The 115,343-nt window shown below is 71.1% G+C and carries 97 protein-coding genes, 2 tRNA genes, 1 pseudogene and 1 riboswitch (2 of these 101 cut by a window edge); of the genes and pseudogenes, 60 read left to right on the top strand and 40 right to left on the bottom strand.

Features of this window, described 5'->3' with window-relative positions:
• A protein-coding gene (locus tag ACGFW6_RS30125) for a DEAD/DEAH box helicase (RefSeq protein WP_393516634.1) crosses the window boundary here: on the bottom strand, positions 1 to 662 show its start. 1,843 nt of this gene lie to the left of the window's left edge; only the first 662 of its 2,505 coding nucleotides appear in the window; its start codon is at positions 660 to 662; the stop codon falls past the left edge of the window.
• 474 nt (positions 663 to 1,136) lie between these two features.
• Between ACGFW6_RS30125 and ACGFW6_RS30120 the strand changes: the two genes are divergently transcribed.
• A complete protein-coding gene (locus ACGFW6_RS30120) occupies positions 1,137 to 1,892 on the top strand; it encodes a ferritin-like fold-containing protein (RefSeq protein WP_393516631.1) in 756 nt (251 codons plus the stop codon).
• A gap of 58 nt (positions 1,893 to 1,950) precedes the next feature.
• On the opposite strand, the gene ACGFW6_RS30115 is transcribed toward ACGFW6_RS30120, so the two are convergent.
• From ACGFW6_RS30115 to ACGFW6_RS30100, 4 genes are all read right to left on the bottom strand, one after another.
• Entirely contained in the window at positions 1,951 to 2,220 is a 270-nt protein-coding gene (locus ACGFW6_RS30115) for a hypothetical protein (protein ID WP_393516628.1), read from the bottom strand.
• 195 nt (positions 2,221 to 2,415) lie between these two features.
• Positions 2,416 to 2,643 carry a DUF3107 domain-containing protein gene (locus ACGFW6_RS30110; RefSeq protein ID WP_147993573.1) on the bottom strand — a complete coding sequence of 76 codons (228 nt, stop codon included), beginning with the start codon at positions 2,641 to 2,643 and terminating at the stop codon, positions 2,416 to 2,418.
• Between the two features lie 151 nt (positions 2,644 to 2,794).
• A complete protein-coding gene (locus ACGFW6_RS30105) occupies positions 2,795 to 3,436 on the bottom strand; it encodes a TetR/AcrR family transcriptional regulator (RefSeq protein WP_393516625.1) in 642 nt (213 codons plus the stop codon).
• Between the two features lie 244 nt (positions 3,437 to 3,680).
• Positions 3,681 to 3,905, bottom strand: coding sequence for a hypothetical protein (locus tag ACGFW6_RS30100; protein ID WP_393516622.1), 225 nt, complete (start codon positions 3,903 to 3,905; stop codon positions 3,681 to 3,683).
• A 286-nt stretch (positions 3,906 to 4,191) separates the two neighbouring features.
• Here ACGFW6_RS30100 and ACGFW6_RS30095 point away from each other — a divergent pair, with 286 nt between their 5' ends.
• The 12 genes from ACGFW6_RS30095 (at position 4,192) to moeZ (ending at position 19,491) form a co-directional block, all read left to right on the top strand.
• On the top strand, positions 4,192 to 5,223 hold the full coding sequence (locus ACGFW6_RS30095; RefSeq protein WP_393516619.1) for an alpha/beta fold hydrolase: 1,032 nt from the start codon (positions 4,192 to 4,194) through the stop codon (positions 5,221 to 5,223).
• 8 nt (positions 5,224 to 5,231) lie between these two features.
• Positions 5,232 to 6,989, top strand: coding sequence for a DUF3152 domain-containing protein (locus tag ACGFW6_RS30090; RefSeq protein WP_393516616.1), 1,758 nt, complete (start codon positions 5,232 to 5,234; stop codon positions 6,987 to 6,989).
• A 56-nt stretch (positions 6,990 to 7,045) separates the two neighbouring features.
• Entirely contained in the window at positions 7,046 to 7,138 is a 93-nt protein-coding gene (locus tag ACGFW6_RS30085; protein WP_393516614.1) for an Ms4533A family Cys-rich leader peptide, read from the top strand.
• 205 nt (positions 7,139 to 7,343) lie between these two features.
• Positions 7,344 to 9,062 carry an ABC transporter substrate-binding protein gene (locus ACGFW6_RS30080; protein WP_393516611.1) on the top strand — a complete coding sequence of 573 codons (1,719 nt, stop codon included), beginning with the start codon at positions 7,344 to 7,346 and terminating at the stop codon, positions 9,060 to 9,062.
• Between the two features lie 4 nt (positions 9,063 to 9,066).
• The gene (locus ACGFW6_RS30075) at positions 9,067 to 10,053 is read left to right on the top strand and encodes an ABC transporter permease (protein ID WP_393516608.1); all 987 of its coding nucleotides are present in this window, start codon (positions 9,067 to 9,069) and stop codon (positions 10,051 to 10,053) included.
• Positions 10,050 to 11,039, top strand: a complete 990-nt coding sequence (locus ACGFW6_RS30070; protein ID WP_393516605.1) for an ABC transporter permease — start codon at positions 10,050 to 10,052, stop codon at positions 11,037 to 11,039. Before ACGFW6_RS30075 ends, ACGFW6_RS30070 begins: the two co-directional genes overlap by 4 nt.
• Positions 11,036 to 12,685 carry a dipeptide ABC transporter ATP-binding protein gene (locus ACGFW6_RS30065; protein WP_393516602.1) on the top strand — a complete coding sequence of 550 codons (1,650 nt, stop codon included), beginning with the start codon at positions 11,036 to 11,038 and terminating at the stop codon, positions 12,683 to 12,685. The genes ACGFW6_RS30070 and ACGFW6_RS30065 overlap by 4 nt, the downstream gene beginning before the upstream one ends.
• A 222-nt stretch (positions 12,686 to 12,907) precedes the next feature.
• Complete coding sequence (locus tag ACGFW6_RS30060) at positions 12,908 to 14,617, top strand: DUF3492 domain-containing protein (protein WP_393516599.1); 1,710 nt, start codon at positions 12,908 to 12,910, stop codon at positions 14,615 to 14,617.
• Between the two features lie 56 nt (positions 14,618 to 14,673).
• A complete protein-coding gene (locus tag ACGFW6_RS30055; RefSeq protein ID WP_393516596.1) occupies positions 14,674 to 16,134 on the top strand; it encodes a hypothetical protein in 1,461 nt (486 codons plus the stop codon).
• 328 nt (positions 16,135 to 16,462) lie between these two features.
• Positions 16,463 to 17,482: an NAD-dependent epimerase/dehydratase family protein gene (locus tag ACGFW6_RS30050; protein WP_393516593.1), complete on the top strand. Its 1,020-nt coding sequence runs from the start codon at positions 16,463 to 16,465 to the stop codon at positions 17,480 to 17,482.
• Positions 17,470 to 18,249, top strand: coding sequence for a spherulation-specific family 4 protein (locus ACGFW6_RS30045; protein ID WP_393516590.1), 780 nt, complete (start codon positions 17,470 to 17,472; stop codon positions 18,247 to 18,249). The genes ACGFW6_RS30050 and ACGFW6_RS30045 overlap by 13 nt, the downstream gene beginning before the upstream one ends.
• A 63-nt stretch (positions 18,250 to 18,312) precedes the next feature.
• Entirely contained in the window at positions 18,313 to 19,491 is a 1,179-nt protein-coding gene (gene moeZ / locus ACGFW6_RS30040; protein WP_126903065.1) for an adenylyltransferase/sulfurtransferase MoeZ, read from the top strand.
• A gap of 83 nt (positions 19,492 to 19,574) precedes the next feature.
• Here moeZ and ACGFW6_RS30035 read toward each other — a convergent pair whose 3' ends face one another.
• The 3 genes from ACGFW6_RS30035 to ACGFW6_RS30025 all read right to left on the bottom strand — a co-directional run bounded on the left by ACGFW6_RS30035 (position 19,575) and on the right by ACGFW6_RS30025 (position 26,004).
• The gene (locus tag ACGFW6_RS30035) at positions 19,575 to 21,125 is read right to left on the bottom strand and encodes an alpha/beta hydrolase (RefSeq protein WP_393516587.1); all 1,551 of its coding nucleotides are present in this window, start codon (positions 21,123 to 21,125) and stop codon (positions 19,575 to 19,577) included.
• 173 nt (positions 21,126 to 21,298) lie between these two features.
• On the bottom strand, positions 21,299 to 22,849 hold the full coding sequence (locus ACGFW6_RS30030; RefSeq protein ID WP_393516584.1) for an alpha/beta hydrolase: 1,551 nt from the start codon (positions 22,847 to 22,849) through the stop codon (positions 21,299 to 21,301).
• 230 nt (positions 22,850 to 23,079) lie between these two features.
• Entirely contained in the window at positions 23,080 to 26,004 is a 2,925-nt protein-coding gene (locus ACGFW6_RS30025; protein ID WP_393516581.1) for a YbhN family protein, read from the bottom strand.
• 186 nt (positions 26,005 to 26,190) lie between these two features.
• On the opposite strand from ACGFW6_RS30025, the gene ACGFW6_RS30020 reads away from it, so the two are divergent.
• The 5 genes from ACGFW6_RS30020 to nudC all read left to right on the top strand — a co-directional run bounded on the left by ACGFW6_RS30020 (position 26,191) and on the right by nudC (position 36,621).
• Positions 26,191 to 26,640, top strand: a complete 450-nt coding sequence (locus ACGFW6_RS30020; protein WP_393516578.1) for an MGMT family protein — start codon at positions 26,191 to 26,193, stop codon at positions 26,638 to 26,640.
• A 311-nt stretch (positions 26,641 to 26,951) separates the two neighbouring features.
• Complete coding sequence (locus ACGFW6_RS30015; RefSeq protein ID WP_393516575.1) at positions 26,952 to 30,506, top strand: ATP-dependent helicase; 3,555 nt, start codon at positions 26,952 to 26,954, stop codon at positions 30,504 to 30,506.
• Between the two features lie 114 nt (positions 30,507 to 30,620).
• Complete coding sequence (locus tag ACGFW6_RS30010; protein WP_393516572.1) at positions 30,621 to 34,106, top strand: UvrD-helicase domain-containing protein; 3,486 nt, start codon at positions 30,621 to 30,623, stop codon at positions 34,104 to 34,106.
• A 10-nt stretch (positions 34,107 to 34,116) separates the two neighbouring features.
• The gene (locus ACGFW6_RS30005) at positions 34,117 to 35,520 is read left to right on the top strand and encodes a dipeptidase (RefSeq protein ID WP_393516569.1); all 1,404 of its coding nucleotides are present in this window, start codon (positions 34,117 to 34,119) and stop codon (positions 35,518 to 35,520) included.
• Positions 35,521 to 35,676: 156 nt separating this feature from the next.
• Positions 35,677 to 36,621 carry an NAD(+) diphosphatase gene (gene nudC, locus ACGFW6_RS30000; RefSeq protein WP_393516567.1) on the top strand — a complete coding sequence of 315 codons (945 nt, stop codon included), beginning with the start codon at positions 35,677 to 35,679 and terminating at the stop codon, positions 36,619 to 36,621.
• 120 nt (positions 36,622 to 36,741) lie between these two features.
• Here the strand turns inward: nudC and ACGFW6_RS29995 are convergent, their stop codons facing one another.
• Complete coding sequence (locus ACGFW6_RS29995) at positions 36,742 to 36,984, bottom strand: mycoredoxin (protein ID WP_030947039.1); 243 nt, start codon at positions 36,982 to 36,984, stop codon at positions 36,742 to 36,744.
• 127 nt (positions 36,985 to 37,111) lie between these two features.
• Between ACGFW6_RS29995 and ACGFW6_RS29990 the strand changes: the two genes are divergently transcribed.
• The 5 genes from ACGFW6_RS29990 (at position 37,112) to ACGFW6_RS29970 (ending at position 41,090) form a co-directional block, all read left to right on the top strand.
• Positions 37,112 to 39,364, top strand: coding sequence for an ATP-dependent DNA helicase UvrD2 (locus ACGFW6_RS29990; protein WP_393516563.1), 2,253 nt, complete (start codon positions 37,112 to 37,114; stop codon positions 39,362 to 39,364).
• A 165-nt stretch (positions 39,365 to 39,529) separates the two neighbouring features.
• Entirely contained in the window at positions 39,530 to 39,856 is a 327-nt protein-coding gene (locus tag ACGFW6_RS29985; RefSeq protein WP_393516560.1) for a hypothetical protein, read from the top strand.
• Positions 39,857 to 40,032: 176 nt separating this feature from the next.
• Positions 40,033 to 40,410, top strand: coding sequence for a WhiB family transcriptional regulator (locus ACGFW6_RS29980; RefSeq protein ID WP_393516557.1), 378 nt, complete (start codon positions 40,033 to 40,035; stop codon positions 40,408 to 40,410).
• Positions 40,407 to 40,730, top strand: a complete 324-nt coding sequence (locus ACGFW6_RS29975) for a hypothetical protein (RefSeq protein WP_393516554.1) — start codon at positions 40,407 to 40,409, stop codon at positions 40,728 to 40,730. Before ACGFW6_RS29980 ends, ACGFW6_RS29975 begins: the two co-directional genes overlap by 4 nt.
• Before the next feature lie 138 nt (positions 40,731 to 40,868).
• On the top strand, positions 40,869 to 41,090 hold the full coding sequence (locus ACGFW6_RS29970; RefSeq protein WP_393516551.1) for a hypothetical protein: 222 nt from the start codon (positions 40,869 to 40,871) through the stop codon (positions 41,088 to 41,090).
• A gap of 18 nt (positions 41,091 to 41,108) precedes the next feature.
• On the opposite strand, the gene ACGFW6_RS29965 is transcribed toward ACGFW6_RS29970, so the two are convergent.
• Together ACGFW6_RS29965 and ACGFW6_RS29960 are read right to left on the bottom strand one after the other, a co-directional pair.
• Positions 41,109 to 42,479 (bottom strand): ABC1 kinase family protein, encoded by a 1,371-nt coding sequence (locus tag ACGFW6_RS29965; protein ID WP_393516548.1) that lies wholly within the window; start codon positions 42,477 to 42,479, stop codon positions 41,109 to 41,111.
• Positions 42,472 to 43,626 carry a TOMM precursor leader peptide-binding protein gene (locus tag ACGFW6_RS29960; protein ID WP_393516545.1) on the bottom strand — a complete coding sequence of 385 codons (1,155 nt, stop codon included), beginning with the start codon at positions 43,624 to 43,626 and terminating at the stop codon, positions 42,472 to 42,474. The genes ACGFW6_RS29965 and ACGFW6_RS29960 overlap by 8 nt, the downstream gene beginning before the upstream one ends.
• 410 nt (positions 43,627 to 44,036) lie before the next feature.
• Here ACGFW6_RS29960 and ACGFW6_RS29955 point away from each other — a divergent pair, with 410 nt between their 5' ends.
• The 4 genes from ACGFW6_RS29955 (at position 44,037) to ACGFW6_RS29940 (ending at position 48,073) form a co-directional block, all read left to right on the top strand.
• Entirely contained in the window at positions 44,037 to 44,633 is a 597-nt protein-coding gene (locus ACGFW6_RS29955) for a M48 family metallopeptidase (protein WP_393516542.1), read from the top strand.
• A gap of 222 nt (positions 44,634 to 44,855) precedes the next feature.
• Entirely contained in the window at positions 44,856 to 46,604 is a 1,749-nt protein-coding gene (locus ACGFW6_RS29950) for a TerD family protein (RefSeq protein WP_393516539.1), read from the top strand.
• 13 nt (positions 46,605 to 46,617) lie between these two features.
• Entirely contained in the window at positions 46,618 to 47,298 is a 681-nt protein-coding gene (locus ACGFW6_RS29945) for an AIM24 family protein (protein WP_393516536.1), read from the top strand.
• Positions 47,299 to 47,317: 19 nt separating this feature from the next.
• Positions 47,318 to 48,073 (top strand): AIM24 family protein, encoded by a 756-nt coding sequence (locus ACGFW6_RS29940; RefSeq protein WP_393516533.1) that lies wholly within the window; start codon positions 47,318 to 47,320, stop codon positions 48,071 to 48,073.
• 183 nt (positions 48,074 to 48,256) lie between these two features.
• Here the strand turns inward: ACGFW6_RS29940 and ACGFW6_RS29935 are convergent, their stop codons facing one another.
• Together ACGFW6_RS29935 and ACGFW6_RS29930 are read right to left on the bottom strand one after the other, a co-directional pair.
• Entirely contained in the window at positions 48,257 to 48,772 is a 516-nt protein-coding gene (locus tag ACGFW6_RS29935) for an NUDIX hydrolase (protein WP_393516531.1), read from the bottom strand.
• Positions 48,769 to 50,220: a zinc-dependent metalloprotease gene (locus ACGFW6_RS29930; RefSeq protein WP_393516528.1), complete on the bottom strand. Its 1,452-nt coding sequence runs from the start codon at positions 50,218 to 50,220 to the stop codon at positions 48,769 to 48,771. The genes ACGFW6_RS29935 and ACGFW6_RS29930 overlap by 4 nt, the downstream gene beginning before the upstream one ends.
• 192 nt (positions 50,221 to 50,412) lie before the next feature.
• Between ACGFW6_RS29930 and ACGFW6_RS29925 the strand changes: the two genes are divergently transcribed.
• The 4 genes from ACGFW6_RS29925 to ACGFW6_RS29910 all read left to right on the top strand — a co-directional run bounded on the left by ACGFW6_RS29925 (position 50,413) and on the right by ACGFW6_RS29910 (position 53,604).
• Positions 50,413 to 51,534 carry an SDR family oxidoreductase gene (locus ACGFW6_RS29925; RefSeq protein WP_393516525.1) on the top strand — a complete coding sequence of 374 codons (1,122 nt, stop codon included), beginning with the start codon at positions 50,413 to 50,415 and terminating at the stop codon, positions 51,532 to 51,534.
• A 108-nt stretch (positions 51,535 to 51,642) separates the two neighbouring features.
• Positions 51,643 to 52,104, top strand: coding sequence for a molybdenum cofactor biosynthesis protein MoaE (locus tag ACGFW6_RS29920; RefSeq protein ID WP_393516522.1), 462 nt, complete (start codon positions 51,643 to 51,645; stop codon positions 52,102 to 52,104).
• A gap of 149 nt (positions 52,105 to 52,253) precedes the next feature.
• Positions 52,254 to 52,418: a hypothetical protein gene (locus ACGFW6_RS29915; protein ID WP_393516519.1), complete on the top strand. Its 165-nt coding sequence runs from the start codon at positions 52,254 to 52,256 to the stop codon at positions 52,416 to 52,418.
• 88 nt (positions 52,419 to 52,506) lie between these two features.
• Positions 52,507 to 53,604 carry a PDZ domain-containing protein gene (locus ACGFW6_RS29910; RefSeq protein WP_393516516.1) on the top strand — a complete coding sequence of 366 codons (1,098 nt, stop codon included), beginning with the start codon at positions 52,507 to 52,509 and terminating at the stop codon, positions 53,602 to 53,604.
• A 94-nt stretch (positions 53,605 to 53,698) separates the two neighbouring features.
• Here ACGFW6_RS29910 and ACGFW6_RS29905 read toward each other — a convergent pair whose 3' ends face one another.
• Complete coding sequence (locus ACGFW6_RS29905; protein WP_393516513.1) at positions 53,699 to 54,241, bottom strand: PPA1309 family protein; 543 nt, start codon at positions 54,239 to 54,241, stop codon at positions 53,699 to 53,701.
• Positions 54,242 to 54,407: 166 nt separating this feature from the next.
• Here ACGFW6_RS29905 and ACGFW6_RS29900 point away from each other — a divergent pair, with 166 nt between their 5' ends.
• From ACGFW6_RS29900 to ACGFW6_RS29885, 4 genes are all read left to right on the top strand, one after another.
• Positions 54,408 to 57,362, top strand: a complete 2,955-nt coding sequence (locus tag ACGFW6_RS29900) for a UPF0182 family protein (RefSeq protein ID WP_393516700.1) — start codon at positions 54,408 to 54,410, stop codon at positions 57,360 to 57,362.
• A 58-nt stretch (positions 57,363 to 57,420) separates the two neighbouring features.
• Positions 57,421 to 57,494 (top strand) — tRNA-Met (locus ACGFW6_RS29895).
• 227 nt (positions 57,495 to 57,721) lie between these two features.
• Positions 57,722 to 59,662 (top strand): sel1 repeat family protein, encoded by a 1,941-nt coding sequence (locus ACGFW6_RS29890; RefSeq protein WP_393516510.1) that lies wholly within the window; start codon positions 57,722 to 57,724, stop codon positions 59,660 to 59,662.
• Positions 59,663 to 59,947: 285 nt separating this feature from the next.
• Positions 59,948 to 60,021: transfer RNA gene (locus ACGFW6_RS29885), tRNA-Met, on the top strand.
• A 64-nt stretch (positions 60,022 to 60,085) separates the two neighbouring features.
• On the opposite strand, the gene ACGFW6_RS29880 is transcribed toward ACGFW6_RS29885, so the two are convergent.
• From ACGFW6_RS29880 to ACGFW6_RS29865, 4 genes are all read right to left on the bottom strand, one after another.
• Positions 60,086 to 61,228, bottom strand: coding sequence for an ABC transporter substrate-binding protein (locus ACGFW6_RS29880; protein WP_393516508.1), 1,143 nt, complete (start codon positions 61,226 to 61,228; stop codon positions 60,086 to 60,088).
• On the bottom strand, positions 61,225 to 62,088 hold the full coding sequence (locus ACGFW6_RS29875) for an ABC transporter permease (protein ID WP_393516505.1): 864 nt from the start codon (positions 62,086 to 62,088) through the stop codon (positions 61,225 to 61,227). The genes ACGFW6_RS29880 and ACGFW6_RS29875 overlap by 4 nt, the downstream gene beginning before the upstream one ends.
• On the bottom strand, positions 62,085 to 62,852 hold the full coding sequence (locus ACGFW6_RS29870) for an ABC transporter ATP-binding protein (RefSeq protein ID WP_393516502.1): 768 nt from the start codon (positions 62,850 to 62,852) through the stop codon (positions 62,085 to 62,087). Before ACGFW6_RS29870 ends, ACGFW6_RS29875 begins: the two co-directional genes overlap by 4 nt.
• A 169-nt stretch (positions 62,853 to 63,021) precedes the next feature.
• Positions 63,022 to 63,438 carry a Fur family transcriptional regulator gene (locus tag ACGFW6_RS29865; RefSeq protein ID WP_030949880.1) on the bottom strand — a complete coding sequence of 139 codons (417 nt, stop codon included), beginning with the start codon at positions 63,436 to 63,438 and terminating at the stop codon, positions 63,022 to 63,024.
• Positions 63,439 to 63,589: 151 nt separating this feature from the next.
• On the opposite strand from ACGFW6_RS29865, the gene ACGFW6_RS29860 reads away from it, so the two are divergent.
• On the top strand, positions 63,590 to 65,044 hold the full coding sequence (locus ACGFW6_RS29860) for a catalase (RefSeq protein ID WP_393516499.1): 1,455 nt from the start codon (positions 63,590 to 63,592) through the stop codon (positions 65,042 to 65,044).
• 71 nt (positions 65,045 to 65,115) lie between these two features.
• Here ACGFW6_RS29860 and ACGFW6_RS29855 read toward each other — a convergent pair whose 3' ends face one another.
• Both ACGFW6_RS29855 and hisN read right to left on the bottom strand, forming a co-directional pair.
• Positions 65,116 to 65,508 carry a cyclic nucleotide-binding/CBS domain-containing protein gene (locus ACGFW6_RS29855; RefSeq protein ID WP_126898280.1) on the bottom strand — a complete coding sequence of 131 codons (393 nt, stop codon included), beginning with the start codon at positions 65,506 to 65,508 and terminating at the stop codon, positions 65,116 to 65,118.
• Positions 65,509 to 65,620: 112 nt separating this feature from the next.
• Positions 65,621 to 66,421 (bottom strand): histidinol-phosphatase, encoded by an 801-nt coding sequence (gene hisN / locus ACGFW6_RS29850; RefSeq protein ID WP_393516496.1) that lies wholly within the window; start codon positions 66,419 to 66,421, stop codon positions 65,621 to 65,623.
• Between the two features lie 470 nt (positions 66,422 to 66,891).
• On the opposite strand from hisN, the gene ACGFW6_RS29845 reads away from it, so the two are divergent.
• On the top strand, positions 66,892 to 67,500 hold the full coding sequence (locus ACGFW6_RS29845) for a TetR/AcrR family transcriptional regulator (protein ID WP_393516493.1): 609 nt from the start codon (positions 66,892 to 66,894) through the stop codon (positions 67,498 to 67,500).
• A gap of 20 nt (positions 67,501 to 67,520) precedes the next feature.
• Here the strand turns inward: ACGFW6_RS29845 and ACGFW6_RS29840 are convergent, their stop codons facing one another.
• The 5 genes from ACGFW6_RS29840 to ACGFW6_RS29820 form a co-directional block, all read right to left on the bottom strand.
• Positions 67,521 to 67,844, bottom strand: coding sequence for a DMT family transporter (locus ACGFW6_RS29840; protein WP_393516490.1), 324 nt, complete (start codon positions 67,842 to 67,844; stop codon positions 67,521 to 67,523).
• 135 nt (positions 67,845 to 67,979) lie between these two features.
• Entirely contained in the window at positions 67,980 to 68,990 is a 1,011-nt protein-coding gene (gene rsgA / locus ACGFW6_RS29835; RefSeq protein ID WP_393516487.1) for a ribosome small subunit-dependent GTPase A, read from the bottom strand.
• 10 nt (positions 68,991 to 69,000) lie between these two features.
• Complete coding sequence (gene aroA / locus ACGFW6_RS29830) at positions 69,001 to 70,320, bottom strand: 3-phosphoshikimate 1-carboxyvinyltransferase (RefSeq protein WP_393516484.1); 1,320 nt, start codon at positions 70,318 to 70,320, stop codon at positions 69,001 to 69,003.
• A 98-nt stretch (positions 70,321 to 70,418) separates the two neighbouring features.
• Entirely contained in the window at positions 70,419 to 71,141 is a 723-nt protein-coding gene (locus ACGFW6_RS29825; RefSeq protein WP_393516481.1) for a M50 family metallopeptidase, read from the bottom strand.
• 154 nt (positions 71,142 to 71,295) lie between these two features.
• A complete protein-coding gene (locus ACGFW6_RS29820) occupies positions 71,296 to 74,316 on the bottom strand; it encodes an AAA family ATPase (RefSeq protein ID WP_393516478.1) in 3,021 nt (1,006 codons plus the stop codon).
• Between the two features lie 261 nt (positions 74,317 to 74,577).
• Between ACGFW6_RS29820 and ACGFW6_RS29815 the strand changes: the two genes are divergently transcribed.
• From ACGFW6_RS29815 to ACGFW6_RS29760, 12 genes are all read left to right on the top strand, one after another.
• Positions 74,578 to 75,219 (top strand): hypothetical protein, encoded by a 642-nt coding sequence (locus tag ACGFW6_RS29815; protein WP_393516475.1) that lies wholly within the window; start codon positions 74,578 to 74,580, stop codon positions 75,217 to 75,219.
• Positions 75,220 to 75,265: 46 nt separating this feature from the next.
• Positions 75,266 to 76,021, top strand: a complete 756-nt coding sequence (locus ACGFW6_RS29810) for a dienelactone hydrolase family protein (RefSeq protein WP_393516472.1) — start codon at positions 75,266 to 75,268, stop codon at positions 76,019 to 76,021.
• A 75-nt stretch (positions 76,022 to 76,096) separates the two neighbouring features.
• On the top strand, positions 76,097 to 76,912 hold the full coding sequence (locus ACGFW6_RS29805; protein WP_393516469.1) for an SOS response-associated peptidase: 816 nt from the start codon (positions 76,097 to 76,099) through the stop codon (positions 76,910 to 76,912).
• A gap of 19 nt (positions 76,913 to 76,931) precedes the next feature.
• The gene (locus ACGFW6_RS29800) at positions 76,932 to 77,561 is read left to right on the top strand and encodes an alpha/beta family hydrolase (protein WP_393516698.1); all 630 of its coding nucleotides are present in this window, start codon (positions 76,932 to 76,934) and stop codon (positions 77,559 to 77,561) included.
• 257 nt (positions 77,562 to 77,818) lie between these two features.
• The gene (gene sigR / locus ACGFW6_RS29795) at positions 77,819 to 78,514 is read left to right on the top strand and encodes an RNA polymerase sigma factor SigR (protein ID WP_393516695.1); all 696 of its coding nucleotides are present in this window, start codon (positions 77,819 to 77,821) and stop codon (positions 78,512 to 78,514) included.
• The gene (gene rsrA, locus ACGFW6_RS29790) at positions 78,511 to 78,813 is read left to right on the top strand and encodes a mycothiol system anti-sigma-R factor (protein WP_393516466.1); all 303 of its coding nucleotides are present in this window, start codon (positions 78,511 to 78,513) and stop codon (positions 78,811 to 78,813) included. Before sigR ends, rsrA begins: the two co-directional genes overlap by 4 nt.
• Before the next feature lie 108 nt (positions 78,814 to 78,921).
• Positions 78,922 to 80,211, top strand: coding sequence for an HD-GYP domain-containing protein (locus ACGFW6_RS29785; RefSeq protein WP_393516463.1), 1,290 nt, complete (start codon positions 78,922 to 78,924; stop codon positions 80,209 to 80,211).
• Positions 80,208 to 81,494 carry an HD-GYP domain-containing protein gene (locus ACGFW6_RS29780; RefSeq protein ID WP_393516460.1) on the top strand — a complete coding sequence of 429 codons (1,287 nt, stop codon included), beginning with the start codon at positions 80,208 to 80,210 and terminating at the stop codon, positions 81,492 to 81,494. Before ACGFW6_RS29785 ends, ACGFW6_RS29780 begins: the two co-directional genes overlap by 4 nt.
• A gap of 145 nt (positions 81,495 to 81,639) precedes the next feature.
• Positions 81,640 to 82,620, top strand: coding sequence for a tetratricopeptide repeat protein (locus tag ACGFW6_RS29775; RefSeq protein ID WP_393516457.1), 981 nt, complete (start codon positions 81,640 to 81,642; stop codon positions 82,618 to 82,620).
• 144 nt (positions 82,621 to 82,764) lie between these two features.
• Positions 82,765 to 83,415 (top strand): peptide deformylase, encoded by a 651-nt coding sequence (gene def, locus ACGFW6_RS29770; RefSeq protein ID WP_393516454.1) that lies wholly within the window; start codon positions 82,765 to 82,767, stop codon positions 83,413 to 83,415.
• Positions 83,416 to 83,714: 299 nt separating this feature from the next.
• Positions 83,715 to 84,800, top strand: coding sequence for an epi-isozizaene synthase (gene cyc1, locus ACGFW6_RS29765; RefSeq protein ID WP_393516451.1), 1,086 nt, complete (start codon positions 83,715 to 83,717; stop codon positions 84,798 to 84,800).
• Positions 84,797 to 86,182 (top strand): cytochrome P450, encoded by a 1,386-nt coding sequence (locus ACGFW6_RS29760; protein ID WP_393516448.1) that lies wholly within the window; start codon positions 84,797 to 84,799, stop codon positions 86,180 to 86,182. The genes cyc1 and ACGFW6_RS29760 overlap by 4 nt, the downstream gene beginning before the upstream one ends.
• Positions 86,183 to 86,186: 4 nt before the next feature.
• Here ACGFW6_RS29760 and ACGFW6_RS29755 read toward each other — a convergent pair whose 3' ends face one another.
• Entirely contained in the window at positions 86,187 to 87,152 is a 966-nt protein-coding gene (locus ACGFW6_RS29755; RefSeq protein WP_393516445.1) for a helix-turn-helix domain-containing protein, read from the bottom strand.
• 92 nt (positions 87,153 to 87,244) lie between these two features.
• Here ACGFW6_RS29755 and ACGFW6_RS29750 point away from each other — a divergent pair, with 92 nt between their 5' ends.
• Positions 87,245 to 87,484: a hypothetical protein gene (locus tag ACGFW6_RS29750; RefSeq protein ID WP_393516442.1), complete on the top strand. Its 240-nt coding sequence runs from the start codon at positions 87,245 to 87,247 to the stop codon at positions 87,482 to 87,484.
• Here ACGFW6_RS29750 and ACGFW6_RS29745 read toward each other — a convergent pair.
• The 3 genes from ACGFW6_RS29745 to ACGFW6_RS29735 form a co-directional block, all read right to left on the bottom strand.
• Positions 87,397 to 88,407, bottom strand: a complete 1,011-nt coding sequence (locus ACGFW6_RS29745; RefSeq protein ID WP_393516440.1) for a ribonucleotide-diphosphate reductase subunit beta — start codon at positions 88,405 to 88,407, stop codon at positions 87,397 to 87,399. The genes ACGFW6_RS29750 and ACGFW6_RS29745 overlap by 88 nt on opposite strands.
• The gene (locus ACGFW6_RS29740) at positions 88,407 to 90,788 is read right to left on the bottom strand and encodes a ribonucleoside-diphosphate reductase subunit alpha (RefSeq protein WP_393516437.1); all 2,382 of its coding nucleotides are present in this window, start codon (positions 90,786 to 90,788) and stop codon (positions 88,407 to 88,409) included. The genes ACGFW6_RS29745 and ACGFW6_RS29740 overlap by 1 nt, the downstream gene beginning before the upstream one ends.
• 146 nt (positions 90,789 to 90,934) lie before the next feature.
• A riboswitch (cobalamin riboswitch) is annotated at positions 90,935 to 91,025 on the bottom strand.
• A gap of 77 nt (positions 91,026 to 91,102) precedes the next feature.
• Positions 91,103 to 91,609 (bottom strand): GNAT family N-acetyltransferase, encoded by a 507-nt coding sequence (locus tag ACGFW6_RS29735; protein ID WP_393516434.1) that lies wholly within the window; start codon positions 91,607 to 91,609, stop codon positions 91,103 to 91,105.
• Between the two features lie 155 nt (positions 91,610 to 91,764).
• Here ACGFW6_RS29735 and ACGFW6_RS29730 point away from each other — a divergent pair, with 155 nt between their 5' ends.
• Positions 91,765 to 95,382, top strand: coding sequence for an ATP-binding protein (locus tag ACGFW6_RS29730; RefSeq protein WP_393516431.1), 3,618 nt, complete (start codon positions 91,765 to 91,767; stop codon positions 95,380 to 95,382).
• Between the two features lie 30 nt (positions 95,383 to 95,412).
• Here ACGFW6_RS29730 and mctP read toward each other — a convergent pair whose 3' ends face one another.
• From mctP to ACGFW6_RS29705, 5 genes are all read right to left on the bottom strand, one after another.
• Positions 95,413 to 97,041: a monocarboxylate uptake permease MctP gene (gene mctP / locus ACGFW6_RS29725; RefSeq protein WP_393516428.1), complete on the bottom strand. Its 1,629-nt coding sequence runs from the start codon at positions 97,039 to 97,041 to the stop codon at positions 95,413 to 95,415.
• Positions 97,038 to 97,304 (bottom strand): DUF3311 domain-containing protein, encoded by a 267-nt coding sequence (locus ACGFW6_RS29720; RefSeq protein ID WP_393516425.1) that lies wholly within the window; start codon positions 97,302 to 97,304, stop codon positions 97,038 to 97,040. Before ACGFW6_RS29720 ends, mctP begins: the two co-directional genes overlap by 4 nt.
• Before the next feature lie 139 nt (positions 97,305 to 97,443).
• Positions 97,444 to 97,641, bottom strand: a complete 198-nt coding sequence (locus tag ACGFW6_RS29715; RefSeq protein ID WP_393516422.1) for a YbdD/YjiX family protein — start codon at positions 97,639 to 97,641, stop codon at positions 97,444 to 97,446.
• A complete protein-coding gene (locus ACGFW6_RS29710) occupies positions 97,613 to 99,751 on the bottom strand; it encodes a carbon starvation CstA family protein (RefSeq protein WP_393516419.1) in 2,139 nt (712 codons plus the stop codon). Before ACGFW6_RS29710 ends, ACGFW6_RS29715 begins: the two co-directional genes overlap by 29 nt.
• 88 nt (positions 99,752 to 99,839) lie before the next feature.
• The gene (locus ACGFW6_RS29705) at positions 99,840 to 100,604 is read right to left on the bottom strand and encodes a GntR family transcriptional regulator (RefSeq protein WP_030947772.1); all 765 of its coding nucleotides are present in this window, start codon (positions 100,602 to 100,604) and stop codon (positions 99,840 to 99,842) included.
• 321 nt (positions 100,605 to 100,925) lie between these two features.
• On the opposite strand from ACGFW6_RS29705, the gene ACGFW6_RS29700 reads away from it, so the two are divergent.
• From ACGFW6_RS29700 to ACGFW6_RS29685, 4 genes are all read left to right on the top strand, one after another.
• The gene (locus tag ACGFW6_RS29700) at positions 100,926 to 102,203 is read left to right on the top strand and encodes an extracellular solute-binding protein (protein WP_393516416.1); all 1,278 of its coding nucleotides are present in this window, start codon (positions 100,926 to 100,928) and stop codon (positions 102,201 to 102,203) included.
• A gap of 102 nt (positions 102,204 to 102,305) precedes the next feature.
• Complete coding sequence (locus ACGFW6_RS29695; RefSeq protein ID WP_393516413.1) at positions 102,306 to 103,292, top strand: carbohydrate ABC transporter permease; 987 nt, start codon at positions 102,306 to 102,308, stop codon at positions 103,290 to 103,292.
• On the top strand, positions 103,289 to 104,119 hold the full coding sequence (locus ACGFW6_RS29690) for a carbohydrate ABC transporter permease (protein WP_393516410.1): 831 nt from the start codon (positions 103,289 to 103,291) through the stop codon (positions 104,117 to 104,119). Before ACGFW6_RS29695 ends, ACGFW6_RS29690 begins: the two co-directional genes overlap by 4 nt.
• A 9-nt stretch (positions 104,120 to 104,128) precedes the next feature.
• Positions 104,129 to 105,619, top strand: coding sequence for a glycoside hydrolase family 3 protein (locus tag ACGFW6_RS29685; protein WP_393516407.1), 1,491 nt, complete (start codon positions 104,129 to 104,131; stop codon positions 105,617 to 105,619).
• A gap of 154 nt (positions 105,620 to 105,773) precedes the next feature.
• Here the strand turns inward: ACGFW6_RS29685 and nagB are convergent, their stop codons facing one another.
• On the bottom strand, positions 105,774 to 106,559 hold the full coding sequence (gene nagB, locus ACGFW6_RS29680; RefSeq protein WP_393516404.1) for a glucosamine-6-phosphate deaminase: 786 nt from the start codon (positions 106,557 to 106,559) through the stop codon (positions 105,774 to 105,776).
• A 337-nt stretch (positions 106,560 to 106,896) separates the two neighbouring features.
• Here nagB and ACGFW6_RS29675 point away from each other — a divergent pair, with 337 nt between their 5' ends.
• The 3 genes and pseudogenes from ACGFW6_RS29675 (at position 106,897) to ACGFW6_RS29665 (ending at position 109,985) form a co-directional block, all read left to right on the top strand.
• Positions 106,897 to 107,985, top strand: a complete 1,089-nt coding sequence (locus ACGFW6_RS29675) for an SIS domain-containing protein (protein ID WP_393516401.1) — start codon at positions 106,897 to 106,899, stop codon at positions 107,983 to 107,985.
• Between the two features lie 6 nt (positions 107,986 to 107,991).
• Positions 107,992 to 108,096 (top strand): annotated as a pseudogene (locus ACGFW6_RS29670) (TetR/AcrR family transcriptional regulator); the annotation flags it as partial.
• 422 nt (positions 108,097 to 108,518) lie between these two features.
• Entirely contained in the window at positions 108,519 to 109,985 is a 1,467-nt protein-coding gene (locus tag ACGFW6_RS29665; protein WP_393516692.1) for a sensor histidine kinase, read from the top strand.
• A gap of 169 nt (positions 109,986 to 110,154) precedes the next feature.
• Here ACGFW6_RS29665 and ACGFW6_RS29660 read toward each other — a convergent pair whose 3' ends face one another.
• Both ACGFW6_RS29660 and ACGFW6_RS29655 read right to left on the bottom strand, forming a co-directional pair.
• Entirely contained in the window at positions 110,155 to 110,412 is a 258-nt protein-coding gene (locus ACGFW6_RS29660; RefSeq protein WP_006142322.1) for a WhiB family transcriptional regulator, read from the bottom strand.
• Positions 110,413 to 110,731: 319 nt separating this feature from the next.
• Positions 110,732 to 111,700: a diacylglycerol/lipid kinase family protein gene (locus tag ACGFW6_RS29655; protein WP_393516398.1), complete on the bottom strand. Its 969-nt coding sequence runs from the start codon at positions 111,698 to 111,700 to the stop codon at positions 110,732 to 110,734.
• Positions 111,701 to 111,857: 157 nt separating this feature from the next.
• Here ACGFW6_RS29655 and ACGFW6_RS29650 point away from each other — a divergent pair, with 157 nt between their 5' ends.
• Positions 111,858 to 112,304 carry a hypothetical protein gene (locus ACGFW6_RS29650; RefSeq protein WP_393516395.1) on the top strand — a complete coding sequence of 149 codons (447 nt, stop codon included), beginning with the start codon at positions 111,858 to 111,860 and terminating at the stop codon, positions 112,302 to 112,304.
• A 27-nt stretch (positions 112,305 to 112,331) separates the two neighbouring features.
• On the opposite strand, the gene ACGFW6_RS29645 is transcribed toward ACGFW6_RS29650, so the two are convergent.
• The 3 genes from ACGFW6_RS29645 to ACGFW6_RS29635 all read right to left on the bottom strand — a co-directional run bounded on the left by ACGFW6_RS29645 (position 112,332) and on the right by ACGFW6_RS29635 (position 114,490).
• Positions 112,332 to 113,528 (bottom strand): RNA polymerase sigma factor SigF, encoded by a 1,197-nt coding sequence (locus ACGFW6_RS29645; protein ID WP_393516392.1) that lies wholly within the window; start codon positions 113,526 to 113,528, stop codon positions 112,332 to 112,334.
• A 17-nt stretch (positions 113,529 to 113,545) separates the two neighbouring features.
• The gene (locus ACGFW6_RS29640; RefSeq protein ID WP_004925829.1) at positions 113,546 to 113,959 is read right to left on the bottom strand and encodes an anti-sigma regulatory factor; all 414 of its coding nucleotides are present in this window, start codon (positions 113,957 to 113,959) and stop codon (positions 113,546 to 113,548) included.
• 270 nt (positions 113,960 to 114,229) lie between these two features.
• Complete coding sequence (locus ACGFW6_RS29635; protein WP_030949271.1) at positions 114,230 to 114,490, bottom strand: UBP-type zinc finger domain-containing protein; 261 nt, start codon at positions 114,488 to 114,490, stop codon at positions 114,230 to 114,232.
• Positions 114,491 to 114,691: 201 nt separating this feature from the next.
• Between ACGFW6_RS29635 and ACGFW6_RS29630 the strand changes: the two genes are divergently transcribed.
• Positions 114,692 to 115,343: the 5' end (the start) of a Na+/H+ antiporter gene (locus tag ACGFW6_RS29630; protein WP_393516389.1), read on the top strand. The gene runs 944 nt beyond the window's last position; 652 of the gene's 1,596 nt are visible here — the first part of the coding sequence; the start codon lies at positions 114,692 to 114,694; its stop codon lies off the right edge, out of view.

Raw genomic sequence — 115,343 nt, 5'->3', positions numbered from 1 at the left:
AGTATGCGCGCGACCATCTCCGGCTTGTCCATGTTGTGCGCGCGGTAGACGTGCTGCGCGATGTTCGCGACCGTCACGCCCTCGTCGTCCGGCGCGGTGGCGCGGATGTGCGTGGGCTGCGACATGTAGCGGCGCGCGAGGCCGATGACCGCGCCCGGCATGGTCGCCGAGAACAGCATGGTCTGGCGGCGGGCCGGCAGCATGTTGATGATCTTCTCGACGTCGGGCAGGAAGCCCAGGTCGAGCATCTCGTCGGCCTCGTCGAGGACGAGCGCCTTGATGTGCTTGAGGTTGAGCTTCTTCTGGCCCGCGAGGTCCAGCAGGCGGCCCGGGGTGCCGACGACCACGTCGACGCCCTTCTTGAGGGCCTCGACCTGGGGCTCGTAGGCACGGCCGCCGTAGATGGCGAGAACGCGGACGTTGCGCACCTTGCCGGCGGTCAGCAGGTCGTTGGTGACCTGCGTGCACAGCTCACGCGTCGGGACGACGACGAGCGCCTGCGGGGCGTCGGTGAGCGCGTCGGGCGCGGCGCGGCCGGCCTCGACGTCGGCGGGGACGGTGACGCGCTCCAGGAGCGGGAGACCGAAGCCCAGCGTCTTGCCGGTGCCGGTCTTGGCCTGGCCGATGACGTCCGTGCCGGAGAGGGCGACGGGGAGGGTCATCTCCTGGATGGGGAAGGGATTGACGATGCCGACGGCCTCAAGGGCCTCGGCGGTCTCGGGAAGGATTCCGAGCTCTCGGAAAGTCGTAGTCAGGGTGCTGCCTCTTCTGTGTGCGCGGTGCGAGGCGAGCGCGGGGGGTCTTTGACGGACCGTGCCGGGGACGTCGGCTGCCTTACGGGCTGGCCGTAGGGCACGGGACCACTGCCGACGCTCTAGCGCTCGTACCGCTGAGGGTGTCCCTCCGGTCGTCGTACGCACTGTGCCGTACGACCGGGGAGGGCTGTCGGGTCGGAGCCGATCGGGCCACCGACCGGGCATCCTCATAACGCGCGGCCCGTCGAGATACGTCTGAGTACTCAGCGGGCGCATTACCACCATACCCCGGAAACGCGCACATGCGATGGCCGAATTGGTCACGTAGTCGGCGTCACAGTGATTGACCAGGGACTTCCGTGACGCGACGGGCGGGCTATTGTGCGCTTCATGACGACGCCTGACCACACCTCTGACGCCTCCGACACCGCCGTAGAACACACCGGGGTCGCCGCCCAGGACTGGGCGCGGGCCTCCGCCGATCCGCAGTACCGGGCCGCTGTCGTGGACCTGCTCGGCGCGCTGGCCTACGGGGAGCTGGCGGCGTTCGAGCGGCTGGCGGAGGACGCCAAGCTGGCGCCGACGCTGGCGGACAAGGCGGAGCTGGCGAAGATGGCGTCGGCCGAGTTCCACCACTACGAGAAGCTGCGGGACCGGCTGACCGAGATCGGGGCCGAGCCGACGCAGGCGATGGAGCCGTTCGTCGCCGCCCTCGACGGCTTCCACAAGCAGACGGCACCCTCGGACTGGCTGGAGGGGCTCGTCAAGGCGTACGTCGGCGACTCGATCGCCAGCGACTTCTACCGGGAGGTCGCGGCGCGCCTCGACTCCGACACGCGCGGGCTGGTGCTCGCCGTCCTCGACGACACCGGGCACGCGTCGTTCGCCGTCGAGAAGGTACGGGCCGCGATCGACGCCGATCCGCGCGTCGGCGGGCGGCTCGCGCTGTGGGCGCGGCGGCTGATGGGGGAGGCGCTGTCGCAGTCCCAGCGGGTGGTCGCCGACCGTGACGCGCTGTCGACGATGCTGGTGGGCGGTGTCGCGGACGGCTTCGATCTGGCCGAGGTCGGAAAGATGTTCTCGCGGATCACCGAGGCCCACACGAAGCGGATGGCCGCGCTGGGGCTCGCGGCGTAGCTCCCACGGCCCCGGGGCCGGTGGCGTCAGGGATCCGGCGGCCGCTGGTTCTCGGGGTCTACGCGGTCGCCGAGTGGCGGCGCAGTCTTCCCGCCGGGCGGACCAGCAGGGAGAGGGAGGCGGCGGAGACGACCGCCGCGCCGATCAGGATCACGAAGAGGTTGCCGAAGTCGAGCGCGGTGTGCGTGATGAAGGCGCCGAAGAGGGCGCCCGCGACACCTGTCGGGAGGACCAGCGAGCGGGCGGGCAGCCGGTGCGGCAGGCGGCGCGCGGCAGCCCAGGCCAGGGCGAGGCCGAGGATCGCGGAGCTGATCGCTTCCAAGAGCATGTTGGGGTCCCTCCCACATGGCCGGCCTGCTCGAAACGGTCGTAGCCCGTCATACCCCTGACCTGCGGAATGCAATCCTCCTCCGTGATCGGGCCGTGCGCCATTCGTGGCGGGGGAGGGGACGAGCGAAAACGGGAGGGCCCGGCGACTGGTGTCGCCGGGCCCTCCCGTGATGTCTGCCGCGTCGGCGCCCTGTCAGAGCGCGCCGAAGCCCACCTTGCGCGGAGCCGGCTCGCCGAGCTCCACGTAGGCGAGGCGGTCCGCCGGGACGAGGACCTTGCGGCCGTGCTCGTCCACGAGGCTGAGCAGCTGCGTCTTCCCGGCCAGCGCCTCGGACACCGCCCGCTCGACCTCCTCGGCACTCTGACCGCTCTCCAGAACGATCTCGCGGGGCGCGTGCTGCACGCCGATCTTGACCTCCACGGCTATGTCCCTCCGACGGTCAGTGAAGTGCGCGACCTTCCGCGCCGTACCCAGCACACATTAGCCCGGTGAGGGGACCTACACGCTCCGACCAAGAACGCCAACAGCGAACAGTGGGCGGGAACAAACGTGCCCGGGGGCGAGCCCGGCGTCAGTGGTGCTCGATGCCGTGCAGCGGGAAGCCCGCGATGCCACGCCACGCCAGCGACGTCAGCAGCTGCACCGCCTGGTCGCGCGGGACGCTGCGGTCGCTGTGCAGCCAGGAGCGCGCCACGACCTGCGCGAGGCCGCCGAGGCCCGAGGCCAGCAGCATCGACTCGGCGCGCGAGAGGCCGGTGTCCTCGGCGATGACGTCGCAGATCGCCTCGGCGCACTCGTTCGTGACCTTGTCGACGCGCTCGCGCACGGCGGGCTCGTTGGTCAGGTCCGACTCGAAGACCAGGCGGAAGGCGCCGCCGTCGTCCTCGACGTACGCGAAGTACGCGTCCATCGTCGCCCGCACGCGCTGCTTGTTGTCGGTCGTCGACGCGAGGGCGTGGCGGACCGCCTGGATCAGTGACTCGCAGTGCTGGTCCAGCAGGGCGAGATAGAGGTCGAGCTTGCCCGGGAAGTGCTGGTAGAGCACGGGCTTGCTGACGCCGGCGCGCTCGGCGATGTCGTCCATCGCGGCAGCGTGGTAGCCCTGCGCGACGAAGACCTCCTGAGCGGCGCCCAGCAACTGGTTCCGTCGGGCACGGCGCGGCAGGCGCGTGCCTCGCGGGCGTGCCGCCTCTGTCTGCTCGATGGCTGTCACGCCGCCTCCCAATGTCGTCCACATGCGGTGTGCGCCGCGCGGCCATCGTACTTTTCGGTAACCCTGGTGTGCGCGGTGCGAGCGCAGAATTTCACGGACCGGACGGTGGCGAAAGTCGCGCACAGCGTTTGAAACCCGGGCAGAGCGGGCAGCATACGGCCTCTCTCCTGCTCAGCGGCACTCTCACGGGTGGTCGTCCTGTGTCACCCGCGATCATTCTCTGTCACCGATGGTCAGTTCGCGGTCACCGGTAGTCGTCCTCGTCGATGGAGACGACACGTGCCTGCTCGATCAGATCGGCCTCGTTCGCCCGGTCCCGGTCCGCGTCGGTCAGTTTCTCGTCGCGGTCGCGCCGGACGTCCGCCTGCTGCTCGGCCGCGTCGGCCGCGGGGGCCTCGACGTCGAACTCCTCGGACTCGTCGGTTTCCTCGTCCACGAAAGTGTCGGGGTCGGTCGGATCGACGGCCATGGCGGGCTCCCTTCCTAGAACGTCCCCGGGGGGACGGCGTCCCTGGGTGCGCCAGGGGTCCACATCCGGGTGCCCTGCGTACGAGCCTAGGAGACACCGGTTTCGCACGCTATGCGATCCGCCGGGGGATCTGCGTCAGGAGCCGGTTCGGGGCCCGGCGGTCTCCGGGCTGCGTCACTCAGGGCAGTGCGCGTGTCCGGTTCCCACTCGTCCGGATGCCATGTACGTGTCGACTTGTGACGGCGAACACATGAACCACTGCGTGATCGTCTCGTAACATTGCCGCATGTCTTCGACCGAGCTCCCGTCCGCGCCGGCCGCCAGCGCGCTCCCCAAGGTGGCGACCGTCCGGGTCGCGGAGGGTGAGCGGCTGCGATCGGTCGGACTGCCGGGGATCACGCTGACGGTGCGGGCCAGACCGCCCGCGCGCGAGGGGCTGGCGCCCGCGCTCTACGTCCATGGACTCGGCGGTTCCTCGCAGAACTGGTCGGCGCTGATGCAGCAGCTGGAGGGCGAGGTCGACGGCGAGGCGGTCGACCTGCCGGGCTTCGGCGACTCACCGCCACCGGACGACGGCGACTACTCGATCACCGCGCACGCACGCGCGGTGATCCGCTATCTCGACTCCTCCGGCCGCGGCTCCGTGCACCTCTTCGGCAACTCGCTCGGCGGCGCCGTCACCACGCGTGTCGCAGCCGTGCGTCCCGACCTCGTCCGGACGCTCACCCTGGTGTCGCCCGCGCTGCCGGAGATCCGCGTCCAGCGCACCGCCGTGCCGACCGGCCTGCTCGCGGTGCCCGGGGTGACCGCGCTCTTCACCCGCTTCACCCGGGGATGGACGGCGGAGCAGCGGGTCCGCGGCGTGATGCACCTCTGCTACGGCGACCCCGGCCGCGCCACGCCGGAAGGCATCCGCAACGCGGTCGAGGAGATGGAGCGCCGGCTCCAGCTGCCGTACTTCTGGGACGCCATGACGCGTTCCGCGCGCGGGCTGGTCAACGCGTACACCCTCGGCGGCCAGCACGCGCTGTGGCGCCAGGCCGAACGGGTGCTGGCGCCGACCCTGCTCATCTACGGCGGCCGGGACCAGCTCGTGGGCTATCGCATGAGCCGCAGGGCCGCACACAGCTTCCGCGACTCCCGGCTGCTGACTCTGCCGGACGCCGGGCACGTGGCGATGATGGAGTACCCGGGGATCGTCGCCCGGGCGTTCCGCGAACTCCTCGTGGAGACGGGGCAGTCGCCGGCCGTGAACCCGCGTGAGCGGGTGAGCGCAGCCGGTCCCGGCGACGCCGCGTCCGAGAAGTCGGGGAGCTGAGGGGCGACGTGGGACGCCACAGCCGTCGCGGGTCGGGCGCCAAACGCGACACCGCGGACACCGCGGACACCACCGCACGACAGAGCGCACGGGGTGCGCAGCCGGACCCGGGCGCTGCCCAGCGAGGGCCGTCCGCGCCCGGTGCGGGTCCCAGCACGGGGCCTGGTGCGGGCCCTGGTGCCGCCGGACCCGGGAGGGTTCCGGGCCCTCGCCCCGGCCCGGCTCCGACGCGGCCGGGGATGCCGGCGTACGGGGGACAGGGCTTCCCCGACGGCACTCCCGCCCACGGTTTCCCGAGGCTGCCGGACGGCACACCGGCCCGCGGAGTTCCGAGGCTGCCGGACGGCACACCGGCCCGCGGAGTTCCGAGGCTCCCCGACGGCACGCCCGCCCAGGGTTTCCCGAGACTGCCGGACGGCACGCCAGTCCACGGCACGCCGAGGCTCCCCGACGGCACGCCCGCACGCGGCGTGCGCCGGTTCTCCGACGGGACCCCTGCCCGGGGTGTGCCCCGGTTCCCCGATGGCACGCCCGCGCGCGGCGTCCCCCGCTTCCCCGACGGCACGCCCGCGCAAGGCGTGCCCCGGTTCGCGGACGGTACCCCCGCCCATGGCGTGCCCCAGGCCCGCGGCAGCCACCCCGAGCAGCGTGAACCCGGCGGTGGCTGGGGTGAGTTGAGGGGCCGTACGGGGGTCGCGTCCGTCACTCCGGGGGCGGCCGGGGCGCCGCCCGCGACCGGTGTTCCGCTGCCGCGCCCCCGGCGGGCGCCGCGCTCCGAGGGACCCCGGCAGGACTACGTCGACGCCTTCGACGAGGACGTCGACCTCTTCGCGCCCAGGACGGTCGAGACCGGGCACGCCTCGGGCGCGTACGGCTCCGTCACCGACCGGGACACCGGCATCGCCCCCGACGTCGACGACGACGCCCCGCCGACCGGTGTGCCCGCGGCGGCGCAGGGCGGCAAGGGACGGGCCTTCACCGGTATCGCCGCTGCCGCCGTCGTCACCGTGCTGGCGGTCGTCGTCGCAGGTCAGGTCACGAAGGGGCGGGACGACGGCGACACCCAGTCGCAATCCGCCACCGACCAGGCCCGCGACGCACGGGACTCCGCCTCGCGCGGGGACGGACGGCCGACGCAGTCCGGCTCCGAGGCCGTGGCGCCGCTGACGTACGCCCAGAAGATGGCCGTGACGTACCCGCTCGGCGCGACCCTCAGGGGCCCGGGCAAGTTCGACGCGATACAGGGAGTCGACAAGGCGCCGGGCACGGGGCAGAAGTTCACCTACCGCGTGGATGTCGAGAAGGGGCTCGGTCTCGACGGCGAGCTGTTCGCCGACGCCGTGCAGAAGACACTCAACGACGACCGGAGCTGGGCCCACAACGGCGCCCGCACCTTCGAGCGCATCTACACCGGCAAGCCCGACTTCGTGATCACGCTCGCCAGCCCCGGCACCACCGCCGACTGGTGCGCCAAGTCCGGACTCGACACCACCGAGGACAACGTCTCGTGCGACTCGGCCTCCACCGAGCGCGTCATGATCAACGCCTACCGATGGGCACAGGGCTCCGAGACGTACGGCGACGACCGCATCCTCGAGTACCGGCAGATGCTGATCAACCACGAGGTCGGCCATCGGCTCGGCTTCGGCCATGTGACCTGCGACAAGGACGGCGAGCTCGCCCCTGTCATGCAGCAGCAGACCAAGTTCCTCGACCACGACGGGATCCACTGCCGGGCCAACGCCTGGGCGTACCCCGGGAGTTGACGGGTGACTCCGACGTCACATTGACATGCGCAGCGAGATCATCCATATTTCTGCACATGTCGTCCCGTCACGCCTCCTCTCGCGCCGCCATCGAGCTGGCGCTCATCGGCGTGACCGCTCTGTGCGTGGCCGACATTCACTGTCGCTGACGCTCGCCCCTGGCGTTCGCGTCGCGATCTCTTTCCCTCCCGTGATCACGTGACTCCTGTGTCCCGTGGTGTGCTCGCGGGTGCCTGACGACCCGACGGTCCGACGCCGGGGCAGACGTCTGCTCACTTCTGTCTCACTCCGCGTCACTCTGTCTCGCCATTCGGTACGCCCGGCGAGATCCGTCAATCCGAGAGGTCGTCTCCGATGCGTCAACCGTCCGTCATAGCGCGCCGCGTGGCCGCGGCATCCGTCAGCCTGGTCGTGGCAGCGGGCGCCGTCGCCTGCGGCCCTGAGGACAACGATGCCAAGAGCGCCGGCGGCGACTCCACGCCCCACAAGGGCGGCACGCTCACGGTCCTGAACTCCAACCCCCAGCAGGACTTCGACCCCGCCCGGCTCTACACCTCCGGCGGCGGCAACGTCCCCTCCCTGGTCTTCCGCACCCTCACCACCCGCAACCGCGAGAACGGCGAGGCCGGCGCGAAGGTCGTCCCCGACCTCGCCACCGACACCGGGCGCCCCAACAAGGACGCCACCGAGTGGACGTACACCCTCAAGGAGGGCCTGAAGTACGAGGACGGCAGCCCGATCACCACGGCCGACATCAAGTACGGCATCGAGCGCTCCTTCGCGCCCGAGCTGTCCGGCGGCGCCCCCTACCTGCGGGACTGGCTGGTCGGAGCGGCCGACTACCAGGGGCCGTACAAGGACAAGAAGGGCCTGTCGGCGATCGAGACGCCGGATGCGCGGACGATCGTCTTCCATCTGAACAAGCCGGAGGGCGAGTTCCCCTATCTCGCCACGCAGACGCAGTTCACGCCGGTCCCCAAGGCCAAGGACACCGGCACGAAGTACGAGCAGCACCCGGTCTCGTCGGGGCCGTACAAGGTCGTGACCAACGAGAACGACGGTGAGCGGCTCGTCCTGGAGCGCAACACGCACTGGTCCGCCTCGACGGACGCCGAGCGCAAGGCCTACCCCGACAAGGTCGACGTACGGTCCGGGCTCGACTCCTCCGTGATCAACCAGCGGCTGTCCGCGTCCCAGGGGACGGACGCCGCCGCGGTCACCACCGACACCAACCTCGGCCCGGCCGAGCTCGCCAAAGTGACCGGCGACAAGGAACTGGCCGCCCGCGTCGGCACGGGGCACTTCGGCTACACCAACTACATCGCCTTCAACCCGAAGATCAAGCCGTTCGACAACGCCAAGGTGCGCCAGGCGATCTCGTACGCCATCGACCGGTCCTCGGTCGTCAACGCCGCCGGCGGCTCCGCGCTGGCCGAGCCCGCCACCACCTTCCTGCCGAACCAGAAGTCCTTCGGCTACACCCGGTACGACCACTTTCCGGCGGGCGACGCCGGTGACGCGGCCAAGGCCAAGGAACTGCTGAAGGAGGCCGGGTACGCCAAGGGGCTCACCGCCACCCTGACCCACTCCAACGCCAAGGACTTCGAGACCAGCCCCGAGATCGCGACCGCGATCCAGGACGCGCTGAAGAAGGCCGGCATCACCGTCAAGCTCCAGGGCCTGGAGGAGAACGACTACTCCGACAAGATCCACAACGTGAAGACCGAGCCCGGGTTCTTCCTCGCGCACTGGGGTGCCGACTGGCCCTCCGGCGGTCCCTTCCTCGCCCCGATCTTCGACGGCCGGCAGATCGTCGAGGACGGCGCGAACTTCAACACCGGTCTGCTCGACGACAAGTCGGTCAACACCGAGATCGACGCGATCAACAAGCTCACCGACCTCGACGCCGCCGCGAAGCGCTGGGGCGCCCTGGACGCGAAGATCGGCGAGCAGGCGCTGACCGTGCCGCTGTTCCACCCCGTCTACAAGCGGCTGTACGGCAAGGACATCAAGAACGTCGTGATCAGCGACTGGACCGGCGTCCTGGACATCTCCCAGGTCGCGGTGAAGTAGCGCCGTGAGTGAGGCAGTTCTCGCCGTCGAGGCTCCCCGGGCGTCCGCCCCGGGGGCCTCGGGGGCCCGTCAGTTCTGGCGGCGGCTGCGGACGCAGCGCGCCGCCCTCGTCGCGGCGGTCGTCGTCGCGCTGCTCGTCCTGGTCGCGCTCGCCGCACCCCTGCTCACCGCGATCGAGGGCCAGGACCCGACCACGTACCACCCGACCCTGGTGGACTCCGCGCGCGGTGGCGTGCCCATCGGCTCGTTCGGCGGCGTCAGCGCCGACCACTGGCTCGGCGTCGAACCGCAGACCGGGCGGGACCTGTTCGCACGGCTGGTGTACGGCGCCCGGGTCTCCCTCGGCGTCGCGCTGGCCGCGACGGTCGTCCAGGTCGCCATCGGCGTGACGGTGGGCGTCGCCGCCGCGCTCGGCAGCCGCTGGGTCGACCAGGTGCTCAGCCGGTTCACCGACGTCATCGTCGCGATGCCGCTGATGATCATGGCGCTGGCCCTGCTCGCGATCGTGCCGTCGAGCTTCCCGCGACCGGTGCTGGTCGCCCTCGTCATCGGCCTGATCGCATGGGGCAACATCGCGAAGATCGTGCGCGCCCAGACGCTCACCCTCAAAGGGCTCGACTACGTCGCCGCCGCCCGGCTCAGCGGCTGGGGCACCTGGCGCATCGCCCGCCGCGAACTGCTGCCCGGCATCGCCGCACCCGTCATCACCTACGCGGCGCTGCTCGTCCCGGCCAACATCACCGTCGAGGCCGCCCTGTCCTTCCTGGGCGTCGGCGTGAAGCCCCCGACGCCGTCCTGGGGGCAGATGCTCACCGCGGCCGACGTCTGGTACCAGGCCGCCCCGCAGTATCTGCTGCTGCCCGCCGGGGCGCTCTTCGTGACCGTCCTCGCCCTGACCGTCCTCGGCGACGGCGTGCGCACGGCGCTCGACCCGCGCGCGGCGTCCCGGCTGCGCATCGGCACCGGTCGCAAGAGGGAGGCCAAGGCATGACCGGCTTCCTCGTGCGCCGCGTTCTGGGCGCCGTCGTCACCCTGTTCGCCATCTCGGTGATCGTCTACGTCGTCTTCTACGTCACCCCCGGCAACGTCGCCCAGATCACCTGCGGCCCACGCTGCTCGCCCGCCCAGGTGCAGCAGGTCGCCGAGCAACTGCACCTGAACGACCCGCTGTACGCGCGCTACTGGGACTTCCTCCAGGGCCTGGTCGCCGGCCAGGACTACTCGACGGGCACGTCCGTGCAGCACTGCTCGGCGCCCTGCCTCGGGCTGTCGTACCAGAGCGACCAGCAGGTCACCGCGCTGATCCTGGCGAAGCTCCCGGTCAGCCTGTCGCTCGTGTTCGGCGCCATGGTGCTGTGGCTGATCCTCGGCGTCGGCACCGGCGTCCTGTCGGCGTGGCGCCGCGGCCGGCTCTCCGAGCGGCTGCTGACCGGCATCACGCTCGCGGGCGTGGCCACGCCGGTCTTCGTCATCGGCCTGGTCCTGATGATCGTCGTCTGCGGGCAGCTGCAACTGCTGCCGTTCCCGCAGTACGTCGCCTTCAGCGACGACCCCGAACAGTGGGCGTGGAACCTGCTGCTGCCCTGGTTCTCGCTCGCCCTGATCGAGGCCGCCGCCTTCGCCCGGCTGACCCGGGCGTCGATGCTGGAGACGCTGGCCGAGGACCACATCCGCACCTTCCGCGCCTACGGCGTCGGCGAGCGGTCGGTCATCGGGCGGCACGCGCTGCGCGGAGCCCTCGCGCCGGTCATCGCGCTGAACGCCAACAACTTCGGCGGCGCGGTCGGCGGCGCGGTGCTCACCGAGACGCTCTTCGGCCTGCCCGGCATCGGACAGGAACTGGTCCACGCCGTCAACGTGGTCGACCTTCCGGTCGTCGTCGGCATGGTCCTGGTCATCGGGTTCTTCGTGGTCGTCGCCAACGCCGTCGCGGACGTGCTGTACGCGGTGGCCGACCGACGGGTGGTACTGGCATGAGCGACATCGAGAAGGCTCCCGCGCGCGGGCTCGTCGAAGTGAGCGGCCTGACGGTCGACTTCGGCGATCTGCGTGCCGTCGACGGCCTCACCTTCCGGCTGGAGCGCGGCGCCGCCCTCGCCCTGGTCGGCGAGTCGGGCTCCGGCAAGTCCACGGTCGCCTCGGCCCTCCTCGGGCTGCACCGGGGCACGGGCGCGCGGGTCGGCGGCTCGATCGGCGTCGCCGGGGTCGACGTACAGCAGGCGTCCGACGACGAACTGCGGCGGCTGCGCGGCGGCAAGGCCGCGATGGTGTTCCAGGACCCGCTGTCGTCCCTGGATCCCTACTATGCGATCGGCGACCAGATAGCCGAGGTGTACCGCGTGCACGCGCGGGCCTCGCGACGAGCGGCACGCGCGCGTGCGGTCGAGGTGCTGGACCGGGTCGGCATCCCGGACGCGGTACGGCGATCCCGGTCCCGTCCGCACGAGTTCAGCGGCGGTATGCGCCAGCGCGCGCTGATCGCCATGGCGCTGGCGTGCGAGCCCGATCTGCTGATCGCCGACGAGCCGACGACGGCGCTCGACGTGACCGTCCAGGCCCAGATCCTCGACCTCCTGCACACGCTCCGCGAGGAGACCGGCATGGGGCTCCTGCTCGTCACCCACGACGTCGGAGTGGCCGCCGAGAGCGTCGACGAGGTGCTGGTGATGCGGCACGGGCGGGCGGTGGAACACGGGCCGGTCGACGACGTCCTGGGGACACCCGCACGGTCGTACACGCGGGAACTGCTGGGCGCGGTGCCCCGGGTGGACGTGCCGCGCAGGGCTCGTGAGGCGGAGGCCGCCGTGGCCGCGGAGGTCTCCCCGGCAGCCGGGGCGGTCCTCGAGGCGACCGGTCTGCGGCGTGAGTTCGGGCGCGGGAAGCGGGCGTTCACGGCGGTCGACGACGTGTCGCTGACCATCCGCCGCGGCGAGACCCTCGGCATCGTCGGGGAGAGCGGCAGCGGCAAGACGACCCTGGGACGCATGCTGGTCGGGCTGCTGGAGCCGACGGCGGGCGAGGTGCGCCACGACGGGCACGTGCGCGTGGGCGTGGATCCGGCCGTGCAGATGGTCTTCCAGGACCCCGTCTCCTCCCTCAACCCGCGCCGCACCGTGGGCGAGTCGATCGCCGACCCGCTCCGCGCACGGGGTGCACTGGAGGAGGGACGCATCCGGGGGCGGGTGCGGGAGCTGCTGGAGCGTGTGGGGCTCGAAGGGGCGCACTACGACCGCTACCCGCACGAGTTCAGCGGCGGTCAGCGCCAGCGCGTCGGCATCGCGCGGGCGCTCGCGGCCGACCCGCGCGTCATCGTCTGCGACGAGCCCGTCTCCGCGCTGGACGTCACCACCCAGGCCCAGGTCGTCGCGCTGCTGGGCGAGTTGCAGCGCGAACTCGGCCTTGCGCTCGTGTTCGTCGCCCACGACCTCGCCGTCGTGCGCCAGGTCAGCGACCGGGTCGCGGTGATGCGGCGCGGGCGGATCGTCGAAGAGGGACCGGCCGACGAGGTCTACGACCATCCGCAGGACCCGTACACCAGACGGCTCCTGGCCGCCGTACCGGCACTCGATCCGCGGATCGCCGCTCAGCGGCGGGCCGCACGACGGGAGTTGGCCGCTGTGTGACCGTCCGGTCCGTCCGTGCAGTTCAGGTGTGACGATCCGTGCGCACTTGATCTCCTAGCGCGACGGAACGCGACCCGCACGGGAAAGTTACGACCGTTCACCCCTTTTGGTGGCGCGATGGACAACCGTCCGTCGCGCCACCGCCTTGTCCGCATACGTTCGTCCCGCTGCGAGCCGTCGCGGGAACGGCGGCTCCCCTTACGGGAGATCGGGGGTGTACTCGTGCGCATCGGACTGATTGCGGAGGGTGGCTATCCGTATGTGAGCGGTGACGCCAGGCTCTGGTGCGACCGGCTCGTGCGCGGGCTCGGCCAGCACGAGTTCGACATCTACGCGCTCAGCCGCAGCGAGCGCCAGGAGGACGAGGGCTGGGTTCCGCTGCCGGCGCAGGTCAGCCGGGTACGCACCGCGCCGATGTGGGCCGCCGAGGACGACGGAGTGGTGTACGGCCGTCGCGCGCGCCGACGGTTCGCCGAGCACTACGGCGCGTTGGCGGCCGTGCTCTGCGCGGGGGTCGGCAGCGGAACCGGCGATGGCTCCGAGGGCGCGTCGGCCACTGAGGCGGACCGTTTCGGCAGCGCGCTGTACGGCCTCGCCGAACTCGCCCGCGACGAGGGCGGCCTCGTGGGAGCGCTCCGCTCCGAGGCCGCCGTGGGCGCCCTGGAGCGCGCCTGCCGGTCCCGAGGCGCCCTGCGGACGGCGCGCGAGGCGCGCGTGCCCGATCTGCTGGCCGTCGCCGCGCATCTGGAACGCGCCCTGCGCCCCCTCTCGCTCGACTGGTACGAGCACGACGGCCTCGGTGCCGCCGACCTGTGCCACGCCACGTCCGGCGGCTCCGCGGCCCTGCCCGGACTGCTCGCGCACCACTTCTGGGGCGTACCGCTGCTGCTGACCGAGTACGGCGTCCGGCTGCGCACGCACTATCTGGCCGCCCCCGACGCCTCGCCGGCCGTGCGGTCCCTGCTCGCCGCCTTCCACGGCGGGCTGGCCGCCGAGGCCTACGCGCGGGCCGCCCTCGTCACGCCCGGCAACGGACACGCCCGCCGCTGGCAGGAACGGTGCGGCGCCGCCCGCGGCAAGCTCCGCACGGTCTACCCCGGCATGGACGCCGCCCGCTTCGCGGAGGTCGGCGAGAGCGCGCGGTGCGCGGACCCGGACTCGCTGGTCTGGGTCGGCCGCGTCGAACCCGCCAAGGACCTGGTGTCGCTGCTGCACGCCTTCGCCGAGGTGCGCAAGGAGGAGCCGAAGACCCGTCTGCGGATCGTCGGCACCCCCGCGGGCCCCGAGGGCGCCGCCTACCTCGGCCACTGCCGGGCGCTGGCCGCGCAGCTCTTCCCCGACGAGGCCGAGGGCCCGCACCGGGTCGGCGACAACCCGGTCTCCTTCGAGGAGATCGGCGCCCCGGACATCCCGACCCCGGCCGACGCGTACGCCTCCGGCGCGGTGACCGTCCTGTCCAGCGTCGTCGAGGGCTTCCCGATCGGCCTGGTCGAGGCCATGTTCAGCGGTCGCGCGACGGTGTCCACGGACGTCGGAGCGGTGGTCGAGGTCATCGGCGGCACCGGGCTCGTCGTGCCGCCGCGCAACCCGCGGGCGCTCGCCGAGGCGTGCGTGGCGCTGCTGCGCGACCCCGAGCGCCGTGAACGCCTGGGCGCGGCGGCACGCGCGCGTGCGCTCGAACTGTTCACCGTCGAGCAGAACGTCGCGGCATTTCACGGCATTTACCTGGAGATCGTCTCGCGCACCCCGATCCGCCGCGTCGTCCTCGACGAGACCGGCGAGCCCCTCCCCTTCGCCGTCCCCGCCGAGGCCCATGTCCCCGGCCGCTGGACCGAGCGAACCTCCCGCCCGGTGGCCCGGGGCGGCCCGCCGCGCCCTCCGGGCACGCCCGTACGCGCCACGCCCGTCCCCGCTCCGGAGGGGGCGCGATGAGCGGGCGGAGCGAGGGACGGCGTGAGACGGGCGGCTCCGGTGAGGGCGGGGGAGTGATGAGCGCTTCAAGTGACCGGGCGCGCGTGGAGAGCGGCCCCGGGGACGGCGCGGCCCTGTCCGCCGGCCCGGGCGACGCGGGGCGTGCGGTGACCGACCGGGGTGACTGCGCGGACGTGGCGGGTACCTCGGGCGGTCGCGAGGATGTGATGAGCGGTCCGCGGGCCCGTGAGGACGTCATAGGCGCTCTCGGTGCCGGGGGGCGCTCGCCGAGCGGCCCGGGCGGGTTCGATCGTCCGGCCGCCCCGACCAGCCTCGGCGCCTGGGACGAGCGGTCGCAGGAGTGGCTCACCGCGCACGACGACGTACGGGACGACGCGACCGGCGCTCCGTACGTCACGTCCGTCGACGAGCCGACCATCGCCCCTCGCCCCAACCGCCGAGGCGGCGCCGACCCGGTCAAAGCCCTGATGCACCGCCACCGCGACCTGTGCGAGCGTGCGGTGGACCCGCTGGAGATCGCGGCCGGCCTCGAAGCACACGGCGTCACCGATCGCACGGCGGCCCGCTTCCTGCACCGTGACGTCTTCTCCCTGGCGGAGGAGATGTACGCCCGCACCTCCCGCGACGCGGAAACACCCCAGTGCACCCGGCCCCTCACCACGCCCCGCGCACGCGCCGACTGGATGGTCCTCACCCTGCTCCCCGGCGCCCTCTGCGCCGCGGCCGTGACCGGCATGCACCTCACCCACGGCCAGAACCGCCTGATCGCGGCCGCCGCAGGAACCCTCGCCGTGATCCTCGCCCTGCGCGCGGCCGTGGCCCGGGGCCCCCTGGCCGGCGAGCACGCCGCCCGCCCCACGACCACCCGGATCTGCTGGCTCCTCGGCTACGCCCTGCTCGGCGACGGACTCCTCCAGGCAGCCGTCGCCGGCGGCCCCGACAACCTCCCCGCCGGCACCTCCGAAGGCTCCTGGCCCCTCACCGTCGCCCCCGTCCTGGCGCTCGCCCTGTCCTGCGCCCCCGCCGCCTGGTGCGCCCACCTCCTCGCCGTACGGGCCCGCCACAAACTGTCGGCCAGCCGGGCCCTGAAGGACTTCGCCACGTCGGCCAAGCCCCTGCTCCTGGCCACCCTCGCGCTCTACCTCGGCGCTCTGACGGCCCTGCTCGCGCTGACCGGTACCGTCCTGGACGAGCCCACCCCGTACGCCCAGACCCTCACGCTGGGCGCCCTCCTGCTCCTGGCCCGGCTCCTCACCACCCACGGCTTCACCCACGCCCCCGCCCTGGTGCTCACCGCGGCGGCGTCGGCCGAGGTGACCGCCCTCGCGACCGTCTTCGCCGCCCGCCTGCCGGGCTGCTCCTGGCTGGGCACCCCCGTCCAAGCCCTCCTCGACGTCTGGGGCCCGGCCGCCATCCCCGCGACGGCCTGCGGAGCAGGCGCCCTGACGCTGCTGCTGCACGCCCTGCGCACCTTGACGCGAGCGTCCGCGCACACGAGAGCGGACGACACATGCTGACGCGCCACCGCCCCACGACCCGCCGCACCCGTGTACGGCGGGAAGCGGCCGCGCCGGGGAGTGTCCGCCCGCGGCGGCCGGCCCCCATGCCGCCGCACGTCCGACGGCACCGAGCCGCCACCGGACCGACCACGGACACCCCCGGCGGGGCCCCACCCCCGCGGCACCCCCGCAGGCCACGACACGCGCACCCCCACCGAGCCGCGCGCGTCACCGCAGGCACCCACCCCCACGGAACCGCCGCAACCCTCCTGTCCGAAGTCCTCGAAGGAGACTCCCAAATGATCACCTCCCGATCCGACCTCCCCTCGGCCACGGGAGCCGCCCGATGAGAGTCCTGCTGATCGGAGCCAACGGCTATCTGGGCCGCTTCGTAGCCGACCGTCTCCTCGCCGACCCCGCGGTCCAACTCACCGCGCTGGGCCGTGGCGACGACGCCGACGTCCGTTTCGACCTCGCGTCCGGCAGCCCCGGCGCCCTCACCCGCTTCCTCGACGCGGTCCACCCCGGCGTCGTCGTCAACTGCGCCGGTGCCACGAGGGGCGGTGCCCGCGAACTCACCCGCCACAACACCGTCGCCGTCGCCACCGTCTGCGAGGCCCTGCGCCGCAGCGGCTGCGGCGCCCGCCTCGTCCAGATCGGCTGCGGCGCCGAGTACGGCCCGAGCCAGCCCGGCTCCTCCACGGCCGAGGACGCCGTCCCCCGACCCGGCGGCCCGTACGGCGTCAGCAAACTCGCCGCCACCGAACTGGTCCTGGGCTCCGGCCTGGACGCCGTCGTCCTGCGCGTGTTCTCACCCGCGGGCCCCGGCACCCCCGCCGGCTCACCCCTGGGCCGCCTCGCCGAAGCCATGCGCCGCGCCATGCAGTCGGGCGACGGCGAGCTCAAACTCACCGGCCTCGGCGCCCAGCGCGACTTCGTCGACGTCCGCGATGTGGCCCGCGCCGTGCACGCCGCCTCGCTCTCCGCCGCGCAGGGCGTCATCAACATCGGCTCCGGCCGCGCCGTACGGCTGCGCGACGCCGCCGCGATCCTCGCCCGCGTGGCCGGCTACGGCGGCGCCCTGCACGAACTCGACGGCCCGCCCGGCCCGTTGCGCCCGACCATCGGGCACCCCCGGTCCGACCTGGACCACGTGACCCATACGGCCCACGCGACCACGCACACCGCCCACGCGGTCCACTCGACGCACGCGGCCCACGCCGCCCCCGTCGCCTACCCGGACGGCTGCGGCAGCTGGCAGCAGGCCGACGTCCGCACCGCACGCGACCGCCTCGGCTGGCGCCCTCGCATCAACCTCGAGGAGTCCCTGGGCGACATCTGGATGGAGGCGGCATGCCGTATCTGACCGGCATGAAACGGACCACGCCGAGCACCGGTCTGCGTACGGGACTCGGCGTGCCGGGCTATGCCCACCCCCTGCTCGCCCCCACCGAATGGGGCGAACTCGCCCGCCCAGGCACCCCCCTGGACTGGGTCGTCCTCAACGTCGCCGACGGGCCCGGCGCCCGCCCCGACCCCCACTGCCTCGAAGCCGCGGGACGGCTCCGCAACGCGGGGATCCGCGTCCTCGGCAGCCTCGACATCGCCCACCTGGACCGGGTCCACCTCGGTACCGCCCACGGCGCCCGCGTCTTCGGCGAGGTGATCTCCAAGGCGCACCGCTATGTCGACTGGTACCGCGTCGACGGCTTCCTCCTGGACCGCTGCCCGACCGACGGCACCGCGCTGCCCGAGGTCCTGCGCACCATCACCACCCTGCGCGCGCTGCGTGACAAGGCCCACATCGTCCTGGGCCACGGCACCCATCCGCACCCCGGGTACGCCGAGTGCGCCGACCAGCTCGTCACCTTCTCCGGCCCGTGGCGCGACTACCGCTGGTCGCAGGTCGCGGAGTGGACGGCGGACCATCCCCCCGAGCGCTTCTGTCACTTCGTCCACGGAGTGCCCCTGGGCCACCTCGACGAGGCCCTGCGCATCGCGCGCTGGCAGGGCGCCGCGACGATCTGGTTCACCGACCACACCGACCGGGGCGGACGCACCGACCCCTGGGAGACCATGCCCGGCTACTGGGACGAAATCGTCTCGCGGATCGGAACAGGTGTCTCGGAATGAAAAAGGCCATGGCACTGTTACCAGGAGAACAAATGTAGTGATCGACCGACCAACGGAGTCCCCGTGTCGCTGCCACCCCTGGTCGAGCCGGCTGCCGAGCTCACCGTAGACGAGGTTCGCAGGTACTCCCGCCACCTGATCATCCCCGATGTCGGGATGGACGGGCAGAAGCGGCTGAAGAACGCCAAGGTGCTCTGTGTGGGCGCCGGCGGCCTGGGCTCGCCGGCGCTGATGTACCTGGCCGCCGCGGGCGTCGGCACGCTCGGCATCGTGGAGTTCGACGAGGTCGACGAGTCGAACCTCCAGCGCCAGATCATCCACAGCCAGTCCGACATCGGCCGTTCCAAGGCCGAGTCCGCCCGCGACAGCGTCAAGGGCATCAACCCGTACGTGAACGTGATCCTTCACGAAGAGCGGCTCGAGGCCGACAACGTGATGGACATCTTCAGCCAGTACGACCTGATCGTCGACGGCACGGACAACTTCGCGACCCGCTACCTGGTCAACGACGCCTGCGTGCTGCTGAACAAGCCGTACGTGTGGGGCTCGATCTACCGCTTCGACGGCCAGGCCTCGGTCTTCTGGTCCGAGCACGGCCCCTGCTACCGCTGCCTGTACCCCGAGCCCCCGCCGCCGGGCATGGTCCCCTCCTGCGCCGAGGGCGGCGTGCTGGGCGTGCTGTGCGCGTCCATCGGCTCCATCCAGGTCAACGAGGCCATCAAGCTGCTCGCGGGCATCGGTGAGCCGCTGGTCGGCCGCCTGATGATCTACGACGCCCTGGAGATGCAGTACCGCCAGGTCAAGGTCCGCAAGGACCCGAACTGCGCCGTCTGCGGCGAGAACCCGACGGTCACCGAGCTCATCGACTACGAGGCCTTCTGCGGCGTCGTCTCCGAGGAGGCCCAGGAGGCCGCCGCCGGCTCGACGATCACTCCCAAGCAGCTCAAGGAGTGGATCGACGACGGCGAGAACATCGACATCATCGACGTCCGCGAGATCAACGAGTACGAGATCGTCTCGATCCCCGGCGCCCGTCTGATCCCGAAGAACGAGTTCCTCATGGGCACCGCCCTGGAGAGCCTCCCGCAGGACAAGAAGATCGTCTTGCACTGCAAGACGGGTGTCCGCAGTGCGGAAGTCCTCGCGGTCCTGAAGTCCGCGGGCTTCGCCGACGCCGTGCACGTGGGCGGCGGCGTGATCGGCTGGGTCAACCAGATCGAGCCGGACAAGCCCGTCTACTGACCGGACGGCCTCGCCCGCAGGGCGAGCCCTGCTCCCTCGGCGGGGGCTTCGCGCACCAGGGGTGCGCGAAGCCCCCGCCGTCGTCATGAGCAGACCTTGCCGTCCTTCGGCACCGTCCCCTGCAGCAGATACGCGTTCACCGTGGAGTCGACGCAGTCGCTGCCCTTGCCGTACGCGGAGTGGCCCTCGCCCTTCCAGGTGAGCATCACACCGACGCCCTTGCCGAGCTCGTCGGCCATCCTGCGGGTGCCCTCGTAGGGCGTCGCCGGGTCGCCTGTGTTGCCGACCAGCAGGATCGGTGCCGCACCCGGCGCGCTGACCTCCGGGGTGTCGTACTGTCCGGCCACCGGCCAGTCGTGGCACCAGCCGCCCGTGTCCCAGCCGAGCATGGGACCGAACACCGGGGAGACCTTCTCGAACCGCGGCAGCAGCTTCCTCGTCTCCTCGACCGTCGGCCGCTGCTTGTCGTCCAGGCATGATATGACCCGTTGCGAGTGGGTCCCCGTGCCGTAACGGCCCGACGCGTCACGGTCGTTGTAGTCGTCGCCGAGCGCGAGCAGTTCCGTGCCGTCGCCCCGCTCGGCCGCCTCCAGGGCGCTGGTCAGCGTCGGCCAGCTCGCCTCGCTGTACAGGGGCCTGATGATGCCGGTGAGTGCGAGGGACTCGGTGAGCTTGCGGTCGGATGAGGTGGGCAGCGGGTTCGCGTCGATCCGCTTCAGCAGGTCCACGATCTTCTGGGTGCCCGCTTCGGCGCCCTGGCCGGTGGACTTCAGGTAGTTGTTCAGCGCGCGCTGGAAGCCCCTGGCCTGGTTCTCGGTGTGCCCCTGCGAGTCGGCGCTCGGGTCGACGACCGCGTCCAGGATCATCCGCCCGACGGTGCGGGGGAACAAGTGGGCGTAGACGCCGCCGAGTTCGGTGCCGTACGAGATGCCGAAGTAGTGCATCTTCGGGTCGCCGAGGACCTGGCGGATCAGGTCCATGTCGCGGGCGGTGTCGGTGGTCGACACATGCGCCATCAGCTTCCCCTCGGCCTTCTGGCAGCCCCGGCCGAACGCGGCGGCGTCCTCGAAGTAGGCGGTCTCCTCGGCCGCGTCGTCCGGTGTGATGTCCACCGCCTCGGATGCCTGGATCTCGCGGTCGCTGCGGCAGCGCACGCCCTCGCTGGCGCCGACGCCGCGCGGGTCGAAGCTCACCAGGTCGTACCGCTTGCCCAGTTCGGGAGTACTGGTGGCGTACCACGGCATCGTCGACACCCCCGAGCTGCCGGGGCCGCCGAAGTTGAAGATCAGCGAGCCGATTCTGTCGTCGCCCGTGGCCTTGGTGCGGATCAGCGCCAGGTCGATCGTCCTGCCGTCCGGCTTCGCCCAGTCCAGCGGCGTCCTGAGCTTCGCGCACTGCCACTCGTGGCCCGGCGCGGGAGAGTCCCCGGTCGCCTCGCAGTCACCCCAGTCAGGCTTCTGGGAGGTCAGGGAGGAGGGCAGCGCGGGGGAGGCCGAGCCGGCGGAGGGCGTCGGCGAACCCGCGTCGCTCGCCCCGTCACCGGCTTGCGGGCCGTCGGAGGAGCTGCCGCTGCACCCCGTCGCCAAGAGCGCGGAGGCGGCCGCCACAGCCGCCCACCGTACGAAACGCGTCATGTCGCTTCCCCCCTCGCAGGCCGTCCACGCTGTGCCGCGGATGGCTGTCAGGCCATAGTAGGCGGATCACGAACTGGCCGTGGAAGCCTGTGGATAACTCTCTGACCTGCGACTTCGTGCGCTTGGCGGTGTGCCGGCGGGGCCCGGCGAGCGCGATGTCGGCACCGCCGGTCTCAGGAGCACACCGTGCCGGCCTTCGGGACCTTCCCGTCCAGCAGGTAGCCGTTCACCGCGTCCTGCACGCACTTGTTCTTGCTGTCGTAGGCGCCGTGCCCCTGCCCCTTGTACGTCAGCTCGACACCGACGCCCTTGCCGAGCGCCTGCGCCATCCTCCGCGCGCCCTCGTACGGCGTGGCCGGGTCGCCCGTGTTGCCCACGACCAGGATCGGCGCCGAACCGGGCGCGCTGACGTCCGGATGCTCGGCGGCGCCCGCCACCGCCCAGTCGGTGCAGCTCAGCATCGACCAGGCGAGGAAGTCACCGAAGACGTTCGAGGCGGACCGGAACTCGGGCAGCTTCCGCTCCACGTACTCGGGCGTGTACCGCGGTTTGTCGTCGGCGCAGTTGATGGAGATGTTCGCGGCGGTGATGTTGCTGTACTCGCCGTTCTCGCTGCGCCCGTTCATCGAGTCGGACAGCAGCATCAGGGTGCTGCCGTTGCCGTCGTACGCCTCTTCCAGACCCTGCGTGAGGTAGGGCCAGAAGTCCTTCGAGTACAGCGCCTGCGCGATGCCGTTGGTCGCGGCGGACTGGGTCAGTTGGCGCGGGAAGATCCCCTCGATCGGCTTGCTGTCGAGGTCCTTCAGCAGCTTCGCGATGCGGTCCTTCACGTCCTGGGCTGTGTCACCGATCGGGCAGTCCTCGACCTGGGAGGTGCAGTCGGCGGCGAAGTTGTCGAGCGCGAGCTGGAATCCCGCGGCCTGTCCCAGCGAGCCCTGCTCGGAGTTCTGCGTCGGGTCCACCACCGCGTCGAAGACGGCACGGCCCACCTTGTCGGGGAACAGATGGGCGTAGACACCGCCGAGTTCGGTGCCGTACGAGATGCCGAAGTAGTGCAGTTTGTCGTCGCCGAGGACCTGGCGCATCAGGTTCATGTCGCGGGCGGCGTCCGTGGTGCGCACGTGCGGCAGCATCTCCTCGGAGTTCTTCTCGCAGGCCGCGTTGAACTCCTTGGTGCTGTCCACCAGTTCGGTCCGCTCGGCGGCGTCGTCCGGCGTGGTGTCCTGCTGGAAGTAGGCGTCGAGCCGCTGGTCGTCCTCGCACAGCACGGGCGCGCTGCGGCCCACCCCGCGCGGGTCGAAGCTCACGAGGTCGTAGCGGGTGCGCAGCTTCTCGTACTCCTCGCCGAAGGCCGGCAGCGTGGTGACTCCGGAACCGCCGGGCCCGCCGAAGTTGAAGATCAGTGAGCCGATGCGCCGGTTCTCCGCGCCGCTGGACTTCACCCGGATCAGCTCGATGCCGATCGTGTCGCCGTCGGGGTCGTCCCAGTCGCGGGGCGCCTTCATCGTGGCGCACTGCCAGGTGCCGTCGTCCGGCAGCGGGGACGGGCTGCCTCCGCCGCCCTGCGCCTGGGAGGGGGCCGGGCAGTCCTTCCAGTTCAGTTCCTGGGCCGTCAGGTCCTCGTCGTTCCCGGGGTCGTCGTCGCTGCAACCGGCCAGCAGGGAGGACAGCAGCAGTGCGGTGGCGGTCAGAGCAGCGGCGCGCATCCGGGGAGGCTTCGGCATGGTCCCATCCTGAGGTCGTACGTGGTGGGGCGCTCGGGGCACGGGCCGTACGAGGTACGGCGCCGCCCCACCTTCCGGGGCCCTTACAACGTACGGCGACCGGGTCCTCGTACGACAAGCCCTGCGGGGTCTCTCTTACGACGAGGACGGCGCCGGTGATCGGCCCGCTCGGTCACCGTGTGCTCACCGTCCCTACCCGGCACGCACGGTCGCCCGTGCGCCCCCTTGGGCTACAGCGAGCCCTTACGGGTCAAGTGGTTGAAGGCCAGCCAGCCCGGCAGGACCGGCAGCCACAGGGTCAGCAGGCGGAACAGCAGCACCGCGGGGGCGGCGACCTCGCTGGGCAGGCCCACGGCGATCAGACCGACGGTCAGGGTCGCCTCCACGGCACCCACGCCGCCCGGGGTCGGGGCGGCGGAGCCGAGCGCGTTGCCCGCGAGGAAGACGACCGCGACGCTAGCGATGCTGAGCGAGGTCCCCTCGCTGCCGAAGGCACGGATCGACGCGTCCAGGCACATCACGAAGCAGGCCGTCAGCAGCAGCATGCCGCCGATGCCGGTGACCAGCTTCTGCGGCCGCTGGAGCACGTCGAGCATGCGCGGCACGACACCCGCGAAAAGCGACCTCACGCGGGTGACGACGAACTTCCGCAGGAACGGCACCGAGGTCACCACGAGCACCAGCACCGCCACCGTCAGCAGACCCGCGATGACGGTGCGGGACGGCGACAGCGACGGCGTCTTCTCGGTGCCGGTCAGATAGCCGAAGGACAGCAGCATCAGGATGTGGCAGCCGAGCCCGAACAACTGCGAGGCGCCGACACTCGCCACCGCGAGCCCCGGCCGCACTCCCGCGCGCTGGAGGAACCGCGTGTTCAGGGCGACGCCACCGACCGCGGCCGGCGCGACGATCTTCACGAACGACCCGGCGACCTGCGCCGCCACCGTCCGCCGGAACGGCACCCGCTCGGGTACGAACCCCAGCAGCGCCATGGCCGCCGCCACGTAGCTGGCCGCGGAGAACAGCACGGCCGCGGCCACCCAGCCCCACTGGGCGTTCGCCACGAGCGGGCCGAACTCGATGTGCGTGAGCTGCGTCAGCAGGAAGTAGGCGCCGATGGCACCGGCGATGAGACTGATCAGCGTGCGCGGACGCACCCGCTCCAGGCGGGCCGGCTCGACCGGCGCCTGCGGCCTGATGCGCAGGACCGCGTGCCGGATCTGCGTGAGGAGATCCTCCTCGCGCGCCTCATCCATGGCGTCGTCGATGGCCCGCTTCTCGGCCCGTGCCTGCGCGCGTACGGTCTTCTTGTCCGGCTTGTCGAGGCTCGTGTCGGTCTTGTCGAGTGAGACCTCGGTGTCGTCCGTGGCCTCCTCGCTGCGGGCCTGCTTGGCCAGCCGGGACGCCTCCAGCACCGCGTCACGCTCGCGCTGGGCCCGCTCCCGGGCGAGCCGGCGCAGCGTCGCGCGCGTGGAGCGGCTCAGCGCGATGGGCTGGAGCATCGGCAGGCAGTCGGCCACCGCGTCGGGGCCGAGCACGCTCACCGCGGAGGCCACCGCGCGTTCGGCGCCGACGCGCAGGCCGAGCGTCACCAGCAGCTGGGAGATGTCCATCCGCAGCAGCAGGGTGTTGGCGGCGATCTCACCGATCCGCAGATCTGTGATGATCACTTTGCCGGAACGATCCACCAGAATCGCGTCGCCGACGAGCCGGCGATGCGCGATCCGCCGCGACTGCAACGCCTTGACCTGGCGAAAGGTGCCGTGCAGCAGGTCGTCGGTGATCTCCTCGTCCGACAGCGAGTCCAGGGTGTGTCCGCCGGTGTGCTCGTAGACCAGCATCACCGCGTCCGGGCCGAGCTCGGAAGTGGCGATCAGCTTGGGCGCGTTCGCTCCGGCCGCGATGGCCGCGTAGGCGAGCAGGGCCTCCTGCTCCAGTGCCTGGCGCAGCGACTGGAGGCTGCTGCGGGTGGCGAAGCCGCGCAGCGTCAGGTTGCGCCACGCGCGGTAGAAGAAGCCCTGGGCCTGCTGTTCCCGGTCGACGACCGTCACATCGAGCGGCGGACCGTCCTCGAGTGTGACGAAGTAGCGCCGGCCGCGGTCGGTGGTCTCCTGGGTCTCGGAGGGCTCCTCGCGGGCCGCGCTCACCGGGCGGAAGCCGACGTGCCTGAGGCCCGCCATCAGCGTCCGGCCGGTCGGGCGGACGTTCGGCGAGCCGACCGCGTAGAGCGTGCCGTAGGCGACGGTCCAGCCGATCAGCAGCGTCAGGATGATCGAGAACGGCGTGGTGTAGCCGGTGACCAGCATGGAGAACGCGTACAGGACGAGGACCGCCCACAGGACCGCGCGCCAGCGGGGTCTGCGGGACATGCCCACGGCGGTCATGTACGCGATGACCGGGGCGAGATAGCCGTGCACCGGGTCGGTGAGGGAGCCGACGTCGCCCGGTGAGGGCTGGGTGAGGGCGTCCCGGATGGAGTCCGGGGCGGCCCGCGCGACCCACAGGTCGGTGGCGAGCGTCACTCCGTGGGCGAGGACCGCCGCGAGGACGCCGTCGGCGATGCGCAGCCCGTCCCGCTTGATCAGCCGCTCGATCGCGAAGGCGACCGGCACCAACAGGATCGCGATGCTGGACACCAGCCCGGCCATCTTGCTGAACACGTCGGGCGCCTGTCCGGTGCCCTTGTTGATGTCCTGCTCGAGTCCCGAGGTCGTGCCGTGCGCGAACGCCGCGATCGCGAGCAGCAGCACGATGCCGAGCACGCCCACCAGGAGCCGCATCAGGTCCGACGGACGGTGCACGCGCGCGGGGAGCAAGGGTTCGTCGCCCTCGACCTCGTCGGCGTGCACCTCGTCGAGTTCGAGGTCGTAGGCGGCCTTCCCCTCGACGGCCTTGCGGCCGGCCTGGCCGCCCGCCCCGCCCGGGTCGGTGCCCTTGCCCGCCTCGCGCTTCTTGCCGTCGTCGCCGTCGTCGCCGTGCGTCTCGGCGTCGTCGCCGTCGTTGATGTGCTGCGTGGCGTCGTCGCTGTCGTTGGTGTGCTGCGTGGCGTCGTCGCTGTCGTCGGCGTCCTTCTTGCCGGCGTTCACGGTGCCGGGGCGCGACGAAGCGTCAGAGGTGCTCTCCGCGCCCTCCGGGTGCACACCCTGCTGCTTCATCGTCTCTTCTTGATCTCGTATCACCAGTCACCGCCCGCACGATGGTGGCATGCTCCACCGACACACGGGGGCATCAGGGTGCAAATGCGGGGGCGCACAGTCTGCCCGAAGCGCCGCCGCAGGGCGAGGGATACGCACAGTGGCGAGCGAGTCACATTGTCGGTGCCGTGGGGCAGGATGGGGCGGATGAGCGAGGAGAGCCTTCCGGACGCCGCCCGCCCGGCCCAAGACGACGCCCGTCCGGAGTACGCCGACGGCGGCCCGGAGCACGCCGGCGAGCTGCCGGAGTACGCCGGCGAGCTGCCGGAGTACGCCGAGCGGGTCCTCGAGGTCAGCGAGCTGATCCCGCCGGGGCGCGTCATGACGTACGGAGACGTCGCCGAATGGCTGGAAGAGGGCGGTCCCCGGCAGGTCGGCCGGGTGATGGCCCTCTACGGGGGAGCCGTCCCGTGGTGGCGCGTGGTCCGCTCCGACGGCGTCCTGCTGCCCGGCCACGAACTCAGAGCCTTGGAGCACTACCGCGCGGAGGGCACGCCCCTGAAGGAGGCGAGCAGAGCCGCTGAGGGGCACCTGCCGCGCCTGGACATGAAGCGGGCGCGGTGGGACGGCGGCGGACGCGCACAGGGTCACACCTGACAGCTTCCGCCATCGGAGCGCCCGCCGTGTGTCCCGTGATCCGTAAGGGGGAAACAGGGCACGCCCGTGACATGACGTACGTTCGTGATGCGAGGGACGCACGTGACACGAGTGCCCCGAGGGATGAATCGGAAGCCCTGCTTCCGCACCATCCCGCGGCGTAGCGTCGGCTGCGCGTGTCCCCCTCACCCCGCGGCCACCGCCCCGCACACGCGAGGGGCCGCCCACCCGACACCCGACCACCATCCAGCGACGACGGCGCCCCGCGCCGGCAGCGACAACCTGCACTCCCACCAGGACCGGCGAACCACGTGAGCTCCTCTTTCTCCACCAGGCGCCTGTCGCACCCCCAGGTGCGACAGGGGACCCGTGGCGCTTACCGCCTGGTGCGTACCCCTGCGGTGCGAGTGGCTCCCCCTCGTCTGGACGCCGCACAGCGCGCCGTGGTTGACCACGACACCGGCCCGATGCTCGTCCTCGCAGGTCCGGGCACCGGCAAGACCACCACGCTCGTCGAGTCGGTGGCGGCCCGCATCGCCCGCGGAGGGGACCCCGAACGCATCCTGGTGCTGACGTTCAGCCGCAAGGCCGCCGTGGAACTGCGCGACCGCATGGCGCTGCGCATAGGGGCGGCCCGCGCGCCACAGGCGACGACGTTCCACTCGTTCTGCTACGCCCTGGTCCGCGCCCACCAGGACAGCGACCTGTTCGCCGAACCACTGCGGCTGCTGTCCGGCCCCGAGCAGGACGTGACCGTACGAGAGCTGCTCGCCGGCCAGCCGGACCTGGAGCGGCTCGGACTCGCCCATGTGCGCTGGCCGGACGACCTGCGTGCCTGCCTGACCACCCGGGGCTTCGCCGACGAGGTCCGCGCGGTCCTCGCCCGCAGCCGCGAGCTGGGCCTCGCGCCCGACGCCCTGGACGCCTTCGCCCGCCGCATCGGGCGCCCCGACTGGCGTGCCGCGGCCGCCTTCCTCGCCGAGTACCTCGACGTGCTCGACCTGCAGGGCGTGCTCGACTACGCCGAACTGGTCCACCGCGCGGTGCTCCTCGCCCGCCGCCCCGGGACCGCGGCGCGGCTGGCGGCGCAGTACGACGCGGTGTACGTGGACGAGTACCAGGACACCGATCCGGCGCAGGTGCGGCTGCTGCACGCGCTCGCCGGCGACGGCCGCAGCCTGGTCGCCTTCGGCGACCCCGACCAGTCGATCTACGCCTTCCGGGGCGCCGACGTGAACGGCATCCTGGAGTTCCCGCACGCCTTCCCCCGCGCGGACGGCCGCCCCGCGCCCGTCGAGGTCCTGCGCACCTCCCGCCGCTCCGGCGCCGGCCTGCTGGCCGCGACCCGGCTGCTCACCCAGCGCATGCCACTGACCCGGCTCCCGGCGGAGAAGGTACGCGCGCACCGAGAACTCGCCCCGGTCCGCGAGGGCGGCGGCGTGGAAGTCTTCACCTACCCGACGCCCGGCACCGAACTGGACAACATCGCCGACATCCTGCGCCGCGCCCACCTGGAGGACGGCGTGCCCTGGGGCGAGATGGCCGTACTGGTACGCGCGGGCTCGCACACGATCCCGACGGTGCGCAGGGCGCTCACGGCTGCCGGGGTGCCCCTGGACATCGACGGTGACGATCTGCCACTGCGACACGAGCCCGCGGTGGCGCCACTGCTCATGGCGCTGCGTGCGGTGGCCATGGCGGAGGCGGGGAGGCCGGGCGCCGGTGAGGGTGACGGCGACGCCGGGGCGCCGGGCGGCGGTGCCGGTGACGGCGACGCGGGCCATGACGGTGAGCGGGACGCTGACGTTTCTGCCGTTCAGAGGGCTGGAGACCCGCCTGACGGTGAGGGGGACGCGGACGGCTCCGCCATCGAGGGGGCCGGAGACGCGTCTGACGGTGAGGGAGGCGCGGGCGGCTCTGACGTCGACGGGGACGCGGACGGCTCCGTGGCGCAGGTCGCCGGGGCCACGGCGTCGGACACGTGCTGGCTCGACACCGAGACCGCCCTCACCCTCCTCGCCTCGCCCCTCGCCGGTATGGACGCCGCCGACCTGCGTCGCCTCGGTCGCGCTCTGCGCGAGGAGGAGCGGGCCGCGGGCAACGCCCTGCCGCCGCCCTCGGACGACCTGCTCGCGCGGGCGCTGGCGGAGCCGGAGCGGCTGACGGTGCACGACCCCACGTACGCGCGTGGCGCCCAGCGGCTCGGCGCGCTGCTCCGCAAGGCCCGTGAGCGCCTCGCGGGCGGCGGTACGGCCGAGGAGGCGCTGTGGGACCTGTGGGAGGGCACACCGTGGCCCGCGCGCCTGGAGCGGACCGCGCGCCGTGGCGGCGCAGCCGGCCGCAACGCCGACCGTGACCTGGACGCCGTGTGCGCGCTGTTCGCGACGGCCGCCCGCGCGGAGGAGCGCACCGGCGGCCGGGGCGCCCTGAACTTCCTGGAGGAGATCGACGCCGAGGACATCGCCGCCGACACCCTCACGCGGCGTGCCGTACGCCCCGACGCCGTACGTCTGATGACCGCGCACCGTTCCAAGGGCCTCGAATGGCGTCTGGTCGTCGTCGCGGGCGTCCAGGAGGGCCTGTGGCCGGACCTGCGCCGCCGTGGCTCGCTCCTGGAGGCCGACCGCATCGGCCGCGACGGGCTGGCCGAGCCGCTCACTCCGGGGGCGCTGCTGGCGGAGGAGCGCCGCCTGTTCTACGTCGCCGCCACACGCGCGCGTGAACGCCTCGTCGTGACGGCCGTGAAGGGCGCCGCCGACGACGGCGACCAGCCTTCCCGCTTCCTGACCGAGCTCGGCGTGGAACCGAGGGACGTGACCGGCCGCCCCCGCCGCCCGCTGTCCGTCGCCGCGCTCGTCGCCGAACTGCGGGCGACGACCGTCGACCCGCGCGTGTCCGACACCCTCAGGGAAGCCGCCGCGCGCCGGCTGGCCCGACTGGCGGCACTCGCCGACGAGGACGGCCGCCCCCTCGTACCGGCCGCCCACCCCTACCGCTGGTGGGGCATGTTCGAGCCGACCGAGTCCAAGGTGCCGCTGCGCAACCGCGACCAGCCCGTGGTGCTGTCGGGCAGCGCCCTCGACCAGCTCGCCAACACCTGTGCCCTCCAGTGGTTCCTGGGCCGCGAGGTGAAGGCCGACGCGCCCGCGACCGCTGCGCAGGGCTTCGGCAACGTCGTGCACGTCCTCGCCGACGAGGTCGCCTCCGGGCACACCCCGGCCGACCTCGACGTCCTCATGGAGCGCCTCGACACCGTGTGGAACGCGCTGGCCTTCGACGCGCCGTGGAAGTCGGCCCAGGAGAAGGGCAACGCGCGCGTGGCGCTCGAACGCTTCCTGAAGTGGCATGTGATGGACCGCGCGGGGCGCACTCCGGTGGCGAGCGAGCACGACTTCGACGTGACCCTGGAGGCCGGGGACTTCGAGGTCCGCATCCGCGGCCAGATGGACCGCGTCGAGGCCGACGGCGAAGGACGCGCCTACGTCGTCGACTTCAAGACCGGCAAGCAGGCACCCAGCGCGGCCGAGGTGACCCGGCACCCGCAGCTCGCCGTCTACCAGCTCGCCGTCCGCGAGGGCGCCGTCGACGACGCCTTCGACGGCGTGCACCCCGAGCCGGGCGGCGCCGAACTCGTCCAGCTCCGGCAGGGCGCCGCCAAGCGCGACGGCGGCGAGACGCTGCCCAAGGTGCAGGGACAGCAGCCTCTGGACGGCCCGGAGGGGGAGTGGGTCGGCGACCTGCTCGCCACCGCCGCGGGCAAGGTCCTCGACGAACGGTTCGCGCCCACCGCGGGACAACACTGCACACACTGCGCTTTCCGGGCGTCGTGCAGTGCGCGGCCCGAGGGGCGGCACGTGGTCGAGTGACCCACCGTCAATATCCGGAGTGATCGATCACACCACCCGTGCCGACCTGCGCTTCTCACGGCCCGGAAGGCGGTCTGGCATCCGCTGTCAGTGCCCGCCGCTAGCCTCTCTGAGGTGTCCGCCCGTATCACCGATCCCGAGCAGCTCAAGGAGCTCCTCGGCATCCCGTTCACTCCGGAGCAGACGGCCTGCATCACCGCGCCGCCCGCCCCGCAGGTGATCGTGGCCGGAGCCGGGTCGGGCAAGACGACGGTGATGGCGGCCCGCGTGGTCTGGCTGGTGGGCACCGGACAGGTCGCCCCCGAGCAGGTCCTCGGCCTGACCTTCACCAACAAGGCCGCCGGTGAACTCGCCGAGCGCGTCCGCAAGGCACTCGTGAAAGCCGGCGTCACGGACCCCGACGTCATCGACCCCGACAACCCGCCGGGCGAGCCGGTGATCTCCACCTACCACGCCTTCGCCGGCCGCCTGCTGACCGACCACGGCCTGCGCATCGGCCTCGAACCGACCTCCCGGCTGCTCGCCGACGCCACCCGCTACCAGCTCGCCGCGCGCGTGCTGCGCGAAGCCCCGGGTCCCTACCCGGCCCTCACCCGCTCCTTCGCCGACCTCGTCAGCGACCTCCTCAACCTGGACGCCGAACTCGCCGAGCACCTCGTACGGCCCGAGACCCTGCGCGCACACGACGCCGGACTGCTGCTCACCCTCCAGAGCGCCAAGCTCACCAACGCCGACCTGCGCAAGGTTCCCGAAGCGGCGGCCGCCCGCCGTGAACTCGCCGAGCTGGTGGTCCGCTACCGCGCCGCCAAACGCGAACGCGACCTGCTCGACTTCGGCGACCAGATCGCCCTGTCGGCACGGCTCGCCGCGGTCCCCGAAGTGGGCCGCGTCCTGCGCGACGAGTTCCGCGTGGTCCTCCTGGACGAGTACCAGGACACCTCCGTCGCCCAACGCGTCCTCCTGGCGGGCCTGTTCGGGGCCGGCACCGGCCACCCCGTGACGGCCGTCGGCGACCCCTGCCAGGCGATCTACGGCTGGCGCGGAGCCTCCGTCGCCAACCTCGACGACTTCCCCGAGCACTTCGCCCGCGCCGACGGCCGTCCCGCCGCCCGCCAGGCCCTCAGCGAGAACCGCCGCAGCGGCGGCCACCTCCTCGACCTCGCCAACGGCCTCGCGGAGCCCCTGCGCGCCATGCACGCGGGCGTGGAGGCCCTGCGCCCGGCACCCGGAGCCGAACGCGACGGCATCGTCCGCTGCGCCCTTCTGCCCACCCATGCCGAGGAGATCGACTGGATCGCCGACTCCGTCGCCCACCTCGTGAACACCGGCAAGGCACCCGGCGAGATCGCCGTCCTGTGCCGTACGGCGACCGACTTCGCCGAGATCCAGGGCGCGCTCGTCGCCCGTGACGTTCCTGTCGAGGTGGTGGGCCTGTCCGGGCTGCTCCACCTGCCGGAGATCGCCGACCTGGTCGCCGTCTGCGAGGTCCTCCAGGACCCGGGCGCCAACGCCTCCCTGGTCCGCCTGCTCACCGGCCCCCGCTGGCGTATCGGCCCGCGCGACCTCGCCCTCCTGGGCCGCCGGGCGCGCGTGCTGGTGTCCCACGCGCGCGTGGACGGCGACGACGACCCCGACCGCCGGCTCGCCGAGGCGGTCGAAGGGGTCGACCCCGCCGAGGTCATCTCGCTCGCGGACGCCCTCGACACGTTCCTGGAGACGCCACTGGACGGCGAAGGGGACGACGACGGGCTGCCCTTCTCACCGGACGCGCGCGTGCGCTTCGCCCGCCTCGCCACCGAGCTGCGCGACCTGCGCCGCTCCCTGTCCGACCCGCTGATGGACGTCCTGCACCGGGTCCTCGCCGTCACCGGCCTGGAGGTCGAGCTGTCGGCGTCCCCGCACGCGCTGGCCGCCCGCCGCCGCGAGACCCTGTCCAACTTCCTCGACATCGCCGCCTCCTTCGCGGCCGGCGACAACGAGGCGTCCCTGCTGGCCTTCCTCGGCTTCCTGCGCACCGCCGCCCAGTACGAGAAGGGCCTCGACAACGCCCTCCCGGGCGGCGAGAACACCGTCAAGGTGCTCACCGCGCACAAGTCCAAGGGCCTCGAATGGGACGTCGTCGTCGTTCCCGGCCTGGTCACCGGCACCTTCCCCAGCACCCAGGGCCGCGAGAAGTGGACCGCCCAGGCCAAGGTGCTCCCGCACGAACTGCGCGGCGACACCGACACCCTCCCCGACGTCGACTCCTGGGACTCCCGCGGCCTGAAGGCCTTCCACGAGGCCATGAAGGACCACCAGCACACCGAGGAACTCCGCCTCGGCTACGTCACCTTCACCCGCCCCCGCTCCCTGCTCCTCGGCTCCGGCCACTGGTGGGGTCCCACCCAGAAGAAGCCGCGCGGCCCCTCCGACTTCCTCTACGCCCTCTACGACCACTGCACCGCCGGCCACGGCGAGATCGAGGCGTGGGCGGACGAGCCGGCCGAGGACGAGGAGAACCCGGCCCTGCACCGGGAGAGCGCCGACCAGCTGTGGCCCCTGCCCCTCGACGCGGCCGCCCTGACCCGGCGCCGCGCGGCCGCCGAGACGGTCCTGACCCACCTGGAGAACCTGGCATCCCACGAGGACGGCCACCCCGCCGCGACCCACGACCCCGACACCTACGACGACCCGGACTGGCCCCCGCCGCCGGACGACGACGAGGCGTTCGCGGACGAGCCGCACCCCGAGGAGCCGCAGGACCACGAGAACCCCGAGGACTGGGACTCCTGGGCCACCGACCGCCCGACCCCGGCCATCCCGCACCAGGCACAAGCCCCGGAACCCGCTGTCCGCCCCCACCCCGCGGAGCCGGCCCTCACCCCCGAGGAAGCCCGCACCATCGCCTCCTGGGACCGCGACCTCGACGCCCTCACCGGCGAGCTCCTGCGCGCCCGCGCGGGCGTCACGGACGTACCCCTGCCCGCCTCGCTGACCGCGTCCCAGCTGCTGCGTCTCGCCGCCGACCCGGACGGGTTCGCACAGGAACTCGCGCGCCCCATGCCGCGCCCTCCACAACCCGCCGCACGTCGAGGCACCCGATTCCACGCCTGGGTCGAGGCCCGCTTCGAAGAACTGACGCTGCCCATGCTGGAACCGGACGACCTCCCCGGCAGCGAGGCCGAGATCGCCGACGAGCGCGACCTGGAGGCACTCAAGGACGCCTTCGAACGCACGGAGTACGCCCACCGCACGCCGTACCGCGTGGAAGCCCCCTTCCAGCTCGCGATCGCCGGCCGCGTCGTACGGGGCCGTATCGACGCCGTCTACAGGACCGGCGACGGCGAGGCGGCGACGTACGAGATCGTCGACTGGAAGACCAACCGCACCCGCACCGCCGACCCGCTCCAGCTCGCCCTGTACCGGCTCGCCTGGGCCGAGCAGCAGGGCGTGCCCCTGGAGTCCGTGGACGCCGCGTTCCTGTACGTCCGCACCGGCGAGGTCGTACGACCCGACGACCTGCCGGGCCGGCCGGCCCTGGAGCGACTGCTGAGCGAAGAGCCGGTCGCCGAGGTGAACTGTGAGGAACCGCCCAACCAGGATGTCGGTGCGGGCCGATAGGCTCGTGACCATGAGCCAGACCCCGGACAGCGCCGTCCGCACGTACATCGAGCAGCACCGTGCCGCCTTCCTCGACGACCTCGCCGAGTGGCTGCGCATCCCCTCCGTGTCGGCCCAGCCCGACCACGCGCCCGACGTACGCCGCAGCGCCGACTGGCTCGCCGCCAAACTCAAGGAGACCGGCTTCCCGACCACCGAGGTCTGGCCCACGGCCGGCGCCCCCGCGGTCTACGCCGAGTGGCCCTCCGACGACCCCGAGGCGCTCACGGTCCTCGTCTACGGCCACCACGACGTGCAGCCCGCCGCCCGAGAGGACGGCTGGGACAGCGAGCCCTTCGAGCCCGTCGTCCGCGAAGGACGCCTCTACGCGCGCGGGGCCGCGGACGACAAGGGCCAGGTGTTCTTCCACACACTCGGCGTCCGCACCCACCTCGCCACCACCGGCCGCACCACCCCCGCCGTCAACCTCAAGCTCCTCATCGAGGGCGAGGAGGAATCCGGCTCCCCGCACTTCCGCGCCCTCGTCGAGGAGCGGGCGCAGCGCCTCGCGGCCGACGCCGTGATCGTGTCCGACACCGGCATGTGGGCCGAGGACACCCCCACCGTGTGCACCGGCATGCGCGGCCTCGCCGAGTGCGAGATCCGGCTGTACGGCCCCGACCAGGACATCCACTCCGGCTCCTTCGGCGGCGCCGTCCCCAACCCGGCGACCGCCGCCGCCCGCCTGGTCGCCGCCCTGCACGACGAGCACGCACGCGTGGCGATCCCCGGCTTCTACGACGGCGTCGTCGAGCTGACCGACCGCGAGCGCGAGCTCTTCGCCGAGCTGCCCTTCGACGAGGCGCGCTGGCTGCGCACCGCCAAGTCCCACGCCACCCACGGCGAGGCCGGCCTCACCACCCTGGAGCGCATCTGGGCCCGCCCGACCGCCGAGGTCAACGGCATCGGCGGGGGCTACCAGGGCCCCGGCAGCAAGACGATCATCCCGTCCTCCGCGATGGTGAAGATCTCCTTCCGCCTCGTCGCCGGACAGGACCCCGAGCACATCGAGAAGGCCGTCCGCGCCTGGGCCGCCGACCAGGTACCCGCGGGCGTCCGCGGCGAGATCACCTTCACCGGTGCCACGCGCCCGTGCCTGACGCCCCTGGACCACCCGGCCCTGCAGTCCGTCGTACGGGCCATGGGCCGCGCCTTCGAAAGCCCCGTGCGCTTCACCCGCGAAGGCGGCTCAGGACCGGCCGCAGACCTCCAGGACGTCCTCGCCGCACCCGTGCTGTTCCTCGGCATCTCCGTCCCCTCCGACGGCTGGCACGCCCCGAACGAGAAGGTCGAGCTGGACCTGCTCCTCAAGGGCGTCGAGACCACCGCCTACCTGTGGGGCGACCTGGCCGCGACCTGGCGCCATGCGCCCTGAGCCACCGGGCCCGTCCGGAGAGGCATCGCGCGCGGGGCACACTGGAAACGCCGCCCCGCACCGCCCAGCCCTGCCGCGACCGGTCGCCTCCCGTCCCACGTCCCGCCGATCCGCCCGCCGAAGCACACCGTTCCACTGGGGGAGTTGGAAGCACCCGTGACCACCTGGACCGACCACACCGCCGACCGACCCATCTCGCTCACCGCCCCGAGCGGCATCGACCGCGCCGCCCACCACCGGCTCGACGAGGCCTGGCTCGCGGCAGCGTGGAGCCACCCCACCACCCGCTGCTTCGTGGTCTCCGGCGGCCAGGTCCTCATCGACGAGACGGCGGACGGACGCACCGAACTCGTCATGACCCCCTCGTTCGAGGCCCCTCTGACCGAGGCGCACCGCTACTTCCTCGGCATCGACGAGGACGGCGTCAGCTACTTCGCCCTCCAGAAGGACGCCCTGCCCGGCCGCATCGACCAGTCCGCGCGCGCGGCCGGCCTGCGCGAGGCGGGCCTGCTGCTGTCACCGCGCGACGTCGGCCTGATGGTGCACGCCGTCGGCCTGGAGAACTGGCAGCGCACCCACCGCTTCTGCTCCCGCTGCGGAGAGCGCACCGTGATCGCCGCGGCCGGCCACATCCGCCGCTGCCCCGCCTGCGGTGCCGAGCACTACCCCCGCACCGACCCCGCCGTGATCATGGCGGTCACCGACGAGGACGACCGCATCCTCCTCGGCCGCCAGGTCCACTGGCCCGAGGGCCGCTTCTCCACCCTCGCCGGCTTCGTCGAACCCGGTGAGTCCATCGAGCAGACCGTGCGCCGCGAAGTCTTCGAGGAGGCCGGCATCACCGTCGGCCAGGTCGAGTACGTCGCCAGCCAGCCCTGGCCCTTCCCGTCCAGCCTCATGCTCGGCTTCATGGCCCGCGCCACCACCACCGACGTAGAGGTCGACGGCGACGAGATCCACGAGGCCCGCTGGTTCTCCCGCGAGGAACTGCGCGTCGCCTTCGAGTCCGGCGAGGTCCTGCCGCCCTACGGCATCTCCATCGCGGCCCGCCTCATCGAGCTCTGGTACGGCAAGCCCCTGCCGACCAGAAGCTTCGTCTGAGACGACCCCCATCCGCGAGGGCGCTCGGTACCCGAGCGCCCTCCGCCCCCCGGACACACACGAAGGCGGTCCCTGAAGCGCCTCAGGGACCGCCTTCCAAGGACCGCACCGACGGTGCGATCAGGCGCTGATCTTCTGCTTGACCTGAGCCAGCGAAGGGTTCGTCATCGTCGAACCGTCCGCGAAGAGCACGGTCGGGACCGTCTGATTTCCGCCATTCGCCTTCTCGACGAAAGACGCGGACTCCGGGTCCTGCTCGATGTTGATCTCCGTGTACGCGATGCCCTCGCGGTCCAGCTGCTTCTTCAGCCGCTGGCAGTAGCCGCACCAGGTGGTGCTGTACATCGTCACAGTGCCCTGCATGTCTCGCGCGCTCCTCTGATAGCTCGGGGGAACAGGTCGTCCAGAGGGGGAACGTACGCGACCGGGCCGCCATTCCCACCCGGGGTATGGCCCTCACGTGACGCCTGCCGCATTGGTACGACTATCGATGCCTGCCTGTGGACAACCGGCACAGCCGTCTCCGGCGACCTGGCAGCATGGCCGTGTGACACCAGCAACGCACTCCACCCTCTTCCCGCAGGCACCGGACTCGGCCGACGCGGTGCTCGACGGGCTCGACCCCGAGCAGCGCGAGGTGGCCACCGCCCTGCACGGACCGGTGTGCGTACTCGCGGGCGCCGGCACCGGCAAGACGAGAGCCATCACCCACCGCATCGCCTACGGGGTCCGCGCAGGCATCCTCCAGCCCTCCAGCGTGCTCGCCGTCACCTTCACCAACCGCGCCGCCGGAGAGATGCGCGGCCGACTCCGCCAGCTCGGCGCCGCCGGAGTCCAGGCCCGTACGTTCCACTCGGCGGCCCTGCGCCAGCTCCAGTACTTCTGGCCGAAAGCGATCGGCGGCTCGATGCCCCGCCTCGTCGACCGCAAGATCCAACTCGTCGCCGACGCGGCCGCCGCCTGCCGCATCCGCCTCGACCGCAACGAGCTGCGGGACGTCACCGCCGAGATCGAGTGGTCCAAGGTCACCCAGACCGTCCCCACCGACTACGCCCCCGCCGCCGCGAAAGCCGGCCGCGAAGCCCCTCGCGACCCGGCCGAGATCGCCCAGATCTACAACGTCTACGAGGACCTCAAACGCGACCGCTCCGTCATGGACTTCGAGGACGTCCTGCTCCTCACCGTCGCCATCCTCCAGGACCGGCACGACATCGCCGACCAGGTCCGCTCCCAGTACCAGCACTTCGTCGTCGACGAGTACCAGGACGTCAGCCCCCTCCAGCAACGCCTGCTGGAGCTGTGGCTCGGCGAACGGGACAACCTGTGCGTCGTCGGCGACGCGAGCCAGACGATCTACTCCTTCACAGGCGCAACCCCCGACCACCTGCTCGACTTCCGCACCCGCCACCCCGGCGCCACGGTCGTCAAGCTCGTGCGTGACTACCGCTCCACCCCCCAGGTCGTGCACCTCGCCAACGGCCTGCTCGCCCAGGCCAGTGGACGCGCAGCCGACCACCGCCTGGAACTGATCTCCCAGCGCGACGCCGGCCCCGAACCCGTCTACACCGAGTACACGGACGAACCCGCCGAAGCCGAGGGCGCCGCCCGCCGCATCCGGGAACTCATGGACTCCGGCGTCCCCGCCAGCGAGATCGCCATCCTGTTCCGTACGAACTCCCAGTCCGAGTCCTACGAACAGGCCCTCGCCGACGCGGGCGTCCCCTACCAGCTGCGCGGCGCCGAGCGCTTCTTCGACCGGCCCGAAGTACGCAAGGCCGGCATCGCCTTGCGCGGCGCCGCCCGCTTCGGCGGCAACGACAGCCTCCTCGACGACGTCGTCGACCTGCCCTCCCAGGTGCGTGCCGTGCTGTCGGGGGAGGGCTGGACCACCGAGCCACCGGCCGGCTCCGGCGCCGTCAGAGAGCGCTGGGAGTCCCTGGCGGCCCTGGTGAACCTCGCCCAGGACTTCGCCGCCGCCAAGCCCGGCGCCACCCTCGCCGACCTCGTCGCGGAACTCGACGAGCGGGCCAACGCCCAGCACGCCCCGACCGTCCAGGGCGTCACCCTCGCCTCCCTGCACTCCGCCAAGGGCCTGGAGTGGGACGTCGTCTTCCTCGTCGGCGTCGCCGAAGGGATGATGCCGATCACCTACGCAAAGACCGACGAGCAGATCGAGGAGGAGCGCCGGCTCCTCTACGTCGGCGTCACTCGCGCCCGCCGCCACCTCCACGTCTCCTGGGCACTCACCCGCGCCCCCGGCGGCCGGCCCAACCGCCGCCCCAGCCGCTTCCTCGACGGACTGCGGCCCGGCTCCACCGCCACCGTCGGACGCGCCGCAGCCCGCGGCTCCGGCGGGGTCGAGCGCGGATACACCAGCAGACCGGACGCCGCCCCGCGACGGACGCAGCGCAGCCCCGCCCGCTGCCGCGTCTGCGGGCGCACCCTCACCGACGCCGGCGAGATGAAGCTGATGCGCTGCGAGGACTGCCCCTCCGACATGGACGAGGGCCTCTACGAACGCCTCCGCGAGTGGCGGGGCGTCCAGGCGCGGCTCAGCGGACAGCCGGACTTCTGCGTCTTCACGGACAGAACCTTGATGGCCATCGCCGAGGCGGAGCCGGCCGGTCCGGATGAGCTGTCGCGCATCCCAGGAGTGCTCAAGCGCAAGCTGGACCGCTACGGAGCCGATGTCCTGGCCATCTGCGCAGGCCAAGAGCTTGAGCAGGGCCAGGACGGGGAATGACACCAACTCGTCGAAAAAATAGTTTGCGCATGCCCCAGCAATCCCCATAGGTTCTTAGCCACGGGAACGGAGGCCTTCTCGGAGGCCCCAATTCCGTGTTGTACTTGCATACCCGCAGGACTGGCTCACGCCAGTCCCCCGAGACGCCGAGAGGAGGCGAGTCCAGTGATCAGCATCAACGCCAGCTCCATCAGCAGCGCCAAAATGACCGATCGCTCGGTCGTCGCTTCCCTGTGCATGCTCAGCGCCTCGAACCAGGGCACCGGTCTGTCCGGCATCCGTGCCGTCCGTCCGGCGTCCTCCGTGTCTCTCGCGGGCCTTCCCGTCCGTGAGCGCAATGAGCGACCGACCAAGGCACTGGAAGCGGCAGTAGAGGCCAAGGCACATGCCTATGCCTTTGCAGCGACCGGTGCCGGATTCCGGAAGCAGACGACGCAGCACCACCAGATGTGGGCCTTCCGTGGGCCAGAACCCTGGAGTGATCCAGCCTGACAGTCGATCAGGCCGGCGCCTTCAGGGCCGCGGAACCCCATCCGGGATCCGCGGCCCTTCTGTTTGTCCTCCAACGGGGATGACAGAGCGAAGGGGCCTCGGGACAAGAAAAGAACCCGGTACCAGCCGCCAACCGGCCCAACAGGGCCGGAACGAACAGACGAGGAAGACCAACCGTGCAACTCGAAGCGCACGCCCCGTCAGTACCGCCTTCAGACACGATCCCCAAGCCCGGCTCCACGGAGGACTCCACCTTGACCCCGCTCACTGCGCTCACCGCGCTCACCGCGCTCGACGACGCCATCGAGAACCTCGGCGTACCCGTCCCCTGCCGCTCCTACGACCCGGAGGTCTTCTTCGCCGAGTCGCCGGCGGACGTCGAGTACGCCAAGTCCCTCTGCCGCACCTGCCCGCTGATCGAGGCCTGCCTCGCCGGCGCCAAGGAGCGGCGTGAGCCCTGGGGCGTCTGGGGTGGCGAGCTGTTCGTCCAGGGTGTTGTCGTCGCCCGGAAGCGGCCGCGTGGTCGCCCGCGCAAGAACCCGGTCACGGCATGAACACCGCAGGCACGATCGACCGTCCCCTCACGCACGACCCCCAGAAGCAGGCCCCGATGAAGCCGTCCACCAACGAGCTCGCAGGCACCAAGCCTGAAGACTTCACCATCAGTGGCGCGAACGACTCGCGTCAGAACAGGAACCGAGAGATGCAACTCATCCAAGAAGCCCTGGCTCGTGCGCATATGCACGAGCGCCAGCACGAGGCGGTGCGGGAACGCCGGGCCGTGCGCCTGGCGTCCGCGCGCCGGATGCAGCGCAGGGCCGAGCGCGCCTCGATGCGTGCCCGCCGCGCGCTCGCCATGGCGGTCATGCAGTAATCGACGCCGCCGCCATGCGGTTGCCTCCCGACCAGGGAGGCGATGACTACACCCCGCGGGGGCCGGTCCGTATGAACGGACCGGCCCCCGCGGTGCGTTGTCCCCGGCGATCGGAAGAGGCGGCGGTATCGTCGCCGAGTGACGAGTCTTTCCGGAGGCAGTGACAGAGGCAGTGAAAACGGCGGCTCCACCGCAGAGCCCCAGTCCCTCGTGTGTGCCCACTGCGGCACCGAGGCTCGGTCCCCGCAACCCACCTGGACCTGCTCCGTGGAGAACGGCACCCGGCGCTACATCTGCGACACATGCTCGCGAGAGAACCTGAGAGCGATCGAGGGCCGGCTGGACTCGGCCTGGTGGTAGGCCGGCACCGGCGTCAGTTCACGCCTCCGCTGCCGAGTCCTCCTCGGCGGGCGGCTCCTCCAGGACGAATCCCGGTAGCCACTCCTCCAGTTCCTCGCGCAGCCGTACCGTCGCGCCCAGCTGGCACAGCACCCCGATCGTGCTCAGTGTCACCCGGTGGATGAGGAGGTACGCCGGGGGCAGGTTGAGCTGTTTGCCCAGTTGGTAGGCGGGGGAGCGGGGGTCGGCGACTCGTGCGGCCTGGCTGCGCATCCAGCCGCGGGTGAAGGTGAACTCGTCGATCTGCGCCGGTTCGATGATCGGCAGCAGGTAGTCCATGACGGCGTCGGGGTCCAGGTCGATGGACTCCTTGACGAAGCCCTCTTCGCAGAGGAGTTCGTAGACCGCGTCCGCGTCGCCGTCCAGGGTCATGCGCAGGGAGTCGCCGATGGGTGTCGGCAGGCCTCCCGGGAGGCGGTCGACCGTGCCGAAGTCCAGGACGCCCAGCCGCCAGTCGCCCTCGTCGTCGGGGTCTCCCGGCAGGAGGCGGAAGTTCCCGGGGTGCGGGTCGGCGTGCAGCAGGCCCGTGCGGGCCGGACCGGAGAAGAGGAAGCGGGCCAGGAGCTGACCGGCACGGTTGCGCTGCTCCTCGGTGCCGTCGGAGATCACCTCGGAGAGCGGGATGCCGTCGATCCACTCGGTGACCAGGACCTGCTCGCACTGGTGGACCACCGCGGGCACGACGACGTCGGGATCGCCGGCGAACTCCTCCGCGTGGGCCTGCTGGGCCTGTGCCTCCAGGCCGTAGTCCAGTTCCTCCGAGACCCGGTCCTTGAGCTCGGCGATCAGGGGCTTGATGTCCATGCCGGGGATCAGGGGGCCCAGGAGCCGGGCGAAGCGGCTCAACTGGTTCAGGTCGGAGAGCAGGGCCTCGCCGGCTCCCGGGTACTGCACCTTGACGGCCACCTCGCGCCCGTCGTGCCACACCCCGCGATGCACCTGGCCGATCGAGGCGGCCGCGGCCGGCTTGTCCTCGAACTCCAGGAACAGGTCCTGCCAGTCCTCGCCGAGCCGCTCCGCCAGCACCGAGTGCACGGTGCGCGTCGGCATCGGAGGCGCTGCCTCCTGGAGCTTGGTGAGCGCGGCGCGGTACGGGCCGGCGATCTCCTCGGGCAGAGCGGACTCGAAGACGGACAGGGCCTGCCCGAACTTCATGGCGCCGCCCTTGAGCTCGCCGAGCACCTTGAACATCTGCTCAGCGGTGCGCTGCTGCAGCTCGCGGCCGACGAGCTCCGCGGACTCGCCGACGATCCGCTTGCCCAGTCCCCATGTCGCCCGTCCGGCGAAGCCGAGCGGGAGCGCGGCGAGCTTGGCGGTACGGGTGACCGCCTTGCGGGGAAGATCAGACATGCGCCCTCCAGGTCCCAGTCGGCCGCTCCGCGTCTGCCCTACGGCGTGACTCCTTCGACGGCCGCTGCTCCGCCATTGTCTCGCGCCACTGCCCGTCCTCGGAGGGGTGTTCTCCCTCACCTTTCTCCGCGGCGCCGCACGCGCATGCCGGATGCGCCCACACCGGCCGGGCGTGCCAGGTCAGAGCGGGTAGTGACACTTCCCAGCGTGCACCCACGCTGGACGGAACCAGGCCGTCCAGAAAAGAAAGGGCGTGCGCGGCGGCCAGACCGGCGACGGTGGTGGCCAAAGTGAGGTCGCAGGGCCGCACCTCGCGCGCCCTCTCCGAGCCCGAGCGCCACTGCGTGATCAGCCGGGGCCATGCCGGGTCCCGGTCCGTGCGTCCCTCGTGCAGACAGCCGGCGCAGCCGGTCTCGCCGGGCAGCACGAGCGGGCCGACCACACCGGTGGCCTCCACGACACCGGCGTACAGGTGGGGTGTACCGGAGGAGACGAGGGATTCGGCGGCGGAGGGTGAGGGCGCGTGCACGGCTACGTCGTCCCGGGGCGCGATGATCACGAGGGAGTGGCCACTGGTCTCCTCTCCCATGGGTGAGTGGGCGCCGCGGCGTGGTGGGCGGTCCGGTGCGCAGCGGCGTGCCGTGCGCCGCGCGGCTTCGTCCCTGCGGTCGCCGACCGTCTCCGCGGGCAGGCCGCCGGGCGTCACGTCCCACGGCTCGACCCGGCCGACGTCGCGCACGTCGATGTGGCCGACGCCGGCTGCCGCCAGGAGTGAGGCCACCGTCGACCCCACTCGTCCGGCGCCTTGCACCTGGACGTTCAGTGAGCGGCGTGCGGTGAGGCGGCTCATCGCCGCACCCGGTTCGGATGTGGTCAGGGACAGTGACGCCAGGTCGGGGCGCAGTCGGTCCAGTACCTCTTTCTTGCGGCGCAGGGCGTCGCCGGCCGGGCCGCCCCCTTTCGCGTCGTCGAGCAGTCCGGCTCCCGCGAGGCGGCGCACCAGTGCGTCGACATGGCCGTCCGGCAGGTCCATGCGACGGCCTTCCTCGCGCAACAGCTCCAGTCCGCGGGTGCCGTTGAGCAGGTCGAGGAAGCTGCCCGTCGCGGTGTCGATCGGGCCCAGTGTCAGCGCGTGTGCCGGAGTCATCCCGAATTGCACGGTGTTGAGGTCGCGCCAGCCGCGCCGCAGAGACGGCTTCACCTGGGGCGCCCGTGGGGTCGGTGGCGTTCCTGGAGTTGGAGTCGGGGGATCCGGTGGGGCTGGGCGAGTTGCTGGAGTCGTCGGCGTGGACGGCTCGGCCGGAATGACTGAATCGGTCGAATTACCCGCATACATGAACAGGCCCCCGTAGCCGTCGTGGAACATTCGCGTGCGGCGGAGAAGCTCGGTCGCAGCTTCGCCGACGGATTTCAGGATGCCGCGATACGGCCGGTGGTGCGGAAAGTTGTCCACAGGCGGTGGATATTCGTCGTACAAATCAAACGCATGGTGGGGGATCGGGATCGAACCGTCCCGGAGTCGGGACTTCCCCCATGTGCAGCGGGTAACGTCGGGGCGTGTCCGCCGACCCACTGCACCGCGCCGGAACGCCACAGCGCAGTACGACGAGCCCGCCACCGAGCGGCTCGGGGGCGAACGCGATCGAGGTCCGCAGGAGCGCCCGGCGTCGCCGGACGGTCTCGGCGTACCGCGAGGGCGATCGCACCGTCGTGCTCATCCCTGCCCGGATGTCCGAGGCGGAGGAGCAGCGCTGGGTGAACGTCATGCTGGACAAGCTGGCCGCGCAGGAGAGCAAGCGGGTCATCGGTGACGCGGAGTTGGCGGAGCGCGCCGAGCGGCTCTCGGACCAGTATCTGGGCGGTCGCGCGCGGCCCAACTCGGTGCGCTGGGTCACCAACCAGAACACCCGCTGGGGTTCGTGCACCCCGGCCGAGGGCAGTATTCGGCTTTCGCACCGCTTGCAGGGCATGCCCGAATACGTCGTCGACTACGTCCTCCTGCACGAACTCGCGCATCTCCTGGTGCCCGGGCACGGGCCCCGTTTCTGGCGGCTGCTGGAGGCGTATCCGCGTACCGAGCGGGCGAAGGGCTATCTCGAAGGCGTGGTCGCGGCCGAGCGGTTGCCCCATTTGCCCGGTGCGCGCGGCGAATGAGCCCGAGGGGCCGACGACGGAGGCATTCCGTTGTCCGGCGCCATCGGTGACATCGCCGGTGACGCGGCTCGTGCGCAGCCCGTGAAGCGGCCCCGCGCGGTGCTTCAGGTTCGGCCGGGCGCAGGTTGTGTACCGGGTCTGTACCGGCTTCGTCCGATGTCCGAGTTTGCCGTTAGCCTGGCGCGACGCACTTACATTCGGGATGGGGGACGGTCGTTACGCATGGCCAGGGAATTCCAACGCGGCCACAAGGCCAAGATCAGTGACCTCACCGCGGGCACGGATCTGTACGTAGGCGTACAGATCGCCGCCCCAGGGCTGAGCTTCGACATCAGCTGCTTCGGTCTCGACGCCGACGAACGGCTCTCGGACGACCGCTATTTCGTCTTCTTCAACCAGCCGAAGTCGCCCGAGGAAGCCATCCAGCTCCTCGGCAACCAGGCCGGTGACACGGAGTCCTTCCGGGTCACGCTCGACAGGATCCCCCCGCAGATCCAGAAGCTGTCCTTCACGGCGACGATCGACGGCGCCGGGCAGATGTCGCAGGTCGGCCCGGGTTACATCCGCATCGTCGCCGGTGGCGAGGAGGTGGCCCGGTACGCCTTCAACGGCTCGGAGTTCTCCACCGAACGCGCCGTGATGCTGGGCGACTTCTACCTGAAGGACGTCTGGCGGTTCGCCGCCGTCGGCCAGGGCTTCGACGGTGGCCTGGAAGCGCTGCTGCAGAACTTCGGCGGCGAGGTCGCCGAGGAGGAGGCGCCCGCCGCGCCGCAGCAGCCCCAGGCCGGAGCCTCGCCCGGCTTCGCGCCCCCGGCCCAGGCCGCCGCGCCTCCCGCGTTCGGCGCCCCCGCGGGCGCGGCACCGCCGCCCGCCCCGGCACCCGCCCCCGCGCCGCAGCCCGCGGCGCAGGGCTTCGCGCCTCCGCCGGGCTCCACCCCGCCGCCCCCGTCCCCGGCGCCCGCACCCTCGGTGCACGCCCAGCCGACCATCGTCGCGCCCATGACGCCGCCCGGGGGCGCCCCGCCGCCGCCCGCCCCGGCGCCCGCGCCGTACGGCCAGCCCGGACAGCAGCCCTACGGTCAGCCCTCGGCGCCGCCGCCTCCCGGTTACGGCTACCCCCAGACGCCGCCGGCCCCGCAGGCCCCGGCCCCGCCGCCCGGCTACGGCCAGCCGACCCCGCCCCCCGGCTACGGCCAGGGCCAGCCCACCCCGCCCCCGGGGTACGGCCAGCAGGCTCCCTACGGGCAGGTCCCGGGCCAGCAGGCGCCCTACGGAGCCCCGCAGGGTGCCCCGCAAGGCACGCCCCAGGGTCCCGGTGTGGCCGCCGCGCTCCAGCAGTTCAAGGAGACGCCGACCGGTCAGCGCTGGACGCAGCAGAACAAGAAGCTGGTCCGCGTCGACCTCGGCATCGGCGGTCAGCCCGTACTCGCCCGCCAGGGCAGCATGGTGCTCTACCAGGGCAAGGTCGACTTCAGCTACAAGGGCGCGGGCTTCGCCGGCCGGATCGTGGGCAACGCGACCGGCCAGGAGATGCAGCTGATGCGCTGCACCGGCCAGGGCCAGGTGTTCCTCGCCGAGAACTCCACGATGCTGCACCCCATCGAGCTCCAGGGCGACGGCATCTGCGTCTCCGCGGAGAACGTCCTCGCGTTCGACGAGAGCCTTCAGTACGAGGTCCGCCGCATCGAGGGGCACGGCATCCCCGGTGGCGCGCTGTTCACGATGCAGTTCACAGGCACCGGCACCATCGTCGTCAAGACGCACGGCACGCCCGTGGTGCTGCCGGTGACGCCCACGACGTTCGCCGACTGCAACGCCGTGGTCGCCTGGTCGTCCGCCGCGCAGGTGGTCGTCTCCAGCCAGGTCCGCATGCGCCGCAACGCCTACCCCGGCGACACCGGTGAGAGCGTGAACCTGCAGTTCCGGGCCGCTCCCGGCAACTTCATCGTCGTCCAGCCGTACGAGATCTGAGGGAGAGCCCGTCATGAACCAGCCGCTCGCGGGCTACGCCCCCGCACCGGTCTCCGCCCGCATGGAGAACCACGGCAACCACATGCTGAAGGTCGCCATGCAGACGGGGAACGACCTCCTCGCGCGCGTGGGCTCGATGGTCGCCTACGAAGGCTTCGTCCAGTACGAGCCCAACCCGCCGGCCGTCCGCCAGATCGCCAAGGACTGGCTCACCGGTGAAGGCGCGCCGCTGATGAAGTGCTCCGGCGACGGACTGCTCTACCTCGCCGACTACGGCGCCAACGTCGTCGTGATCAACCTCAACGGCGACGGCATCTCCGTCAACGCCACCAACCTGCTCGCCTTCGACGCGCACCTCACGTGGGGCGTCGAGCGGGTCAAGGGCCTGGCGAAGTTCGCCGGGCAGGGCCTGTGGAACACCAAGATCTCCGGGCAGGGCTGGGTCGCGCTGACCTCCCGGGGCAAGCCCATCGTCGTCGACTGCGGCGGCGGTGAGGACGAGACGTACGTCGACCCCGACGCGCTCGTCGCCTGGTCCCCGAACCTCAAGGTGAAGGGCAAGCGCAGCTTCAAGGCGCAGTCGCTCATCGGCCGGGGCAGCGGCGAGGCCTACCAGATGGCCTTCTCCGGCCAGGGCATCGTCGTCGTCCAGCCCAGCGAGGACAGCACCGACCGCCTCCGGGTCCGGGGCTGAGGGGGAGCGAGAGAACGCCATGCAGAGCCCGATTTTCGCCTACAACGACCAGCAGACCCAGGACCGCTGGAGCCTGCAGAACAAGCAGATGCTCCGCGTCAACCTGGAGGGTCACGACGACATCCTCGCCCGCAAGGGCACGATGGTCGCCTACCAGGGACTCGTCGAGTTCGACGCCGAGTACCAGAGCAACCAGCAGGGACGCGCGCGTGCGCACACCGGCGAGGGCCTGGACCTCATGCGCTGTCACGGACAGGGCACGGTCTACCTCGCCAACCTCAAGCAGCACATCCACCTGATGGACGTCGACCAGGACGGGCTGACCGTCGACAGCAGCTATGTGCTGGCGATGGAGTCCACGCTGCACCACGAGGTCATCGCCGTGGACAGCCTCTACGGCATCTCCGGCTCGGGGAAGTACCAGCTCAACATCACCGGCCGCGGCAAGGTCGCCCTCATGACCTCCGGCATGCCGCTGATGATGCAGGTGACGCCGGACAAGTACGTCAACTGCGACGCGGACGCGATCGTCGCCTGGTCCACCGCGCTGCGGGTGCAGATGCAGGCCCAGACGCACTCCTCCGGGGTGTGGCGGCGCCGTGGCAGCACCGGCGAGGGCTGGGAGCTCAGCTTCATGGGCGCCGGCTTCGCGCTGGTCCAGCCGAGCGAACTGCTGCCGCCGCAGAACGCCCAGATCGGCTCCGGCCTCGCCGCCCAGTACGGCATGGGGCAGCAGGGGGCGCGAGGTCAGAACCAGGGCAACGTCTGGAGCTGATCGCTCCGCGGGTCGGGCCGAGGGTTCGGGGGCTTGCGCGTCGTCATACGGCCGCGGGTCGTGTGTGGCCGGTCGCGCAGTTCCCCGGGCCCCTTTCGGGGCGGGACCCGCGCCTGGGTCGAGGAGCGAACCGCCTGCCGAGTGTCGAGGGGCGACCGCCTGCCGCGGTCGCCCCTCGCGCGTTCACAGGCGGGCGCGGGTCGCTTCCAGCAGGCGTACGACCGACTCGTCCGCGACGTCCGCCACCTCGTCGTAGGCGAACCAGCGCAGGTCCAGCGACTCGTCGCTGATCGCCTCCACGGCGCCCGCGGGGGCCAGCACCGCGTACTGGACGTCGAGATGCCAGGCGCACGGCGTGTGATGCCGGTCCAGGCGCACCGGGCCGCCCGGCAGCAGCGACAGCCCCGCGACACCGGACTCCTCGGTCGCCTCGCGCAGCGCGGCCGCCGCCAGCGTGTCGTCGGAGGGCTCGCAGTGGCCGCCCATCTGAAGCCACATCCGCAGCTTCTTGTGCAGTGTCAGCAGCACCCGACCCAGTGAGGGGTCGATCACCAGGCCGCTGGCCGTGATGTGCCCGTCGGCGCAGGCCTTCCACATGCCGTCCGGGTGCGTCTCCAGATGCTCCAGATACGTCCGGCGCAGCTCTTCCTGGTCCTCGTACCCCTTCAGCACGAGGACCGCGTCGTCGTACAGGCTCACTCGGTGTCGTCGCCCTTTGCGTCGTCGCCCTCGGAGTCGTCGTCCTTCTTCAGGTTCGGCTTCTCGCCGGAGCCGCTCGCCGCCTCGCCGAGCATCTTGTCGAGCTCGGAGAAGTCGAGGTGCTCGCGGTGCACGAAACCGTCCGGGTCGTCCAGGTCACCGGCCGTCGGCAGCATGTCGGGGTGCGCCCACAGGGCGTCACGGCCGTCCACACCGCGCGCGTCCGTCAGCGAGGCCCACAGGCGCGAGGCGTCACGCAGGCGCCGCGGGCGCAGCTCCAGACCGATCAGCGTGGCGAACGTCTGCTCCGCCGGGCCGCCCGAGGCACGCCGGCGGCGCAGCGTCTCGCGCAGCGCGTCGGCGGACGACAGACGGGGCTTGGCGGCGGCGTGGACCACCGCGTCGACCCAGCCCTCGACGAGCGCCAGAGCCGTCTCCAGACGAGCCAGGGCCGCCTTCTGCTCCGGGGTGTCCTCCGGCTGGAACATGCCCTGCTGGAGCGCGTCCTGAAGCTGCTCGGGGTTCTGCGGGTCGAACTGGCCGACCACGTCCTCCAGCTTGGCGGTGTCGACCTTGATCCCGCGCGCGTAGCCGTCGACAGCGCCGAACAGGTGCGAGCGCAGCCACGGCACATGCGCGAAGAGGCGCTGGTGGGCGGCCTCGCGCAGGGCGAGATACAGCCGCACCTCCTCCTTGGGCACGCCCAGGTCCTTGCCGAACGTCTCGATGTTCACCGGCAGCAGCGCGGCCTTGCCGGCCGGGCCGAGCGGCAGGCCGATGTCGGTGGACCCGACGACCTCACCCGCGAGCACGCCGACGGCCTGCCCGATCTGCGTGCCGAACATGGCGCCGCCCATCGAACGCATCATGCCGATCAGCGGGCCGGCCATGGCCTGCATCTCCTCCGGCAGGACGTCGCCCATGGCGGTGCCGACCCGCTCCGCGACCGGGTCGACGAGCTCCTGCCACGCGGGCAGGGTCGCCTCGACCCACTCCGCGCGGCTCCACGCGACGGCGGTGCCCGCGCCGGACGGCAGGGACGTCGCGTCGTCCAGCCACAGGTCCGCCAGGCGTACGGCCTCCTGGACGGCGGTGCGCTCGGAGGGGCCGACGCTCGCGTCCTTCGTGCCGTCCGCGGTGCCCTGGGAGACCGTCTGGCGGGCGATCTGCTTGGCCATGTCCCAGTTCACCGGGCCGCCCTCGTAGGAGAGCATCTGGCCCAGCTGCTGGAAGGCGGCGCCCAGGTCGTTGGGGTTCAGCGAACCGAACATGGCTGCGAACGGATTGTCGGCACCGCCCCCCATGCCGCCGGCACCGGGCAGCCCGCCAAAACCGAACGGGTTGGCCGGTCCCTGACCACCACCGCTCTGCTGGTCCTTCTTCTTGCCCTCGTCGCCGTCGTCCGGCTCCTCCGGCGGAAGGCCGAATCCGAATGGGGTGTCACTCACGGGATTCCTCGGCTGTTAAGGCCACCGGCTGGCGCCGGAGGCACGACTGCCCGATAACACCACCCAGCGTAGACACCGCGAGGCGATCGGGCCTCGGTGCTTCGCCGACTCTCGGCCTGCGGCAGGATGGATGCCACCTGGTACGTACGCGTCACTCGCGTTCGTACTAAAGACAACCGCTGGAGACGCCCGGTGAGTTCCCCTGATCCGCAGGTTCGCGCAGCGCGAAACCAGTCAACCCCGCACGCCGCGCGCGGCGTGCGCGGACCCGTCGTCGCGGTGACCGGTGCCGCGTCCGGGATCGGCGCGCTGCTCACCGAGCGGCTGGTCGCGTCCGACGAGGTCAAGCAGGTCATCGCCATCGACGAGCGGCGCGGTGACTGCGCCGCCGCGCAGTGGCACATCCTCGATGTGCGGGACCCCGCCATCGCCGAGAAGCTGCGGGGCGCCGACGTGGTCGTGCACCTGGCGCTCGACCTGGATCTGGAGACGGATGCCGCCGCGCGGACGGCCTACAACGTTCGGGGGACGCAGACCGTCCTGACGGCCGCCGCGGCCGCCGGGATCCACCGGGTGGTGCTGTGCACCTCCGCGATGGTCTACGGGGCGCTCGACGACAACGAGCTGCCGCTGTCCGAGGACGCCGAACTCCGGGCGACGGCCGAGGCCACCGGCGTCGGCGACCTCCTGGAGATCGAGCGGCTCGCGCGGCGGGCCCCCAGGGCCCACCCGGGACTCAATGTCACGGTCGTGCGGCCCGCCGTGCTGGTGGGCGGCACCGACACCGCGCTGACCAGGTACTTCGAGTCGCCTCGGCTGCTCGTCGTCGCCGGTTCGCGGCCCGCCTGGCAGTTCTGTCACGTCGAGGACCTGTGCAGCGCCCTCGAGTACGCCGTCCTGGAGAAGGTCGAAGGGGAACTCGCCGTCGGCTGCGACGGCTGGCTGGAGCAGGAGGAGGTCGAGGAGCTCAGCGGGATCCGGCGCATGGAACTGCCCTCGGCGGTCGCGCTGGGCGCCGCGGCCCGTCTGCACCGCATCGGGCTCACGCCCTCCCCGGCCGGGGACCTGGCCTACACGATGTATCCGTGGGTGGTCAGCGGCAGCAGGCTCCACGACGCCGGCTGGCGGCCGCAGTGGACCAACGAGGAAGTCCTCGCTGAGCTGCTGGAAGAGGTCTCCGGCAGGCACACGGTGGCCGGCAGGCGGCTCGGCCGCAAGGACGCCACGGCCGCCGGAGCGGCGGGAGCGACGGTGGCCCTGCTGGGCGCGGCGGCGGTCGTACGGCGGGCCCGGAAGGCCAGGCGGCGGATCTGAGCGCCGGCCCGCGGCGGGCCGGCCTGTAGGAGGCTCCAAAGCCGCACACGCGTGTGCCGGGCGATGACGCTATTCCCCGTCCTCGCACGCGTGGGGCACGATGGGACCATGGCACCTACCAACGATCACCCCGGTGAGCAGGGCGCTCAGGATCCCGTCAAGCTCATCGCCGTTCGCGAGACGGCTCTCTCCCTGGACGAGGTCTTCCGTGCCGTCGGGGACGACGCCGCCGGTGGGACCGCGCTGTTCGTGGGCACCGTGCGCAACCACGACGGGGGTGCCGATGTCGACGAGCTCGGGTACTCGTGCCACCCCAGTGCCGAGGCCGAGATGCGGCGGATCGCCGAGAAGGTCGTCGCCGAGTACCCGGTGCGGGCGCTCGCCGCGGTCCACCGGGTCGGCGACCTCCGGGTCGGGGATCTCGCCGTCGTGGTCGCCGTCTCCTGCCCCCACCGAGGCGAGGCCTTCGAGGCGTGCCGCAAGCTGATCGACGATCTCAAGCACGAGGTGCCGATCTGGAAGCACCAGAAGTTCGCGGACGGTACGGAGGAGTGGGTCGGCGCCTGCTGAGCGGCCCACGAGCCTCCCGCGCCCCACCCGAAGCCCCGTCCACCCCACTCGGCTTGCGTAACCGCACCCCTGGCGTGAGCGTTGTCAGTGCCAGTGGTTAATCTGCTGATCAGTCAGTTGCGGTCACTCACTGGGGATGGGAGGACGGCATGGCGGCGCTCGCCTGGTTGCTGATTCCGCTCGTGGCTGCGGTCATCGCCGGCCTGTGGGGCAGTTGGGCCAACCGGACCCGCAGGGCGCGGGGCGACGGCCCGGAGCTCGACGGCTACGCCCGCTTCCGCGCGGCCATGGAGAAGTCCTCCTCCCGCACATGATCGCCCCACGACGGCGCCACGCATGATCACGGATCCGGGATCGCGGCCCTGACGGGGCTCTGACAGGACTGTCACGTACTGTCTTGTCATGCCACGCCGCACCGCGACGATGCTCGCCTCCACCCTGATGCTGATCGCGCTCCTGTGCGCGGGAGTGTTCATTCCCGTGCCGTACGCGGAGATGTCCCCGGGGCCGACCGTCAACACCCTCGGCGATCACGACGGTGAGCCGGTGCTGCAGATCTCCGGACGCAAGACGTACGCGACGAGCGGTCACCTCAACATGACCACCGTCCGGGTCACCAGCGCCGACTACAAGATGAACCTGGTCGAGGCCGTCTACGGCTGGCTCGCGCACGACAACAAGGTCGTCCCGCACGACACGCTCTACCCGGACGGCAAGACCGAGGAGCAGTCCACCCAGGAGAACGCCGAGGAGTTCAGCCAGTCCCAGGAGAGCGCCAAGGTCGCCGCCCTGAAGGCGCTGGACATCCCGGTGCAGAGCTGGGTGATCGTCTCCACCGTCGTCAAGGGCACCCCGGCCGAGGGCAAGCTGCACGCCGGTGACGTGATCAAGGCCGTCGACGGTACGACGGTCAAGGAGCCCGGGGACGTCGCCGAGCTGGTGACCAAGCGCAAGCCCGGCCAGGACGTCGTCTTCACGATCGTGCCCGCCAAGGAGCAGGTGGCCGCGGAGAAGGAGCGCCGGACGCCGACGAAGACCGAGAAGGTCACCATCAGGACCGCGGAGTCCACCGACAGCGGCGACAAGCGCGCCATCGTCGGGATCTCCGCCGGGACCGACCACACCTTCCCGTTCAGCATCGACATCAAGCTCGCCGACGTCGGCGGCCCCAGCGCGGGCCTGATGTTCTCGCTCGGCCTCTACGACAAACTCACCCCGGGCAGCCTCACCGGCGGCAAGTTCGTGGCCGGCACCGGCACCATCGACGACGCCGGCAAGGTCGGCCCCATCGGCGGCATCGAGCTGAAGACCATCGCCGCGCGCGACAAGGGTGCCCAGTACTTCCTCACCCCCGCCGACAACTGCGCGACCGCCGCCAGGGACGTCCCGGGCGGGCTCACCCTCGTCAAGGTCGACACCATCGACGACGCCCTCGGCGCCCTGGAGGACATCCGCTCCGGCGACACCGCCGACCTGCCCCGGTGCACGACGAAGAGCTGACCGGCAGGCATCGCCACGGCAGCGGGGGCGCCCCTCACACCGAGGGGCGCCCCCGTCGTCGTACCGGAAGACCGAGTGGCGGGACCGCCGGGCCTCAGTCCTCGAAGGTCGCCGTCAGCGCTTCCGCCAGGCCCGGGACGAGGTCCGGGCCGGTGAGGACCTCCGTCGGGGTGTCCTTCTCGCGCAGGCGCAGCGCCGACTCGCGGGTGCCGTCGCGCAGGACCGCGACCGTCATCCGGACCTCCTGACGCTCCGGGTGCTCCGCCACCCACTTCGCGAGCTTCGCGTCGCTCAGGCCCTGCGGGACCTGCGTCTCGGCGGACGGCGGCAGCATCAGGCGCTCCACCGTGAGCGCGCAGCCGGCCACCGCGTCGGGCCAGGCGATGGTGCCGAGGAACTCGTCGAGCTGCTTGCCCGTTGGAATCTCGTCCTGCTCGATCGGGGTCAGGCCGGAGGTCGCCTCCTCGTCCCCCAGGCCGAGCTGGGCGGCGAGGCCGGGTTCCTGGACTCGCAGCCGTGCGGTGTCGACGAGGGCGAAGAGGCGGGCGGGCTGGTCCCAGCCGAGGCCGGAGGCGTACTCGTCGATCTCGAGGACGGCCCGGGTCAGCGGGTTCGCAGCCATGGGAGTGTTGGACATGGTCACAATCCTCTCTCGTTCCTGGCCGGAATCGGGAACCGAGTAAACGGTGAGTAAGTTGCATAGATGTGGGCCCACGATCACGGGGGGCCACGGAGGGTCCACGAAGACGCGGGCCTGACCCAGACCAACAGCGAACTTCGGGGTGCGAACCTTGGCTTTCCAGATGCCGGACCGCGGCGGAGGCCCGACCGGGCCACGGATCAGAGTGGGCCGCCCGTCCCGGCGTGTCCGGACCCTGCTCATGACACTGGGCGTGCTCGCCGTCCTCGGCATGGCCTTCACCATGTTCGCGGGCTTCTGGACGGACTGGCTCTGGTACCGGTCGGTGAACTACTCCTCGGTGTTCACCACCACGCTGTGGACGAAGATCGGACTCTTCTTCGTCTTCGGTCTGTTGATGGCCCTCGCGGTCGGCTTCAACATCTGGCTGGCGCACCGGCTGCGCCCCCCGCTGAGCGCCATGTCGATGGAGCAGCAGAGCCTCGACCGCTACCGCATGGGCATCGCGCCGTACAAGAAGTGGCTGCTGCTCGCGATCACCGCACTGGTCGGGCTGATCGCCGGCGCCTCCGCCTCCAGCCAGTGGCGGACCTGGCTGATGTGGGTCAACGGCGTCCCCTTCGGTGAGAAGGACCCGCAGTTCCACCTCGACGTCGGCTTCTACGCCTTCGACCTGCCCTGGTACCGGTTCCTGCTCGGCTTCGGCTTCGCCGCCGCGATCCTCTCCGTGATCGCCGCCGCGCTCACCCACTACCTGTACGGCGGGCTGCGGATCACCAGCCCGGGCGCGCGCGCCACGGCCGCCGCCACCGGTCATCTGTCGGTGCTCATCGGCATCTTCGTCGCCCTGAAGGCGGTCGCGTACTGGCTCGACCGGTACGGACTCGCCGTGAAGTCCAGCGACTTCAAGGCGACCGACAACTGGACCGGCCTCCGGTACGTCGACGCCAACGCCTATCTGCCGGCCAAGACGATCCTGTTCTGCATCGCCGTGATCTGCGCGCTGCTGTTCTTCGCCACCCTGTGGCGGCGCACCTGGCAGCTGCCCGTCATCGGCTTCGGCCTGATGGTGCTCTCCGCGATCCTCATCGGCGGCCTGTACCCGGCGATCGTGCAGAAGTTCCAGGTCCAGCCCAACGAGCAGGCCAAGGAAGCGCCGTACGTCGAGAAGAACCTCAAGGCGACGCGCGACGCGTACGGCATCGACGGCACGCAGGTCACCGAGTACCCGGGCACGAGCAAGACCGAGGACAAGACGAAGCTGCGCGACGACGTCGACGCCACGGCGAGCATCCGCATCCTGGACCCGAACATCGTCTCGCCGACGTTCCAGCAGCTCCAGCAGATCAGGAACTACTACGCGTTCCCGACAAACCTGGACGTCGACCGGTACGCCAAGGACGGCAAGGACCAGGACACCGTCATCGGTCTGCGTGAGATCAATCTCAACGGCATCCCGAAGCGGAACTGGATCAACGACCACTTCCGCTACACCCACGGCTACGGCGTGGTCGCCGCCGAGGGCACCAGCGCCGACGCGCAGGGCCGCCCCGACTTCACCGAGTCCGACCTGCCGTCCAAGGGCGACCTCGGGACGTACGAACAGCGGGTCTACTACGGCGAGAAGACCACGATGTACTCGATCGTCGGCGGTCCCCAGAAGGAGATCGACTACTCCGACGACAGCGGCGAGAAGACCTACAGCTACAAGGCCGACAGCGGCGTCAGCCTCTCCAACCCGGTCAACCGGGCCGCGTACGCGGTGGCGTTCGGCGAGCCGCAGATCCTGTACTCGGGCGCGATCGGCGACGGTTCGCGCATCCTGTACAACCGCACGCCCAAGGAGCGCGTCGAGGCGGTCGCCCCGTGGCTGACCATCGACGGCGACGCCTACCCGGCGGTCGTGGACGGCCGTATCCAGTGGATCGTCGACGCGTACACGACGACGAACGGCTACCCGTACTCGTCCCGTACGACCCTCGGCGACACCACGGCCGACTCGCTGACCGCCACCAACGACAACCGAGCGGTGGTGGCTCAGCAGAACCAGGTCAACTACATCCGCAACTCGGTGAAGGCGACGGTCGACGCCTACACCGGCGAGGTCAAGCTCTTCCAGTGGGACACCAAGGACCCGGTGCTGAAGACCTGGATGAAGGCCTTCCCGAACACCGTGGAGCCCAAGAGCGAGATCTCCAAGTCGCTGATGGCCCACCTGCGATACCCGCAGGACCTGTTCAAGGTCCAGCGCGAGCTGCTCACCCGCTACCACGTGAAGGACGCCACGACGTTCCTCAGCGGCAGCGAGGTCTGGCAGGTGCCGGACGACCCGACCAACAAGTCGGGCAGCGCGACGCCGCCGTACTACCTGAGCATGAAGATGCCCGATCAGGCGGCGCAGGCGTTCTCGTTGACGACGACGTTCACACCGAACGGCCGGGACAACCTCAGCGCCTTCATGGCCGTCGACGCCGAGGCGGGCACGGGTGACTACGGCAAGATCAGAATCCTGAAACTGCCGACCAACACCACGGTCAACGGCCCCAGCCAGGTCCAGAGCCAGTTCAACTCCGAACAGGACATCGCCGAGACCATCAGGCTGCTCAGAGGCGGCGACTCCGAAGTCGAGTACGGCAACCTGCTCGCGGTGCCGCTGGACGGCGGACTGCTCTACGTCGAGCCGGTCTACGTACGCGGTGGCGGACTCAAGTACCCGCTGCTGCGCAAGGTGCTGGTGTCCTACGGCGGCACCACCGCCTTCGAGGACACGCTCGGCGAGGCGCTGAACAAGGTCTTCGGAGCGGACGGCGCCACCACCCAGCCACCGGACGAGGGCGACGAGGAGGGCGGTACGACGCCTCCGCCGACGTCCGACAACCCGACGGTCCAGGACGCGCTCGACGACGCCCAGAAGGCCTTCGAGGCCGGCCAGGACGCCCTGAAGAAGGGCGACTGGGAGGCGTACGGAAAGGCGCAGAAGGATCTGGAGGACGCGCTCCAGCGGGCCGAGGACGCGCAGTCGCAGCCGGACAGGACCGGCGGCGGCTCGGGCGGAGGCGGCGGGAGCGCGAGCCCGAGCGCGAGTCCCAAGCCGAGCGGCAGCCCCACCGGCACCTAGCGACAGCCGGTTGATCGAATAGCCCACCCCGCGCCGTGATACGGTTGCTTCACAACGGCGCGGGGTGGAGCAGCTCGGTAGCTCGCTGGGCTCATAACCCAGAGGTCGCAGGTTCAAATCCTGTCCCCGCTACTGAAGTCGGCGAACATTTCGTACGACAGCGAAGGCCCGGATCCTTTAAGGATCCGGGCCTTCGTGGTGTGCGAACGCATGTGCCGGGGGCCGGGACGGTCGTGCCGCCGTGGGGAGTTGAGCGAACTGTGTTTGACTTGTCTCTCTGTGGGCATGTCGACAAAACGCTGAAGTGACCTCACTGGCTGCGGTATACCAGGTGTACCCAGGTTGCAGGTGGTGCGACGATGGACGTTATGGGGGACAAGGCAACTCTGTTGGAGACAGGGCGGTTTGTGCAGCCTGCCGACTTTGTGCAGCCGACGGGCGATTTCGTGCAGCCGGAGAACGATGCCTCGCGTCCGACGGGCGGTGCCTCGCAGCCGGTGGGTGAACTGGTGCGACCGGAGGGCGACTTCGCCCTCGACCGGCCGGCCGACCAGGACGAGACGGGGGAGGCCGCCGAGGAGGCGCGCCGGCTGCTCGCCGCGGAGGCCGGCGACGTCGAGGCGATGAGCGTCCTCGGGGCCATGCTGCTGCGCCGCGGTGACCTCGACGGGGCCGAGCCCCATCTGCGGGCCGCGACCGCGGCGGGGGACCGGGCGGCGGCGAACAACCTCGGCGTCCTTCTGCACCAGCGCGGCTATGCCGACGAGGCCGCCGGATGGTGGCGGATCGCCGCCGTCGCCGGGTCGGCCGCGGCCGCGCACGCGCTGGGACGCCACCACCGCGAGCGGGGCGACGAGCCCGCCGCCGAGTACTGGCTGCGGCAGTCCGCCGAGCAGGGGCACACGCTGGGCGCGTACGCGCTCGCCGATCTGCTGGAGCACCGCAGCGACGACCGGGCCGCGCAGTGGATGCGGGCTGCGGCCGAGCGCGGGCACCGGGAGGCGGCGTACCGGCTGGCGCGCGCTCTCGACCGGCAGGCGACGCGGACGGGCGAGGACGGCGCCGACAACGGTGTCGAGCCGGACGCCGCCGTCCTGGACGAGGTCGAGCAGTGGTACCGGCAGGCCGCCGCACGCGGGCACCGCAGGGCCGCGCTGCACCTCGGCGCGATCCTGGAGAAGCGCGGCGACCTCAAGGAGGCCGGGCGCTGGTACCTGACGTCCGCCAAGGACGGCGAGGCGCGCGCCGCCTGTGCGCTCGGCTTCCTGCTGCGGGACGCGGGCGACACCGAGAGCGCCGCCGTGTGGTGGCTGCGGGCCGCGCAGGACGGCGACGGCAACGCCGCGAACGCGCTGGGCGCGCTGCACGCCGAGCGCGGCGAGACGCAGACCGCCGAGCGGTGGTACCGGGCCGCGATGGACGCCGGCGACGTCAACGGCGCGTACAACCTCGGGCTGCTCTGCGCCGAGCAGTCGCGTACCGCGCAGGCCGAGCAGTGGTACCGGCGCGCGGCGTACGCCGGTCACCGCGAGGCGGCGAACGCGCTGGCGATCCTGTTGCTCCAGGGCGGGGACACCTCGGGTGCCGAGCCCTGGTTCTCCAAGGCCGCCGAGGCGGGGAGCGTGGACGCCGCGTTCAACCTCGGGATCCTGTACGCCGGGCGGGGCGAGGAGCGGGCCGGGCTGCGCTGGTACGAGCGTGCGGCGGCCGCCGGACACACGGAGGCGGCCCTGCAGGTCGGCATCGCCCGGCTGCGGGACGGCGACGAACTGGCGGCGGAGCGGCATCTGCGGTGTGCGGCCGGGGGCGGCAGTCCCGAGGCGGCGTACCGGCTGGCGACCGTGCTGGACGCGCGGCGGCCGCCGGAGCCCGCGCATGAGCTGGGGGAGCCGGCGCACGAGAAGACCGAGTGCGAGGAGTGGTACGAGCGGGCGGCCTCCCAGGGGCACCGGCGGGCGCAGGTGCGGGTCGGGATGCTGGCCGCGGCCCGGGGGGACGTGGTGGAGGCGGCCCGGTGGTACCGCGCGGCTGCCGAGGCCGGGTCGCGCAACGGCGCGTTCAATCTGGGGCTGCTGCTGGCCCGGGAGGGCAGCGAGCCCGAGGCGGCCGTGTGGTGGACGCGGGCGGCTGACGCCGGGCACGGGCGGTCGGCTTTGCGGCTCGCCCTGGTCTACGCGCGTCGCGGGGAGCTGGCGGAGGGGAAGCGGTGGGCCGACCGGGCGGTGAGCCTGGGGCCGGAGGAGGTCGCTCAGCGAGCGGCGCGGCTGCGGGACGCTCTGCGGGAGGAGCTGTCGGCGTGAGGGGGTGCCGGGTGCGGGGCGTTGTGGCCGCTGCCTTGGGCTTCGCCCCTCCGCCCCTGCCCGTCCCGTCCTCCAGGAGCGCTGCCCCTTCGACCCCGGCCGTCCTGGGGGCTGCCGCCCCCGGACCCCCGCTTCGGCCCTGAACGGGCCTCGTCCTCAAACGCCGGACGGGCTGGGAGCCGTTAGCGGACCCGCACTGGAACGTGCTGGTCAGCCTCGATCCACGGCTCCCGGAAAAGCGATTTGCCTCTGTCCGCGTCCTTGACGTAATGTTGCGTTCACCGACGCGGGGTGGAGCAGCTCGGTAGCTCGCTGGGCTCATAACCCAGAGGTCGCAGGTTCAAATCCTGTCCCCGCTACTGAAGACCTAGGGCCGGGATCCGTAAGGATCCCGGCCCTAGGTGTGTTCGGGGGTGGGGCGGGTCACGGCCGGTGGCCCACCGCTTCCTCGTAGAGGGCGCGGTTCACCGTTCGCGACTCCGGAAGCGGACTTCCCTCGGCGACGCCCTGGGCCTCGTAGGCCGCCTGCAGACGGGTCGTCGTCGCGGCGCGGATCTCCCAGTCCATGACCAGGGACGGGGTGGATCGGAGGATCGACTCGTCCGCCTCGAGGAGTTCGGCGAGGTAGGTGACGAAGGTCGCATCCTGCTTGTAGTCCGCGGCGAAGTAGGTGTTCAGCGTGCGGATGTAGGCCCGCAGAAGGGCCACCCCCGCGTCCACGTCGTCCTGGAGGAGCGCGGGGCCGTAGAGCATGCCGCCCAGGGGCTCGCCGCGCGGCTGGCCGCCGAGGAAGGCGTACCCTCGCTCGCCGTCCACCTTGCGCCAGACCGGGTCCAGGAGCCACGCGGAGTCGACGCCGCCGTTCTGGAGGGCCGTGAGGACGTCGGCCGAGCCCAGTTGCTGGTACCGGATGTCGGCGAGACCGCCGCCGTGCTTCTCCAGCGCCTTCTCCATCGGGTAGGCGATGACCGATCCCTTGCCGATCATCGTGCCCATCCTGCGGCCGGCCATCGCGACCTGGTTCGCGCTCTCGCCCTCCTTCAGGCGCACCCACAGACCGCTCTTCGACTTCGGCGCCGGTGAGAAGTTCCCGGCGACCCACTTGATGTCGAAGCCGCCCTTGACGCCGTTCATGACGGCCGCCTCCGGAGCCGCCCACAGCGCGTCGATGTCCCCCTTCGCCAGCAGGGGCAGCGCGTCCGGCGTCGGCAGGACCTTCAGTGTGACGTCGAGGCCCTCCTTCTTGAACTCCCCCTTGTCGAGCGCCACTTGCAGCGGGGCCACGTACTCCGCACTCAGAGTCCCCGTGGCGATCGTCAGTTCGCGGGGCTCGGCGAGCGGCTGCGGGGAAGGTGCGCCGGGCAGACAGCGGGCCGGTACGCGGTCGGGGGAGAGGTCCTTCGGGTCGGTCCACGCCTTCGAGCCGCAGCCGTCGACCGGGCGGATCGTGCGGTCGCCGACCGCCTTCGACGAGGAGTCCGACTCGTACGGCGGCGAGCAGGCCGCCGATGCCAGCAGGGCCCCCGCGGCGAGGAGAACGCCGTACGGAGGTGGCCTTCTTCTCATGACTGGCCCCTTCCTCGGTCCCTCGGTGCCCAGGGCGTGAGCAGGCGTCCGGCGAAGCGGATCAGCTCGGAGAAGAGAACGCCGAGGACCGCGACGCAGACGATGCCGACGAACATGACGTCGTTCTGGAACAGCGCGCGCGAGTCGAAGATCAGATGGCCCAGCCCGTTCGTCGCGGCGATCTGCTCCGAGGCGACGATGACCAGGACCGCGACTCCTGCCGCGATACGGGCGCCCACCAGGACGGACGGGAGCGACGCCGGGAGCAGCACGTGCCGGAACATCTGCCACCGCGAGGCGCCGAAGACCTGGCCCGCGTCACGGTGGCCGGCCGGGACGGACATCACCGCGGACATGGTCGAGATCCACACGAAGAAGAACACCGTCGCCGCCACCAGGGCCACCTGCGGGCCCTCGCCCAGGCCGAACATGTTCAGGAAGACCGGCAGCAGAGCCAGCTTCGGCACCACGTACAGGGCGTCCAGCAGCGGCTCCAGCGCGGCGCGTACCAGCGACAGGGAACCCATCAGCAGGCCCAGGGCGTAGCCGGCCGCCGTGCCGGCCGTGTATCCCGCGACGACCCGCTTCAGGGTGGCCCACACGTCCGGCCACAGGTCCCCGGCCGCGGCCCGGTCCCAGCCGTCGGCGAGGATCGTGGAGGGGGCCGGGTAGACCCGGTCGTCGATCCAGGCCTGGGCCGCGGCCAGTTGCCACAGCAGGAGCAGCAGGACGGGCACGGCGAGCGCCAGGGACAGCTCCAGCGCGCGCCGGCGGCGGTGGGTGCGGGCCGGGTGCAGTTCGCGTGGGCCCGGGCGGCGGACGAGGACCGACTCGGCGGGCGGCTTGGTGAGCGTCGTCATGCCGGTACGGCCTCCTTCCGCAGCAGGTCCCACAGCTCGCTCTTCAGGGCGGTGAACTCGGGAGTGGCGCGGATGCCGCCGGTGCGCGGGCGGGGGAAGGGCGGGCGGTGCTCGGCGATGATCCGGCCCGGCCGGGCGGACATCACCAGGACGCGGTCGCCGAGGACGATGGCCTCCTCCAGGCTGTGGGTGATGAAGAGCGTGGTGGTCCTCAGGGACTGCGTGATGTCCAGGAGTTCGTCCTGGAGGATCGTGCGCAGCTGGGCGTCCAGCGCGGCGAAGGGCTCGTCCATCAGCAGGATCTCGGGCTCCACGGCCAGGGCGCGGGCGATCGCCACGCGCTGGCGCATCCCGCCGGAGAGGGCCGCCGGATAGGCGTTCGCGAAGTCCGACAGGCCCATGCGGGCCAGCCACTCGTCCGCTCGGGCGTTCGCCTCGCGGCGCGGGACGCGCTGGATGTCCAGGCCGAAGCGGACGTTCGCGCGGACGGACTTCCAGTCGTAGATGCCGTAGTCCTGGAAGATCATCGCCGCCGGGCGCGGGCTCGTCGCACGGATCTCCAGGGTGCCGGTGCTCGGGCGGAGCAGGCCCGCCGCGATGCGCAGAAGGGTCGACTTGCCGCAGCCGGAGGGGCCGACGACACAGACGAACTCGCCGGGGGCGACGGTCAGATCGAGGGGGCCGAGGGCGTGGACGGTGTGGGGGGTCCGGCCGAAGGCGCGCGTCAGGTCGTTCGCTCTGAGTTTGGGATACGGCTCTCCCACTTCTGTCTCCTCGCGGAGTGCGGAACGGACGTGTGGGTGTCGTCGACCATATGACGGCCCGTCAGATTCCGGAACCCCGCACGCACTTCGCCCGCACGTGCTCCATCCGCATCCCGGGCAGCACGAAGCCCCGGCACTCATCGGTGCCGGGGCTCGGGAAAGGTGGAGGCTAGGCCTTCGCGCAGTTCGGGCAGATGCCGCGGTACGTCACCTCGACGTCCGAGACCGTGAAGCCGAAGCGCTCGGAGGCCGGGAGGTCGGCCATCGGGTTGCCCGTCGGGTGGACGTCCCGGATGGAGCCGCACTGGGCGCAGACCAGGTGGTGGTGGGGCCGGTGGGCGTTGGGGTCGTACCGCTTGGCGCGCTTGTCGGTGGAGACCTCGAGCACCTCGCCGAGGGTGACCAGCTCGCCCAGGGTGTTGTAGACGGTCGCCCGGGAGATCTCGGGCAGCTTGGCGACGGCCCGCGCGTGCACCTCGTCCGCCGTCAGGTGGACGTGGTCGCCGGCGAGAACCTCGGCCACGACGCGGCGCTGCGCGGTCATCCGCCATCCGCGTCCGCGCAGTCGTTCCAGAAGGTCGCTCATGGAGAACACCTTAACAGAGGAGGACCAGGTTCCGAATGGGTGTGACTTTGGAGCTCTGTTTGACTTAGACAAAGTCCAGTATAGGATCGGATCATCTTCGGCTACTGGACAGGAGTGGCTGGAGTTGCTCGAACCTACGCAGGAGGCGCATGTGACCCAGGGACCGCTCACGACGGAGGCCGGTGCTCCGGTGGCCGACAACCAGAACAGCGAGACCGCGGGCATCGGCGGCCCGGTCCTCGTCCAGGACCAGCTCCTGCTGGAGAAGCTCGCCCACTTCAACCGGGAGCGCATCCCGGAGCGCGTGGTGCACGCACGCGGCGCCGGCGCCTACGGCACCTTCACGGTGACCGCGGACGTCACCCCGTACACCCGCGCCGCCTTCCTCTCCGAGGTCGGCAAGCAGACCGAGACCTTCCTGCGCTTCTCCACGGTGGCCGGCAACCTCGGCGCGGCGGACGCCGTGCGTGACCCGCGCGGCTGGGCGCTGAAGTTCTACACCGAGGAGGGCAACTACGACCTCGTCGGCAACAACACCCCGGTGTTCTTCATCAAGGACGCCATCAAGTTCCCGGACTTCATCCACACCCAGAAGCGCGACCCGTACACGGGCAGCACCGAGCCGGACAACGTCTGGGACTTCTGGAGCCTGAGCCCCGAGTCGACGCACCAGGTGACCTGGCTGTTCGGCGACCGCGGCATCCCGGCGTCGTACCGCCACATGAACGGCTACGGCTCGCACACCTACCAGTGGAACAACGAGGCGGGCGAGGTCTTCTGGGTCAAGTACCACTTCAAGACCGACCAGGGCATCAGGAACCTCACCCAGCAGGAGGCGAACCGGCTCGCCGGTGAGGACCCCGACTCCCACCAGCGCGACCTGCGTCAGGCCATCGAGCGCGGGGAGTTCCCGAGCTGGACCGTGCAGGTGCAGATCATGCCGGCGGCGGACGCGGCGACGTACCGCTTCAACCCGTTCGACCTCACCAAGGTGTGGCCGCACGAGGACTACCCGCCGATCGAGATCGGCCGGCTGGAGCTCAACCGCAACCCGCAGAACGTCTTCGCGGAGGTCGAGCAGTCGATCTTCTCCCCGGCGCACTTCGTGCCCGGCATCGGGCCGTCCCCGGACAAGATGCTCCAGGGCCGCCTCTTCGCGTACGGCGACGCCCACCGCTACCGCGTCGGCATCAACGCCGACCACCTGCCGGTGAACCGCCCGCACGCCACCGAGGCGCGCACCAACTCCCGTGACGGCTCCCTGTACGACGGCCGCCACGGCGGCGCGAAGAACTACGAGCCGAACAGCTTCGGCGGCCCGGCGCAGACGGACCGCCCGCTGTGGCAGCCGTTCGCCGGCTTCACCGCCGGCACCGGCAACCACGAGGCCCCCGCCCACGCGGAGGACAACGACTTCGTGCAGGCGGGCGACCTGTACCGCCTGATGTCGGAGGACGAGAAGGAGCGGCTGATCGCCAACCTGGCGGGTGCCCTGGCGCCGGTCTCGCGCGAGGACATCGTCGAGCGGGCGATCGACAACTTCCGCCGGGCGGACGACGACTTCGGCAAGCGGCTGGACGCCGCGGTCCAGGCCCTGCGCGGCTGATCACCAGCACTGGATCGCCTGCCGAGGCGGACGGGCCGGGTTCCTTCGGGGACCCGGCCCGTCGTGCGTGCTCAGGCGGGCACGTGCTGTCGTACGGGTGCCCAGCAGCGGATGATGTCGCGGACCGAGACGATGCCGACGGGCTCGCCGCGGTCCAGGACGATCAGATGCCGGAAGCCGCCGTGCGCCATGGCGCGGGCCGCCTCCTCCAGGGTCCATGCCGGGGCGGCGAACACGACGTCGGTGGTGGTGTGGTCATGGGCGCGTTCGGCGTCCGGGCTCTGGCCGAGGCCGACGGAGTTCAGGATGTCGCGTTCGGTGAGGATGCCGATACCGCCCGCGTCGGGGTCGTGGACCACGGCCGCGCCGACCCGGCGGGTGGACATGAGTGCGGCTGCCTGGCGAAGGGTGTGGGTGGGGCCGATGGTGAGGACCACGGTGCTCATGGCGTCACGTACGAGCATGGATGGAGCCACCTCCTGATGTGCCCCCGCACCGATTGTTCATGGATTCACAAATTCACAAGTGGGGGGACTCTCAGAGTGACAGGTAAAGAGGGGGTCAACAAGGGGGCGCTCAGTAGCGCTCGTTGAGGTACCCCAGGAGCTCGTCGTGCAGCAGGCCGTTCGAGGCGGCGGCGTTGCCGCTGTGCGGGCCGGGGCGGCCGTCGAGGCCGGTGAAGGTGCCGCCCGCCTCCGTCACGATGATCGCGTTGGCGGCCATGTCCCACAGGGAGAGCTCGGGCTCGGCGCAGATGTCCACCGAACCCTCGGCGACCATCATGTACGGCCAGAAGTCGCCGTAGGCGCGCGTGCGCCAGACCTCGCGCGTCAGATCGAGGAAACCGTTCAGCCGGCCCCGCTCCTCCCAGCCGCCGAGCGAGGAGTACGCGAACGAGGCGTCCGACAGCTTCGAGACCTGGGAGACGCGCAGCCGGGACGCCGACGACAGGCTGCGGCCGGCGAAGGCGCCGTGTCCCTTGGCGGCCCACCAGCGCCGGCCGAGCGCGGGCGCCGACACGAGACCGACGACCGGCTGGAAACCGCCCTCGACGGCCTCCATGAGGGAGATGAGCGTGGCCCAGACGGGGACGCCGCGCACGTAGTTCTTGGTGCCGTCGATCGGATCGATGACCCAGCGGCGGGGCCCGGTGCCCTCGACGCCGTACTCCTCCCCGAGGATCGCGTCTCTCGGGCGGGCGCGCTGCAACTGGCCCCGGATCAGCTCCTCGGCGCCCTTGTCGGCCTCGCTCACGGGGGTCATGTCCGGCTTCGTCTCGACCTTGAGGTCGAGGGCCTTGAATCGGTCCATGGTGGTGGCGTCGGCGGCGTCCGCGAGGACGTGGGCGAGGCGGAGATCGTCGAGGTAGTCCGGCATGGGACGAACGCTATCTGCCGTGGTCGGGCTGGGGCTACTAGGCCAGGGGCTCGTGGGCGGGTTGTGCACGGTTGGCGGGGTGCCCGTGTGCATACCATCGGTGCGCCGTGTGCTCGGCCTGTCTGCCCGCCCCGAGGAGAGGCGCGGCCGGGTGGCCGGCAGCCGTCTGCCGAGCGCCTGCTCAGTCCCCGAGGGTGCCGCGACGGCTTCGTCGCCGTCTGCGGAGCGTGTACTCAGTCGTCGGGGAGAGGCGCGGTCGACGGCTTCGTCGCCGTGTGCCGAGCGTCTGCTCGGTCGTCGGGGAGAGGCGCGGTCGACGGCTTCGATGCCGCCCGCCGTGCGTCCTCTCGGTCGGCGGGGACCCGCGCGCCCCGGCCCCCTGGCGCCCCCGCATGCCCTCGCGAACCCTTGACAGTGCCCCCGTGCGCGTCAAATCTGGGCGCAGAGTCGCTCCTCCCCGGGAGGCGAAGATGCCTGCAGCGCGGGAATCCCTGCTGGACGCCGCTTTCACGGCGCTGGCGCGCCGGTCGTGGTCCGCCGTGCGGATGGTGGACGTGGCCGCGGCGGCCGGAGTGTCCCGGCAGACGCTGTACAACGAGTTCGGCAGCAAGGAAGGGCTCGCGCGTGCGCTCGTGAGGAGGGAGGCCGACGGCTACCTCGCCGGCGTGGACCGCGCCCTCGCCACCCCCAGCGACGCCCGCGACCGCCTCACCGCCGCCGCGGAGTGGACCGCCGGCCTCGCCCGGGACAACGCCCTGGTGCGCGCCATGCTCACCGGCTGCTGGGGCGAACGCCTGCCCTCGCCGACCCTGTCCGCCGTCCCGTCCTCCTCGGCGGTCCCGGCGCAGCGCCGCGCCGACGGGCCCCTGCCGTCACCCGGTGACTTCGTGGCCATCGTGCGCGACCGCGCCGTATCGGTACTGGCCGGGCCCGGCAACAGCAAGCCCGACACCGCCGACCTCGCCCGCTCCTGCGAACTCGTCGTGCGGCTGGCCCTGTCCTGTGTCGCCGCCCCACCCGGCGAGGGAGGGGTCGCCGATCTCGTACGCAGCGCGCTGTACCGGCAGTTGCCGGGCTGACCCGGTGGGACGGACGGGCCTCACTGCGCGGATCCGGACAGTTGCAGGCCGATGACGCCCACGATCACCAGCGTGATCGACAGGATCTTCAGCGTCGACACGATGTCCCCGAGGAAGACCATGCCGTAGATCGCCGTGCCCGCCGCGCCGATCCCCGTCCACACCGCGTACGCCGGCCCGACGTCGAGCTTGCGCAGCGAGAGCGTCAGCAGTCCGAAGCTGCCGAGGGCGAAGATGCAGAAGGCGACCGTCGGCCAGAGCCGGGTGAAGCCGTGCGACAGCTTCAGACAGACGGCGAAGCCGGTTTCGAGCAGCCCCGCCACGATGACCAGCAGCCACGCCATGTGCTGTCCTCCCGTATCCCCACGTACTGTGACCGCTTCGTCAGGCTTGGATCCGGCTCGGTGCGATTATGCCTTTACCGGACTCACAGGAAGACAAACAACGCGAAGGTCAATCGCCTTCCTCAGCCGCCTTCCTCAGTCGCCTTCCTTGCGCTCACGCGTGGCCAGCAGTCGTCGCAGCGAGTACAACCGCGCGGGATCGGCGTGCCCCTGTGCGACCCAGTCGTCCAGCGCGCAGTCCGGTTCGTCATGACTGCACGCACGCGGACAGCCCTCGGTTCCCGACTCCAGGTCGGGGAAGGCGTGGATCACCCGCGAGGGATCGACGTGTGCCAGGCCGAACGACCGCACCCCGGGGGTGTCGATCACCCAGCCGTCCATCTCCGGCAACGGCAGGGCCAGCGCCGACGTCGTCGTGTGCCGGCCGCGTCCCGTCACCGCGTTCACATGCCCCGTCGAACGCCGGCGCTCGTGCGGCACCAGAGCGTTCACCAAGGTCGTCTTGCCCACGCCGGAGTGGCCGACGAACGCCGTGACCCGGCCGCCCAGTTGCTCGCGCACCCGGTCCGCGGCGTCCCCGGCCTCCAGTTCCGCACGGCTGGTGACGACGTAGGGGATGTCCAACGCCCCGTACAGCTCCAGGATTTCGTCCGGTGCCGCCAGGTCCGACTTGGTCAGCACCAGCAGCGGTTCGAGCCCTCCGTCGAACGCCGCCACCAGACAGCGGTCGATCAGCCGGGGCCGCGGCTCGGGGTCGGCGAGGGCGGTGACGATGGCGAGTTGGTCGGCGTTGGCGACCACCACCCGCTCGAACGGATCGTCGTCGTCGGCGGTGCGGCGCAGCACCGAACTGCGCTCCTCGATCCGCACGATGCGCGCGAGGGTGTCCTTGTTGCCGGACAGATCGCCGACCAGTGCCACCCGGTCCCCGACCACCGCGGCCTTGCGGCCGAGTTCGCGGGCCTTCATCGCCATCACGACCCGGTCGTCGACGAGGCAGGTCAGCCGCCCCCGGTCGACGGTGAGGACCATGCCCTCGGCGGCGTCCTCGTGCTTGGGCCGGATGTTCGTACGGGGTCGGGTGTTCCGGCGTCCCGGGCGGGTGCGGATGTCGTCCTCGTCGGTGTGCTTGCCGTAGCGGCGCATGGCGGTGTCCCTACGCCCCGAGCATCCCGGTCCACAGCTCGGGGAAGTCCGGCAGGGTCTTCGCCGTCGTGGCCACGTTCTCGATCCGCACGCCGTCGACCGCGAGGCCGATGATCGCGCCGGCGGTCGCCATGCGATGGTCCTCGTAGGTGTGGAAGACGCCGCCGTGCAGCCGGCGCGGGCGGATGTGCAGGCCGTCGGCGGTCTCGGTCACGTCACCGCCGAGTTCGTTGATCTCCTTGGTGAGCGCGGCCAGCCGGTCCGTCTCGTGCAGCCGCAGGTGCGCGACCCCGCGCAGGGTGGAGGGGGAGTCCGCGAGCGCCGCCACGGCGGCGATGCCCGGGGTGAGTTCGCCGACCTCGCTCAGGTCCACGTCGATGCCGTGCACGGCACCCGAACCGGTGAACACGAGCCCGTACTCGGTGAGTTCGCAGGAACCGCCCATCTCGGTGAAGATCTCCCGCAGCCGGTCACCGGGCTGGGTGGTGCGGGCCGGCCAGTCCGGGACGAGCACCTTGCCGCCGGTCACCAGCGCCGCCGCCAGGAACGGCTGGGCGTTGGACAGGTCCGGCTCGATGGTCAGATCACGGCCGAGCAGGGCGCCCGGCGTGACCCGCCAGACGTTCGGCTCGCCGCCCGACTCCGGGGTGTCCACCTGGGCGCCGACGGCGCGCAGCATGTCCACGGTCATGCGGATGTGCGGCATGGAGGGCAGCGAGGAGCCGGTGTGCCGGACCTCGACGCCCTGGTTGAAGCGCGGTCCCGACAGCAGCAGCGCCGACACGAACTGGGACGACGACGAGGCGTCGATCTCCACCGCGCCGCCCTCCAGCGCACCCCCGCCGTGCACGGTGAGCGGCAGCGCGCCCCGGCCGTCGTCGTCGATCCGGGCGCCCAGGGCGCGCAGGGCGTCGATCACTCCGTGCAGGGGACGTTCGTACGACCGGGGGTCGCCGTCGAAGCGGACGGGACCGTCGGCGAGCGCGGCGACCGGCGGCAGGAAGCGCATCACCGTGCCGGCGTTGCCGACGTCGACCGTGGCCGGGCCCCGCAGGCCCGCCGGGAGCACCCGCCACGCCTCGCCGGTGCCCTCCGGGCCGACGCCTTCCTCGATGCCGACACCCATGGTGCGCAGGGCGCCGGCCATCAGCAGGGTGTCGCGGGAACGCAGCGGGCGGCGCAGCCAGCCCGGCTCGCTCGCCAGGGCGGCGAGGACGAGGGCGCGGTTGGTGACCGACTTGGACCCCGGCACGTGGACCGTCGCGTCGACGGGTCCGCTCGCGTGCGGGGCGGGCCAGAGGGCGGTGTGTGCGGCGGGGTTTTGGGCCATGGGTTCACTTTATAAGCAGGCGGGGGCTCGGGTGCGGCGCCGTGGGGGCCGGTCGCGCGGTTCGCCGCGCCTCCGCAGACGCTGCCCTTCGGGGCGCGTCACAGTTCCAGCAACCACCTTCCCCCGCCTATCAGCGAACACAGCGACACCGCGTGGAACAGGAACAGCCACAGCCCCGCCGGCACATGCGTCAGCCGGGACAGCTGGTCCGCGTCCGAGTCGCCCGCCCCGCCCCGTGACCGCTTCGCCTGCAGCTCGAAGGCCGGCCTGACGCCGCCCACGAGGAGGAACCAGACCACGGTGTACGCGAACGCGGCCTGGATCTGGGGTCCCGCGAGCCACGACACCACCACGAACGTGCCGCCCGTGACGAACACCGTCAGTGCCCCGTAGGCATTGCGGATCATCACCAGCATCGCCACCAGCAGGGCGGTCGCCAGCCACAGCAGGAGCGTGATCCGGCCCGCGCCCAGCAGCGCTGCGCCGCCCAGGCCCAGCAGCGGGGGAGCCGTGTAGCCGGCGGCCGCGGTGAGGATCATGCCGATGCCGTGCGGCTTGCCGCGGCTGACGGTGAGGCCGCTGGTGTCGGAGTGCAGGCGTATGCCGGTCAGCGTCCGGCCGGTCAGCAGCGCGACCAGGCCGTGGCCGCCCTCATGGGCGATGGTGATGGCGTTGCGCGAGAGGCGCCACAGGTTGTGCGGGACGACCACGGCGAGCGCGGCGACCAGTGTGGCGAGCACCACCCACAGATCCGGGTCGGGCTGGGTGCCGGCGACCTCGTCCCAGAGGGAGGCGAGCGAGGCGGATGCGGTGCTGTCCATGGAGGGCTTTGGCTCCCTTGGGGTCGGACGGAATCTGGCAGTGTGGCACGCGCGCATGGGCGTCAGCTGAGACGCCGGCCCGGCAGCGATCGTTCCTCGTGGCAAACGCACAGGTCACAGCGCGGGAGTCGGGAATGAGCCGAGGCGTACCGGGTCACTGCCCGCCGGCGTAGCGGCGGGCCAGGGCGATCAGGGCGGCCCGGCCGCTCCGGTCCGTGCGGTTCCTGAGGCTCGCGAGGTGTTTCTCGACGGTGCGTGGCGAGAGGAAGAGGTGCTCGGCGATCTCCTGGTTGCCGAGTCCCCGGCCGAGCAGGCGCAGCACCTCGTACTCCCGCGCGGTCACCCCCGCCCGCCGCAGCTCCTGCGGAATCGAGTCGTGGCCCCGGCGACGGCGGGAAACGGGCGAGCCCGCCTCCCGCAGCAGGGCGCGGCAGGCCGCCGCCACCCGTGTCGTGCCCCGGTCGTGGAAGAACTGCTCGGCGGCGGACAGCCACTCGACGGGGTGCCCCCAGCCGTCGGCGAGCGCCGCGGAGGCGCCCAGGCGCAGACACAGGTGACGGGCCAGGGGGATGGCCTCGGTCCCGGTCAGTGCCTCCTCGGCCGCCTTGGCGGCCTCGCCGGCGCGGCCTTCGCGGCCCAGCAGCACGGCCCGGGACCACCCGGCGAAGGGCCGGTCCCAGTGGACCTGGCTGAGCCGGTCCGCGACGGGCCCGTCCAGCTCCGCCCAGCCGGCCGCGCCCCGCACGGTACGCAGGAGCAGGTACGGGCCCAGGAATCCGGTGACCCCGCGGGTGCTGGGCAGGGCGCGCATGGCCCGGTCCGCCTCGGTGAACTCGGCCAGCGCCCGTTCGGGTTCCTCGCGCAGCAGGGAGCAGATGCCCTGGGCCCAGCCCCACACGGAGGTGTCGGCGTAGCCCCAGAGCGCTCCGGCGCTCCGTCCGGCCAACGCGCTCTCCATGGCGTGCAGCGCGGCCTGGAGCTTGTCCCGCTCGCCGCGGGAGGCGGCGATGATGGCGTCCACTCCGACGCCGATCAGCTGCACCTCCCCCAGCCGCAGTCTGCGGGCCGTCGTCCGCAGCCGCCCGGCGGCCTCCAGGGCCCGGTCCTGCTCGTCGCGCAGCACGTGGGCCTGCGCCAGATGCATGTCGGCCCAGGCCGTCATCAGCACGGCACCGGTCTCCTCGGCCGCCCTGCGCGCGGCCAGCAGCCGATCGGTCCCGGTGATCCGGATCCGGTCCAGTACGCCGAGTTCCAGCAGGCCGCGTATCCGCCAGACCGGCAGCGCATGGGCGTCGGCCGTGGCCACCAGGCGTTCGAAGACCTTCTCCGTCTCGGCCAGGTCCAGGGGCCGCAGGCAGTACCCCAGCATGTTCAGCGCCTTGCAGCTCACCTCCGGCAGCCCGATCGCCTCGGCGGTCGCCACGGCCCCCTCGGCCAGGGCCCTGGCGCTCTCCAGCCGGTCCGGGCGCCGCGAGTTGAGCACCAGGTGCGCGGCGACCGAGTCCAGGGCGGCGCGGGACGCCGGGTCCGGCTCGGCGCCGAGCAGCTCCCGTGCCCGCCGCACCGAGGTCAGGCCCTCCTCCCACTGCTGCGCGGTGGCCGCGGCCCTGGCCCGGATCAGGAAGCCCGCGGCGCGGCGGACGGGCGGCGCGCCGCACGCGGTCAGCACCCGGTCCAGCCGGTCGCCGAGCTCCGGGACGCGCCGGACGTCGCCGGTGAGGACGAGCGTCCCCAGGAGCTCCTCCAGCAGCCCGGCCACGGCCTCGGGCGGGGCGTCCGTCGCGCCGGCGGTCAGCTCCAGGCCCCGGTCGAGGAGTTCCACCGCGGTCAGCAGAGCGCCGCGCAGGACCGCCTGCCGGCCCGCCCGGGTGAGCAGGACGGCCGCCCGTGCCCGCTGCCCGCCGGCGACGCACAGCTCCGCGGCCAGGCGGTACAGGTCGTCGCCCGGGCCACCGCCGATCAGGCCGTCGGGCTCCACGGCCCGCCGGGCAGGACGGCCGGCGTCCCGTGGCAGCGGCCCTGTCGCGTCGGCGGACTCGATCGCGTCGGCGGCGGCGAGGCAGAGCGCCGCGCGTTCCGCGGGCAGCAGCCGGCGGCTGATGGCGTCGGCGGTCAGGGCGTGCCGGAAGGAGTGCCAGCCGGGCTCCTCGGCGGTCGCGCCGTCGGTGACCAGATGGGCGTGTGCCGCCTGCCGCAGCTGGCGGAGCGCCGTCGTCCGGTCGACTCCCGCGACGCGGGCGGCGATGTCCACGGGGAAGCGCCTGCCCAGCACGGCCGCCGCTTCCAGAAGGGCGACGCCGGGCGGCTCCAGGTGGTCCACGCGCTGCAGGACGGCGGCGGCGACCGTCGCGGGCACACCGGCGTCCAGCGAGCCGGTCACCGTCCAGCCGTCGCCCCGCCGCCGGACGAGGCTGCCGCTGTCGACCATGGCGGTCAGCAGCTCCTCCACGACGAAGGGGACGCCTTCGGAGACGGCGTGCAGCCGGTCCAGTACGGCCGCCGGCACCTTGCCCGCGTCGTCGTGGCCCAGACAGCGGGCCGCCAGTTCCGCGGTGTGCGCGGGGCCGAGGCCGGCGAGGCGCAGAGTGCGGGCCGAACGGCGGGACGCGGCGGCCTCGGCGAGGTCGAGTGCGGGACCGGGCCCCCCGCGCAGCGTGGCCAGCAGGACGGCCCGCCGGCCGGGGAGGTTGTCCGTGAGGTAGTCGACGATGGTGAGCGTGTCGGCGTCCGCGTCGTGCAGGTCCTCCAGCACCAGGACACAGCCGCCGGAGCGTCCGAGGGCCGTCAGGAGTCGCAGCACCGCCTCGGCGTAGCCCACCAGCGGCGCGCCGTCCTGCGGCGCCAGCCCGCACAGCCGTGACAGGAGCGGTTCGTAGGGGCCGAGGTCCCCGTCCTCGGGCGCCCCTTCGCCGCGCAGTCCGGAGAACACGGCCTCCGCCAGCGGTCGCAGCGGCACGGCGCGTCCGGCGGACGCGGCCCGCCCGCGCAGCACCCGGAATCCGGAGCTCATGGCGGCGGCGGCGGTCTCCTCGACGAGGCGTGACTTGCCGATGCCCGGCTCGCCCAGCACGAAGACCGACGAGCCCCGCCCCTCGCCCGCCGATGCGACGGCCGTGGTCAGAAGGTCCCGCTCCGGTTCTCTGCCGACCAGCGCCGATGACGACAACGACGACACTCAGGCCCCCCTGCGACCTTTTCCGGGATGTCCCAGCCCTTTTCCGGGATGCCCCGCCGGTCCCCGTCGAATACTCCTTCGAGCGCGTACAGCGTAGTACCCACAAGTCACAGGGGCCGCGCCACTACATGGGGGCTCTTCCCCGATGTCGGCGGTGGCCGGCGGGCGGCACGCTTTCCTCCAGCAGGGCACGGGGGACAGGGCATGGCTCGGGGGGACATGCCCTGCCTGCTGTTCTTTCTTCGATCGGGGGTTGCCGACATGTCTTCAACGCCGCGTGGCGTCGGATGGATCACCGCCGGGCTTCTGGGCGTGGCGCTGTGCGGGTGCTCGTCGCTCACCGCCGGTACGGGAGGGGATTCCGGCGGATCGCCGTCGACGGGCTCGGCGGCGGACGGACCGGACGTACCGGCGTTCGCCGCGGACCTGGAGCGGGTGTGCACGGACGGGCTCGGCTACCCGGGGCTGCCCGCGTACGACCGCACGAAGAAGACCGTGCACCCGGCGATGCTCATGAACAGGTCCGGTGACGACTGGTCGCAGTCCGAGCCGTCCGCCGGCGACTACCCCAAGGGCTGGTTCCTCGGCTACGCGGCCAAGCCGGCCAAGGCCGAGCTGGTCGTCTGCGTCGAGCGCACCAAGGCGACCGCGACCGGCAAGGTGTGCGACATGGAGGGTGACGACGGCAAACCGTTCAAGGTGCGCACGTACAACACCTCGTACCTCCTGAAGGTCGTCGAGGCACGCACCGGCAAGGAGCTGTACCGGCACACGGGGGAGGCCAGGTCCGACGAGTGCCCGGTGTACATGCTCACCTCGGAGGGCGAGGACGCGGACAAGTACTACAACGAAGTGCGGCCCAAGGACTTCCGCAAGAACGTCGGACCCTTCATCGCGCCGTAGGCTTCGGCCCGGCCGTCCCGTCCACGCCCCTCCTCCGGAGGACCGCATGCCCGTCACGACCACCACCGTCGACCTCACCGGGCTCAGCGCCGCCCGCGGCGGCTCCCGTCGGCTCACCGGCCATCTCACCCGGCCCGCCGGGCCGGGCCCGTGGCCCGGTGTCGTCGTGGTCCACGAGGCGCTGGGCGTCAATGACGTGATGCACCGCCAGGCGGACCGGCTCGCGAGCGCCGGGTACCTCGTCCTGATGCCGGACCTCTTCACCGACGGAGGGGCCGTGCGCTGCCTGGTGCCGACCTTCCGGGCGGCCCTGTCCGGACACGGCCGTGCCTTCCACGACATCGGGGCGGCCCGCACCCGCCTCGCCCAGGATCCCGACTGCACCGGGCGGATCGGCGTCATCGGCTTCTGCATGGGCGGCTCGTTCGCCCTCCTCGCGCTGAGCGACGGCGAGTTCGACGCCGCCTCCGTCAACTACGGCCGTCCGCCGAAGGATCTCGACGCGGCGCTCGACGGCGCCTGCCCCGTCGTCGCGAGCTACGGGGCCCGCGACCGTACGCTGCGCGGCGCGGCGCCCGCACTGGAGGCGGCGCTCGACCGGCTCGGCGTCGTCCACGACGTCAAGGAGTACCCGCGGGCCGGGCACTCCTTCCTCAACGACGCCGAGGTCGGACCGCGCGCCCTGCGTCCGCTGATGCGTGTCGCCGGGATCAGGCCGCACCCGGAGTCCGCCGTCGACGCCTGGCGGCGCATCGACGAGTTCTTCGCCGCACACCTCACGGCGGAAGACCGGAAGGGCTGATCGACGGCGGAGCGCCGTGGCTCGTGCGGAAGCGGTCTGCCACTCTTGAACGTCAGCTCGGAGGGGTGATTGCAGATGTGCGGACGGTATGCGGCCAGTCGTGGGCCCGAGGATCTCGCGGGAATCTTCGAGATCGAGAAGTGGGAGCCCGAGGAGACCCTCGAGGCGGACTACAACGTGGCTCCGACCAAGGAGGTCCACGTCGTCCTCGACCGCACCTTGAAGGACGCGGACGACCCGCGGCCGGTCCGGCAGCTGCGCAAGCTGAAGTGGGGACTGGTGCCCAGCTGGTCCAAGACCCCCGAGAGCGCCTTCAAGATGATCAACGCGCGCGCGGAGACGGTGCACGAGAAGCCGTCGTACCGGCGGGCGTTCACCTCCCGGCGCTGCATCATCCCCGCCGACGGCTACTACGAGTGGGTCACCGGCACGCAGGAGCGGGACCTGGAGGTCGAGGGGAAGCGGAAACGGCCGCGCAAGCAGCCGTACTTCGTGCTGCCCGCCGACGGGTCGGTGTTCGCGATGGCCGGACTGTACGAGTTCTGGCGGGACAGCACGCTGCCGGACGAGCACCCGCAGGCCTGGTGGGTGACCTGCTCCGTCATCACCACGGAGGCCGAGACGACCCCGCTGGCCGTCGCGCCCGAGGAGGGCCCGCACACGCTCGCCGAGATCCACCCCCGGATGCCGCTGATGCTGACACCGGACCGCTGGGACGCCTGGCTCGACCCGTCCCGCAAGGACCCCGAGGAACTGCGCACGCTGCTGACCGCGCCGCCCGCCGGGCTGATGCGCGCCTATCCCGTCTCCACGCTGGTCAGCAACGTCCGCAACAACGGCCCGGAGCTGCTGAAGGAGCTGGACGGGCCCGAAGAGGGCACACTTTTCTGACGTGACGACCGAGTCTGATGTGACGACCGAGATCATCGGTACGGATGCGGGGGACGCCCGCATCACCTGGCACCGTGCGAAGAAGGCACGGCTGGTCCTGGCCGCGAGCCACGGCGCCGGCGGCGGCATCGGGGCGCGTGATTTGGTGGCGCTCGCCGAGGTCCTGCCCGCCCACGGCGTGACCGTCGCCCTCGTCGAGCAGCCCTGGCGGGTGGCCGGCAAGAAGGTGGCGCCCGCGCCGAGGACGCTGGACGTCGGCTGGCGGGGCGTGTGGCCCGCGCTCGCCGCGCCGGGGCTGCCCGTGATCTCCGGCGGCCGCAGCGCGGGCGCCCGCGTCGCCTGCCGTACCGCCGTCGAACTCGGCGCGCACGCCGTGCTCGCGCTCAGCTTCCCCCTGCACCCGCCGGGCAGGCCCGAGAAGTCCCGCGCCGAGGAACTGCTCGGCGCCGGGGTGCCCACCCTCGTCGTCCAGGGCGGCAACGACCCCTTCGGCAGCCCCGAGGAGTTCCCGGCCGGCGACCACGAACTGGTCGAGGTGCCGTACGGCGATCACGGCTTCGCGGTGCCCAAGCGGGCGCCCCTCGGCCAGGACGAGGCCGTGGCGATCATCACGGACGCGGCGGTGAAGTGGGCCGGGTCACTGAGGTAAAGCTTCGGGAATGATGCGGACCCGGCCTCTGTTGTGGCGGACACGGGTGCTGAAGCACCAGCGCCGATGTCGTAGGAGAGGGAGTCCGCCGCATGGGTTCGACCCACTGCCAGAGCCGCAGCAGCCGCGCCGACCTGGACTGGACGGTGCTGCACGCGGCCAAGACCGCTCCTATTCGAGGGGCGGCGGGTACGGCAGGTCGTCTATCCTCCGATTCAGGTGGGACCGGTTTCGGCCCTGCCCGCAATCTTGAGGAGGTGGGTCCGGTTCCCGGTACCGACGCAGGGACCGACAACGGCCAGGCGGAGCAGCCCGAGGGCCTGGGCACGAGCGTGGACCCGTCCACGGAGTCGACCGCCGAGCGCAGCGCGCGCTTCGAGCGGGACGCGCTCGAATTCCTCGACCAGATGTATTCGGCCGCACTGCGCATGACGCGCAACCCGGCCGACGCGGAGGACCTGGTGCAGGAGACGTACGCCAAGGCGTACGCGTCCTTCCACCAGTTCCGCGAGGGCACCAACCTCAAGGCGTGGCTGTACCGGATCCTCACCAACACCTTCATCAACTCGTACCGCAAGAAGCAGCGTGAACCCCAGCGCTCCGCGGCCGAGGAGATCGAGGACTGGCAGCTCGCGCGTGCCGAGTCGCACATGTCGACGGGTCTGCGCTCCGCGGAGTCGCAGGCGCTCGACCACCTGCCGGACTCGGACGTGAAGGAAGCGCTCCAGGCCATCCCCGAGGAGTTCCGCATCGCCGTGTATCTGGCCGACGTAGAGGGCTTTGCGTACAAGGAGATCGCGGACATCATGGGGACACCCATCGGTACGGTGATGTCCCGGCTGCACCGGGGCCGCCGTCAACTGCGCGGCATGCTCGAGGACTACGCCCGTGAGCGCGGGCTGGTCCCGGCCGGCGCCGGAGAGTCGAACGAAGCGAAAGGCTCGGGCTCATGAGCTGCGGAGAGCCGCACGAGACGGACTGCTCTGAGGTACTCGATCATCTCTACGAGTTCCTCGACAGCGAGATGCCGGACGTCGACCGCGACAAGTTCAAGCAGCACTTCCAGGAGTGCTCGCCGTGCCTGGAGAAGTACGGGCTCGAAGAGGCCGTGAAGAAGCTGGTCAAGCGGTGCTGCGGACATGACGACGTGCCCACCGACCTGCGCGCGAAGGTCCTCGGACGGCTCGATCTGATCCGTTCCGGACAGGCCGTGCCCGAGCACGACGTCTCGGCAGCGCCACAGGAATCCTGAACGCACGCCCGTCACTCGAACGTGCTAATCCCCCGGTCGTAGCACCACGAACCTCCCCCTCGCCGCCCTAGGCTCCCATGCCTGAAGCGCGCGGCCGGGGAGGGGCGTATGGAAGCGACACCCGTACGGGCCCGTGTCTACATCGGCCTCGTCGCTCTCGGTGCCCTGTGGTGTCTGCACGCACTGCCGTCGACGCGCACCCCCTGGTGGGCCGTGGTCCTGCTGGCCGCGCTCTACGCCGGGGGTGAGCGGCTGTCCGGCTCGTTCTACCCGGTGCTCCTCGCCGCCGCCTTCCTGCTGTCACCGTCCGCCGCCGCGCTGGTCGCGGTGCCGGGGGCGCTGATCGCCCCGGCCGGCGGCAGGCCCCAGCCGCTGCGGCGGCTGTGGCGCGCCGCCCAGCTGGTGGTCGCCGTGTGGCCGGCCGCATGGGTGTACCGGACGCTGGGCGAGCGGGAGGCCGTGGTGGCGGCCGACTTCCCGCATGTGCTGGTGCACGCCGGAGCCGCGGTCCTGACGTTCTGCGTGGTCCTGACCGCGCTGGACGGCGGGATCCTCGCGCTCGCCGAGCGCCGGCCGGTACGCCGGGCCTGGCGCGGGCTGTTCCCGCGCTCGCTCGCCCCGATCGCCGTGCACGGTCTCGCCGGGCTGATGATGGCCGTGCTGTGGCGCAGTCCCTACGGCCCCGTCTCCGCGCTGCTCGTGCTGCTGCCGATGTGCGTCTCGTGGTGGGCGTCCGCCCAGTACCACCGGGAACGCTCGGCCCACCAGGCCACCATCCGGGCGCTCGTCCAGGCCGTCGACATCAAGGACGGCTACACCCGCGGCCACAGCGAGCGGGTCGGCCGGGCCACCATGATGATCGCCCGTGAGCTGGGCCTGGCCGACGAGCGCATCGAGGTGCTCCGCTTCGCCGGGATCCTGCACGACGTCGGCAAGCTCGGCGTGCCCACCCGGTTGCTGCGCAAGAACGGGCCGCTGACGCCCGAGGAACGACGCGTCATCGAGCTGCACCCCGAGTACGGACACGAGATGGTCCGCGGGATCTCCTTCCTCGGCGAGGCACGGGCCGCCGTCCTGCATCACCACGAGCGGCTGGACGGCACCGGCTACCCCTACGGACTGAGCGGAAGTCAGATCCCGGAGTCGGCGCGGGTGGTGGCCGTCGCGGACGCCTTCGATGCGATGACGTCGACGCGTTCCTACTCACGGGCCCGGCCCGTGCCCGTCGCCCTGCGCGAGCTGGAGAAGTGCGCGGGCTCGCAGTTCGACCCCCGGATGGTCACCGCCCTCGTACGGGCCGTCGACCAGCACGGCTGGCACCCCGCCGTGACCGCCGACGAGAGCCCCGCGCCCGTGCCCCGTCCGCAGGTCGCGGGCGCCCCCGGAGCGCACCGATGAGCGGCCCGCGGCCACCGGCCCTGCTCACCCTCGTGCACGGCTGTGCCGCCCTGCTCGCCGCCGGCTGTCTGCTCGGCATGCTGGGGGGCGGCCTCGTCGACCGCGGCATCGCCCTCGCCTTCGGGGTGCTCGTCACCCTCGGTGAGCTCACCCGCTGGACCGGTGCCGAGGGCAGGGAGGCCGCGCCGCTGGGAGCAGCCGCCGCGCTGGCGTACGCCCTGCTCGGGGAGAGCGGCGGCGAGCCCTCGGAGCACGGCGTCGCCCAGGTCATCGGGGTCGTCCTGGCCGCCTCGCTGCTCGGCAGCGTCCCGCACATCGCGCGCGGCCGGCCCGTGCTGGACCATCTCGCCCGGCGCGTGCTCACCGTCGGCTTCGCCGCGGCCTGCTTCCAACCCCTGTTCAACCAGGGCACGTTCCACGGCTGGGGCACCTCCTACGCGCTGCTCCTGCTGGCGATCCTCACCCTCACCACCCTGTGCGACGCCGTGCTCGCGGCGGCGCTGGCGCACGCGCGCACCCGGTGGCCGTTCGGGCCGCTGCTGCGGGACCAGCTGCGGGCGACCCTCGGGGTCGGATCGGCCGTCTGCGCGACGGGCGCGGTGATGGCGCTGGCGGTCGCCGTGGTCGGACTGTGGGCGCTGCCCGTCTTCTCGCTGCCCCTGCTGCTCACCCAGATGTCCGTCCGCCGGTACGCCGCCGTGCGCACTACCTACCGGCAGACCATCGCCTCCCTGGCCCGGGCCACCGAGATCGCCGGGTACACCCCGGCGGGACACGCCCGGCGGGTGGCCGAGCTCAGCCGGGAGGTCGGCCGGGACCTGGGTCTGTCGGAGGCCGAGCTCACCGTGCTGGAGTACGCGGCCCTCATGCACGACATCGGGCAGCTCAGCCTGGTCGACCCGGTGCCGGCCGGCGCCACCGCCGTACTGCCCGTCGAGGAGCAGCGCAGGATCGCGCTGCTCGGCGGCGCGGTCGTACGGCAGACCGGGGTGAGTCCGCAGGTCGCGACGGTCGTGGAGCGGCTCGCCGACCCCGGTCCGGAGCAGCCGGTCGCCGCGCGGATCGTGCGGGCGGTCAACGCCTACGAGGAGAAGGCGCGGGACGCCGGGCCGGACGGCCCGCTGAAGGCCCTGGAGGAGCTGCGGCTGGGTACTTCCGGTGACTACTCACCGGAAGTGGTGGGATCGCTGGCGCGGGTCCTGTCGAGTCGTCGGGCCGGCGCGCTGGCGATGCCGTCGGGCATGCGGCTCCGGGGGAGCCTCGGGCAGGGTGGTGGAGGGTGACGGACGGGCGGTCTGACACCGGCCGTGGCTGGGTAACCCATGGGTAATGAGCGCCCTTCCAGCCGTACGTGGTTGGATGCGAATGAGAGTGTGTCCGGGGGCGAGCACTAGCCAGCCCACTCCACGGAACTGGCAGGCGGGAATCGTGAGGATCTTCGGCAAGGGACGGCACCGGCCCTCCGCCTCCTGGCGGCAGGCCACCGACCGGGCTTTCACGCTCATCGGCGACGGCCGGTACGAGGACGCGGGCGCGCTGCTGACACGTGCCGCCGATCTGGAGCCCTGGCTTTCGGAGTCCTGGTTCAACCTCGCGCTGCTGCACAAGTTCCGGCACGACTGGGAACAGGCCCGGGCGGCCGGACTGCGTGCCGTGGCGCTGCTGGACCGGGAGACCGGGGCGCCCGACTGGTGGAACGTCGGCATCGCCGCCACCGCGCTGCAGGACTGGCCACTGGCCCGGCGGGCCTGGCAGGCGTACGGGCTGCGGGTGCCCGGCGGGGCGACCGAGTCCGGTGAGCCGGCCGGCATGGACCTCGGCAGCGCGGCGGTACGGCTGTCCCCGGAGGGGGAGGCCGAGGTCGTGTGGGGGCGGCGGCTGGACCCCGCCCGGATCGAGGTGCTGTCGATTCCGCTGCCGTCCTCCGGGCGGCGCTGGGGCGAGGTCGTGCTGCACGACGGGGTGCCGCACGGCGAGCGGACCACGGCGGCCGGGCACTCCTTCCCCGTCTTCGACGAGATCGAGCTGTGGGCTCCCTCACCCGTGCCCACCTGGGTGGTCCTCCTGGAGGCCGCCACCGAGGCCGACCGGGACGCGCTGGAGCAGCTCGCCGCCGACGCCGGGTTCGCGGCGGAGGACTGGTCGTCCTCCGTGCGGCTGCTGTGCCGGATGTGCTCCGAGTCGCGGATGCCGTCGGACGAGGGTGACGGGGAGCATCTGGATCCGCACGATCACAGTGAGCCGGGGCATCCGGGGCCGCTCGGGCACCGGACGGACGGGCAGCTGTGGGTGCCGGAGCGGGAGTGCGGGGTGGCTGCGCCGGCCGGGCTGGTTCGGGGGTTGCTGGACGGGTGGGTTGCGGACAGTCCGGACTCCCGGGACTGGCGGGATCTGGAAGAAGTCTGCTAGTCGCGTCGAGGGCGAGGCCGTCCGCAGGCCGCGGGCTGTGTGGGGCTGGTCGCACATTTCCCCGCGCCCCTGTCGGGGCGCGTCCCCCGTACCCTGTATCAGCATCACCCCTCTTTTTCTTGTGCAGGAAGGCATACGTCGGTCATGGCCCAGCAGGACACCGAGCAGCAGCACGCGGGCGTGCTCCCCGTGGACGACGAGGGGTTCGTCGTCGACACCGAGGACACGGAGGAGCGCGAGAACGCCTGGCGTGAGCGCGGCACCTCGCGGCCGATCACCGTGGTGGGGAACCCGGTCCTGCACAAGGAGTGCAAGGACGTCACCGAGTTCGGCGCCGAGCTGGACCAGCTGGTGGCGGACATGTTCGCCTCGCAGCGCACCGCCGAGGGCGTGGGCCTGGCCGCCAACCAGATCGGCGTCGACCTGAAGGTCTTCGTCTACGACTGCCAGGACGACCAGGGCGAGCGGCACGTCGGTGTCGTCTGCAACCCCGTGCTCGTCGAGCTGCCCGCGGAGCGCCGCCGGCTGGACGACAGCAACGAGGGCTGTCTGTCGGTGCCGACCGCGTACGCGCCGCTGGCCCGGCCCGACTACGCCGAGGTGACCGGGCAGGACGAGAAGGGCAACCCGATCAAGGTCCGTGGCACCGGCTACTTCGCTCGGTGTTTGCAGCACGAGACGGACCACCTGTACGGCTACCTCTACATCGACCGGCTCTCCAAGCGCGAGCGCAAGGACGCGCTGCGGCAGATGGCCGAGAACGAGCCCCGCTACCCCGTGGTCGCCAACGACTGAGCACGGCCCTTCGGCCCCACAAGTCCCCTACGCACGGCGCCTGGTCAGGTTCCCCCTCCTGACCAGGCGCCGTTCGCATGTCCGTCGCATGTTCGAACCCTTACACGCAAGTAGTGATCCAAATCCAGTCACAAAGAGGGAGAATCTCGGCACTCGGGGGTAGTGAAAGAAGCAAATCCGTTCCCAAAACGGTCAGTTATGGTGCTGAATGGAAGTGCGGGGATACGCGACGGCGCACGCCCGGCACAGCGGGAGGGGCGTGCACGACGGCACAACTGGCGGCTGAGAGGAGTTTGTTCGTGCATGCTTTCTCGGACAGCACCACAGCGACACCGACGGCGGTCCCGGTTCCACCGTCGCTCTCTCTCCCGATGATCGAAGCGGCCTTTCCCAGGCAACTGCATCCGTATTGGCCCCGGCTCCAGGAGAAGACCCGTGCCTGGCTGCTGAAAAAGCGTCTGATGCCGGCCGACAAGGTCGAAGAATATGCCGACGGCCTTTGCTATACGGACCTGATGGCGGGGTACTACATAGGGGCCCCCGACGAGGTGCTCCAGGCGATTGCGGACTACAGCGCGTGGTTCTTCGTCTGGGACGACCGCCATGACCGTGACATCGTCCATCAGCGAGCCGGCGCGTGGCGGCGGCTCAGGGACCTGCTGCATCTGGCGCTCGACTCCCCGCAGGACCATCTGCACCACGCGGACCCGCTGGTCGCGGGGCTCGCGGACACCGTGACGCGGCTGTACTCGTTCCTGCCGCACAGCTGGAACATCCGCTTCGCCCGGCACTTCCATGCCGTGATCGAGGCCTACGACCAGGAATTCCACAACCGCAGCACAGGGACAATACCCACCGTCGAGGAATACCTCGAACTGCGTCGGCTCACGTTCGCCCACGCGATCTGGACCGATCTGCTGGAGCCGAGCGCAGGAATGGAACTGCCGGACTCCGTGCGGCAACATCCCGCATTTCGACGGGCGGCTCTACTGAGTCAGGAATTCGCCGCCTGGTACAACGATCTGTGTTCATTCCCGAAGGAGATCGCGGGCGACGAGGTACACAATCTCGGAATCAGTCTCATCACCCACAAGGGGCTGACGCTCGAAGAGACGGTGACGGAAGTCAGGCGACGGGTCGAGGATTGCGTCGCCGATTTCCTCGTGGCCGAGCGCGAGGCTCTGCAATTCGCGGGGCTGCTCGCCGACGGCACCTTGTGGGGGGCGCAACTCTGCGCCGCCGTGCGCGCCTGCGTCGGCAATATGCGCAACTGGTTCAGCTCCGTCTACTGGTTCCACCACGAGTCCGGCCGTTACCGGGTGGACAGCTGGGACGACCGGTCCACGCCCCCGTACGTCAACAACGAAGCGGCAGGTGAGAAATGACCGTCGAGTCGGTACGCCCCGAGGCCCAGCCCCGTGCGGCCTCGGAACTGCGTGAACCGCCCCTCGCGGGCGGCGGAGTTCCGCTTCTCGGCCACGGCTGGCGGATGCTCCGTGATCCGCTGGCCTTCGTGACGACGCTGCGCGATCACGGTGACGTCGTACGGATCAAGCTCGGACCCAAGACGGTGTACGCCGTCACCTCGCCCGACCTCACCGGCGCGCTGGCCCTGAGCACCGACTTCCACATCGCCGGGCCGCTGTGGGAGTCCCTGGAGAGCCTGCTCGGCAAGGAGGGCGTGGCCACCGCCAACGGCCCCCGCCACCGGCGTCAGCGGCGCACCATCCAGCCCGCCTTCCGGCTCGACGCGATCCCCGGCTACGGGCCGATCATGGAGGAGGAGGCGCATGCGCTGACGCAGCGCTGGCGGCCCGGCGAGACGGTCGACTGCACGGCCGAGTCCTTCCGGATCGCGGTGCGCGTCGTCGCCCGGTGTCTGCTGCGCGGCGCGTACATGGACGAGCGGGCCGACCGGCTGTGCGCCGCGCTCGACACGCTCTTCCGCGGTATGTACCGGCGCATGGTGATCCCGCTCGGGCCGCTTTACAAGCTGCCTCTCCCAGCCAACCGCGCATTCAACGGCGCCCTGGCCGATTTCCATCTCCTGGTCGACGAGGTCGTCGCCGAACGCCGGGCATCCGGTCAAAAGCCGGACGATTTGCTGACCGCATTGCTGGAGGCGACGGACGAGAATGGCGACCCCATCGGGGAGCAGGAGATCCACGATCAGGTCGTCGCGATATTCACCGCGGGCGCCGAAACGGTGGCCTCCACGATCTTGTGGCTGCTCCATGTGCTCGCGGAACATCCGGAACATGCCGACAAGGTGCGCGCGGAGGTCGAATCCGTCACCGGCGGGCGTCCCGTGGCATTCGGGGACGTCCGCAGCCTGCGGCACACCAACAATGTCGTGGTGGAGGCGATGCGTTTGCGCCCCGCGATCTGGATTCTCACACGACGTGCGGTGACCGATACGTCACTCGGTGGTTATCGCATTCCGGCCGGGGCCGACATCGTCTACAGCCCCTACGCCGTGCAGCGCGACCCGAAGTCCTACGCGCGCAACCTCGACTTCGACCCGGACCGCTGGCTTCCGGAACGCGCCAAGGAGGTACCGAAATACGCCATGAGCCCGTTCGGCGTCGGGAACCGCAAGTGCCCGAGCGATCACTTCTCCATGGCGATGCTGACGCTGATCACGTCGGCCCTGTCCACCGCGTACCGCTTCGAGCAGGTGTCCGGCTCCAACGACGCGACCCGGGTGGGCATCACCCTGCACCCGCACACGCTGCTGCTCAGGCCGGTGGCACGGCAGAGCCAGTGAGTGACTACGCGGCGCTCGGTCCCTGGAACGTCCGCCGGTAGGCCTGGGGTGTCGTCCCCAGCGCCTGGACGAACTGATGACGCAGCGCGGCCGCGGTGCCGAACCCCGTTCGGCCCGCGATCGCGTCCACCGTCTCGTCCGTCGCCTCCAGCAACTCCTGCGCCAGCAGTACGCGTTGGCGCAGGATCCAGCGGTAGGGAGTCGTCCCCGTCTCCTGCTGGAAGCGGCGGGCGAAGGTGCGCGGGGACATGTGCGCGCGCTCGGCGAGCTGCTCGACCGTGACGTCCCGGTCGAGGTGGCGCTCCATCCAGGCCAGCACCTCGCCGACCGTGTCGCACTGGGAGCGCGGCAGCGGGCGCTCGATGTACTGGGCCTGCCCGCCGTCGCGGTGCGGCGGCACCACCATGCGCCGGGCGATCTTGTTGGCGACCTCGGGTCCCTGCTCCTGGCGCACGATGTGCAGACAGGCGTCGATGCCGGCGGCGGTGCCGGCGCTGGTGACCACCGGCCCTTCGTCGACATAGAGCACGTCCGGCTCGACGACCGCCTCCGGGTGCCGTCGGGACAGGTCGTCCGCGTGCTTCCAGTGCGCACTGCACCGTCGTCCGTCGAGCAGTCCGGCGGCGCCCAGCACGAAAACGCCGGAGCACACGCTGAGCACCCGCGCGCCCCGCTCCACGGCCCTGACCAGGCAGGCCAGCAGCTCGGGCGGATAGTCGCGCACGGCATAGTCGCTGCCGGCCGGTACCGCGATCAGGTCGGCCTCCTCCAGCCGCTCCAGACCGTAGGGCGTGGAGACGGAGAGTCCGCCGACATGGGTGCCCAGCGTCGGCCCCTCCGCCGAGACGACGGCGAAGTCGTACGTGGGCAGCCCCTCGTCGCTGCGGTCGATGCCGAACACCTCGCAGACGACGCCCATTTCAAAGAGGTGCACACCGTCGAGGAGGACGGCGGCGACGTTCTTCAGCATGCTGCCAGTGTGCCTCGGAAGTGGCAGTAAATCGAGGGTTCACGGCAGTCCTGCCACTGTTCGTAAGGAGTGTCCAGCGCGACAGTGGTGTCATGACTACAGAACAGACACAGACACTGCTCGCCATGGTCGTCGTGCTGGGAATGTTCGTGCTCCTGGTCCTCCCGTCACTGATCGGGATCGTGCACGACCGGCGCATCGACCGTCAGATCAGGGAGGCCCAGGAACGCGACGCGGCCGAGGCTCAGAAGTCCTCGTCGAGGTCGACGGTGCCCTCCACCGCCACCTGGTACGCCGACGGACGCCGCTCGAAGAAGTTGGTGAGCTCCTGAACACCCTGGAGCTCCATGAAGGAGAAGGGGTTCTCGGAGCCGTACACCGGGGCGAAGCCGAGCCGCGTCAGACGCTGATCGGCGACACACTCCAGGTACTGCCGCATCGAGTCGGTGTTCATGCCCGGGAGGCCGTCACCACACAGGTCGCGCGCGAACTGCAGCTCGGCCTCGACGGCCTCCCTCAGCATGTCGGTGACCTGCTCCTGGAGCTGGTCGTCGAAGAGCTCCGGCTCCTCCTTGCGGACGGTGTCGACCACGTCGAAGGCGAAGGACATGTGCATGGTCTCGTCGCGGAACACCCAGTTGGTGCCGGTGGCGAGGCCGTGCAGGAGGCCACGGCTGCGGAACCAGTAGACGTAGGCGAAGGCGCCGTAGAAGAACAGGCCCTCGATGCACGCGGCGAAGCAGATCAGGTTCAGCAGGAAGCGACGCCGGTCGGCCTGGGTCTGCAGGCTCTCCAGCTTCTCGACCTCGTTGATCCACTTGAAGCAGAACTCGGCCTTCTCGCGGATCGAGGGGATGCTCTCGACGGCGTCGAAGGCCGCCGCCCTGTCCTCCGGGTCGGGCAGGTAGGTGTCCAGCAGCGTCAGGTAGAACTGGACGTGCACGGCCTCCTCGAAGAGCTGACGGCTCAGGTAGAGCCGCGCCTCGGGCGAGTTGATGTGCTTGTACAGCGTCAGCACCAGGTTGTTCGCCACGATCGAGTCGCCCGTCGCGAAGAACGCCACCAGCCGGCCGATCATGTGCTGCTCGCCCTCGGACAGCTTCGCGAGGTCGGCGACGTCCGAGTGGAGGTCGACCTCCTCCACGGTCCAGGTGTTCTTGATGGCGTCCCGGTAGCGCTCGTAGAAGTCCGGGTAGCGCATGGGGCGCAGGGTCAGCTCGAAGCCGGGGTCGAGCAGGTTCTGGTTGCTGGGCATTACTGGCAGGCCTCGCAGGACTCGGGGTTCTCAAGGGAGCAGGCGACGGCGTCGGGCTCGGCGACCTGCTGGACGGGGATGGTCTTCTCGGCCTGGGCGGACCGGCCCTGTGCGGCGCGGGCGATGCGGGTCGCCGGGCGCGAGCGCAGGTAGTACGTCGTCTTCAGGCCCGACTTCCAGGCGTACGCGTACATCGAGGAGAGCTTGCCGATGGTCGGCGTCTCCAGGAACAGGTTCAGGGACTGCGACTGGTCGAGGTACGGGGTCCTGGCCGCCGCCATGTCGATCAGGCCGCGCTGCGGGATCTCCCACGCCGTGCGGTACAGCGCCCGCACGTCCGCCGGGATCCAGGCGAAGTCCTGCACCGAGCCGTTGGCGTCGCGCAGCGCCTCACGGGTGCGGGCGTCCCAGACGCCCAGCGCCTTCAGCTCGTCCACCAGGTAGGAGTTGACCTGGAGGAACTCGCCGGAGAGCGTCTCGCGCTTGAAGAGGTTGGAGACCTGCGGCTCGATGCACTCGTAGACACCGGCGATGGACGCGATGGTGGCGGTGGGCGCGATGGCCAGCAGCAGCGAGTTGCGCATGCCGGTGGTGGCGACACGGTCGCGCAGCGCGGCCCAGCGCTCCGGCCAGAACGGCTCGACGCCGTAGTGGTCGGGGTGCAGCACACCCTGTGCGGTACGCGTCTTCTCCCAGGCCGGCAGCGGGCCGTTGCGCTCGGCGAGGTCGACGGACGCCTCGTACGCGGCGAGCATGATCCGCTCGGCGATGCGCGTGGAGAGCTGTTGCGCCTCGGCCGAGTCGAACGGCAGCCGCAGCTTGAAGAAGACGTCCTGCAGGCCCATCGCACCCAGGCCCACCGGGCGCCACTTGGCGTTGGAACGGCCCGCCTGCTCGGTCGGGTAGAAGTTGATGTCGACGACCCGGTCGAGGAAGGTGACGGCCGTTCGGACGGTGGCGTCGAGCCGCTCCCAGTCGATGTCCCCGTCCCTCACGAAAGCGCCGAGGTTGACCGAGCCCAGGTTGCAGACCGCCGTCTCGCCGTCGTCGGTGACCTCCAGGATCTCCGTGCAGAGGTTGGAGGAGTGCACGACATGGCCCGGCAGGGCCGTCTGGTTGGCGGTGCGGTTGGCGGCGTCCTTGAAGGTCATCCAGCCGTTGCCGGTCTGCGCGAGGGTGCGCATCATGCGGCCGTACAGGTCGCGGGCCGGGATGGTCTTGCGCGCCAGGCCCCGCTCCTCGGCCTTGCGGTAGGCCGCGTCGAACTCCTCGCCCCACAGGTCGACGAGCTCGGGCACGTCGGCGGGCGAGAACAGCGACCACTGGCCGTCGGCGTTGACCCGGCGCATGAACTCGTCCGGGATCCAGTGCGCGAGGTTCAGGTTGTGCGTACGGCGGGCGTCCTCACCGGTGTTGTCCCGCAGCTCCAGGAACTCCTCGATGTCGGAGTGCCAGGTCTCCAGGTAGACCGCGGCCGCGCCCTTGCGCCGGCCGCCCTGGTTCACGGCGGCGACCGAGGCGTCCAGGGTCTTCAGGAACGGGACGATGCCGTTGGAGTGCCCGTTCGTGCCGCGGATCAGCGAACCGCGGCTGCGGACACGGGAGTACGCGATGCCGATGCCGCCGGCGTGCTTCGAGAGGCGGGCGACCTGGTGGTAGCGGTCGTAGATGGAGTCCAGCTCGTCGAGGGGGGAGTCGAGGAGGTAGCAGGACGACATCTGGGGGTGCCGGGTGCCGGAGTTGAAGAGGGTGGGGGAGGAGGGGAGGTAGTCGAGGCGGCTCATGAGCCCGTAGAGCGCGGCGACTTCGTCGACGGAGCGGGCGGTGTCGTCCTCGGCGAGACCCGCGGCGACGCGCAGCATGAAGTGCTGGGGCGTCTCGACGACCTTGCGGGTGAGGGGGTGCCGCAGGAGATAGCGGCTGTGCAGGGTGCGCAGGCCGAAGTAGCCGAAGCGGTCGTCGGCGGCCGTGTCGACCAGGGCGTCGAGGCGGGCCGCGTGCAGACGCACGAACTCGGCGGTGCGGTCGGCGATGAGGCCCTCGCGGTGTCCGACGGTGACCGACTCGGTGAAGGACGTCACACCCTGCGAGGCGGCCTCGGCGGCGATGGAGATGGTCAGCAGCCGGGCGGCGAGCCTGCTGTAGGCGGGGTCCTCGGAGATGAGACCGGCCGCCGCCTCGGTGGCCAGCTCGCGCAGCTCCGTGTCGTCGGCCCGGGCGGACCGGCCGCGCAGCGCGGCGGCGGCGACCCGGCCGGGGTCGGCGTCGGGGAGGTCGGCGGTCAGCTCGGCCAGGAGCCGCAGCAACACGGTTCCGGGGGCGTCCTCGTCGGTCGGGACCGGTGAGACGGCTGAGGCCGGGTCTGCTGGCGCGATGGTCACGTGGGGGCTCTCCCTCGCTCGGCACGGGGGCCTTGCGGAGGGCAGGGGGCAGCACACGAGCGCACACGGCGTCGCGTCCACCGACCCATTCCACGAGGCCCGGACGTCAGGGCGCACCGGCCGGTCGGCCGGGCGCGCTGTCGGCAGGTCCTCGGACTGACTCCTGTGCGCGTCCGTGGGAACAGACATGCACAAGTACACCGTTGCGGGACAGTTCCGGATTCGCACCGGATTCCCCTGCGGCGACAGCGAGCATGAGCATACATCTTGTGCTCACCCGCCACGCCACCCCCAGATGTTGTGTCGCGGTGGTTTCAGAGCGTCAACTCATAGGTGAGAAGAGTGATGTCGTCGAGCTCCGGTACCGGATTCCAGTCCCGCTCGGGTGTGCGAACGAAACCCAGCCGTTCGTAGATCCGGTGGGCTCCGCGCATGGTGCGCTGGGTCGACAGGACGATCCGTGCGCAGCCCTCGGTGGCCCGGGCACGGTCGACGCAGGCGCGGACGAGCGCCTCGCCGGCGCCCCGCCCACGGGCCGCGCGGTCGACGGCGAGCATCCGGATCTCGGCCTCGCCGGGGCGTGCGATGTCGGCCATGGGGCCGCCGCACGGCACGAAGGTCACCCCGCCCAGCAGACCGCCGTCCGCGACGGCCACCAGCACCTCGGCGGCGGCCGCGCGCTTGGCCACGTCCCTGAGTTCGCCGAGGTACGCGTCGCTCTCGCCGAAGTCGAGGAGTCCGTCCCGCAGGTAGGCGCCGGCGGTGATCTCGCCGAGCGTGTCGAACTCGCCGGGTTCCACCGGCCGGATCACGATGTCCATGGCCCGAGTCTGCCGGAGGGCCACGGCGGCGGGCCTGCGGTTTTCCGCCGAGGACCGCCGGGTTGCGGGGAGTTCTGGGAGTGCTTCCATGGAGATAGGTGCCGGCGCCCCGCGGTCGCTCCGTTTCGAGAGCCTCTCTCGGAAGGAGGCGAACGATGACGAGGGTCGTCCGTCGCCCGCCCGGCAGGAAGCGGCCGCGCAACGCGCCGATGGCGACGCTGGCTCCGAGACGGGCGGGCACCTGGGTCAGGCAGGGGCTCGTGGGCCACTGGCACAGGCTGACCATCCGTCTGGAGGCCCGCGGCGGGACCTCCCGACCCAGGAAGTGGCGCCGGTGGTTCACCTACACCAACGTCACCCGGACCATCTGGACGGTGGCCGCGCTCGCCGTGCTCGCCTGGGTCGTGGAGGGCCTGTACATCGTGCTCTCGGGCCACACCACCGACTTCGAGAGGTGGCGGAAGGGCAACGACGGATTCGACACCGTCCTGCGCTTCCTCGGCCCGGTGCTCGCCGCGTCGATCGCCGCCGCGCTCTTCCTGTTCTGGTGGTACCGGTGGACCAAGCGGCGCTATCTCGCCAAGGCGCGGGACGACCCGCACCGGCTGGTGCTCACCGCGGGCCCGGACACCGCCGAGATCGTGGGCCGCGAGGAGATCGCGCAGGTCATCGCCGAACGGCTGCGGGAGCGTGACACCCGCAGGCCCTATCTGCTGGTCGGCGGCGTCGGCGTGGGCAAGACCGCCGTCCTGGTACGGCTCACCGAACTGCTGGCGGAGCAGAACGCCGTACCGGTGCCGGTCCGGCTGCGGGACGCGAACGGCGGCGCCGACCTGAACTTCGAGCGCATGGCCAAGCAGCGCTTCATCGACGAGGCCCCCCGGGGCATCCTCGCGCGCACCAAGACCGAACGGGTCTGGCAGCAACTGCTCGCCGACGACAAACCGGTCGTCATCGCCGACGGACTGGAGGAGGCCCTCCTCGGCGACGGCCTCGAGCAGGATCGGGACAACATCATCCGGCGGGCCATCGAGCGCGCCTACGAGGAGAAGCTGCCCCTCGTCATCGCCTCCCGTCCGCACAGCCCGCTGGAGAGCACCCCGGCCGCGATCGTGGAGCTGGAACCGCTCAGCGAGGAGGAGGCCCTGCGGTTCGTCCGGGCCCGCGTCCCGGAGACGGACGAACGCCGGGTGGACTGGATCGTGGAGACGGCCGAGGTGACCGAGTCGCCCGTCTACCTCCAGATAGCCCGTGAACTGCACCGGCACGGAGCCCTGGAGCACGACCGGCCGGACGACGACCCCCAGCACATGAACACCCGCAGCCGCGACCGCGGCATGCTGCGGCTGTGGCTGCTGGAGACCTGGGACGAGGCCCTGTGCGAGGGCCGGCTGCGCCACGACGTCGCGCTGAGCCGGCGGGAACGCCGCGACGCCCTCGAAGTGGTCTCGGCCCTGGCCTGCGTGGGACTGCTCCAGGACAAGCTGGAGGTCGGCCTCGGGGAACTGCTCGACTCCGACGTCCACCCCGGTCCGATGCGCCGCGCGCAGGCCCGCGCCGAGCACCTGTGGACCAGCGGCCGCGCCTTCGACCGGTACGGCCGACGCGGGAACGTCTTCTCCGAGTGGCACCGCCAGCAGATCTGGGACGTGCTGTGCCGGCGGATCGGCCCGGACGAGCGGGCGCGGCTGCGCGGCGGCAACATGGACCAGTGCCGCTCCGCCCTCGCCCGGATCGCGCGCAACGCGGACCGGCTCGGACTGGTGGAGGGCTTCGAGCGCAAGGTCCGTTTCCCGCACAGCATCATCCAGGCCTACTTCGGCTACCGCGTGCTGCGGCAGCTGGGCGAGCGGGGCGCCGGAGAGCTCGTGGACCATGTGCTCCAGCCGCCCGGCCCCAGCCGTGAACTGCTCATGGCCCTGGTGCTGTTGTCGCGCCGGCGGGCGGCGCGGGTCAGGGCCCGCCGGGAGAGTGTCCGGGCCGAGGTGACGAGGGAGGTCGAGGAACGGCTTCGCCGCTCACGCGTGCGCGACCACACCCTGGCCCACCGGCTCCGCAGGGCCGCGGAACGCCGTACGGACGATCCGAAGGCCCTCGATCTCTACGCGGCCGCCGTGGAGATCGAGAGCGTGGAGGACGATCCGCGGCTGCTGAGCGACATCCTGCACGACGTGCGCAGGACCTGGGCCGGTTTCAAGGGCGACCCGCGCAGCCTCGACGACGCCAAGCTGAGGCTGCTCCGGCAACTCGGAGCCGCCTTGCGCAGCGTCTCCGACCGGGTCGACACCACCCCGCTGTACGAACAGCTCGTCCAGATCGGCGTGGAGGAGCCCTCGTACTCGATACGCCTGGCCGCCGCCCAGGAGTTCGGCACCGGCGGCAACCCCGCGTTCGCCGTGATCCGCGGGCGGGTCGGGCTGAGCACCGACCCGGTGCGGGAGTACAACGACCGGCTCACCGGGCTGAAGACCTGGAAGCGGCAGGAGTACGAGCAGTGGGCCGGGCGCATGGCACGGGCACGGGCCTCGGGCGCGCCCTCACAGGCCAGGACCGAGCGCATCGCCCGGCTCCAGCAGGACCGGCGCTCGCTCAACCAGGAGTACCGCGGGAAACGGGTCGATCTGCTCCGGGAGTTCGCGATGCGTGCCTGGATGATCCCCATGCTGCTGGGCTCCGTCGACGAGGCGCACCACGACGAGGCCCGCGAACGGCTCACCAAGTGGCTGCGCCATCTGGACCCGAAGGCCACGGACGGATCCCCCGATCTGCCGCTCGCCCTGGAGGCCGCGCTGGCCCAGGGATTCAAGTACGCGGCCAACCGCCGCATCCGGCATCCGCAGGCCTACCAGGGCGGTCGCGCCGACCTGATCCGGCAGGCGGAGACCGTGCTGCAGCAGTCCCGGTGCTGGTACGCGCAGGTCATGCTGCTCCAGGCGCTGTGCCTGTGGAAGCTGCCCGACAGCGTGGGCGTCCATGAGCAGCAGGCACGTACGACGGCGGGGCGCGACGCCTCCGACGGAGGGGGCGAGTCGCCCCGGGCGCTGGGCGGGACGACCGCCGTACAGACGGTGGAGCGCTGGCTGTCGATGGCCGGCACGGCGAACCGGGCCCCGGGGCACCCCGAGGCGAACGGCGGCCCGCCCCGGCGGCCCCTGCATCCGTTCGTCGCCGAGGCGGGGGACCTGGTGGCCCTCGCGCTGGAGACCGGGCAGCCGGAGCGGTTCCTCTGGATCGACGAGAAGGGCGTGGCCGACAACATCGGCGCGCGCACCGGCAACCCCGAGGGGTACCGCAAGCACAACCTGTGGATCCCGCCCTCGGTCGGCTGGAGCACCCTCGACGCGCGCGCCCAGCGACTGGTCGCCGATGTGCTGGTGATGCTGAACCTCATCGAACGGGACGGGCACCCGGACGAGGTCGAGGAGCGCATGACGCGCGCCGAGCAGCCGGGGACGTCCCTCCCGCCGTGCATCCGCAGCGACCGCGGCCCGCTGCGGCCGGAGCTGCGGGCCGGCATGGCGGACCCGCCGGCACCGGGCTCGACCTGTCTGCCCGACTGCAAGTTCCAGCTCTGCCCGTACCCGCCCCAGGGCTGTGTGCCGCGCGGGGAGATCAGGGAGCCGTTCTGCCGGCAGCAGCAGGCCCTGCTGCCGGGACGGATGCGCCGCCATCTGCCCCGGGTGCTGCGCAGGAAGACACCGGGCTGGGTCAGCATGCGCGTGCACGAACTCGACGGCTTCTGGCAGCAGATGGCCGGGCGTACGCGCAGTTAGCGCGTACGCCCGGCCGTGGTACGGCCTGGGTCAGTGGGACGAGCCCGCGGTGGCCGGCGGCAGTTCCACCTGTACGCCCGGGTCGCCCGCGTCGGCCGTGTAGTCCTCCGGCCTGGTCTCGTCGATCCCCTCCGGGGCCTTGGCGGCCTTCAGGACGAAGGTCAGGACGACCGTGACGACCACGTTGAGCACGAACGCCGTGAGACCGATGTAGCCGATCTCGCCGATGCCGGGAATCTCCTTCGCCGAGCCGCCGAAGTGCTTCTGGGTCGGGGAGGCGACGCCGTACGCGGCGACCGTGCCGTAGATCATGCCGACCGCCCAGCCGGCGAGCAGGGCCCAGCGGTGGAACCAGCGGGTGAACAGGCCGCCGACCAGGGCCGGGAAGGTCTGCAGGATCCAGATGCCGCCCAGGAGCTGGAAGTTGATCGCGACCGTCTTGTCCATGGTCAGGACGAAGACCAGCGCGCCCACCTTCACCAGCAGGGACACGATCTTGGAGACCTTGGTCTCCTGCGCGGGAGTCGCGTCCGGCTTGATGAAGTCCTTGTAGATGTTGCGGGTGAACAGATTCGCAGCCGCGATGGACATGATCGCCGCCGGCACCAGCGCGCCGATACCGATCGCCGCGAAGGCCACGCCCGCGAACCAGTCGGGGAACATGTTCTCGAACAGCTGCGGGATCGCCAGCTGGCCGTTCTGCACCTTGATGCCGGCCGCGATCGCCATGAAGCCCAGCAGCGCCAGCAGGCCCAGCATCAGGGAGTACAGCGGCAGGATCGTGGTGTTGCGGCGGATCACCTCACGGCTGCGCGAGGACAGCGTCGCGGTGATCGAGTGCGGGTACATGAACAGCGCGAGCGCGGAGCCCAGCGCCAGCGTGGCGTACGTCCACTGACCCGCCTCGGCCGGGACCAGCGCACCGCGCGGCGCGCCCGTGGCCGGGTTGGTCTGGCTGTACGCCTCGCCCGCCTTGGCGAAGATCTCGTCGAAGCCGCCCAGCTTGATCGGGATGTAGATGATCGCCACCGCGATGACGATGTAGATCAGCGTGTCCTTCACGAACGCGATCAGCGCGGGGGCGCGCAGACCCGACGAGTAGGTGTACGCGGCCAGCACACCGAAGGCGATGAGCAGCGGCAGGTCCTTGATGAACCAGTTCGTGTTCTCGCCGCCGCCGACGCCCATCACGTCAAGGACGGCCTGGATGCCGACGAGCTGGAGCGCGATGTACGGCATCGTCGCCAGGATGCCGGTGACCGCGACCGCCAGCGACAGGCCCTTCGAGCCGAAGCGTCCGCGCACGAAGTCCGAGGTCGTCACATAGCCGTGCTTGTGGGACACCGACCACAGGCGGGGCAGGAAGGTGAAGATCAGCGGGTACACCAGGATCGTGTACGGCACCGCGAAGAAGCCCGCCGCGCCGGCCGCGTAGATCGCCGCCGGGACCGCCACGAAGGTGTACGCCGTGTACAGGTCGCCGCCGAGCAGGAACCAGGTGACCCAGGTGCCGAACGACCGGCCGCCCAGGCCCCATTCGTCGAGGCTCTGCTCGTTCTCGGCCTTGCGCCAGCGCGCGGCCAGGAAGCCCATGACCGTGACGGCCAGGAAGAAGAAGATGAAGACGCCGAGCGCGACGCCGTTCACGCCGTCGTTCATTCCGCCGCACCACCCTTCTGCGAGGCGCGGGCGCGCTGGTCACGCTGCCACAGCTTGTACGCCACCATCGTCAGCAGCGTGGAGAGCAGCACCCAGAGCATCTGGTACCAGTAGAAGAACGGGATGCCGGCGAACGCCGGGTCGGTCTTCGCATACGAACCGACCCACAGCATCGCCACGAAGGGCGCGACGAGACAGAGCGCGATGACGACCCGTACAGGCGTCACCACCGGCCCTCTGTTCACTTCTGGGGCATCTGACATCTGACGGCTCCGTCCCCTCACTGATCACCTGAGAAACGCCCGGGCAATGTAGGTGACGGTGCAACGACAGCGGAAGACCCTGTCCGCATATCGGATGTGGAGGAATGGTGTGCACGGCAGCCGTTCGTCGGCGGTGCGGTCAGCAGCAGCGGAACCCCTGCCGTGGGTCGCCCTCCTGACGGTCCGTCCGCATCCGTTCGAAGTCGCGCCGGGAGGGCACCCGGGCCTCCGGATGCCCATGCCGTACATGCGCGACATAGCGGTCGTACGCCGACTCGTCGGTCAGTTCCCGCAGATACCAGCGGACGCTAAGGAGTACGCGCCGCAGCGAGCGCATCGCGCTCCTCCTCCTTCTCCTCCTTGGTCGGGAACAGCCCCGCCGGGGCGATGATCTCCGACTCGACGTACGGTGCCTCGCTGAGCGTGGACAGGGCCGGGCGGCGGATGTGCCGGACGCAGACGCGGGTGGCGTCGGCGATCACGACGACGATCAGGATCGCCAGGACCGCGGTGAGGACGCCGTCCACGGTGGAGTTGGTGACCACGGTGTGCATGTCGTCCATGGACTTGGCGGGCGGCAGGACCTCGCCGCGGTCGATGGCGTCCTGGAAGACCTGGCGCTGCTTGAGGAAGCCGACCTTCGGGTCACTGGAGAAGACCTTCTGCCAGCTGGCGGTCAGCGTCACCGTCGCGTCCCACACGAGCGGAACCCCGGTGATCCAGGCCCACTTCAGGCGCCCCGACTTCACCAGCAGGGTCGTGCAGACGGCGAGCGCGACGGCCGCGAGCAACTGGTTGGAGATACCGAAGATCGGGAACAGCTGGTTGATGCCGCCGAGGGGCTCGTGGACGCCCACCCACAGGAAGTACCCCCACAGACCGCACACGATCGCGCTGGTGACGGCCAGACCCGGCTTCCAGCTGATGTTCTTGAAGGGCCGGTAGACGTTGCCGAGCATGTCCTGGAGCATGAACCGGCCCACCCGGGTGCCGGCGTCCAGCGCGGTCAGGATGAACAGCGCCTCGAACATGATCGCGAAGTGGTACCAGAAGGCGCGCAGGCCGCCCCCGGTGACCTGCGAGAAGATCTCCGAGACCCCGATGGCGAGGGTGGGCGCGCCGCCGGTCCGGGAGAGCAGGGACGCCTCCTCGACGTTCTCCGCCGCGCGCGCGAGCGCCTCCGGGGAGATCTGGTACCCCCAACTGCCCACGACCTGGGAGGCGTTCTGCACGGTGTCGCCGATGACCCCGGCGGGCGCGTTCATCGCGAAGTACAGGCCCGGGTCGATGATGCTCGCCGAGATGAGCGCCATCACGGCGACCGACGACTCCATCAGCATGGAGCCGTAGCCGATCATCCGGACCTGCGTCTCCTTCTGGATCATCTTCGGCGTCGTGCCGGAGGAGATGAGCGCGTGGAAGCCGGACAGGGCGCCGCAGGCGATGGTGATGAAGACGAACGGGAACAGGGAGCCCGCGAAGACCGGGCCGTCACCGCGTGAGGCGAAGTCGGTGACCGCGTCCATCTTCAGCGTCGGCAGGGCCACGACCACGCCGAGGGCGAGCAGGAAGATCGTGCCGATCTTCATGAAGGTCGACAGGTAGTCGCGCGGTGCGAGCAGCATCCACACCGGCAGGATCGAGGCGATGAAGCCGTACGCCACCATCCAGACGACCAGCGTCGAGGGCGCGAGGGTGAAGGTGCCGGCCCAGGACGACTCGGCGACCCAGCGACCCGCGACCAGGGCGAGCAGCAGCAGGCCGACGCCGATCAGGGAGACCTCGGTGACCCGGCCGGGGCGCAGGACCCGCAGGTAGAAGCCCATCAGCAGGGCGATCGGGATCGTCATCGCGATGGAGAAGGTGCCCCAGGGGGACTGTGCGAGGGCGTTGACGACGACCAGGGCCAGCACACCCAGCAGGATGATCATGATGACGAACGTGGCCAGCAGCGCGGCCGCGCCGCCGAACGGGCCGATCTCCTCGCGCGCCATCTGCCCCAGCGAGCGTCCGTCGCGGCGGGTGGAGAAGAACAGCACCACCATGTCCTGGACGGCGCCCGCGAAGATGACGCCGGCGATGATCCAGATCGTGCCGGGCAGATAGCCCATCTGCGCGGCCAGCACGGGCCCCACCAGCGGGCCGGCGCCGGCTATCGCCGCGAAGTGGTGGCCCAGCAGCACCCGGCGGTCGGTGGGGTGGAAGTCGATGCCGTTGTTCAGGCGTTCGGCCGGGGTGGCCCTGGTCCGGTCGACCTTCAGGACCTTGTACGCGATGAACTTGGCGTAGAAGCGATAGGCGATGGCGTACGAGCCGAGGGCGGCCGCGACCATCCAGGCGGCCGACACCTCCTCGCCCCGGGACAGCGCGAGCACGGTCCACCCCGCCGCACCGACCAGTGCGACCAGGGTCCAGATGACGACGGTTCGGGGGTTCGCGGTACGCACCGGGTGGTCCTCCCGTCCATGCGGCGACGGGAGGAACGTAGAACAGGAAAGGGGGATGCGCTACACCGCGTGCACCACCGCAAGTGGCCTAATCCTGCGGCCGCTTCAGGCGCGCCACGAACTTGTACCGGTCCCCGCGGTACACCGAGCGCACCCACTCCACCGGCTGTCCGTCCCGGTCCAGGGAGTGGCGGGAGAGCATCAGCATCGGCAGGCCCACGTCCGTGCCGAGCAGGCCGGCCTCGCGCGGGGTGGCCAGCGAGGTCTCGATGGTCTCCTCGGCCTCGGCGAGATGGACGTCGTAGACCTCGGCGAGCGCGGTGTAGAGAGAGGTGTACTTCACGAGGCTGCGGCGCAGCGCAGGGAAGCGCTTGGCGCTGAGGTGGGTCGTCTCGATGGCCATCGGCTCGCCGTTGGCCATGCGCAGCCGCTCGATGCGCAGCACCCGGCCGCCGGCCGTGATGTCGAGCAGGTCGGCGAGCCGGTCGTCGGCGGTGATGTAGCCGATGTCCAGCAGTTGGGAGGTCGGCTCCAGGCCCTGGGCGCGCATGTCCTCCGTGTAGGAGGTGAGCTGGAGTGCCTGGGAGACCTTCGGCTTGGCGACGAACGTGCCCTTGCCCTGGATGCGCTCCAGGCGTCCCTCGACGACCAGCTCCTGCAGGGCCTGGCGGACGGTCGTGCGCGAGGTGTCGAACTCGGCGGCCAGGGTGCGCTCGGGCGGGACGGGAGTACCCGGCGCCTGGGTCTCCGTCATGTCGAGGAGGTGCTTCTTCAGGCGGTAGTACTTGGGCACGCGGGCGGTACGGACTGTGGCGCCGTTCTCGTTCTCCGCACTGCTGACGTCGGTGCTCATGCTTCGCCTTCCCGGCTCCGGATGCGGGTCACATCGTGATCCCTTCTATATACCGTCGCCGTCTCTTTTGGTCTAGTCCACAGTGCCAAGTGGTCTAGCGGACGAGAGTACTCCGGCCCTGGTGTTTTCGCTGGCTTCTTACTTAAAGGTTCCTTCATATGTAGGTCGCATAACGGCTGGTCAGGCCCCTTTCCGCGCCCCTTGACACGCTTTCTGGTCTGGTCCAAGCTCCCCGTACTGGTCTACACCATTGGTCCAGGTCCCGGCCCAACGCTCGTGCGGGGAGGCAGGGGGGTTTGTGGCATCCCTGAGGAGGGTGGCGTGAAGCGCAAGCTGATTTCCGCGATAGGTGTCGCGGGCATGATGATCTCCCTGGCGGCGTGCGGGGGCGACAACGGCGACGGCGGCGACAAGGCCGGCGCCGACGGCTACGCGGGCGAGACGCTCACGGTGTGGGTGATGGACGGATCCTCCCCGGACCAGTGGCAGAAGGACGTCCAGGCAGCCTTCGAGAAGCAGACGAAGGCCAAGGTCAAGTTCGAGATCCAGCAGTGGAACGGCATCCAGCAGAAGCTGACCACCGCCCTGTCCGAGGAGAACCCGCCGGACGTCTTCGAGATCGGCAACACCCAGACGCCGGCCTACGCCAAGACCGGCGGCCTCGCCGACCTCGCCGACCTCAAGACCGAGATCGGCGGCGACTGGGCCGAGTCCCTGAACGAGTCCTCCATCTACGAGGGCAAGCAGTACGCCGCCCCGTGGTACTTCGCCAACCGCGTCGTCCTCTACAACAAGAAGGTCTGGGCCGACGCGGGCATCAAGGACACCCCGAAGACCCGCGACGAGTTCTACGCCGACCTCAAGCAGATCGGTGAGAAGACCGACGCCGAGCCCATCTACCTGCCCGGCCAGAACTGGTACCACTTCGTGGGTCTCACCATCGGTGAGGGCGCCGAGCTGGTGAAGAAGGACGGCGACAAGTACGTCTCCAACCTCGACGACCCGAAGGTCGCCGCCGCCATGGAGACGTACAAGAAGTTCCAGGCGCTGTCCAAGGCGCCCAAGGACAAGGACGAGGCCACCCCGCAGCAGGGCGAGGTCTTCGGCAAGGGCAACGTCGGCGCCTTCATCGGCATGGGCTGGGAAGCCGGCATCGCCATCGAGGCCAACCCGAAGATCGAGAAGGAGATCGGCTACTTCACCATCCCGGGTGCCACGGCCGACAAGCCCGAGGGTGTCTTCCTCGGCGGCTCCAACCTCGCCGTCGCCGCGGGCAGCAAGAAGCAGGAGCTGGCCAAGGAGTTCCTGAAGATCGCCCTGTCCGACAAGTACGAGGGCGAGCTGGCCAAGCTCAACGGCGTCATCCCGAACAAGGAGGCCCTGCAGTCCAACCTGAAGGGCAACGCCGTCGCCGAAGCCGCCGCGCCGGCCGCCGCGGGCGGTGGCACGACGCCGCTGATCCCGGAGTGGGCGGCCGTGGAGAACGCGCCCAACCCGGTCAAGACGTACATGACCGCCGTGCTGAACGGTAAGTCGCCTGCCGAGGCGGCCAAGCAGGTCGAGGACGAGTTCAACAAGCGTCTGGCCCAGCAGCAGTAACGGCACCGGGTTCGCGCCGGGGCGGGGGAAGCGCGTGACGCCCCCCGCCCCGGCGACCGTACGCGGGTCCTCGTACGTAGGTCGAGAAGAGAGATCGCGAGCATGACCGTGCAGACCGAACGGCCGCCCTCCGGTCCGGTGGACGTGGTGAAGAAAGCAGACAGCGGCTCCGCCGGGCCGCGGCCGGGAGCCGCGTCCCGCATCGGCGCGCTCACCCCGTACCTCCTGCTGCTGCCCGCCTGCGCGGCCACCGTGCTGCTGCTCGGCTGGCCGCTGCTGAAGGACGTCCTGCTGTCGTTCCAGAACCTCAACATGGCGCAGCTGATCCAGCACGTCACCGAGTGGAACGGCATCGACAACTACAAGCAGGTCCTCACCGGCGAGGACTTCTGGCGCGTCACCCTGCGCTCGATCCTGTTCACGGCCGTCAACGTCGGCCTCATCATGGTCCTGGGCGCCCTGATCGGCCTGCTGCTCGCCCGCCTCGGCCGGCGGATGCGGGTCATGCTGCTGGTCGGACTCGTGCTCGCCTGGGCGATGCCCGTGGTCGCCGCGAGCACCGTCTACCAGTGGCTGTTCGCGCAGCGCTTCGGCGTCGTCAACTGGGTGCTGGACAAGCTGGGCTGGCACTCCATGGCCGACTACAGCTGGACCAGCAGCCAGATGTCGACGTTCTTCGTGGTGACGCTGCTGATCGTCTGGATGTCGATCCCGTTCGTCGCGATCAACCTCTACGCGGCCACGACCACCATCCCCGGCGAGCTGTACGAAGCCGCCTCGCTGGACGGGGCCGGCGTGTGGAAGAGCTTCACCACGGTGACGCTGCCGTTCCTGCGGCCCTTCCTCTACGCGACGACCTTCCTGGAGATCATCTGGGTCTTCAAGGCGTTCGTGCAGGTCTTCACCATCAACGGCGGCGGCCCCGACCGGCTCACCGAGATCCTGCCCGTCTACGCCTACATCGAGGGCGTCGGCAACCAGCACTACGGCATGGGTGCCGCGATCGCCGTCCTGACCATCCTGATCCTGCTCGGCCTGACCGCGTACTACCTGAGGATCGTGCTCAAGCAAGAGGAGGACGAGCTGTGAAGCGCTCACTCTTCGGCCGCCTGTGGCCCAACGTCACGGCCGTCGTTCTGTTCATCGGCTTCGTCTTCCCCGTGTACTGGATGTTCTCCACGGCCTTCAAGCCGACCGGCGACATCATCTCGGAGGACCCGGTCTGGTTCCCGACCGACTTCACCTTCGAACACTTCAAGAAGGCGACCGGCGTCGACCACTTCTGGACGTACGTCTCCAACTCGCTGATCGTCACCCTGTGCGCGGTCGGTTTCGCCCTGGTCATCGCGCTCGCGGGCTCCTTCGCGCTCGCCCGGATGCGCTTCAAGGGGCGGCGGGGCTTCATCATCGGCTTCATGCTGGCCCAGATGGCGCCCTGGGAGGTCATGATCATCGCGATGTACATGATCGTGCGGGACGCGTCGCTGCTGAACAGCCTCGTGCCGCTGACGGTCTTCTACATGATGATGATCCTGCCCTTCACCATCCTGACCCTGCGCGGCTTCGTCGCCGCGGTGCCCCGGGAACTGGAGGAGGCCGCGATGGTCGACGGCTGCACCCGCTCCCAGGCCTTCGTCAAGGTCATCCTGCCGCTGCTCGCGCCCGGCCTGATGTCCACGTCCCTGTTCGGCTTCATCACCGCTTGGAATGAATTCCCGCTGGTCCTGGTGCTGAACAAGGAGGCGGAGTCGCAGACCCTGCCACTGTGGCTGTCCAGCTTCCAGACCGCCTTCGGCAACGACTGGGGCGCCACGATGGCAGCGTCGTCGCTGTTCGCCATTCCGATCCTGATCCTCTTCGTCTTCCTGCAACGCAGGGCTGTCAGCGGTCTGACGGCCGGCGCCGTGAAGGGATAACGCCACCCGATGACGACATTCGCCAGCGGCACCGACACCCTGACGCGCGACGCGCTGACGGTCCTCCAGCCCGGCTTCACCGGCACCACCGCCCCCGACTGGCTGCTGCGCCGGCTCGGCGAGGGCCTCGCCTCCGTCGGCCTGTTCGGCCGCAACATCGCCTCGCCCGAGCAACTGGCCGCGCTGACCGCCCAGTTGCGCGGCGAGCGGGACGACGTCCTGGTCGCGATCGACGAGGAGGGCGGTGATGTGACGCGACTGGAGGTCAGGGCCGGCTCCAGCTTCCCCGGCAACCACGCCCTCGGCGCGGTGGACGACGTGGAGCTGACCCGTGAGGTGGCCGCGGAGCTCGGCCGGCGCCTGGCCGCCTGCGGGGTGAACCTCAACTGGGCCCCGTCGGCGGACGTGAACTCCAACCCGGCGAACCCGGTGATCGGGGTGCGCTCCTTCGGCGCCGACACCGCGCTGGTCGCCCGCCACACCGCCGCCTACGTCACCGGCCTGCAGTCGGCCGGCGTCGCGGCCTGCACCAAGCACTTCCCCGGTCACGGCGACACCGCGGTCGACTCCCACCACGCCATGCCCCGCATCGACGCGGACGCCTCGACGCTGGCGGACCGCGAACTCTCCCCGTTCCGCGCGGCGATCGCGGCCGGTTCGCGGGCGGTGATGAGCGCGCACATCCTCGTCCCCGCCCTCGACCCGGACCACCCGGCGACCCTGTCCCGCACGGTCCTGACCGACCTCCTGCGCGGCGAACTCGGCTACACCGGACTGATCGTCACCGACGGCATGGAGATGCAGGCCATCGCCGCCACCTACGGCATCGAACGCGGCAGCGTCCTGGCCATCGCGGCGGGCGCCGACGCCATCTGCGTGGGCGGCGGACTCGCGGACGACGAGACGGTACGCCGCCTGCGGGACGCCCTGGTAGCGGCGGTCCGCTCGGGCGAACTCCCCGAGGCCCGGCTGGCGGAGGCGGCGGAGAACGTCCGCGAACTGGCCCGCTGGACGGCGACGGCGACGCCCGCGGCCGAGAGCGAGGGCCGCACGGACATCGGCCTCGTCGCGGCCCGCCGGGCCCTGAGGCCGACCGCCTCGGCACCCTTCACCCCGCTCACCGAGGCACCGTTCGTCGCCGCCCTCACCCCGGTCGCGAACATCGCGGTCGGCGACGAGACCCCGTGGGGTGTGGCCGCCGAGCTGGCCCGCCTGATCCCCGGCACGGAGACGGGCAGCTACACGGGCGAGGGCGCGGGGCGCGCGGTCCTGGCGGCGGCCGAGGGGCGTCGGGTGGTGGCCGTGGTCCGCGACGAACACCGCCACCCCTGGATGGCGACGGCCCTGGACGACCTGCTGGCGGCCCGCCCCGACACGATCGTGGTCGAGATGGGCGTCCCCCAGGCGACCGCCCGAGGCGCCCTGCACATCGCCACGTACGGCGCGGCCAGGGTGTGCGGACGGGCGGCGGCGGAGGTCATCGCGGGGGAGCAGGGCTGACGACGAAGAAGGTGCCGGTTCCCCGCGCGGGGAACCGGCACCTTCTTCGTCGTCGGGAGCGGGCTGTGTCGTCGTACTGCTCCGGCCCGCGGGCCCGATCGGCTCACCAGGAACCGCAGCCCGCGAGCACCGAACCGGTCGGACGGTTCCGCCCCTAGATCCCCTGCCAGTCCGGCTTGTTGACATAGGTGTGCCGGAAGTAGTCGGCCAGCTTCAGCTTCGACGCCGCGGCCTCGTCGACCACGACCGTGGCGTGCGGGTGCAGTTGCAGTGCCGAGGCCGGGCAGACGGCCGCGACCGGGCCCTCGACGGTCGCCGCGACGGCGTCCGCCTTGCCCTCGCCGGTGGCCAGCAGCACCAGGTGCCGCGCCTCCAGGATCGTGCCGATGCCCTGCGTGATGACGTGGTGGGGTACCTGCTCGATGTCCCCGTCGAAGAACCGCGCGTTGTCGATCCGGGTCTGTTCGGTCAGCGTCTTGATACGCGTCCGCGAAGCCAGCGAAGAACAGGGCTCGTTGAACCCGATGTGCCCGTCGGTCCCGATCCCGAGCAGCTGGAGGTCGACGCCCCCGGCGGCGGCCAGTGCCGCGTCGTACGCCTCGCACGCACCCTGCACGTCCTCGGCCGTGCCGTCCGGACCCATGAACGCGTCCATCCCGATCCCGAGCGGCTCCAGCACCTCGCGGCGCAGCACCGAGCGGTAGGACTCCGGATGGTCGGCCGGCAGTCCCACGTATTCGTCGAGCTGTGCGATCCGCGCCCGCGAGGCGTCCACGGCACCGGAGCGCACCTGGGCCGCCAGCGCCGCGTAGATGGGCAGCGGCGTCGACCCGGTGGCCACGCCGAGCACGGCGTCGGGCTTGCGCCCGAGGAGCCGCGCCATGGCCTCGGCTATCAGCTCGCCACCCGCCTTGGCGTCCGGAACGATGACAACTTCCACGCTGGGCCTGCCGATCTGAAGAGAGTCTCGATGGGCACCCTGAAAGGGCATGTGGTTTAGACCAATCTAACAGAGCGGACCCTACGAGGCCCAGGTGAACGCAAGCCCCACGGACATGCCGACGACGACATTTCGAGTGCGGGTCGGGCAGGCGTCATCGCGCAGGGGGGAGTGGAATGGACACTGTCAGCCCGAACCGTCTCCCCCGACCGGACCGCGGCCCGCGGGCGACGGTCCGACGGACAACGGTCCCCTCCGACCGGACCGCGGCCCGCAGGCGACGGTCCGACGGACACGCACCAGCCCGGTACGCAGCGCGCGAGAGCAGGAAGGGCCCATGACCACCTCGACCCCGTACCCGCCCGACCCCCAGGCCCCGCACAACGAGCTCCCGGGCCGGATCATGGCCCGAGAGATGGCCGAACAGCCGGCCGTGCTGCGCCGGGGCCTGTCCCAGGGCGCCCCCGCCGTCCGCCAGGTCGCCCGCGAGATCGCCGCCCGCTCGCCGCGCTTCGTCCTGCTCACCGCCCGCGGCACCTCCGACCACGCCGCGCTCTACGCCAAGTACCTCCTGGAGATCCGCCTCGGTCTGCCCTGCGGTCTGGCCTCGATGTCGACGACCACGGCCTACGGCGCCCGCCCCGACCTCACCGACGTGCTCGTCATCACCGTCAGCCAGTCCGGCGGCTCCCCGGACCTGGTCGCCTCGACGCGGGCCGCCCGCGAGGCCGGCGCGATCACCCTCGCGGTGACCAACAACCCCGACTCCGCCCTGGCCGGAGTCTCCGAGTACCACCTCGACATCATGGCCGGACCGGAACGGGCGCTTCCCGCGACCAAGACCTACACGGCCTCGCTCCTCGCCCTGTACCTCTTCGTCGAGGGTCTGCGCGACGGCGACGGCACCGACGCCGAGGCTCTCCCGGACCTCGCCGAGCGCCTGCTCGCCCGGCAGGACGAGGTCCGCACCCTCGCCGCCCGCTACCGCTTCGCCGAGCGCATGGTGATCACCTCCCGCGGCTACGGCTACCCCACGGCCAAGGAAGCCGCCCTCAAGCTGATGGAGACCAGCTACATCCCGGCGCTCGCCTACTCCGGCGCCGACCTCCTGCACGGCCCGCTCGCCATGGTCGACAACGTGTCCCCGGTCATCGCGGTCGTGCCCGACGGCAAGGGCGGCGAGGCCCTGCGGCCCGTCCTCGACCGGCTCCGCGGCCGCGGCGCCGACCTGGTCGTCATCGGCCCCCGGCACCAGGTCGAACAGGCATCGGCCGGCTTCGTCCTGCCCACCGAGGACGTCGCCGAGGAGGTCCAGCCGATCCTGGAGATCATCCCGCTCCAGCTCCTGGCCTACGAGGTCACCATCGCCCGCGGCCAGGACCCGGACTCGCCCCGTGCCCTGGCGAAGGTGACGGAGACGCGCTGACAGCGGGGCGCGATGGTCCTGGGCATGTCACAACCGGCGCGCGACGGGGCGAGCCGGGAGGAACTGGAGGCACTCGTGGAAATTGCCCTGGCCATCTGGCCCCGCACATGAACCCACACGGGTTAGGCTGCGTGGTGTATGCCAGGGCGTCCTATCAGTTCCTCAACTGGTTCGGAGCCCGCGAGGAAAACGTCAACAGCAAACACGCTCCCACGCATGGACACACCAGAGTGGTCTAGTCCACAATGCGAAGGAGTGCGTGGCTACGAGAACGCACCGACTTCCGTCTTCCCCGCACAGGAAGGCGGACCGAGGAACCGGAGCTCTCTGCCCTGACTGCCCCGGGTCCTCATCCTCGGCCGACCGGGACCGCACACCCCACGGCCGATATTGCTCCGGGCTGCGGTGCCGGGAGGGTTGAGGGTCCCTCCCAGGCGCCGCGGCCCGCGGGTGTTTCCGGGCGGGATCCCCTGCACAGCGGCTGGTTTCCGGCCAGGTCCGTACCGCCAGGTACGCTCGGCCACGTGCCCTCCATGAACGAACTCGTACGCCAGCACACGGCCCTCGACGACTCCGACCTCGAGTGGCTCCACCTGCTGGTCTCGGAGTGGCAGTTGCTCTCCGACCTCTCCTTCGCCGACCTCGTGCTGTGGGTCCCGACCAGCGACGGCACCCGCTACGTCTCCGTGGCCCAGATGCGGCCCAACACCGGCCCCACCTCGTACCAGGACGACATGGTCGGTCACCTCGTCCCGCGCGGCCGGCGCCCGATGCTGGACGCCGCGCTCGACGAGGGCCGGATCGTGCGCGAGGGCGACCCCGAGTGGCGCGAGGAGGTACCGGTCCGCGTCGAGTCGATTCCGGTACGACGGGACGGACGCGTCCTCGGGGTGATCGCGCGGAACACGAACCTGCTGACCGTGCGCACCCCGAGCCGGCTGGAGCTGACGTATCTCCAGAGCGCCTCGGATCTCGCGCAGATGATCGCGGCCGGATCGTTCCCGTTCGCCAATCAGCAGGTCGACATGGACGCCTCGCCGCGCGTCGGCGACGGCCTGATCCGCCTCGACGCCGACGGCCTCGTCCAGTACGCCTCCCCGAACGCGCTGTCCGCCTACCACCGCCTCGGGCTCGCCGCCGACCTCGTCGGCCACCACCTCGGCAGGACCACCGCCGAACTCGCCCCGACCCACGGGCCGGTGGACGAGGCGCTCGCCAAGGTCGCCAGCGGCTGGGCGCCCCGCAACTTCGAGATCGAGGCCCACGACGGGGTCATCCAGTTCCGCGCGATCCCCCTCAAGCCCAAGGGCACCCGCATCGGTTCCCTGGTCCTGCTCCGGGACGTCACCGAACTGCGCCGCCGTGAGCAGGAGTTGATCACCAAGGACGCGACCATCCGGGAGATCCACCACCGGGTGAAGAACAACCTCCAGACGGTCGCGGCCCTGCTCCGCCTCCAGGCCCGGCGCATCGAGTCCGAACGCGGGCGCGAGGCACTGGAGGAGGCGGTACGGCGCGTCGGCTCGATCGCGATCGTGCACGAGACGCTCTCCCAGAACCTCGACGAGCGCGTGGAGTTCGACGAGATCGCCGACCGGGTGCTGGCCATGGTCGCCGAGATCTCGCCCGGCAAGGTGGGCGGCCGGCGCACCGGCCGCTTCGGCATCCTGGACGCCGAGGTCGCCACCCCGCTGTCCATGGTCCTGACCGAGATCCTCCAGAACGCCCTGGAGCACGGCTTTCGCGAGGGTGAGACCGGAACGGTCGAGGTCGCGGCGGTCCGCGGCGGCACGACCAAGCAGGCCCGCCTCCTGGTCACGATCCAGGACGACGGCGTGGGCCTGCCCGAGGGCTTCGACCCGCACACCGCCGGCAACCTCGGTCTGCAGATCGTACGCACCCTGGTCGAGGGCGAGTTGGGCGGCACGTTCGACATGGTCCCGGCGCCGGAGCGGGGGACCAGGGTGATCCTGGACATCCCGGTGCGGCCGCACAAGTGACACGGGACAGCAAAGAGCCCTGGACCAGAAGGTCCAGGGCTCGTGCTCGTTGCTGCTTGTTCGCAAAGCGTAAGCGCATCGGGGTACTGCGCGCTGCGGCTCGGGGGCGGGAGATGCGTACTCGCTGTACGCGCCGCCAAGCTCAGGCTGTTTTAGCGGGGCGGGTGTGTCAGGCGGAGGCCTGACGGGCCCGGTTGCGGGCGGCGCGGCGCTTCATGGCGCGGCGCTCGTCCTCGCTGAGACCACCCCAGACGCCGGAGTCCTGGCCGGACTCGAGCGCCCACTGCAGACACTGATCCATAACGGGGCAGCGGCGGCAGACGGCCTTGGCTTCCTCGATCTGCAGCAGCGCAGGACCGGTGTTGCCGATGGGGAAGAAGAGCTCGGGGTCTTCCTCGCGGCAAACGGCGTTGTGACGCCAGTCCATGGCTGCTACCTCTCCTTGGTATTACGTGCTGATTGCTTGTGAATGTGAACGCTTTCACGAATCCCTCAACAAGTGAAGGGCCGACCGCCAGGTTGCCTGGCGAGGTCCTGTGATGTGAAGAGGGGTTCCGGTGGTCAGTGGACGCCGGTGTTGCGGGCTGTCCCGACCGCCACGTAGAGACTCGCAAACCTCAGCGGCGGATACAACCCCTTCCGGAAAGTTTTTTTTGATTCCTCGGTGTCGACTAGGTCACAGCCGTACTTCCATGGGGTGGATCCTGGCCTAAACGTTCGAGTGAAAGGACTTTCGCCCGTTCCGCTCACACAATCACACGCAGTGCACGGCGTACGCCTGTGAACGTCACGCTCGTACGCAGCCCGAGGTGGTCGCCGTCCATCTGAAGGGGCAATGGCACCTTCGAATGCAAGGTGAACTGGTCCAGGTCGTGAAGTGTGAGTGCGTGCTTACCGTGGGCCCCGCGCTCGGGGGACGAAGTGAGCAACTGGGTTGCATACCGGGCAACCGCGACCGTGGACATCCGGCTGAGACCGAGTACGTCGAGACCCGTATCGAACGAAGCCTTAGGTGCCGCGTACACCGGACGATTACCCAGATACGTCCACGGAGCGGTGTTGCAGACTATGGACAGCACCAAATCGGTCACCGGGTCCTCGCCCGGACGCTCCAGCGTGATGGTGCCGTGCCGGCGATTGGGCTCCTGGAGGAACTGGCGTACCACCTGGCGCAGATAAAGGGCGTGCGTGGATTTCTTGCCCCGCTCGCGCTGCTGCTCGACCCGGCCGACGACCCCCGCGTCGAAGCCGAGCCCCGCGCAGAAGGTGAACCATCTGGCCGGAACGCCCTCGTCCTCGGTGCCCGGTGTGCCCGCCGCGATACCCATGCCGACGGTACGTTCGCGGCCCTCGCGCAGCGCGTCGAGCAGGGCGCCGGTCGCCTCCACCGCGTCGTTGGGCAGACCGAGGGCGCGGGCGAAGACATTGGTGGAGCCGCCGGGAACCACGGCGAGACCGGGGAGGCCCTCCGGGTCGGGGCCGTTGTGCAGCAGTCCGTTCACGACCTCGTTCACGGTGCCGTCGCCGCCGAGAGCGACCACCAGGTCGACGTCGTCGCTCTCCGCCGCCTGCCGGCCGAGGTCGCGGGCGTGGCCGCGGTACTCGGTGGTGACCGCCTCCAGCTTCATCTCGCTGGCGAGCGCGTGGATCAGGACATCGCGCGTACGTGCGCTTGTGGTGGTTGCTGCCGGATTGACCACGAGAAGTGCACGCATGGGTTGCAGCGTACCTACTGGGTGGTACCGGGCACAGGTCGAGGTAGGGATCAAGTAAGAGATGGGGCGTGAGCCTCGACACGGGTGATCGCGGGCGGCCGGTTCGTGGGGGAACCTGCGCCGAGGGGGCCGCGATGCGGAGGGCTACCCTTCAGGGGTGACCAAGGAGCAGAACCCCACCACCCCGGAAACCGCCGACCCGCGTCCGCGGCGGCTGACGTACGCGGCCGTGCTGACCGCTCTGGAAGGCGTCGGCCTCACCGTCGGGGGAGTCTGGGTGCTCGTGCTGGGGCTCGCCGGTGATCCGGACGACCGCCGGCAGGCCGTCACGCTCGGCGTGACCCTGGTCGTGCTCGCGCTGCTGCCGCTGCTCGCCGCGCGCGGGCTGTTCGGCCGCCGCAGCTGGAGCCGGGGGCCGTCCATCATCACCCAGATCCTGGCGCTGCCGGTGGCCTACAGCCTGCTGCAGGCGGACAGCATCGCCATTCCGGCGGGCATCGCGATCGCCGCGACGGCGATCGCCACGCTCGTACTGCTGGTCAATCCGGCGACGACCGAGGCCCTCGGGATCCGGGGGCCCGGCAGCGCGCCGGATCAGAAGTAGCCGACAGCCGCTGCTCCTCGGCGGCCGCTACTCCTCCACCAGCAGCTTCTCCCGCAGCTGGGCCAGCGTGCGGGCCAGCAGGCGGGACACGTGCATCTGGGAGATGCCGACCTCCTGCGCGATCTGCGACTGGGTCATGTTGCCGAAGAAGCGCAGCAGCAGGATCCGCTTCTCGCGCGGCGGGAGGTCCTCGAGGAGCGGCTTGAGGGACTCGCGGTACTCGACGCCCTCCAGCGCCTCGTCCTCCGCGCCCAGGGTGTCCGCGACCGCCGGGGACTCGTCGTCGGTGTCGGGGACGTCCAGGGACAGCGTGGAGTACGCGTTGGCGGACTCCAGGCCCTCCAGGACCTCCTCCTCCGAGATCGCCAGCTTCTCGGCGAGCTCGTGGACGGTCGGGGAGCGGCCGTGCTGCTGGGACAGCTCGGCGGTGGCCGTGGTGAGCGCGAGACGCAGCTCCTGCAGGCGCCGCGGGACGCGCACCGCCCAGCCCTTGTCGCGGAAGTGGCGCTTGATCTCACCGACGACCGTCGGGGTCGCGTAGGTCGAGAACTCCACCCCGCGGTCCGGGTCGAAGCGGTCGACCGACTTGATCAGACCGATGGTGGCGACCTGGGTGAGGTCGTCGAGGGGCTCGCCGCGGTTGCGGAAGCGGCGTGCGAGGTGCTCGACGAGCGGCAGGTGCATACGGACCAGCTGGTTGCGCAACTCCGCGTACTCCGGGGTGCCGTCCTGCAGCTTGCGCAGCTCGACGAACAGGGCGCGTGCCCCGCTGCGGTCCTGTGGGTCGTGCTGCGTGGCCTGCGCGGTGCGCGCGGCCTGCGCTGTGCGCGCGGCCTGCGCTGTGCGCGCGGCCGTCGCCTCGTGGTCGGCGTCTCGCTCGTGCTCGCTCATCGTCCCGCCCGTCGCCCTCTCCCGAGCCCTCGCCTCCGTCCTCACTCTCGACTTCGGTCGAGCGGGAGGACCCCCAGGGACTGCGGGGACCCCGATTCGCCCGCCCAGAGGCGCGCCCTGCACAGCACCGTCGTCCCCCGGGCCGCCCTGGAAACCGGTCACCACGGAGTCGTCCTCCGGGTGCGGCCGGGCCTGCTCGGGGATGCCGTCGATGCCGTCCGCCATGCGTCGGGAACCGTTCGGGCCGTCAGGGCCCGCTCCCGCGCTTCCGGCTCCGCCCGAGCTGGGGGGAGTGTCCGGCAGCTCCCGTGTGCCGCGCTCTTCGTCCCGCACCGGCCCGTCCCCGTTCCTCACGCCGGCCCGGGTCCCGCGCCGCGCTGTTTGTAGAGGCTGATCGAAACGGTTTTGTCCTCGTCCACGGCGGAGGAGACCTTGCCCGCTAGGGCCGACAGCACGGTCCAGGCGAAGGTGTCCCTGGAGGGGGCGTGGCCGTCCGTGGTCGGGGCCGAGACGGTGACCTCGAGCGAGTCGTCGACGAGCCGGAAGACGCAGCTGAGTACGGAGCCGGGCACGGCCTGCTGAAGCAGGATCGCGCAGGCCTCGTCCACCGCGATGCGCAGGTCCTCGATCTCGTCGAGGGTGAAGTCCAAACGGGCGGCGAGGCCGGCGGTCGCCGTACGCAGCACCGACAGGTAGGCACCCGCGGCCGGCAGCCGGACTTCCACGAAGTCCTGGGTCGCGGGCTCGCCTGCGATCTGGGACACCCTCACCTCCAAGGTGGTACAAGCTTCTCGGGGCCGAGGGTCGCCCCCCGGGGTAACGCGATGTGTGGTTCAGCGGTGACGCTATCGCGCTCTGAACTTTCCTGTCCCCAGGACCCCAACCCCTTGCTGTCACTCATAGTAAACACACGGATACGCTCCGTGGCTAGGGGGTCTGCGGGCCCAATTGGGAAGAGCGCGCGCCGGTTTGACGTACCCAGACGTCAGACGGTCGAACCGTCCGGATCCCCGGTCGTCCAGCCTACGTCGCCGTCACACCAGTACGTGGTCGACAAAGCACCAGCGCCATTCCTCGCCGGGCTCGAAGGTCCGCATGATCGGGTGCCCGGACTCCTTGTGGTGCTCCGTGGCGTGCCGGCCCGGCGAGGAGTCGCAGCAGCCGACGTGACCGCAGGTGAGGCACAGCCGCAGCTGCACCGGGTGCCAACCCTCCGCCAGGCACTCGGGACAGGTCTCGCCGAGCGGACCTGGTTCCGGGTGCGGCAGCGCGTCGGCGTGCGTGCACTGTTTCATGATTGCCAGGTTACGACGGTCACGCGCAGACCCGCGCGGAAAATCGAGGGCGGGCTGCGGTGACGATGGACGAGGGCGGGCGAGGACCATGGACGGGCGCGGCGGCAGGGGCGCGCGCGGGCGCGCGTGTCGTTCCGTGTTGAGTGGCGGGCAGCGGCGGGTCGGCGCCGCTGACGGTGCGGGTGAGGGTGGGCGAGTCGTATGGATGTGATGCCGCTGCTGTTGCTGGTGGCCGGGAGTGCCGCGGTGGCCGCCGCCGCTCGGCGTTCGCCGGTGCCGGCGCCGCTGCTGCTGGTCGCGGCCGGGCTCGCCGTGTCGTACGTGCCCGGGGTGCCCGAGTACACCCTCGACCCGCACATCGTGCTGCCGCTGGTGCTGCCGCCGCTGCTGCACAGCGCGGCCACGGACAGCTCCTACCTCGATCTGCGGGCGCAGCTGCGGCCCGTGATGCTGCTGTCGGTCGGATACGTGCTCTTCGCGACCTTCGCCGTCGGCTGGGTCGTCTATCTCGTCATCCCGGAGCTGCCGCTGACCGCGGCGCTGGTGCTGGGCGCGGTGGTGGCGCCGCCGGACGCGGTCGCCGCCACGGCGGTCGCCCGCCGGGTGGGGCTGCCGTCCCGGATCACCACGATCCTGCAGGGCGAGTCCCTGGTGAACGACGCCACCGCGATCACCGCCTACCGGGTGGCCCTCGCGGCCGCCGTCGGAGAGGGCGCCACCTGGGCCGGCGGCATCGGGGAGTTCCTGCTGGCCGCGTTCGGCGGCATCGGCGTGGGCCTGGTGCTGATGGTGCCGATCCACTGGCTGCGCACCCATGTGAAGGAGGCGCTGCTCCAGAACACGCTCTCGCTGC

Origin of the sequence: Streptomyces sp. Y7, from assembly GCF_043195415.1 — a bacterium.
Taxonomy (GTDB): domain Bacteria; phylum Actinomycetota; class Actinomycetes; order Streptomycetales; family Streptomycetaceae; genus Streptomyces.
This window is presented reverse-complemented; position numbering and strand designations above follow the sequence as displayed.

Coding starts and splice junctions, on each gene's coding strand:
- ACGFW6_RS30115 (WP_393516628.1), bottom strand. CDS start 2,220: ATGCTCTTGGAAGCGATCAGCTCCGCGATCCTCGGCCTCGCCCTGGCC.
- ACGFW6_RS30100 (WP_393516622.1), bottom strand. CDS start 3,905: ATGGCCGTCGATCCGACCGACCCCGACACTTTCGTGGACGAGGAAACC.
- ACGFW6_RS30095 (WP_393516619.1), top strand. CDS start 4,192: ATGTCTTCGACCGAGCTCCCGTCCGCGCCGGCCGCCAGCGCGCTCCCC.
- ACGFW6_RS30085 (WP_393516614.1), top strand. CDS start 7,046: ATGTCGTCCCGTCACGCCTCCTCTCGCGCCGCCATCGAGCTGGCGCTC.
- ACGFW6_RS30080 (WP_393516611.1), top strand. CDS start 7,344: ATGCGTCAACCGTCCGTCATAGCGCGCCGCGTGGCCGCGGCATCCGTC.
- ACGFW6_RS30070 (WP_393516605.1), top strand. CDS start 10,050: ATGACCGGCTTCCTCGTGCGCCGCGTTCTGGGCGCCGTCGTCACCCTG.
- ACGFW6_RS30065 (WP_393516602.1), top strand. CDS start 11,036: ATGAGCGACATCGAGAAGGCTCCCGCGCGCGGGCTCGTCGAAGTGAGC.
- ACGFW6_RS30055 (WP_393516596.1), top strand. CDS start 14,674: ATGAGCGCTTCAAGTGACCGGGCGCGCGTGGAGAGCGGCCCCGGGGAC.
- ACGFW6_RS30050 (WP_393516593.1), top strand. CDS start 16,463: ATGAGAGTCCTGCTGATCGGAGCCAACGGCTATCTGGGCCGCTTCGTA.
- ACGFW6_RS30045 (WP_393516590.1), top strand. CDS start 17,470: ATGCCGTATCTGACCGGCATGAAACGGACCACGCCGAGCACCGGTCTG.
- ACGFW6_RS30035 (WP_393516587.1), bottom strand. CDS start 21,125: ATGACGCGTTTCGTACGGTGGGCGGCTGTGGCGGCCGCCTCCGCGCTC.
- ACGFW6_RS30030 (WP_393516584.1), bottom strand. CDS start 22,849: ATGCCGAAGCCTCCCCGGATGCGCGCCGCTGCTCTGACCGCCACCGCA.
- ACGFW6_RS30025 (WP_393516581.1), bottom strand. CDS start 26,004: ATGAAGCAGCAGGGTGTGCACCCGGAGGGCGCGGAGAGCACCTCTGAC.
- ACGFW6_RS30020 (WP_393516578.1), top strand. CDS start 26,191: ATGAGCGAGGAGAGCCTTCCGGACGCCGCCCGCCCGGCCCAAGACGAC.
- ACGFW6_RS30005 (WP_393516569.1), top strand. CDS start 34,117: ATGAGCCAGACCCCGGACAGCGCCGTCCGCACGTACATCGAGCAGCAC.
- ACGFW6_RS29995 (WP_030947039.1), bottom strand. CDS start 36,984: ATGCAGGGCACTGTGACGATGTACAGCACCACCTGGTGCGGCTACTGC.
- ACGFW6_RS29990 (WP_393516563.1), top strand. CDS start 37,112: ATGCCTGCCTGTGGACAACCGGCACAGCCGTCTCCGGCGACCTGGCAG.
- ACGFW6_RS29975 (WP_393516554.1), top strand. CDS start 40,407: ATGAACACCGCAGGCACGATCGACCGTCCCCTCACGCACGACCCCCAG.
- ACGFW6_RS29965 (WP_393516548.1), bottom strand. CDS start 42,479: ATGTCTGATCTTCCCCGCAAGGCGGTCACCCGTACCGCCAAGCTCGCC.
- ACGFW6_RS29960 (WP_393516545.1), bottom strand. CDS start 43,626: ATGACTCCGGCACACGCGCTGACACTGGGCCCGATCGACACCGCGACG.
- ACGFW6_RS29950 (WP_393516539.1), top strand. CDS start 44,856: ATGGCCAGGGAATTCCAACGCGGCCACAAGGCCAAGATCAGTGACCTC.
- ACGFW6_RS29945 (WP_393516536.1), top strand. CDS start 46,618: ATGAACCAGCCGCTCGCGGGCTACGCCCCCGCACCGGTCTCCGCCCGC.
- ACGFW6_RS29940 (WP_393516533.1), top strand. CDS start 47,318: ATGCAGAGCCCGATTTTCGCCTACAACGACCAGCAGACCCAGGACCGC.
- ACGFW6_RS29920 (WP_393516522.1), top strand. CDS start 51,643: ATGGCACCTACCAACGATCACCCCGGTGAGCAGGGCGCTCAGGATCCC.
- ACGFW6_RS29915 (WP_393516519.1), top strand. CDS start 52,254: ATGGCGGCGCTCGCCTGGTTGCTGATTCCGCTCGTGGCTGCGGTCATC.
- ACGFW6_RS29910 (WP_393516516.1), top strand. CDS start 52,507: ATGCCACGCCGCACCGCGACGATGCTCGCCTCCACCCTGATGCTGATC.
- ACGFW6_RS29905 (WP_393516513.1), bottom strand. CDS start 54,241: ATGTCCAACACTCCCATGGCTGCGAACCCGCTGACCCGGGCCGTCCTC.
- ACGFW6_RS29900 (WP_393516700.1), top strand. CDS start 54,408: ATGCCGGACCGCGGCGGAGGCCCGACCGGGCCACGGATCAGAGTGGGC.
- ACGFW6_RS29890 (WP_393516510.1), top strand. CDS start 57,722: ATGGACGTTATGGGGGACAAGGCAACTCTGTTGGAGACAGGGCGGTTT.
- ACGFW6_RS29880 (WP_393516508.1), bottom strand. CDS start 61,228: ATGAGAAGAAGGCCACCTCCGTACGGCGTTCTCCTCGCCGCGGGGGCC.
- ACGFW6_RS29875 (WP_393516505.1), bottom strand. CDS start 62,088: ATGACGACGCTCACCAAGCCGCCCGCCGAGTCGGTCCTCGTCCGCCGC.
- ACGFW6_RS29865 (WP_030949880.1), bottom strand. CDS start 63,438: ATGAGCGACCTTCTGGAACGACTGCGCGGACGCGGATGGCGGATGACC.
- ACGFW6_RS29855 (WP_126898280.1), bottom strand. CDS start 65,508: ATGCTCGTACGTGACGCCATGAGCACCGTGGTCCTCACCATCGGCCCC.
- hisN (WP_393516496.1), bottom strand. CDS start 66,421: ATGCCGGACTACCTCGACGATCTCCGCCTCGCCCACGTCCTCGCGGAC.
- ACGFW6_RS29845 (WP_393516493.1), top strand. CDS start 66,892: ATGCCTGCAGCGCGGGAATCCCTGCTGGACGCCGCTTTCACGGCGCTG.
- ACGFW6_RS29840 (WP_393516490.1), bottom strand. CDS start 67,844: ATGGCGTGGCTGCTGGTCATCGTGGCGGGGCTGCTCGAAACCGGCTTC.
- rsgA (WP_393516487.1), bottom strand. CDS start 68,990: ATGCGCCGCTACGGCAAGCACACCGACGAGGACGACATCCGCACCCGC.
- aroA (WP_393516484.1), bottom strand. CDS start 70,320: ATGGCCCAAAACCCCGCCGCACACACCGCCCTCTGGCCCGCCCCGCAC.
- ACGFW6_RS29825 (WP_393516481.1), bottom strand. CDS start 71,141: ATGGACAGCACCGCATCCGCCTCGCTCGCCTCCCTCTGGGACGAGGTC.
- ACGFW6_RS29815 (WP_393516475.1), top strand. CDS start 74,578: ATGTCTTCAACGCCGCGTGGCGTCGGATGGATCACCGCCGGGCTTCTG.
- ACGFW6_RS29810 (WP_393516472.1), top strand. CDS start 75,266: ATGCCCGTCACGACCACCACCGTCGACCTCACCGGGCTCAGCGCCGCC.
- ACGFW6_RS29805 (WP_393516469.1), top strand. CDS start 76,097: ATGTGCGGACGGTATGCGGCCAGTCGTGGGCCCGAGGATCTCGCGGGA.
- rsrA (WP_393516466.1), top strand. CDS start 78,511: ATGAGCTGCGGAGAGCCGCACGAGACGGACTGCTCTGAGGTACTCGAT.
- ACGFW6_RS29785 (WP_393516463.1), top strand. CDS start 78,922: ATGGAAGCGACACCCGTACGGGCCCGTGTCTACATCGGCCTCGTCGCT.
- ACGFW6_RS29780 (WP_393516460.1), top strand. CDS start 80,208: ATGAGCGGCCCGCGGCCACCGGCCCTGCTCACCCTCGTGCACGGCTGT.
- def (WP_393516454.1), top strand. CDS start 82,765: ATGGCCCAGCAGGACACCGAGCAGCAGCACGCGGGCGTGCTCCCCGTG.
- ACGFW6_RS29760 (WP_393516448.1), top strand. CDS start 84,797: ATGACCGTCGAGTCGGTACGCCCCGAGGCCCAGCCCCGTGCGGCCTCG.
- ACGFW6_RS29755 (WP_393516445.1), bottom strand. CDS start 87,152: ATGCTGAAGAACGTCGCCGCCGTCCTCCTCGACGGTGTGCACCTCTTT.
- ACGFW6_RS29750 (WP_393516442.1), top strand. CDS start 87,245: ATGACTACAGAACAGACACAGACACTGCTCGCCATGGTCGTCGTGCTG.
- ACGFW6_RS29745 (WP_393516440.1), bottom strand. CDS start 88,407: ATGCCCAGCAACCAGAACCTGCTCGACCCCGGCTTCGAGCTGACCCTG.
- ACGFW6_RS29735 (WP_393516434.1), bottom strand. CDS start 91,609: ATGGACATCGTGATCCGGCCGGTGGAACCCGGCGAGTTCGACACGCTC.
- ACGFW6_RS29730 (WP_393516431.1), top strand. CDS start 91,765: ATGACGAGGGTCGTCCGTCGCCCGCCCGGCAGGAAGCGGCCGCGCAAC.
- mctP (WP_393516428.1), bottom strand. CDS start 97,041: ATGAACGACGGCGTGAACGGCGTCGCGCTCGGCGTCTTCATCTTCTTC.
- ACGFW6_RS29720 (WP_393516425.1), bottom strand. CDS start 97,304: ATGTCAGATGCCCCAGAAGTGAACAGAGGGCCGGTGGTGACGCCTGTA.
- ACGFW6_RS29715 (WP_393516422.1), bottom strand. CDS start 97,641: ATGCGCTCGCTGCGGCGCGTACTCCTTAGCGTCCGCTGGTATCTGCGG.
- ACGFW6_RS29705 (WP_030947772.1), bottom strand. CDS start 100,604: ATGAGCACCGACGTCAGCAGTGCGGAGAACGAGAACGGCGCCACAGTC.
- ACGFW6_RS29695 (WP_393516413.1), top strand. CDS start 102,306: ATGACCGTGCAGACCGAACGGCCGCCCTCCGGTCCGGTGGACGTGGTG.
- ACGFW6_RS29685 (WP_393516407.1), top strand. CDS start 104,129: ATGACGACATTCGCCAGCGGCACCGACACCCTGACGCGCGACGCGCTG.
- ACGFW6_RS29675 (WP_393516401.1), top strand. CDS start 106,897: ATGACCACCTCGACCCCGTACCCGCCCGACCCCCAGGCCCCGCACAAC.
- ACGFW6_RS29665 (WP_393516692.1), top strand. CDS start 108,519: ATGAACGAACTCGTACGCCAGCACACGGCCCTCGACGACTCCGACCTC.
- ACGFW6_RS29660 (WP_006142322.1), bottom strand. CDS start 110,412: ATGGACTGGCGTCACAACGCCGTTTGCCGCGAGGAAGACCCCGAGCTC.
- ACGFW6_RS29655 (WP_393516398.1), bottom strand. CDS start 111,700: ATGCGTGCACTTCTCGTGGTCAATCCGGCAGCAACCACCACAAGCGCA.
- ACGFW6_RS29635 (WP_030949271.1), bottom strand. CDS start 114,490: ATGAAACAGTGCACGCACGCCGACGCGCTGCCGCACCCGGAACCAGGT.